The organism is Planococcus notacanthi (assembly GCF_030407825.1).
Lineage (GTDB): Bacteria > Bacillota > Bacilli > Bacillales_A > Planococcaceae > Planococcus > Planococcus notacanthi.
Genome location: NZ_JASDCQ010000001.1, coordinates 749,728 through 864,073 on the forward strand (window position 1 = coordinate 749,728; position 114,346 = coordinate 864,073).

A 114,346-nucleotide genomic window follows, 5' to 3' on the forward strand; every position below is an offset into this window, starting at 1 on the left:
CGTCAATCCTCGCCAGCAATTTATCGTTGGCGAACTGACCGAGTCGGAACTGGAGGCACTAAAGAATGGGACAGTTGCCGATCAGGAACTGCCTAGTAAACACCATTGATGCCTGGTGGATGAAAAGGAGCAGAAAAAATGAAACTCGAAACTGAACGATTGCTACTGATTCCTAGTGACAGCCAGTCAGCTCAAATTCTAGAAGCTCAACACTATGATAATGGTCCCCAAATCGCCAATCACGTTAAAGAATTGGAGAACGATCCGACATTATATGGTTGGGGAAGTTGGCTGGTGCTGCGGAAATCCAATGGGTTGATCATTGGTGATGCGGGATTTAAAGGGAAACCGGATTCGAATCGGCAAGTGGAAGTAGGATATGGTTTTCTCGAATCTGAGTGGGGCAAAGGATATGCTACAGAAGCTGTCGAATGCCTTTTGGATTGGGCGTTTCATAAAAAGGATGTTATAAAAGTAATCGCAGAAACAGATTTGGACAATATCGGATCAATCCGCGTCCTCGAAAAGTTGGGGATGAAGAGAACTCAGGCAACATACGATATGATTTACTGGGAAAAGAATAAAGAAAACATCTAGAACGATAAAGTTGGAGACCAAAATCTTTTGGCTTTAGTTTTTAATCAGTTTTTCAAGCACGACGTCTACATGGTCCCACTCATAGATCAATTCATTTAAAACGGTCCCGGATATTTTTATCTCTACAGACTTTGTAAGCCTAGCCCCGTAGTATTCATAAAAATACCGGGTTTTATTCTCCTCGAGTACTTCCACAAATACGCTTTTGTAACCCGATTGCGTGAAATGAAGAAACAATTCCGCCAGCAGTAATTTTCCGATTCCTTGCGATTGATAGTCCTTCAGCAAATAGATAGACGTCAAATCAGCCGCCCCTTCAACGGTGTTGGTTCTTCTTTTTGCTGCAGTACCGAAGCCGATGATGGTGCCTTCAGCATTCTCAGCTACCACGATATAATTTGTTTGATCTGAAATATTGCAATCCCATAATGTTGTCCGCTGCTCATAGGATAAGTTTTCCAGAAATTCAGCTGGCAGTATGTTCTTGTACGTCGTTCTCCAGCTGTCTACATGCACTTTTGCGATGCCGGCTGCATCTTTTGCTTGTGCTTGCCTGATCTGCATTATTATCCCCCTTTTTTCTGTCATTGTAGTATGAAAGATTTTCGTCTAAACAAACATAGCATAGCGAAAGACGATTCTGTACGATATACAGCAGGCATTGCTTGATTTTAAAAATTGCTTACTGCCAATTGAATGAAAGCGGAAGGTCATCAAAAGCAAAACGAGCCCACTTTGGAAATTCGAGGGGAGATTTCTTTACGCAACTCAAGAATGGCAATAAACTTTAAGTAATGAGGAAGCTGACATTAGAATTCAAGCTATAAAGGACAAGTATTTCAGACCATAGAGCTGGCAATAACGTCAAAATGAATGCGCTATTCTTTTGGCGTTATTTTGTGGATGAATGAAGTTTGAGTCCTTGCAAAAAATGGAAAGTGAAAAAAACAGGCTTACTTGAATAGATCAAGTAGGCCTGCTTTGTGTTTCTTTATTTATTCTTTTCTTCCATTCACGGCACCACACGAGATCAAGAAATTTCAACAGGTTTGCTGGTTTCTTTTCCTTGTCCCAACGAAGGGCTTTTCCATACATACGTTAAGGCGATGCCGACTCCAAGTACGATGGTCGCAAAATAGAACGGGTAGTTCAAATCGATATCGAACAGGATCCCGCCGATAATCGGACCAAAAATATTGCCGATGCTCGTAAACATCGAGTTCATTCCCCCAGCAAATCCTTGCTCGTTTCCGGCAATCCGGGACAGATATGTAGTGACGGCAGGGCGCATCAGGTCAAAACCGACAAACACCACCATCGTCACCAGCAGGATTGACCAATAGCTGTTGACGAAAGTCATAATGAACACCAAGATGGTCGACACCAATAGGCTGTAGCGGATCAACCGGATTTCGCCGAGCCATTGAGTCAGCCGATTGAACAAGCCAACCTGGAAAATTACGCCGACTATAGCGCCGAGTGAAATGATGATGGCGATGTCCATCGCGGTAAAGCCGAACTTATGGTCGACAAACAGCGCAAACAGCGATTCGAATGCGGCCAGACCAAATGACGAAATGAGGATGACCATGAACGCAATGAAGTACATGGGTGAAAAGATCTTTTTAAATCCTGATTTCGGAATCGCCTGATGTTTTTCCTTCACTTCGTATATCCGTTCCGGCTCTTTTAATGTAATCAACGATAGAATGGTCGCAAATAAACCGAAGCCAGCTGCAAAGAAGAAAGGAAGCCGTGTACTGATATCAGCCAGGAAGCCGCCGATCCCCGGGCCGATGATGAAGCCGGTGGAAATGGCCGCAGACATATAGCCTAAAGCTTTCGGTCGCGTACTGCTGGTCGTGATGTCTGCAATGAAGGCGGTCACAGCCGGCATGATGAATGCGGCACTGACGCCTCCGAGAATCCGGGAAAGAAACAGGACTTCAACTGTTTCACCGATGCCGAACAGAAATTCCGAAATGCTGAAGATGAGCAATCCGATAATAATCATGGGCTTGCGTCCGATATTATCGACCCATCGCCCAGCGATCGGCGAAACAATCAGCTGGGCTAAAGCAAAAGCAGAAACCATGTAACCGACGACGGTTCCTGAAATGTCCAATTCATTCATAATGGTCGGTGTAACCGGGATGACCAGGCCAATTCCTAAAAAAGCGATAAATAGATTAAGCAATAAAGTGGATAAAACTAATTTATTTGTTTTCATGTGGTGATCTCCTTAGTATATTCGTGCCTGATGAGTCGTAATGGTTTGGATTAGAAGGAAACCACTCAGTTTAATGAATGAAAGATTCAAATCAAGAGTCTGCATGACGAGAATCTGGTGATTTACTTGCGCAAGCCGCGCCAAAAGATCGGCCAAACAGCCTGTAGGCGGCTTTCATAGCGGTCCATGCCGCTATAGACCAATTCAGTCATCGTTCCTTCTGTTACCGTCAAATAGGCTAATGCCGCATTTGAAAAATCCTCTGAATGTAAAACTTTTTCTTGTCGGTCCCGCTCACGCAATAGACGGGTTAAGTGGCGGTGCATGCTGTCAAAGAAAGGGTTGAAAAATTCGCCAACTTCCTTTTCCAGTCTGAGTGGCGGGAAATAAGCAACTCGCAAGATGAAGTTCATTCGTTCGTTGTCCTGGCTTTCTTTGGCGAACCAATTGAAATAACCATAAAGGATGGATTCCAACGGTTCATCTCTTACGGAATTAAAATAGGCTGCCAAGTGGCTTTTTTGTGTATTTAACGAATACTGAAGTGCAGAAAGGAATAAATCGTCTTTTCCTTTGTAATGAGCATAAATCGATGGCTTCTTGATGCCAACTTCCTCGGCAATTTTGCTGAGCGAAGCGCCTTCAAAGCCTTCTTTTGCAAAATGGCCGACGGCAGTTTGAAGAATATGGTCAGCTTTCATTTTTTCACCTTCCTAACGGTCGTTAGGATATAATCTCATGTGCTCTTTCTTTTGTCAAACCTTCTTTCTTGGCATTTTTATGTCCATTCCATCTTCCTTGAGAAGCTTGATGGGGGTCAAGGCGAAGAAACTGCCCTAGAGCTATGCTGAAGGGAGAGGTGAGTTTATGAAAAAGATACTGTGCTTGGTGTTTCTTCTGGCAATGATGACAGCCTGTGGCAGAGAACCGTTGATGAAGACATTGGCCGATCCGTCTCCTGATCAACTGCTGCATTCGAGTGAGGCGGGATTATCCATGCATCTTGAAAAGGCGCGATACCAAAAATCGTCCATTGTTATTGGAATGGAACTCGAAAACGACAGTGGACAGGATTTTGGGTATGGTGACTATGTATATATCGAGTTGAAACAGCAGGACGGCTGGCATCTCCTGACCCATTCAGACGCTGTATTCATCAACAATCCCGACTTCAATGATTTTGGCCATGTACTGCAGGCGGGAACTAAAACGGAGATGGAATTTTCGATAGAAGGATTGGGGATTGAACTGGCTCCTGGTGAGTACCGGATCGTTAAAACGTTCTTATCGCAAGATGTACCTTATTTCGAGATTTCCTTGGCGTCACCATTTCGTGTCGAATAGTTCCTCGCAATAAAACGTCTATTCAGCGCCTGCAAAGGCATAGAATAGACGTTTTCTATGATGTGCTGCGACCGAACACCGTGTCATCAATACAGAAGATGGCCTGTTCCTGCATTGCCGCCTTTGGTGATGTCATGCGGCCGTAGATGTGTTTTTTCAGAATGCCGATAAAAACTAGTGTCGACGGCAGCTTTGACTTTCCAAATCATCCAGATTCCGAACAGTACCTGCAGAATGACCAGTACCAGGTAAAGCGGATTGGATAAGGTTTCTGTGATGACAAAGAAGAGGGCCAGCAGGACAGCCTGAGCAATAACGAATCTTCCTGCCCTTAACACCACCGAGACAAAGAGGATCAGAAGCCCGATAATCAAAATTGCTTGATGTTCCTGCATTAGAGAGCTGAAGGTGAAGTCTGTAGAGAAAGGTGAAATCCACTGAACTGCATTCATTTTATGTCTCCTCCTTGTTCGGATATTTCAACTAGCTGGACTGAAGGGGTGGGCTGGTATTTTTCTTTCAGCTTCAGATGAGCTTCCGTATACTTTGGATCGACTGTGCCTCCGCTTAATCCTTCGTCAATCATACGATCTATTTCCTGGATGCAATCACAATTTACGGGGTGTTGAGTTTTCATTTTTACTTCCTCCTCATATTATCTAAATTGACTTTCCTTAAATAGTGCCATAAATCAAAAATTCCCGGCTTTTCTGGTTGCGGCGGAATTTGTTGTCAGATCCTGAAACTCCTCAGCCAGTTTTTTGATGGATTGCAGATCTTCTTCATCGGGTGACAGGTCCACTTTGACGGAATGCTGGATGACCCGGGCGTTCTGCTGTTTAAATTCCGCTTTCATCAAGTCAACCGCTGCACAGAATTCGTCATAAGCCGTATCTCCTGAACCGAAAACCCCAACGACTTTCCCGGTAAGGTCGACAGTCCGCAGAGTATCGCAAAAGATATCCGTTTCAAAGGGAAGGTCCCCGTCATCATACGTATAGGTGCCGAAAAGAATGCCGTCATACTGAAGAAGGCGCTGGGGATCCATGTCTCCCATTTCGATATTTTCCATGGTCGTTTCACAGACTGTCGGGTCCAGGTACTTTTCTATTAAATCGGCTATTTCTTCTGTATTCCCGGTAGAACTAGCATAAAGGATAAGAACTTGAATCATAGCGAACACTCCTGTTCTTAACTTTCTTTCTACATTCAGCTTACCGGAAAACCCGATAAAAAAACTTGATGCACATCAAGTCGATTGATTTGTCTGGCGTTTTTTTCAAAAATCAACCAAATAAAAAAGCCAAGAAAAATGATTGCTGTTTCTTGGCTTTTGTTCTGCTGTTTCTTAGTGAAGGATGAAGAAAACTCTATAGGTGGATGCGTCTCTTTAACGGAATGCCAGCTGTTAAGCGACAACTGGGTAGCCTAGTTTCTCAATGACTGCCTTCAAGTCTTCCGGTGCTACTTTGTCTTCGTCATAAACGGCTTTTACTTTACTGGAATTGAACAACACCTTCACTTCCTCAACGCCATTTATTTTCCCTACTTTTCCTTCGATTTTTTTGATGCAGGAAGGGCAAGTCAGCGGTTCTAATTGGAATTTAACTGTGGTCATTTCAATCACTCCTTTGTTTTTCTAATTTCAGTATAATGTCTCCAGTCAGTTCATTCCTTGACCTGCATCAAGATGTGAAATGAAAAACGGGTTAAAGAGCCGTTGAGAATAATAGGTGGAAAAGCCCTTGTTCGAATCGTTGCAGTCTATTCTCTATTGAATGTGATTTCATTTACCAAACCCCATTTCTATAGAAGATCCACTCACCAAATGTATGAGAAAACAAAAAAGGCATTAATTTTCAATCGTAAACTGCAATTGCTTGACGGGGGTCAAGTACTAAAAAAATAATCCGGTTTATTATAGAAGTATAAAGAAAAGCATCACGCACGAGGAATATGTTTGTAATTTCGAAACTAATGAAAGAGGAGTTGAAGAGCGATGTTTGCATTTATTCACAAGCACAAAAAAACGATGACATTCGGAGCCGGTTTCTTGCTGATGCTCGCCTTGGCTTTGAATAGTGGAGGTTTTCATGAGTTGCGCCAGCTCACATTGATCCTCGCGACGGTCATTGCGGGAATTCCAATTGCCATCAAAGCGTTTCAGGCATTAAGGATGAAAGCCTTCAGCATCGAGCTGCTGGTGACAATCGCTGTTATCGGGGCGTTGTTTATCGGGGAATACGTGGAATCCGCAGTTGTGACATTCCTGTTCCTGTTCGGAGATTATCTGGAAGCCCGTACATTGGAAAAAACGCGGTCTTCTTTAAAAGGTTTAGTGGATATGGCACCACAGGAAGCGAATATCATCCGGAATGGCGTCAATGTAACTGTGCCGGTAGAAGAAGTGGCCAAAGGAGATCATGTCATCATCCGGACCGGCGGCAAAGTGCCGGTGGACGGCAAAATCCTCACTGGACATGCGTTATTGAATGAAGCGGCCATTACAGGAGAATCAGTCCCGGCATCCAAAAAAATAGGGGACAAAGTGTTCAGCAGTACAGTCATCGATACTGGCTACATCGAAATTATCGCCGAAAAAGTGGGAGATGACACCACATTCGCGAAAATCATCGAATTGGTGGAAGAAGCGCAGGAATCAAAATCGAAAACCGAAAAATTTCTGAACAAATTTGCGAATATCTATACACCTGCAGTAGTGCTGTTATCGATAGTTGTTTATATACTGACCAGAGATCTTCATCTCGCCATTACGTTTCTCGTCATTGCCTGTCCCGGTGCATTGATCATCGGCGCACCGGTCTCCAGTGTAGCGGGCATCGGCAACGGAGCGAAGAACGGTGTTTTGGTCAAAGGCGGGGAAGTGATGGATCGGTTTTCAAAAGTTGATGCACTGGTCTTCGATAAAACCGGTACATTGACGAAAGGGAAACCGGAAGTGACAGAGATCAAAGTCTTTCATTCTTATAATGAACAGGAATTGCTTCAATGGGTGGCGCAGGCGGAAATGGTGTCTGAACACCATCTTGGCCAAACAATTGTCAAAGAAGCGAAAGCACGGAATATGGACCTTGGCCAAGAACCGGAAAACGTAGAAGTCATCAAAGGCAACGGGTTGGTGGCTAAAGTAGGAGAGCGGGTTTTGGCGATTGGGAACCGGAAACTGATGAAAGCGAAAAACATCTCCATCCCGGCGGAAACAGAAAGTTATGCGGTAGGGCGTGAAAAATCCGGAAATACTGCCATCTTTGCAGCAGTAGACGGGAAAGTGGCCGGCATCTTTTCGATCGCCGACCAAATCCGCGAAGACGCAGCGCCAGCGCTCGCTCAAATGAGAAAAAACGGCGTCAAGAAAATCGTCATGCTGACGGGTGATAATCAGCATACGGCCGAGCTGGTCGCCACAGCTTTAGGGCTGGATGAATTCCATGCCGAGTTGCTTCCGGAAGACAAAGTGGCTTTCGTAAACCAATTAAAAAAACAAGGTTATGTAGTCGCAATGGCAGGAGATGGGGTCAACGATGCCCCGGCGATCGCTACAGCGGATATCGGACTGGCGATGGGAGAAGGCGGCACCGATATTTCAATGGAAACCGCGGATGTCGTGTTGATGGCTGACAAACTGATGCAGTTCTCGCATGCCTATTCATTGTCAAAAGCAACGATCCGCAACATGAAACAAAATACTTTCTTTGCAGTCGGCATTGTGGCGGTCCTGTTGGCCGGTGTGCTGACGGGATCCATCCACTTGGCTTCCGGCATGTTCATCCATGAAGCGAGCGTTCTCATCGTCATCTTGAACGCCATGAGACTGATGGGCTTTAACTACAAAAAAATAAAAACTGGGAAATATTTGAAACCGGCCAATGCCGGGATTTAAAACACAGATTCACCGGTAGGAAAGCCTATGGCAAATCGAATTTTAGACAGGAAAAAGCCGACTGTTTCCAATTGGACAGTCGGCTTTGAATTAGTATGATTATCTTCCGCCCAACAAATCGAACAACCCGCCTGCAGCACTGCCTTCACCTTGCGAGCGGCCGGCAGGGTTTTGGGGAGCGGCTGCGAATACGCGGCTCGCCAGACGGCTGAATGGCATTGACTGGATCCAGACACTGCCCGGTCCACGAAGCGTAGCGAAGAACAACCCTTCGCCGCCGAACAAAGCAGTTTTGATGCCGGGAACGGTTTCGATATTATAGTCGACGTCGCCCGTCATCGCGACCAGGCAGCCGGTATCGACGCGCAGCACTTCGCCTTTTTGGAGATTTTTTCGGTAAATGGTGCCGCCTGCATGGACGAACGCTAAGCCGTCGCCTTCAAGTTTCTGCATGATGAATCCTTCTCCGCCAAAAAAGCCGGCACCGAGTTTGCGCTGAAATTCAACGCCGATGGACACGCCTTTTGCCGCTGCCAGGAAGGAATCTTTTTGGCAGATGATTTTGCCGTTCAGTACGCTCAAGTCCATCGGAATGATTTTGCCGGGATAAGGGGCCGCAAAAGACACATGGCGTTTTCCGGTCCCGTTATTGGTGAAGGCCGTCATAAACAGGCTCTCACCGGTGATGATGCGTTTTCCTGCACCCATCAGTTTGCCCATCAAGCCGCTGCCGCCGGAACTTTTGGAGCCGTCCCCAAAAATGGTTTCCATGGCGATGCCATCTTCCATCATCATCAAGGCACCCGCTTCTGCAATGACGGTTTCGGATGGATCCAGTTCCACTTCTACGAACTGCATATCGTCCCCATGAAGCTTAAAATCGATTTCATGATTATTCATTTTTTATTCCTCCTCGGTTTATTATATAAGTTGAACTAAGAATCATCGCCTGCTGATATTCCTCAAACTAGCTCCGCTTTCCTACGGGCTTGCGCCGAAATCCACTCGGGCGTTTAGCCCGAGTGGATTTCGGCACTTCGCTATCCCGCGGGAGTCTCCGCTGGTTTGCTCCATACCTTTTATGTATACAGTGGTAATTTGAAAGCTGGTTTCTATCGTTCAACTTATATGGATATGTTATATAATGAATACGTCTAAAGAGCTGGAAAGTTTCATTAATTTGTGGCAGGAAAAAATAATAAGGAATGGAGCTGGATATGATGAATGCAGAGGATTGGATCACCCATTTGGATATGGCTGCGCACCCGGAGGGCGGATATTTCAAACAGTCTTTCGTCTCGCCTGAAAAAATCAGCCTGGATACGCATCCCGCCGAACGGAATTTGTATACCAGCATTTACTTTCTGCTAAGGTCGCAGGATGTTTCCCATTTCCACCGGCTGAAGTCTGATGAACTGTGGTATTTCCACGCGGGGCAGACCACTACGGTGCATATTCTCGATGTTCAAGGGAATTACCGGGCAGAAAAATTAGGCTTGGATATAGCAGCGGGGGAACGGCCGCAGGTTTTAGTCGAGAAGGGCAGTATTTTCGGTTCGACTGTGGAGGCGGATGAGGCTTTTTCACTGGTAGGATGCATGGTTTCGCCTGGATTTGACTTTGCGGACTTTGAATTGTTGCTGCAGGCGGAGCTGCTTGAACAGTTTCCGGACCAGGAACCCATCATCCGGAAATTGGCATATAAAAAATTGCCAGACACTCTATCAGGTCGGTAGGATAAATGCTAGACTTGTGGAAGACAAAGCAAAAGGGTGAGGGAGAACAATGGGGAGTAGTTTATTGATTTTAATTATTGCAGTGGCGATTTTTGTGGGCATCGCCTCCAAGAAATTCTATGACCGGCCGTATATTGTGAACTTCGGCATCGCGGTCATGATGGCACTTCTGGTCATCCAGACTTTCCAAATGACACCGATCGGCGGGCTTGGCTATGCCGCGATCATTCTCTGTTCGATCGCGTTTGTGTTCCAGCTGGTAATGGGGATTAAGAATTTAAAAACAGTCTCGCAATAGCAAAAAATACGTGTGTAATTAATTGGTTTAGTTTGGAGTCGCTAAATACGAAATGTCTTTTGAATGTATATTATTGAGCACCGCTTTTAGCGGTGTTTTTTTGATGCTATCTATTAGGGATTCACGGTGTACTGTAAACTGGCTGAAGTAATAAGGTCCTGAAATAAATTTGATATGTAACTTTTGGGATTAATAGCCGACTAAATGATATAGAGATAGTCAGTTATGCAATTGAAGTCGAGACTAAGTCTTTCTCCCATTAAATCTGTTGTTTATAGTTGACTGTCTAGGTACTGAAAAAAGGAGGGATTCTTTGAAGAAATTAATCTTTATTCTATTTATTATCTCTCTAATCTTAATGCCTAAACCCGGTTTTACTTTATCGTGTGTGGAGCCTTCTCCGCCAGATATTGCTTTCGATGAATACGATGCAGTGATAATAGGAATAGTAGTAAACATCAAAGAGAACCACAATGAAAAAATTTTAACAATAGCTGTTGATACAAGCTTTAAAGGTGTAGACGAAAACTTTATTACAGTAAAAGAAGATATCACTTGGGGGTCAAGTAAACTGAATAAAGGTTACTTGTATTATCTTAATAAAGAAGGAGAGAACTGGATACATCCACTTTGTTCTCCGACAACAGATCATACCTATATAGCAGAGGAATTTTTTGCTGATAAAGAAACAATCACTTTACAGAATGTCGAGGTTGACGAAAATGGGTCGGAATATGGGATCTTTGTTGCTCTTTTGGCAGTAATAGTTGTGATTGTATTAACACTTCTTTTGATAAAAAAAAGAAAAAAGAAATAATTTATTGAGTTGCTGCTTTAATTGGAAACCAGAATTTTGATTTCTAAATAAGAAAGAGAAATACAGAAAAAGCTAATTTATAAATAGAGATGCACAATCAAAAGTTTGATTGTGCATCTCTTTCAGGGTGACACTGCGTTTTTGTAAACCAAAACCAAATGATTATGAATGTGTTATTCAAATGGTTCTTCATTAGAGAAAGGGTAACTCATAACCGGTTTAATGCATCCTCGATGTCCTGCTCTCCAGAAATGATTTCAAATGTTTTATTGTAAGTATGTTCATTCGCCAAAGCATGCAAGAGGACACTAGCGACATCTTCCCGTGGAATTTCACCGGAATCCAAGTTCTCAGTCGCGAGAATTTTGCCGGTTCCCGGATCGTTTGTCAAAAGGCCGGGACGGATGATGGTATAGACCAACCCGCTCGCGCGCAGAATGTTATCGGCGTGGTGTTTGGCTACATAATAATGGGCCATATCTTCTTTCCACATTTCCCGTTTATCGGCATTGATGGCGCTGATCATCAGGAATCGCTCTGTGCCTGTTTGTTCAGCAGCTTCAATCGTTTTTGCAGCGCCGTCCAAATCAATCAGCAAAGTTTTGTCCGCGCCGGTTCCGCCGCCGCTGCCGGCAGTGAACACCACAGCGTCGCAATCTTTCATAGCGTCTGCAATCTCCTCAACACTGCCTTCTAAGCTCGTTAATACGGATTCAACACCGAGACTATTGAAAAAACTGATTTGCTCTTCTTTGCGGATCATCGCTTTCGGAGTGTGTTCTTCACTGTCCGCCAGCATTTTTACAAAATGCCTACCGATTTGTCCGTTTGCCCCGACTACCAACACTTTCATCCTGATCAACCCCTCTGCAATTTTCGTCTCTTTTCTATCATATATACCCTGGCAGATCTATTTCAAGCAAATGGGGCTCTTGTTAAGTCTGAAAAATGCCAATATGAAGAAAAGGGGACTTTATTCTCAAGTTAAGTTTAGTATAATGAAAGATATCGCAATGATTTTACTGCTACTGATTTTAGGAGGAAGACAATGAACCCGACCACAGAATCAAAGACGATAAAGATGAAGGAGACTGCTCGCAAAAGAGAAACACCACCGGATTTCTCCCAGTTTAAAGGGGAGAGATTGGACAAAGAACCGAGCCGTTTTCTCGAAATGATGGGACATGCGGTATGGTTTTGCGTAGGTGCTGCTGTTTTAATGGCAATGATTTTTTCCTTGTTTTATTTCGTTTAACTTGAAAAGGGGGACTATTGGATGATTCGTTATCCTGCTACTACTTTCAAAACAATCGGCATTACAGCACCATCATCAGGGGTGGGGAAAGAACATCATCATCTGCTGGAGCAGGCCATTGCCCGCCAACAACAAAATGGCTTCGATATAAAAACCGGGAAGACGGCCTGGACACAAGAGTTTGCCAAATCGGCTCCTGCCAAAAAGCGGGCGGCTGAATTCATGGACATGATGAATGATCCGGGAATCGATTTCATTTTCCCGCCATGGGGCGGTGAATTGCTGATTGAAATGCTGGAGTATGTAGACTTCTCCCAAATCCAGCCGAAATGGGTGCTCGGGTACTCGGATCTCAGTGTCTTGCTGCTGGCCATTACTTTAAAAACGGGAATAGCCACAGCGCACGGAACGAACATCGTGGATCTGCGGGGCGAAAAAAGTGACGAAACGACGCGGCAGTGGCTGACAGTTCTTCAAACCGAGGCGGGGAAATCCGTTTCTCAGCATTCTTCGGCGCTTTATCAGAAGGAATGGAATCATTCGAATCCATCGCCAGTCGTCTATCACCTGACGGAACCGACCGAATGGAAAACGGTTTCCGGCAACGAGGAAAACTTTGCAGGCCGCCTGTTGGGCGGGTGTATCGATGTCGTCCGGCACATCATCGGCACGCCATACGGGGGAGTACCAGCTTTTCGGGAACAGCATATTCCGGGAGAACAGGTTGTCTGGTTCCTGGAGAATTGTGAAATGTCCGTTGCGGACTTGAAACGTTCGCTGACACAAATGAAATATGCCGGCTGGTTCGACAATTGTGCGGGCATTTTATTTGGAAGAAGTGCAGCGAATGAGCCGGTCGAAGGCTATACCGCCGAAAAAATGTACCAGGATCTTGCAGAAGACCTCAATCTGCCGATTGCCTATGATATCGATTTAGGCCATATGCCCCCGCAAATCACTTTTGTTAACGGCGCTTATGCAGAAATCCGAGTCGCCGACGGCAAAGGAACAGTGGAGCAGGAATTCAGGTGAAAAGGATGTCTGTACATGGAGATAAGAAAGCTCAATGCCAATGACGCACAACTTTATTACGATTTACGGATTGAAGCATTAACAAACAGCCCGGATGTTTTCGCTACTAGGCTGGAAGATGCTGTCAAGAGGCCGGTGGCACAAACGGCGGAAAGCTTGGCCTTGGCGCATGCCGTCACTTTTGGTGCATTTGCAGATGGGGATTTATGCGGTAACGTCACTTTGCTGCGCCATACCACACCTAAGATGAGCCACCGGGCATCGGTCGTGGCGGTCTATGTAACGCCTTCAGCAAGAGGCAAAGGCATAGCGCGGCGATTGATGCAGCAACTCCTTGATTATGCGGCTGGTTGGCAAGGGCTGGAGCGGCTGGACCTGATGGTTGCTAGTGAAAATCTGCAGGCGATCGAATTGTACGAGAAGCTTGGCTTTGAAAAATACGGAACAGAAATCCGTGCCATGAAAATCGGCGAGAAGTACATCGATGAAGACATGATGGTAAAGTTTATCTGATGGATTTTGGAGCTTGCTGTCAAGCCTGTCCATTTTTGTGATAAATCCGGCTGTATTTAAAGCATTCATTCGAAATAGAGCTGCTGGACACCAATCAGCACCGCCAATAAGTGCTGGAGAGATGAAAGAAGGGTATCGGCACAACGCCGATACCCTTCTTGCTATTCATTCAATTTGTAAAGCTTGTCATCGCCGTCTGCCGGTATGCCGCGTCCGTCGGTGTTATTGGAAATGAAATAAAGCGAGTCTCCGTCCGAATAGACATCCCGCACACGCCCGAAGCCTTCAATCGAATCTGTCACTTCGGCACTTTCCGGATCCAACACTTTAATGGCGGTTCCGCGGAGGGCTGCTACATACAGAGAGCCGTTGTGGATATCCATGCCGCTCGGAGCCCATGTCTCATCGGAACCGGTTGTGAAGAAAGGTGCCTCCATGCCTTCTTCAGACTCGTCGCCTTCAATGGTCGGCCATCCGTAATTCAGGCCTTCTTCAATGATATTGATTTCATCGTTCGCTGACTGGCCATGCTCAGAAGCGTAAATGGTGTCTCCATCCCAAGTGATTCCCTGCGGATTGCGGTGGCCGTGCGAATAAATTTCGAATTCATCAGAGTTGTTCAATTTTAATAATTTGCCGTTGACAGAAGCAAGGTCCTGGGCCAGTTCTGGCGTGGAAGCATCACCGACCGTTGCGAAAAGAGTGCCGTTTTCATCCAGCTCAAGTCTGCCGCCGTGATGGACATCGCCTGTCGGAATTCCTTCCAAAAGTACTTCGTTTTCCCGCCACTGTCCATTGTCCAACTGCATGGAGACGATTTTATTGTAGTCATTGCCATCGCGTTCATAGACATAATAACCGTACGCTTCTTGGCTTTCATCAAAGTCCTGTTTTAACACAAAGCCCAGAAATCCGGCTTCGGCTGCGCTGGAAAGAGAGTCCGAAAAGCTGACTTTCTGCCGTGTAAGTGCGCCTTCTTCATCTATATAGGCAACAGTGCCTGCACGTTCTGAAATATAAAATTCATCACCGGTTTTATTGATTGCCCAAGGTGCCTCAAGTCCTGTCGCTATTTCATCGAAAGGAGCCGTCGCTTCTTCCGGATTGGGTGCGGCATTGTTGCAGCCTGCCAGCAGCAATAGGATAATTGAGGGAGTCCATATTTTTTTCACAAAGAAAACCTCCTTTTTTCCATGATAAATGAAGAGCCAGCTGATAGGAAATAATTAAGCGAAGAAGGTGAATCCATGCCATTGTTGAAAGACGTCAAAGAACAAGAAGAAATCCGAAAGAAACAAAACCTGATCCGCATCATCACCTGGGTCATCGTCGCCATCGTTTTGGTGCTGGTCTGGTATTTCACGAAATAGTCTTCCGCCATAACAAATCCAGCGTATTTCTAAAGATTTTTTAAACAAAAAAACCTTAAACAGCTCAAGGCTGTTCAAGGTCAGTGCCAGCTTAGGCTGGCTTTTTTTTCGTCTGCAGCAATTCGATGATCACCAATCCGAGTCCAATACCCAATAGGATGTTGATGATTAACGGATCCAAATACTGGTCACGGAAAATCGTTGCCACAGTCAGTATGTAAAAAGCCGCTTGTGTGATTTTGGCAATGGGTGGAATGGCATCTTTCGGATAGCGGATGCGCGCCAGTTGGAACACAAGAAATGCCACCAGCAGCACCAAATAATACGGCCATGACAAGACCTCAACCACGTTGTTGATCACCGCGAAAACCAGCAGCGGAATAAAATAAAACAAAACCGATTTCACCATTCAAGCCTCTTTTCCACTTATTTTTTCGTGTTGTCCTGCTGTTTGCGTGCTACAAGCAAGTACAGGTTGTAGATGGAGAATATCACGGCAACCGTGACGATCAGGACCGAAATCATCGGATAGACAGAGACTCCGTTTTGCATCATTTCAATGATTCGTGTATAGACGATCCACGGACCGATGACCAAAATGAAAATATCGAGTGCAGTGCCAAGTTTAGTTCTCATAAAGTTCCTCCAATAAAAGATGATAGGTTAATCTTATCAGACTTTGCCGGCTGAGTATGCATAGAAACCAAAGCAGCCGCCCTCAAAAATGAGAACGGCCGCCACAAGATGGACAGATTATTTATGAGCGCGAAGTTCCGTACGGGCAAGGGCGTCCGCTGCCCGGTTCTGTGAGTCCGGAATCCATTTGATAAAGCAGAAATCGAAGTAGTCGCCGATTTCCAATGCTTGTGCCAACAATGGCTTGAACTTCGGATTTTTGATCGAGCCTCTTTCAAAAGCATCCACCGTCACCTGTGAATCGGACTTGATGGAGACCATGCCCGAAGTCAGGCCCTTCGCCAGTTCCAATCCTTTTACCAGTGCAGTGAATTCTGCCGTATGATTGTCCATTTCACCCACATATTCGCTCCAGTGGATCAAATGGCCTTCACCTCTAATGAAAACACCAACTGCGCTGACTTGCGGAGAACCTGCAGTCGCCGCATCCACAAAAACTTCCAGCATAGAATCACCTACTTTTCATCAATGGGTTTGATTGCTTTCGCAAGGTAGCCGAACGGCGTTGACATAATAGAGACGACAAATTTAAGGACGTACGTCGAAATGAAAATTTGAAGCCAGACATCGAACGGGAACACGCCCCAGAAAGCAATGGAAGTGAAAATTAAGGTATCCAGCAACTGACTGGTCAAAGTCGATCCATTGTTGCGGATCCAAAATTGGCTGTCTTTCGGGAACATTCTGCGCAGCGCGCTGAAAATGATGACATCCAAATGCTGGCTGGTGAGATAGGCCACCATGCTGCCGATGGCAATTTGCGGAATCAGTCCGAATACGGTTTCCAGTGAACCTTGTGCAAAATCACTTTCAGCCGGTATGAACTTGATGCCGAACTGCATGACGAGCACCATGATAAGCAGGGAAGAAAAACCGAGCCACACTGCTTTTTTGGCTTCTTTCTTGCCGTACTTTTCGTTCAGGATATCGGTTGCCAGGAAAGTCGAGGCATACAGGCTGTTGCCCAATGTAGCCGTCAAACCGATGATTTCAATGGTTTTGGTCACTTGGATATTGGCCAGCACCGTGGAAATAGCCACCCAGGCGAACAATCCTGTCTTTCCGAAAAATTTATACATGATCAATAAAAGTACAAAGTTGAACAAGGCAAAGCCCAGTCCCCAAAATTCATTAAACAAAAAAACTTCCTCCTTAGTTTTGGTAAAGCGGGAATTTGCGAACCGCTTGGTACCGTAAAAAATGTCCTCAGTCAGTATAACTATTGTTGGAATAAAAGACAAATGCGTAGTAGAATGAGGAAATGACGATTTTCTAAGAGGTGACAAAGTGAAAAAAGTTTCGATTATCAATGAAATTGACGAAATGCTGACTACATATTGTGAAGGCTGCTTTGTGAAAACCCAACTTCGCAAAGATGAAGGGAAGACTGCTGCCCACCGTTTTTGCATCAGCAATTGCACGGTCGGAACGCAGCTGCAGTTTCTCGGAAACGAACTCAATAAAGTCGGTACCGGCGATAAATAAAAATAGGGGATTCGATTCTTTCCCAAAAATAAAAAGCAGGGACGGAAAATTCCGTCCCTGCTTTTGTTTATTTTTTATTCTGATTCGATTTGAATAACATTTGCAGCCTGTGGTCCGCGGTTGCCGTCAATAATTTCAAATGACACGGGCTTGCCTTCCGTCAATGTCCGAAACCCATCGCCCTGAATGCCTGTAAAATGGACAAATACATCATCACCATCATTATACTCAATAAAACCGTAACCTTTTTCTGAGTTAAACCATTTCACTGTACCCTGGTGCATGCGAGTTCCCCCTATTATTGAGTATGCCATGGACCCATAGACGCCATGTTATGGATGGCTATACTATACATGAAGCCTATGGAAACGTCAATAATCGTTGGGAATACAGGCATTTTGAGGAGCTTTCAGGTTATAATAGAAGAAACAAGCGATTGGAGCGGAAGCATGGAACTGGAAAAAATAGAGCGATGCCAGAACGAAGTAAAGAAAATCTATGATTTGTTTGATGCGAGCCATGACTGGCAGCATATTGAGCGCGTCATGAAAAATGCCAAAACGATTCTGGAACAGGAGTCAGCAGATGCCTTCATTGTTGAACTGGCAGTGCTGCTGCACGATGTATCGGATCCGAAATACAAAAAACCTGAGGAAGATTTGGAAAGTGATATCCTGGATCGTCTGGAACTTCGGGACGATCAGCGCCATCACATTCAGGAAGTGATCGGTTCAGTGTCCTTTAAAGGCGGCAACGGCAAGCCGGCATCGAGCATTGAAGCGAAAATCGTCCAGGATGCGGACCGTTTGGATGCCATTGGGGCAATCGGCATTGCGCGTGCGTTTGCGTATGGCGGCGCAAAAGGACGGAAGTTGTACGATTGGCACGAAAAAGCACGCACCGAAATGACGGAACAGGAATACCGGAATGCACCAACCAGCAGCGTCACGCATTTCTATGAAAAGCTATTGCTGCTGAAAGATCAAATGACTACGGAAACTGGTAAGCAGATGGCTGAAGAACGCCATGAATTTATGCTATCCTTTTTAAAGCAACTTCAAACAGAAACGGATGGGAATAAATGAGCCACTTAAATATTTCGAAATTAACCAAAACAGTAGGAGCCAAAACATTATTCAAGGACGTCGAATTTTCATTGTATCCAGGAGAACGTGCCGGCTTAATCGGCGTCAACGGAACAGGGAAATCGACTTTGATGTCCATTTTGGCAGGAACGATGGATGCCGATAACGTTGTCATGGACCATCCGAAAAAATACCGGATCACGTATTTGATGCAGGAGCCTGAATTCGATGAGTCGTTGTCGGTACTCGAAACAGTTTTCTCGGGCGATTCGCCGTTATTGGCGTTAAACCGCGCTTATGAGAATGCCTTGAAAAATATGATGATTGATTCAAGTTCTACGCAATTGCAGGATGAATTGATGGAGATCCAGGAAAAAATGGAACAGGACAACGCATGGGACATCAATGCTCTGGCAAAAACAGCCTTGTCGAAACTGGGGATCGATATGTACGACCAAGTCGTCAGCGAACTGTCAGGCGGACAGCGGAAACGCGTAGCGCTTGCTAAAGCGTTGATCGAACCGGCTGACTTGATCCTGCTGGACGAGCCGACCAACCATTTGGACGCCGTTTCAACGGAATGGCTGCAGGAAACATTGCTGCGCATGGATTCAGCGATGCTTTTCGTAACGCATGACCGCTACTTCCTGGATGCAGTCTCGACTCATATATTCGAGATTGCTGACCAAACTATGTATACACATAAAGGGAACTACGGCGATTACCTGGAAAACAAAGCCATACGCGACGAAATGAACGCATCGTCCCAGCAAAAACTCGAAAACCGTTTCCGTTCAGAATTGAAATGGATTCGCCGCGGAGCGAAAGCGCGTTCCACCAAGCAAAAGGCGCGTATTCAGCGTTTTGATGAAATCAAAGAAAGCGTCCAAAAAGAAAACGACAATACGTCTCTTGAACTGTCGATGCAAAGCCAACGCCTCGGCAAGAAAATCATTGAAGGCAAGAATATGGGCGTCGCTTATGGCGACAAGCAGATTTTCAGCGGCTTTGATTTCCTTCTGCAGGGTGGAGACCGCATCGGAATCGTCGGGCCAAACGGCGCCGGCAAATCCACTTTGATGAAAATGCTGGCTGGCGAACTGGAACCGACCACTGGCCAGATGGAATACGGCAGCACTGTCAAAATTGCTCACTTTACGCAGCATTTGCCTGAAATGGACGAATCGCAGCGGATGATTGAATACATTCAGGAGACATCAAGTGATTTTGAAGCGGAAAAAGGAGTCCGCCTGTCCGCAACTCAAATGCTTGAACGCTTCTTGTTCCCATCGAACGGCCATGGCACGCAAATCGGCAAATTGTCCGGGGGCGAGCGCAAACGCTTGTACTTATTGAAGCTATTGATGGAACAACCAAATATCCTGTTCCTCGATGAGCCGACTAACGATCTGGACATCCAGACGCTTTCTGTTCTGGAAGATTTCCTCGAAAACTTCCCGGGTGTCGTCATCACCATTTCGCATGATCGCTTTTTCCTTGACCGCATTGCGCGGAAACTATGGACGACTGGCACTGGCCAAATAGAAGAATACCAAGGTTTGTATTCCGAATTCATTAAAGAAAAAAACAATCCGGTGGCTCTGGCTGAGCAGGAGCTTGTCGAAAAAATTGAAGCTGAACCTGTAGAACCAGCGAAGCCGAAAAAGAAGATGAGCTACAAAGAACAACAGGAGTACGATGGCATCCTGGACAAGATAGCAGAAGCAGAAGAAAAAATCGAAAAACGCGAAGAAGAAATGGCGGCGGCAGGAGCAGATTACGACAAATTGGCGAAACTGACTCAGGAAGTCAATGAACTGACAGCCGAATACGACACATTGATTGAACGCTGGACCTATCTTCAGGAAATTGCGGAAGCATGATCTACTAATTGCAGGAGGGATTTTTTGTGAAAATCATTACCATTGAACCGACACCAAGCCCGAATACGATGAAAGTGATCATCGATCAGGAATTGCCGTTTGGCAAAAGCCATAATTACCATAAAGACAATCTGGAAGGCGCTCCAAAAGAAGTTCAGGAGCTGCTGAAAATTGACGGGGTAAAAGGCGTTTATCACGTGGCTGACTTTTTGGCAGTCGAACGCATTTCAAAGTTTGACTGGGAATCGATTTTGGCACAAGTCCGCAATGTCTTCGGTGAAGACCGTGAACATTCGAGCGAAGAAATCGAACTGGATGAGCATTACGGCGAGGTTTATGTGCATGTTCAGGAGTTCAAAGGAATTCCCCTTCAAGTAAAAGTCTTTGATAACAGCTCTGAAGAACGCTTTGGCATGCCTGAACGCTTTATCACTGCGATGAAGCTGGTCATGGACCCGACAGAGGAAAATTACCTGCTTCAGCGCAAATGGGCTGATTACGGTGTCCGTTACGGCGATAAAGGTGAAATCGGGAAGAGCATGGTGGAAGAACTAGAAGCCGCTTATCCACAGGAGCGTTTAGATGCGTTGACTGCAAAAGAAGACACGGAACAGGCCGAATCGGCACCGCGTGGACGGAGAATTACAGTTGACGAATTCAATGCCCCTGACTGGGAGACCCGTTTCCAGCTGCTTGATCAGATGATTGAAGCGGATATCGACGACCTGCCATTGCTGTCTTTGGCATTGGATGATGAAAAAATGTCCATTCGCCGCCAGGCTGCCATCTTCCTGGGTGATATCGATGATAAAGCTGTAGTGCCTTACGTTGAACGCGCCATGAAAGACAAGAGCTGGGCTGTCCGCAGAACGGCTGGCGACACCATCAGTGATCTGGGCTTTGAGGAATTTGAGCCGATCATGATGGAATCATTAGGCGATAAAAATAAATTGGTTCGTTGGAGAGCTGCCATGTTCCTTTACGAAACAGGCACAGAAGCCGCGTTGCCGGCCCTGAAACAGGCAGAGGACGACCCTGAGTTTGAAGTGAAGCTTCAGATCAAGATGGCCATTGCACGAATCGAACAAGGCGAAGATGCCAAAGGTTCAGTTTGGAAACAAATGACTGAAGCCAGACAGGCAATGAAAGAAGAATAAAGTGAATGGCCGGTGACTGAAAAGTCGCCGGCCTTTTTTTGATTTTCAGCTTGCTGGATAAAATTAATGTTTCCAAGAGTCCATTAAGAGGTAAAGTGCTGTTAACCGACAGAAAAAAGGGAGTCATCATTTACTAGGAGGAATTGAAAATGGAAAACAGCGTCTATTCAATGGAGATTTTATATAGCGGAAAGTATGAATCGTGGGAGTTTGAAGACCGCCATAAACGCGATGAATTTTATCGGAAAGTGGTCAAGCAATTCGATGGCCAGAAAGTGAAAGGACAGGAAGAGGATGTGGAAGATACGCAAATTGTCCAGTTGTCTTCCAACAACGTGGAAATCAAAGAAGATGGAAAATACGATCAGGATACATCCTATGAATGGTTTGAGTACGATATCTTCAGCCAGATGCTTGATTTCATCAATAAGGAATATGACAAGCTAGATAAGTTGAAGAAATAATGCAATATAGTCGATATTCCGCAAAACAGCTGCGCTTGCCGGGGGCTCGCGCTGAACTAACTCGGGCTAAATGCCCGAGTGGATTTCAGCACTTCGCTTGATCCCCAAGGCGTCTTCGCTGTTTTGCTCCATATCTTTAGAGATTTCTCTCCAGGCAGGCGCGGCTCCTGAATGGACGGGAGCTTTGTTCATAGTGCCAGAGATTTTATATGCTATCTCTCTAGTTCGACTTATATAGGATAAATTTTAAAAAAGAGGGAAGGTGGAAGAACATGAGACTGAACAAAGAACAACTGGAAATCATTGCGAAAACATTAAATGACAAAGGTGTCAGCAAGGTTTGTTCTGCTTGCGGAACAAAAGATCCGGTCATCGTCGATGAATTGCTGTTTCTGGGTAAATCAACGTCCGGAAAATTTCCGGTGATCGTCACAGGATGCGGCCATTGCGGCATGACGCAGAACTTCGCAGTCAATAGGTTGGTGCCAGAGCTATTCAACAATATTCTTCCTGAACAGCAAAATTGAACAAGAAACTGAATGCTGCCTGAGAAGGCAGTATTTTTATGTTGAGAACAACTGGTATAGGTGTCTTGACTATTATTTGTTTAATCATTAATGGGTATTTAAAACTACTTTATACGACTAAATAGACAAAAACGGTACTTTAAGAGAAAAATATTAATAAATATTAGGTCCATGTATACGTTTAAAGATGATAAGTTTATGATATCTTTTAAGTATACATAGGAGGGTTTCAGTTGAATCTTACAGTCAATGGCATTGTATTAAATGAAAAAAGAAGCTCGTTGATCATTAAAGAGCTTTTACGGGAGACGAGTGCAGAGCATCCCCAGGATGTGGAAGAATATTTAAAAGAATACACGGTAGAAGAAAACGGGACTACCCTTACTCTTCGCCCACCTACTGCTGAAGGCATCCAAATCTCATTATTCAAGTCATCCTGAGGGATGGCTCTTTAATTTGACTACTATAGAGTAAATGGAAAGTAGGAGAACCGCCGCTTTAAAGGTTCTTTTCAAAGTTTCTTAAATGCTGTATATTGGTTAGAGAAAAGAGTGATGATATGGGCAGTGCAGTATTTCCAGCGAAGAAGAAAAAAATAGAAGCAATGATCAAAAAATATGGCGAAGACATGACGTGGCATGTGTTCAAAACGAATTTTAAAGAAGATTATCCAGAAGATTGGGCACTGATTAATGCCGCTTTTGAAAGCTACCAAAAAAACACCAAACGAGGCAAGAATCATCCGATGCCGCATCCGGATAAATACTTGAAGAATTTATATGCCAGTTTTTCAACTAAATAATTTCCCGAAAGAGCGTCCTTATGGGCGCTCTTTTTCTTTTGAAAACTAGTTGGCGGAGTGAGAAAAAATGGTATAGTTGGGGTAATAAGTAACGGAGTCAGGAGGAGAACTGGTAGGCAAATGAAACGATATAAAATCTGGGAGGATTAGCCATGGCCATCAACGCTGCTGAATCAAAAACACAACGATTTTTGAAAGATTGGAGTTTATTCGAAAAGAGTTGGCTTCTCATTTTCACTGCCATTAATATCTATTTGTTTTTTGCTTGGGACGACACGCTCCTTGGGCTTATCAGTTCTTTAAGCGGTATGTTGTGCGTCTTGCTGGTTGCAAAAGGGAAGATCAGCAATTATTACTTCGGGATCATCCAAACCTCTACATACGCGTACATTTCTTTTACCTACGGGTTATACGGGGAAGCGATGCTCAACGGACTTTTCTATTTCCCGATCCAATTTATCGGGCTCTATTTATGGCATCGCAACACCATCAGGAACAAAGACAGTGTGCAGGGTGAAGACGTCATCGTCAAAACCATGAAAATGAGTTCTTGGCTTTATACCGTAATTGCGATTATTGTAGGAACGGTTTTATATGCGATTTTGCTCCAGGCGATCGGCGGACGGTCTGTCGGACTGGATTCTGCAACGAATGTGTTGTCTGTTACAGCCCAGATTTTGATGCTGAAGCGATTTGCGGAGCAATGGCTGTTCTGGATTTTGGTCAACATTCTTTCTATCGCCTTGTGGGTCATCACTCTCGATTCAACTGGCGGCAACGACTATACATTGGTGGTAATGTGGACCGCATTTTTGTTTAACTCGATGTATGGTTATTACAACTGGAGAAAGATGGCCAAAAAGCAAGGGCTGGAAGAAGGAGCTGTTTAACGAGTGATAGCAAAAGTTGGAATGTATGGCGGCAAGTTTTTGATTATCCATCAAGGGCATGTCAGTACCATGATCCGTGCCAGTACAATGGTAGAGGAATTGCACATCATCTTGACGCATGACGAGGACTATGAGCGGGAATTTTATTTTAATGGCACGACCATGAAGCCGATCCCTTATCATCAGCGGCTTCGTTGGTGGAACGAACTTACAAAAGACCTTCCGCATGTTAAAGTGCATGCTGTTGCTGAGAAGCAAACAGGTGAATTCTACGACTGGGAGAAGGGTGCTGTCGGCATCAAAGCGGCAATTGGAAAAGAAATCGATGTGGTCTTTAGTTCTGAACATGCCTATGGCGACCATTTCGAAAAGCTTTATCCAAGTGCGAAGCACGTCGTCCTGGATGCGGAGCGCCGGACCTATCCGATCTCGGCCACGCAAATACGCGAAGAAGGCGCCATGAAACATTGGGCGATTATTCCTCACGTAGTCCAGCCTTACTTTGTCCGGACCGTTGTCGTGGTGGGAACCGAAAGCGCCGGGAAGTCGACCTTGGTCAAGAACCTGGCAAACCTGTACAATACCAGCTATGTGGAAGAATACGGGCGCAAATTCTATGACCATATCGGTGCCGAAATCGCGATAGAATCCGATTTCCCGAAAATCGCCTTCGAGCATAAATACCATGAAACAGAACAGGCCAAACGCGCCAACAAGCTGCTCTTTATCGACACAGAAGCGAACGTCACCCAGTATTTCTCCTGGGCCTATCTGGGCTATGAGCAACCGGTCTTAGACCAAGTCGCAGCCCTGCAGAACTATGACCTGTGGCTTTTCCTTGAACCGGATGTGAAATGGGTGGATGACGGCACCAGGTTGTTCGGCGAACAGACGATTCGGGAGCGCAACAACGATTATTTGAAAGCCATACTGGACCGCCAGAACATCACCTACCATTCCATTAGCGGGAATTATCACGAACGTCTCGAACAGGCGATCGAGCTGGTTGATGAAATTTTGGAGGAGAAGCTTTATGGGGAAACAAATGAATAAAGTCTATTGGATACAGGTTGAAGGTGAGAGCTCTTGGCTTGTGTCTTTTTTTGTGGAGAGGGATATGGAGGCCATACAAAAGATATATAAGAAAAAAAGGCCAAAATAGTTCAACGTGTATGAAGTTGAGCTGAAAATCATTATTTAGGTAAACTCAAATACTGGTGTACATACGATAAATTCATCTTGGTATGGCCATCAAAGTATTCCATATTGCTAGAAATGCAGCTTCAACAATAATTAGAAGGCCAATTTCCTTAACCAAGCCTATAAAGCAATTTTCTTTTCTCTGCTTTTTCATCTCATAATCGACCTCTTATTCTTAAGGATTTTTTAAGTAGAGTTTCCAAACTTTTTTTAAAAAAAGAAAACAAAAAACCTCCCGATTAAGAGAAGTCAATTATCATCAAGCACATGAATTTTTTCATTAATAAATTCAGCTGCTTCGTCAATGGAGGTAAAGTGCTTTGTTATTTCCTGTTCATTGGAAGTGATTTCAAGAATGAATGTTTCTTGAATGCAGATAACTGTTAGCGTCTCATCGCTTCCTTTAACTGCAAAGGTATGAGTGATGTTGGAGTTGTTGAAATTACAAATGATCTGCAACAGTTCTTTGATGTTTTCTAACTTCATGAAAATCAGGCTCTTCCTTTTCAGACGTAGTTTTAGACGGAGGAAATGAATCTCGTTGCCCGGGTCCACTTCTTGGTATGCCCAATACTGAGCAAAAGAAAACCCCTGAAAAAATCAGGAGCTGACTGGAAGTAGGTTAGCACTAAGATAGTTGTCGATAAACAAAGCAGTCTCGTCCATAGATGCATTTTTCCACAATTGATTTGTTGCAGCATCGGTAACAGAAAACATTTGAATTGCTGCTATGAATTGAACTGATAAGCTTCTTGTTTTGTCCTCAGAAGCAAAAGTCTGAGTGATATTAACCGATGAATAGTCGTGCATCGTTTGTAGAAAACTTTTGATGCTATTGAGTCTCAAATAGACCACGCCTTTCCTAATGGAAAGTGACTAAGAAAAGTCTTAAGAATCCATAAAATCATACAAGTAACTATAACACAGGATGGAAACTTACGTCCTTGATGTTCAATGCTGTTGTTGTATTGCTTTGGATTACCATTCCTATTTTATTTCTGAGCAGCTACCGTGTTTTTTGAAAAAGAAACGCGTACAGGCTTCTGGAGTTGTGCGGAAGTTCAATACAATGCAGAAAACAAAATTTGGATAGGCCATATATCTAACAAACGTGCACAATTGACGAGCGCCGCTATAAATTTGAATCCATGCAGGCCGGCAGTGATAGAAAAAGTCCGAAATCGAAAAACTAAATTGCGATGATGACGAAGGTCCAATCTGATCATGGTCGATAGGTCGGTCGCTGAGAGTAATTATCCTGAAAGAAGTCGATCCTCATTTCAAGGATTTTTTGTTCGGCTAAAATCAAAATTTTCAGTTCCTGGTAGGTGGTTGCGGCAACTCGAAAAGAATCCAGATTAAATCTCGAGACTTCACGGCATAAAAGCCTGGTTTTCTTATTAAGAAAACTCAGGTGAGTCTACAAAAAAAACCTCCAAAACCCCACACTATGAAATCCCAAGCCATCTGGGTTACACTAAAGATATAATCCAAATGAAATGAGGCGAAAGCATGAACGCATATGATGAGTACATGAAAGGCATAGTTGTGCCTATGCGCCAGGAATTGACGGGTGCAGGATTTAAAGAGTTACTGACGGCAGAAGAGGTAAACGAACACATGAGCAGTTCTGAAGGAACAAGTCTTGTTGTGATCAACTCGGTTTGTGGTTGTGCAGCAGGATTGGCGCGTCCAGCGGTTCTGGAAGCATTGAATACGGCAGAAGCGAAACCGGATCACTTGGTGACGGTATTTGCCGGACAGGATAAGGAAGCAACTGCGCAAATGCGCAATTATTTCGAGGAAGTTCCTCCGTCATCTCCGTCGATTGCGGTGCTGAAAGACGGCCAATTGGCATATTTCATTCCGCGTGAACAGATTGAGGGTTATCCAATGGAACAGATCCGCGACCATTTGGCGCAGGTTCTTGAACAGGTGGCTGCCCAGTGAAGACGGTAGTCACAACCGCGTACCGGCCGACCACAGCCACGCTGGAGTGGGCCGAACGTGTTTCGGCAGACCTTTCGCTTTTGCAGGTCCCGCGCAATAAACGTTCCATCGACAGAATGCATGCGGATGAAAAAGCGGATCTTGTGGTCTGTTTGAAGGAGCGGCTCGAGTTTTACCCGAGAGGTAAAAGCGAGCCGTTCTTTTTTCATCCGAATTCGGCAGCGTTCCGGACAAAGCGTCCGCTTGAACAGGATCCGTTGATCGACGTATCCGGCCTTCAGAGTGGTGATTCTTTTTTGGATTGCACTTTGGGCCTGGCGTCTGATTCAATTGTGGCTTCCCAGCGTGTCGGAGAGGAAGGTAAGGTGTATGGCTGCGAAAGCCATCCAATCTTCGCTTACGTCGTTCGGCAAGGGCTCGGGCAATACAATGGTGTGCCGCATCTGGATGAGGCGATGAAGCGGATCGAGGTGATTTCTTCTGATGCTGTATCGTTCTTGCAGACGCTTGACTCTGACTCCATTGATGTGATTTACATGGACCCGATGTTCACAGAGGAAATTACGGAAGCGTCCAACTTCACCCCATTGCGTGGACCGGCTGACCAAGGGCAGTTGACGGAACAATGGCTCACAGAAGCAAAGCGTGTAGCGCGTAAATCCGTTGTGCTGAAAGCACATTTCCGTTCGGAGGATTTTGAACGCTTCGGCTTTACCCGTCGCGTACGACCCAATACGAAATTCCATTACGGCGTCATCCTGTGCCAAACACAAAAATAAGCAACAAAAAAACTTCCTGGCTTTCAGGAAGTTTTTTTGTTGCTTATTAATCCGTAATTGAAAGTGAAGTCAAGTATATAAGCATGAATAGAAGACCTAATCCGATCAATAATGATGCATCCACAAAAATTCCTCCTTTTCAAAAAAACAAGGCATTGTATATAACTTTATTGTACAATGAATCTCAAGAAGATGAAACCTTTACACAGGAAATTCGTATAAATAAGCAAACGCGTTACTAAAATGTTCATAAATGAAAAGGTGATGTTGATGAAAAATTGGTGGAAAAAGTCGCTGATGATTACAGTTGCCGTATTGACATTGGGCGCAATCTCCCCGAACCACTTGATCTGGGAGTCCCTTTTGGACGAAAAAGGCCAACCGAAATCACATGCAGCGCAAAGCGATAACAAACAATATGTCTATGATTGGATTGACCCGAGCGAATTTTACGATACCGGCGACTCCTTCATCCACTCCGTGCACCAGTCTGCCGAAGAACAGTCCTACATAAAATTTGGTTCACGCATTGGGCCAGTCATTCAGGGTGAATTCCAAACATCTGTGCTGCCGAACATCCAACGGGCCATCGATCTTCATTTGGCGAACTTGGACTCAGGCAAACTGAAAAAATTGGCGATTTCCGAAAAACCGTCAGGCGATTACTCCGAAAAGATTTTCCATGTCTACGATACCGAAACCAATAAAGACGAAATCCGTTTCCATGTAAGAACCGAGAAAAAACCGCAAGTCGGCTATTCCTTCAATTTTCATTATCATTTGGCCGAGGATAACTTCCAAAAACACATAACTTTGGGCGACATTTACTGGTCTAAAAATACTCCGCCGAAATGGCTTTCCTAAACCGTTCACTTTGTGACGGTTTTTTGTATGTCCAAAACCAATGATGTGGACGAATAAGCTATTACTGGTAAAATCCCATAAAAATAATGCCCACTGCGTCGGCTTTTCTTTTATTATTCATATCTTTATAATAGGAGACCAAAAAGTATAAGCTTCTTTTATGAACATTTAATGAAGCTGCGGCGCGTCCAAGGGCTAGGCGGAGCGATAAGACGGATGATCTTTCCGGCTTATCGTGTGAGCCATGCCCAAAGCGTCCGAAGCGGTTTCTGAAACAATGATTGTGATGTATAACTTATCTTTCTAAAATCTTTATAAACACTAAGAGTATTGTTATGATTAGACTTAACAACGGAGGCGATTTACATGAAGCAATATTTAGATTTATGCGAACATATTTTACATAACGGAGCACAAAAAGAAGATCGGACCGGAACCGGCACGTTGAGTGTTTTCGGTCATCAGATGAGATTTGATTTAAATGAAGGATTCCCATTAATGACTACAAAGAAAACAGCATTCCGCTTGATAGTCTCGGAGCTTCTTTGGTTCATCAAAGGCGACACCAATGTTCGGGCGTTGCTTGAAGACAATAACCACATTTGGGACGAGTGGGCGTTTGCGCAATGGGTGGCAAGCGATGAATACGCCGGCCCCGATATGACCGACTTCGGCCGCCGTGCCCAAAAAGACCCTGAGTTTGCAGAACTGTATAAGATCGAGATGCAGGGCTTTCAGCGTAAAGTAATCGAAAATCCAGTGTTTGCAGGAAAATACGGCGACTTAGGTCCGGTTTACGGCAAGCAATGGAGATCGTGGGCCACCACAGAAGGAGGCACCATTGACCAATTGAAGAACGTCATCGAATCCATCAAGAAAAACCCGGATTCCCGCCGTCACCTGGTCACTGCCTGGAACCCGGAATTCATTGATGACATGGCTTTGCCGCCATGCCACATCATGTTCCAATTTTACGTAGCCGACGGCAAATTGTCTTGCCAGCTGTATCAGCGAAGTGCAGATGTCTTTTTAGGCGTACCATTCAATATTGCATCCTATGCCTTACTGACGCATCTCATTGCGCGGGAATGCAATTTAGAAGTCGGTGACTTTGTCCATACAACAGGCGACACGCATCTGTACTCTAACCACTTGGAACAAGTGAAGGAACAGCTGACGCGCGAACCAAAACCGCTGCCGACTTTAAAAATCAATGAAGAAGTCGAATCGATTTTCGACCTGACCTTATCGGACATTACAATAGAAGGCTACGATCCACACCCACGGATCAAAGCGCCGGTTGCTGTATAACGAGTTATGCAAATAAACTAATTTGCGCTAGCTTCGTCGCAAAGACACTGGCTGAACTTACTCGGGCAAGACGCTCGAGTAGATTCCTCTTTCCTTTCTGCTCCCTAAGAAGTCTGCGCTGTTTTGCTTCATATCTTAATGGGCAAGCAGTAATTAGAACTTTCATTTATTAGCAAGGATCTGACTATTAGAAGAAAGAGCGGAAGGGGGCGACTCCTGCGGGAACAGCACGAGATGGAGCCACTGGACTGAGCAAAGCGAGGGAAGCGGCAGAAGCCGTGCCCGCGGAAAGCGTCCGCCTGGAGCGATTTCTTCAACAACTACTAAAGTTCAACACCCGCCAAGCGCGGTTTAGGAGGAAAAATAAATGATTTCATTGATGGTAGCGCATGATCCGAACCGGGTCATCGGAATAGATAACGAATTGCCTTGGCATATCCCGGCCGATTTGGCTTATTTTAAAGAACACACGATTGGAAAAGGCATCGTCATGGGCCGCAACACGTTCGAATCCATTGGCAGACCGCTTCCAAAACGCCGCAACATCGTGGTGACACGCAGCGACGATTACCAGGCAGAAGGAGTGGACGTGGTCCATAACCTGCAGGATGCCGTGAAATTGGCAAGAGAAACGCATGAAGAAGTGATGATCATCGGAGGCGAGCAGATTTTCAACTCGATTTTGGATGAAGCAGACCGCCTGTATATCACATTGGTCCATCAGGAATTTGAAGGCGATACCTACTTCCCTGAATACGGCCGTGAATGGAAACTCGTTTCCGAGTCGGAACAACAAATTTCGAATGATGTGCCTTTTTCGTACCAGGTGTACGAACGACGCAAAAAGAAAAAGAGCTATGCTTAATTCCATTCGCACATTCTCGTTTCTTTTCGGCTATTTGCCTCTCAGTACAGTGAATTTGAAGAAATTCATCAAGCAGAAGCCGCAGTTGAGTGTACAGGAATACGATCAATTGATTCACACAGAACCTCAAAAGTGGGCAACGGGCATCATGAAACGGACACAGAGCAACGTTACGATTACAGGATTGGAAAAGTTGCCTGAAGGGCCTGTCCTGTTTGTCAGCAATCACGAAGGAAATTTCGACATTCCGGTCCTGCTGTCAAAGATTCCGAAGCCCTTCGGTTTTATTTCCAAAAAAGAAGTCAAGAAACTGCCGATCATCCCTTTGTATATGGAACAGATGAATTGTGTCTTTTTGGATCGCACCGATCGCCGGAGCGCCTTAAAATCAATCACCGATACCGTGGGGAAGCTGAAGGAAGGCCACTCGATTTTGATTTTTCCTGAAGGCACCAGAAGCAAAGGTGAAGGGATGGGCGAATTCAAGTCCGGCTTTATGCGTATCGCGAAAGATTCCGGTGTACCGATTCAGCCGATTGCGATTCTCGGAACTTCCGAGATCATGGAGAAAAACAACAATAAAGTGTTGCCGGCAGATGTAGCAGTACAGCTTCTGGACCCTATTCCAGCTGACGTCATCGAACAGTTGAATGCAAAAGAAGCAATCCATCTGGTTCGATCAAAAATTGAAGAAGCCATTGCCGGGCTGTCTCGTCAAACAACCAATAAATGACGGCAAATAGAACTGCGCAAGACATCCTATCAGTTGTGTAAGGCCCGGCAATTCCTTAAACTAAGTGAATAAGAAGGAAGTGATTTCATGTCAAAGATTCATATCGTCACGGATTCGACCGCTGATCTAAAACCAGAGGTCATTGAAAAATATAATTTGCATGTGGTCCCGCTGACCATCCAAATCGGGGGCAAAACCTATTTGGACCGCGTTGACCTTGAACCGGAATCTTTCCTCGAATTGATGAAGAATTCCGATGAAATGCCAAAAAGCTCACAGCCGGCTCCGGGTGTATTCAAAGAGCTATACGATAAATTGGGAGAAGATGGCGACCAGATTCTGTCCATCCATATGACTGGGGGGATGAGCGGTACAGTGGAGTCGGCAAAAACAGCGGCACAGCTGACCGACTCGGATGTGACCGTAATCGATTCGCGTTACATTTCTCATGCGTTGACATTCCAGGTATTCGAGGCTGCCGATATGGCAAAAGCCGGCAGGTCAATGGAAGAGATTGTGGAGCGGATAGAAAAAATCCGTCTGAATACAAAATTATTCGTAGTCGTTGATACTCTTGATAATCTCGTCAAAGGGGGACGCATCGGTAAAGGGCGTGCCTTGCTCGGTTCATTGATGAAGATCAAACCGATTGCTTCATTGGACGATGGTTCTTATACACCGGTGGCGAAAGTCAGAAGCCACAAACAGGTGGTCGAGTATCTATTCAACGATTTTAAAGAGCGGACTGCCGGGAAAATCGTAAAAGGTGTCGGGCTTGCCCACGCTGGTGGACTTGCCATGGCTGAACCGTTGCGTGAAAAAATTAAAGAAACGGGTTTTACGGATATTAAATTCGATTTTACAACACCGGTCATCTCGACCCATACAGGAGTCGGAGCCATTGGTTTTATGTACTACACGGATTAAAGAAAGCTGTAAGGCCATTTTCAAAAAGGAGAGACGAATTTGAAGCGCATCCTGTTGATTATCGTCGTTTTGTCTTTAGTTATAGTAGCGGGATGCAGTCCAACTTTTATCTTCAATAACGAAGAAGCGGAACCGCGCAACGAACCGTCTATCGGCCGGTATACGGTACCGCCGAATTTCATCCCCCAGGCATTGGTCATCACTGCACTTGGGGATTCCTTGTCTCAAGGTGTGGGAGATGAAGAAAATCTGGGTGGCTACACGGGAAGAGTAGCCGCTGAAATCCGGACATGGCCGGGCGTTGAAGGAGTCGCAGTTGAAAATACGGCAAAACGTGGACGCCGCAGCGACCAATTGCTGGCGATGTTCCAGCAGGGAGAACTGACCGGCCCGGTAGCCGAAGCGGATTACCTGTCTCTGACCATCGGCGGCAATGATGTGATGCGGATCGTCAAACGCGATTTGTTTTCACTGAATATGCAAGCTTTTGAAGATGAACTCATTTTGTATGAAAACCGGTTTGAAAATATCTTTACCGCTATCCGCAGCATCAACCCGACTGTTCCCATCATTGTCATGGGTATCTATAACCCTTTCTCGCTCATAACGGATGAAGTGGAGGAATTCGATCAAATTATCGCTTCCTATAACGAGGCCATGCAGGAAAGCGCTGAAGCGGATCCACAGGCCTGTTTTGTGCCTGTCAGTGATTTGTTTGAAGGGAATAAAAATCTGGTTTACCATACTGATTTCTTTCATCCGAACAGCAAAGGCTATGATTTGATGAGTGAGCGCATCCTGGAACGGATGGAAGAATGCGGGTTGAGCTACAAAGAGTAAGGGGTAATGAAAATGAAAAAATGGCGTTTTGCGTTTTTTATTTTGCTGGCAGTGAATGTACTGGCGCTGGTGGGCGTTGTTCTCTATATGACGACGCCTCCGAAGGACTATACGTCCTATCAGGCATTGAAAAATGCACCGGCAGCCGGCAATACGGTAGTCGTCAATACGACAAAAGCTGACTTTGAAGGAATTGCCAACACATATATACAGGATGCGATGAAAGACCAGCCGATTCCGTTGGCGTTGTCCGTTAACGACGATGTCAGCTTATCGACGGAGTTGACTATTTTTTCGGTGACATTGCCGATTTTGATGAAATTCGAGCCGCTTGTTCAAGAAGATGGCAATTTATTGCTCGAACAGAAATCTGTGGAAGTCGGTATGCTGGATATTCCGCCTGAATCTGCGTTAAAGTTGCTAAGAGACTCAGTTGAACTTCCGGATTTCATGGAAGTGATGCCTGCTGAAGAGGAAGTGCTGCTGAAGCTGACGGAAATTCCGTTGGATGACGGCATCTCGGTCCGGGCGGCATCGTTCAACCTGCAAGAGGATGATATCCGCTTGTTGGTGACAATTGAACCATAAGGAACGGAGTGAGCACATGAAGACAGAAAAAGCGACATTTGCAGGGGGCTGTTTTTGGTGTATGGTCAAGCCCTTTGATTCATTGGACGGCATTGAAGAAGTAGTGAGTGGCTATACGGGCGGCGAATTGCCGAATCCGACGTATGAACAAGTATGCTCCAACGCAACCGGACATGTGGAAGCCGTACAAATTACGTTCCAGCCGGACATTTTCCCATATGAAAAGTTATTGGAAGTGTTCTGGACGCAAATTGATCCGACAGATGCAGGCGGCCAATTTTTTGACCGCGGCGAATCCTACCAAACAGCGATTTTCTATCATTCTGAAGAACAGCGGATCGCTGCAGAAAAATCCAAGCAGGAGCTGGACAATTCAGGCAGATTCGAAAAACCTGTAGCCACGCCTATTTTGGAAGCGAAACCGTTTTATTTGGCAGAAGCATACCATCAGGATTATTATAAGAAAAACCCTGCCCATTACAACCGTTATTCAGTTGGTTCGGGTCGGACAGCGTTTATTGAAAAGAACTGGGGTGGACAAGCATGAAAGATGAACTAAAAGCGAAATTAACACCGATGCAATATCATGTAACCCAGGAAAGCGGCACCGAGCCTCCTTTCCAGGGAGAATACGACCAGCATTTCGAAGACGGCATCTACGTGGATATCGTTTCCGGCAAACCGCTGTTCAGCTCTAAAGACAAGTTTGACGCCCATTGCGGTTGGCCGAGTTTTGCTAAGCCGCTTGAAGACACAGAAGTGAAAGAAAACCTGGATACCAGCCATGGCATGAGAAGAACGGAAGTTCGTTCAGCTACAGCTGATTCACATTTGGGCCACTTGTTCCCGGATGGCCCTTCGTCTCTTGGCGGATTGCGCTACTGCATCAACTCTGCAGCTCTCCGTTTTGTTCCGAAAGAACAATTGGATGCTGAAGGCTTATCCGAATACAAGAAACTGTTTGAATAACGGGTTGCCCGGACAACTGTCCGGGTTTTTTTTGCCCTAAATAAGGAAGGAGACCTTCATGGACCGTTCATTCTATCAATTTGCATTAAAATACCGCGGAAAACTGGTGGCTGATGATTTTTCGCGTTTTGCGGAGTCGATGTTCTTGGATCATTCGTTTCCTAAGAATTCCAGAGACTTTGACCACTTGTCAAAGTACATTGAAGAAAAAGCGCATCCGGTCATGAAAGCATCCACCTTCGATGAAATGTGGGAAGAATATACAGCGAGTTAAGGCTCGTCATTGCACTATAAGGAAAAAAACAGTATGATTAAATCGACTATATTAAAGTGAGGTTTTTTAGATGAGTGTTCATATTAACGCAAAAAAAGGCGATATTGCCGATACGATTTTACTGCCGGGTGACCCGCTTCGCGCAAAATACATAGCGGAAACGTTTTTGGAAGATGTGACTTTATACAATGAAGTCCGTAATATGTTCGGATATACAGGAACATACAAAGGCAAACGCATCTCTGTTCAAGGAACAGGAATGGGTGTACCATCGATTTCAATCTACGTGACTGAATTGATGCAGGAATATGACGTACAGAAATTGATCCGCGTTGGTACATGTGGGTCTATCCATAAAGACGTTAAAGTACGCGACGTTATTTTGGCTCAAAGTGCCTCAACTGACTCAAAAATGAACGAAATCATTTTCAAAGGCGTCAACTATGCACCAACAGCAAATTTCGATCTATTGCTGAAAGCATATAATGCAGGTCAGGAAAAAGGATTGAACTTACGTGTCGGGAACGTCTTTACTGAAGATGTTTTCTACAACGAATTTGCAGAACATGAAAAATGGGCTCAATACGGTGTACTTGCACTAGAAATGGAATCTTCAGCTCTTTATACATTGGCAGCGAAATTCGGCCGCCAGGCGCTATCGATCCTGACAGTGAGCGATCACTTGTTGACAGGTGAAGTGACAACTTCTGAGGAACGCCAAACAACGTTCAACGACATGATCGTTGTCGCGTTGGATGCTGCAATTCAGGAGTAGTATATAAGAAAAGCGCAAGCGCCCGTTTAGCTCTGACAGGTGTAAGGCGATTTGGCGAAGCGGCATGTTTTCAGCCGCACAGCCAGAGCGACTTACATCCCGAAGAGCTGGGCGTCTGGAGTCTGGACAAAGAAAAGCGCAAGCGCCTTTATAAAAGGAAAAAGACTGTCTTGACAGTCTTTTTCTTTACATTTCCTCCAGTTCTAAAGGCAATTATGAAAGTGGTGAAATATAGATGGATGAAAAACGTCCGGGGGAAGAGCAGGAACAAATTCCGCCAACAGAGGAATCGCCGTCACACGTTATTAAAATGAAGACATTCAGCTTTATTATGCTGGTATTCCTTTTAATCATTGCAACGGCAGGCTTGACCGTTTTTGCGTTGACCTTTGGTGACGATAAAGCCGTAGAAGTCAATTCGCCGGAGCGTCGTGAATTCGACAAGCTCTACACAGCCTATGATGAAATACAGAATAATTATTTCGAAGATGTGGATAGAAATGTCCTGATCAACGGGGCAATCAACGGAATGGTTGATTCGCTTGAAGATCCTTACTCCGATTACATGAATGAAGAAGAAGCTTCACAGTTCCTGGAAGGGATTTCGTCCAGTTTCCAGGGCATTGGTGCAGAAGTACAAGAGCGAGGCGGCTATGTAACAGTCGTATCACCGATTAAAAACTCACCTGCTGAAAAAGCAGGCATTCTGCCGAATGACCAGATTTTAGCGGTTGATGGAGAAAGCATTCAAGGCTTCACTACCACTGAAGCTGTTATGTTGATCCGTGGTGAAAAAGGAACGGAAGTTACATTGACCATTCAACGCGGTGAAAACACAGAGCCGATTGAAATTACAATCGTCCGTGATGAAATACCGATTGAAACCGTTTATGCGGAAATGGTCGGCGATAACGTGGCCCATATCCAAATCACGAGTTTCTCTGAAAATACGTACCAGGAGTTGCTTGATGCCATTGATGAAATGGAAGCTGAAGGAATGGAAGCGGCCGTAATGGACGTTCGCCAGAATCCGGGCGGCTTATTGGATGTAGCGCTTAAAATATCCGATTTGTTTGTTGAAGACGGGAAACCGTTGTTCGAAGTCCAGGCAAAAGGTGCTGAACCTGAAGTTTATATGTCTTCACCGGGTACGAAACTCGAAGTGCCTGTCACTTTATTGATTGATGGCGGCAGCGCCTCGGCATCTGAAATTTTGGCCGGAGCGATGAACGAGTCGGCTGATATCAAATTGGTTGGTGAGAAGACATTCGGCAAAGGAACGGTCCAAACAGCCAATGACCTTCAAGATGGCTCGAACCTGAAATTTACGACGGCTAAATGGCTGACACCTGACGGCAACTGGATTCATGAAAAAGGAATCGAACCGGATGTGAAAGTTGCTTATCCGGCATATGCCTCTCTTCCGGTCCTGGATACTTCTCAGGAGCTAAAAGACGGTGTGATTTCAGAACAAGTGAAAACTGCTGAGCAGATGCTCGAAGCACTTGGCTACGAAGTTGGAGATGTGGATGGTGTATTTGAAGAGCAGATGACGGAAGCTGTTGAAACTTTCCAGGAAGAAAACGAACTGGAAGTGAACGGTATTCTTACTGGAGACAGTACATTTGCGGTGATGGATGCGTTGCGCAAGAAAATCGAAAGCGATGATCCGCAATTGCAGGAAGCCAAAAAGATTCTGATGGAAGAAGCGGGAATTGAAGCTTCTGCAGCAGAAGAAACTGAAGAGTAATTCTCGAGGTCCGCTTAGGCGGGCCTTTTCTTAATCAGTAACCGAAAGGATGAGACGATGAAAGACGTATATTTGTTTAGTGGATTTTTGGGAAGCGGAAAGACGACGCTTTTGAAAGGCATGATCACCCAAATGAAAGATAAAGGACTGAAACCTGCAGTCTTCATGAATGAACTCGGCAAAATGAACATGGATTCCGATTCAGTGGAAGACGGCGTGCCGCTGAAGGAAATTCTCGACGGCTGTATTTGCTGCTCGGGTTCCGAAAAATCAGAAGCGCAGATCCAGACGCTATTGGCAGAAGAAGATTTTGATGTCTTGTTGATTGAAACGACAGGGGCGGCGCACCCGGTGGAAGCGCTTGACGCTATTTTTTCTCCGTTGTTTGCCGACCAATTGAATTTCAAAGGCATCGTTACGGTAGCGGACAGCAAACGCTGGATGGACCGCAACAGCTTGTCGCCGCAGATCCGTTCGCTGTTTTTGGAACAAATCCGCCATGCCGACTTGATTTTGGCCAATAAAATGGATTTATTGACGGATGGCGAACAGGGAACGGTCGTCTACGAAATCCAGTCATTGAATCCGACAGCGCAGATCATTCAGACCGTGCATGCCAAAGTGCCGTTTTCTGCACTGGACAAAATGACGCCTTCAAGATCAGAAGACGTCACCAAAACCCCAGTTTCAAAGTTAAACCTAAACGCCAAAGTGCTGCAGTTTGATGCACCTGTGCAACGGGAGAAATTTGAAGACTGGCTGCGCGCGTTGCCGGATACGGTATTCCGCATCAAAGGCTATGTGCCGTTGGAAGGCGATAAGTATCCGCATGCGTTTCAGTTTGCTTATGGGATGGCCCAATGGCTTCCTGAGTACATCAAGATGCAGAATCAGATTGTTGTGATCGGTGAAGGGTTGGAAGGAGTCGAGCTTCCATGATTGGATCGTACCGGAAACTGTGGCCGCAGCGTACATCTGCTGAAAACATCACGACGCAGGCAGAGCTTGAAAAGTACATCATGATCGAACTCAACGACGAATTGACGCATCCGCGTGTCCGGAAATCCAAACAGCAGAAATTGGAACTGGCGTTGGAACGGATCGGACAGTCGGATCTGTCGGAATCAGAAAAAAACGGCTTGGCTGCTTTATATAAAAACCTGGCCGATGAAAAAGAGTAAAGCTGTTTTGGAAAAGGACAAAACGAAAGCAGGAAGAGAAAATCTTTAATTTTCTCTTCCTGCTTTTTTGATGTGTATTCATAAGGTTCATCGATTTTGAATCATCGGCGACCGGGCGGCGATTTTTTTCTGGATCAACAGCAGACGGATGGACAACGTGATGGCACCTGCTGTGAGGCCGGCAATCAGGCCGATCCAATAACCGAAAGCACCGAAATCAGTGAAATTGGCAAGCAGGTATCCGACAGGCAAGCCGATTACCCAATAAGAGACCAATGCCATAACGAACGTGATGTTGACGTCTTTGTAGCCGCGAAGAGCTCCTTGCACCGGAGCCTGTATGGCATCTGATAATTGGAACAGTGCGGCAAACAACAAGAATTGGACAGCCAGTTCGACAACTACTGGGTCTGAGGAATACAAGGCCGCAATGTCGCTGCGCAAGAAAAACAGAAGACAGGCGGACACGAAACTTAAGGTGACGGCAGTGCCGACGCTCAGCCAACTGTACTGTTTGGCATCATGGAAACGCTTGGCTCCGACTTCGTAGCCAACCAATATGGTGGCGCCCATGGAAATGCTGAGCGGCAGCATATATAACAGGGAAGCAAAATTCAAGGCGATTTGGTGGGCTGCAATGGTGACGGTGCCGTAAACGGCCAGCATGAACGTCACCGCAGAGAAAATACTGGTTTCCACAAAAATTGAAATACCGATCGGGACACCGATGCGGCTGATTTCATTCCAGCGGCTAAAGGATAATTTAGGCCATTTGCGGAAAATGCCATAAGAGTTGAATGGATTTCGTGTATGGATAATCCATATCGCAATCGCTAAAATCAGCCAGTAGGTGATAGCCGATGCCAGTCCGGCACCAGCTCCACCAAGCTCCGAAAAGCCGAACTTGCCGAAAATCAGCAAATAGTTGAAGAAAATATTGATGGGTGCGGACAATAGTGAAATGACCATTGTGACTCGAGTAGCTCCAAGTGCATCGATATACGAACGCAATGCATTGTAGACGAATAACGGGATCAGCCCTATAGACATCGCAAAAATATAGCGGCTCGCCACATCAGCAACAACCGGTTCAAGGTCCATAAATGTCAACAAGTAGTCGAGTCCGAAATAAAAGAAGGCGAAGACGATCACAGCCAGCAGAATGGCCAAATAAATCCCTTGCTGCACGGCTTCTTTTACCTGTTCTTTTTTCTTAGCGCCCATCAATTGTGCTACAATTGGAGTGATGGACATCAGGATTCCTGCAAGCCCGATATAGACGGGCACCCAAAAGGAAGACCCGATGGACACGCCGGCAAGATCTTCTGTACCATAGCGGGCAGTCATGTAAATATCGAAAAAAGTCACCATATACATCGCAATTTGAGTCACGAGAATCGGAAAAACAATTTTCACTAACAATAATAATTTCTCTTTCATGGTTCTGGTTTGGTGCATATTTCTTTCCTCCCGCAATCAACTTCTGTAAATAAAAAAATGAACGATTACATTTAATGCCGATTAAGCATTGTTTGGTTATCGGCATTGATGGCCAATTCAAGAACAAGTTAATCTACCCGATTACAATTTAGCAAATAAAATCCAGTATAGCATAAATGGGTCTTCTAAAAAGCCTTACCTGCTATACCAAATTATATAGATGAGAGTAGGACACGCAATGGACAACAAAACGATTTTATTGACCGGGGGCGGAACAGCAGGACACGTCTCCCTAAACCAGGCATTGATTCCGGAACTGAAGAATTTAGGCTTCAACGTCGAATACATCGGTTCCAAAGATGGGATTGAAAATGAACTCATCCGCGATTCGTTTCCATCAGTTCCCTACCATGCCATTTCCAGCGGCAAGTTAAGACGCTATTTTTCAACGAAAAATTTCTCGGATCCATTCCGTGTGGGTGCAGGCTTGACACAAGCACTCAATATCATCCGCAAAACCAAACCGGTCGCCATTTTTTCAAAAGGCGGATTCGTATCGGTTCCTGTGGTTATGGCAGGCCGCATGATGTCGGTGCCGGTCATCATCCATGAGTCCGATGTGACTCCCGGACTTGCCAATAAATTGGCATTGCCTTTTGCCGACCACATTTTCACGGTCTTTAAAGAAACGTTGGCGCACGTGCCAAGCACTAAATCGACATGTACAGGATCTGTGATCCGCAGTGAATTGATGGAAGGTTCTGCTGAAAAAGGGCAGGAAATCTGCCCATTCAATAATGATTTGCCCGTATTGATGGTTATGGGCGGAAGCCAAGGCTCAGCCATGATCAACTCGGCTGTCCGCAATAACCTGGAGCGACTGCTGGAGCAATTCAACATCATCCATTTGTGCGGAAAAGGCAACAGCATGCCCGAACTGGATGTTCATTTGAATTACCGCCAATTTGAATACGTTACCCATGAATTGCCGCATCTATTGCATATGACCGATTTTGTTGTGTCCCGGGCAGGATCCAATTCCATATTCGAATTCCTGGCATTGAAAAAGCCGATGCTGCTTGTGCCGCTGTCTATCCAAAAAAGCCGCGGCGATCAGATACTGAATGCCAATCTATTCGAAAAACAGGGCTTTGCCCATGTTGTGGAAGAAGAAGAGCTTTCTGCCGACCGTTTTATGGAAGAACTGGAGCGCCTGCAACAAGATAAAGACCAGCTGATCGAAACGATGACACAAACTGAATCTCCAATTACCGCTGCTGAAATGGCCAAATTGGTCACTTCGTACGCTAAATAATCCCCATTACTTTCAAGAGGTGACGAAAATGGAAATGATATTGATAAAAGTTCATGGTTCAATGAATACCTTCTATATGTTTGAAACGGCTGAGCGTGAAGATTTTGCGCAAATAGCTGTCCGGCTGTCGGAATTAGATCCGGAAATCGACGGAATTCTGGTGATTTTGCCTTCTTCTGTTGCGCATGCGAAAATGCGCGTCTTTAATAATGATGGTTCAGAAGCTTCCATGTGCGGCAATGGCCTTCGCTGTGTCGCCCGTTATGTTTGTGAACGCGATGGGGTGCAGGAGGCGGTCGTAGAGACGATGAAAGCTTCACTGCGCGTGAAAAAAGAAGAAACTTTGAACGAAGGCATCGAAACCTATGCCGTGGAAATATCACCCGTTTCTTTTTCATTGAGCAGTCTGCCGATGAAGCTGGCTAACCATACCGAGTGGATAGCGAAACCTTTGCCATTCGTATCAGAAGAGATTCCATTTTCTGCAGTAGCGGTACCTAATCCGCATCTGATCGGCATCGTGCCGCCTGAATTGCAGAAAGATACCAGCCACCAGCAGAAATGGGCGCAGTATTTCAACGGCACCAATGATTATTTTTCTGATGGCGTCAATGTCAGTTACGTAACGCCTATGGATGATGGCATTTTTGTCCGGACCTATGAACGCGGAGTCGGCTTCACCAATGCCTGCGGAACAGCGATGACAGCTTCGGCGCTGATCAGCTGCATGGCAGGCCTGGTGCCGTATGGCGATGTGGCTGTTTACAATCCTGGAGGAATGGTCAAATGTGCGGTGGCTGTCGAAGGAGATGACATCCGCCTTCAATTGACAGGCAATGCGACTTATTTGTCGACAGCCAAATTCGACTGGCAAGGAGCCGGAACTGACAGTCGAATCCTTTCAAGCGAATCTTTAGAAGAACAGCGACGTTATAATGAATTTATTGAAGAGGTATCAACTGTCTCTAAACAATTCGTATGATGGAAAGCGGTGAAACGGATGCCCAACCCTTTTGCAATAGAACAGCTGGATCTGCTCTACAGAAAATCAAAAGATCCGGTCTATTTTATGAAACAGATCGATGAGACGTTTGAGTATGTCTACGTCAATCCGGTATGTTTCAATATTTTCAAGAAAGAATTGGTGGGCACGACGCTGGAAGACAGCATGCCGCCTGAGCTGACAAGGGAGATCAAAAAACAGTACCTGATTGCATTGAAAGCGGGCAAGAACCATATATACCGCGATTACAGTTTATTCAGCGACCGTGAGACCGCGATGGAAACCGAATTGACGCCCATTGATTTCAAAGGGCAGCGATTTGTGCTGGCGGTAACGAAAAATGTAGCAGCGCAGAAGAAAATAGAAGAAGATTATTTATTCTACGAGTCACTGGTTCAAAACTCTGTGGATCCCATGATTATGATATCGGCCGAGTATATGGTCATTGACTTGAATCCGGCTTATGAAAAAGCGTTCGGAGTGAAGAAGGATGAATGGGTCAACCGTTATTACGATGAGCTCTCTGATGACCATAAGGAGCTGTTCAGACCCGGCAAACTTCTGCTGGAACAGTTTAAACCGGGCGCAAAAAGCACTTCGCTGATTATGAAACGACGAAAGCAGGATGGTACGGTAGCGAAGTTTTCAGCCAGCTATTCACCCATCAATGAAAATGGCATCATTCGGGCATTTCATGTCGTATTAAGGGAATTGACCAGTGAACTGCTTTTGAGGAATGAACTCAAAAAAACCGAGAATATTCTGGAGAGCTACAAAGATGCACTTAATTACGCAGCACTTGTCGCGATGTGGAGTGTATCTGGTAACATAGAATTCGTTAATGAAAATTTTAGTGAACTCACAGGATACCAGCCGGAAGAATTGATCGGCGTCAACATCTCTACCATAGGAAAAGCGGTCATATCGACGGAAGAATATGAAAAAATCCGCGCGGTTGTCTGGAAAGGGCAAATTTGGCGCGGGCAGATCCGCAGCCTGAAGAAAAATGGCGTTCTGTTCTGGGTAGATGCCACAATCATTCCGTTGATTGATGTGGAGGGACAAATTTATCAAGTCTTGTCGATTCTTTTTGACGTGACGGAACGCAAACAGCTGGAAGAGCAACTCCGTTATATGGCCTATCATGACGGCTTGACGAAATTGCCGAACCGGCGAATGATGGTACAGCAATTTGAAAAGCTGAAACAAGAAGCGGCTGAAAAAGGAGAATACATTGCCCTTCTGTACATTGATGGAGACGATTTTAAATCCATCAATGACCAATATGGCCATGACGTCGGCGACGATTTCATCTACCATTTCGGCCAGGCGATAAAAAACAGCATCCGCAAAGAAGATTTGGTTGCACGTGTGGGAGGCGATGAATTTCTGGTCGCACTGTTCGGCCTGGCACCGGAAGAAAGCCAAGTGCTGATTGAAAAAGTCATCAGCCGCATCAATCACGCACTTTCAGAAGGCTGGAAAATCAATGGCCATTGGTTCACCCCGACTTCATCGGCCGGCATTTCCATTTTTCCGATGCACGGCAATAATTTTGAAGAATTGGTCAAAAAAGCAGATGCCGCCCTCTACTTAGCGAAAAGCAGCGGAAAAGGGAGTTTCTTCCTGTACTCATCCCTTTAACGGCAAGGTTCGGATGCAAAAAGGAACCTATAAAATGGATAAAAACGATTTAAATCAGACTGTGTGAAAATTTTCACGAAAAGCCTTGTTTTTTATTGGGGAAGTAGTAAGATTGATAGGGAATTTTAAACTTTTCTTGCTAAAACGCCTTCTGCTTTATGTCTAGTGGGATGCGTGATAATATAGACAAGACATATACAAATTAAGTGACTGCCGTCAAACAAATAGTTGGAGGTTTTTTTAATGTCTAGCAATTATTCAGATGCAAAATCCCCATGGAGTTCCATTACTGGTCCTAACTTAGGGTACATAATGGAAATGTATGACCTGTATCAAGAATCACCGGAATTACTTGATCCAGAATACGTTGAGCTTTTCAAACAGTATGGGCCACCTGTTGAAGCAACCACAGGCCAACAAACTGCAGTTGCAGAAACTGTTGAACCTAATAATTTCCAAAAAGTCTTGGCTGCTGTTCAATTGGCTGAAGCAATCCGCGCTCATGGCCATCTGGCATCGGATATCTATCCGCTGAAAGATCAGCCCAAAGATACTTCACGTCTGGAGCCTTCTACATACGGCTTGACTGAACAGGATTTAAAAGAAGTACCGGTATCATTACTTCTGACTAATGCACCAAACGGCATTGCAAACGGTCTGGAAGCGGTTAATTATTTGAAATCGCTTTATACGGATAAAGTCGCTTTTGAATTTTCCCATGTAATCCAGCCGCAGGAACGCAGCTGGCTGCAAGAAAAAATTGAAGCTGGGGAAGTCAAACCCAAGTTGGATGCAGACAAAAAGAAACAAGTCTTGGACTTGTTGACGCGTGTAGAAGGCTTCGAGAAGTTTGTACATCGCACGTTTGTCGGCCAAAAACGCTTTTCTATTGAGGGCGTGGATTCACTTGTTGTGTTGATGGATGAACTGGTCCGACTTTCTGAGTCTGCGGGCACTCAAGACATCATGATCGGAATGGCGCATCGCGGCCGTTTAAATGTGCTTACGCATATCTTGAACAAACCGTATGAAATGATGTTTGCCGGTTTTGCGCATGTTGGAGATGACGCATTCCTTCCAGAAGACGGCTCACTTCAAATCACCAAAGGCTGGTTCGGGGATGTAAAATACCATATGGGCGCAGCCTTTAAATCGGAAAAAGGGACAAGTATCAAACTTGCCTATAATCCCTCACACCTTGAAATCGTCAGCCCGATCGTTGCAGGACAGACACGTGCGGCGCAAGAGCTTACGGATAAACCTGGTGTAGCAGCTATGGATCCTAATAAATCCTACTCGATTCTTGTTCACGGGGATGCGGCATTCCCTGGCCAAGGCATCGTGACTGAAACGTTGAACTTCAGCCGTGTTAAAGGCTACCAGACAGGTGGATCAATCCACATCATCGCCAATAACCTGATCGGCTTTACGACAGAGCAGTTTGATTCAAGATCGACGCATTATTCTTCAGATCCTGCAAAAGGCTATGAAGTTCCTGTTATCCACGTCAATGCAGATGAGCCAGAAGCGGTTGTCGCTGTGGCACGGTTGGCGTTTGAATACCGTGAGAAATTCGGCAAAGACATTCTGATTGATTTGATCGGTTACCGCCGTTATGGCCATAACGAAATGGATGAGCCGTTGGTGACAAACCCAACGATGTACCATGGCATCCACCAGCACGATACAGTCCGTGAAATTTACGGAAAACAGCTGTCAGCAGAAAACGTATTAGCTGAAGACGATGTTAAACAGCTTGATGCAGATATACAGAAAGAAATGCAGGAAGCTTACGATAGAGTCAAAGAAAATAAATCTGCGGATTTCCCGAAAGTCGAGATTCCTGACGGCGTCTTGAATGGCTATCCTGAAGTTCCGACAGGCATCGACAAAGATGTTCTGACGAAGATGAACGAAGAATTGCTGTCTTGGCCAAGTGATTTCTCTGCATTCGGCAAGTTGGCGCGCATTCTGAAACGCCGTGAAGATCCGTTCAACGGCAAAGGCAAGATTGACTGGGCACATGCTGAAACGCTTGCATTCGGTACGATCCTGCAAGAAGGCAATCCGATTCGTTTGACTGGCCAGGATGCGCAGCGCGGAACATTCGCTCATCGCCATCTTGTACTGCATGATGAAAAGAACGGCAATGAACTTGTGCCGTTGCATCACATCTCAGATGCTAAAGCATCGTTTGTCGTCTACAACAGCCCGCTTAGTGAAGCATCTGTACTTGGCTTCGAATATGGCTACAATGTTGAAAACGACAAAGCGCTTGTCATCTGGGAAGCCCAATACGGCGATTTCGCCAACATGGCACAGATGATGTTCGATCAGTTCATTTCAGCGGGACGCGCAAAATGGGGACAAAAATCCGGATTGGTCATGCTATTGCCGCACGGCTATGAAGGACAAGGACCTGAGCACTCGAGTGCCCGCTTGGAAAGACACCTTCAAATGGCTGCTGAAAACAACTGGACGGTTGCAAACCTTTCAAGTGCAGCAAACTATTTCCACATTTTACGCCGTCAGGCTAAAATGCTTGGAGAAGAGTCGATTCGCCCATTAATCATCGTTTCACCGAAATCGTTGCTTCGTCACCCTCTAGTTGGTGCGGATGTAGCTGATTTGACAGAAGGCAACTTCCAGACAATCATCGAACAACCGAACATGGGCAAAGATGCTAAAAAAGTGAAACGCATTCTGTTTGCGAGCGGGAAAATGGCGATTGATTTAGCAGAACGGGTAAAAGATGGAAAAGGCTACGAGTGGGCGCATATTGTCCGCGTCGAGCAGCTGTATCCATTCCCATCCGAAAAAATCAAAGCCATCGTTGACCGTTACCCGAATGCCAAGGAATTGGCTTGGGTACAGGAAGAGCCTCAAAACATGGGTTCATGGACATTTGCGGATCCATACCTGCGTGAAGCGGCAGACGGCAAAGAAGTGAAATATTACGGACGTATTCAGCGCCAAAGCCCTGCAGAAGGCGATGGAGAAGCGCATAAAGTTGAACAAGCACGCATCATTGATGAAGCATTAGCTAAATTGTAAGGATAATCTAAGGAGGAATTTTTTGTGGCAGAGATCAAAGTACCAGAATTAGCAGAATCGATTACAGAAGGAACAATCGCTCAGTGGCTTAAACAGCCAGGCGAAACAGTTGAAAAAGGAGAATTCATCGTTGAATTGGAAACGGATAAAGTCAACGTTGAAGTTATTTCCGAAGAAGCTGGAGTCGTTCAAGAACATTTAGCGCAAGAAGGCGATACAGTTGAAGTTGGACAAGTAATCGCAATCGTCGGCGAAGGTTCTGGCGAAGCTGCAGCACCTAAAGCTGAAGAAGCTCCACAAAAATCCGAAGAACCAGCTAAAACAGAAGCTCCTGCAACTCAAGAGCCTGTTGAAAAAGATCCAGCGGCTGAAGAGCAATCTTCTTCTGACCGGACAATCGCAAGCCCTGCTGCACGCAAATTAGCACGCGAAAAAGGAATCGACTTGGCTGCTATCACGCCAGTTGACCCAATGGGCCGTGTACGCGTTCAGGACGTAGAAGCTCACGGATCAAAACCGGCTGCAAGCGCTCCTGCTGCAAAAGCGGAAGCACCAAAAGCTGCAGCTCCTTCTTCTGATGAAGAAAATGGCCGCATCATCCGTGAAAAAATGACAAGACGCCGTCAAACGATTGCAAAACGTCTGCTTGAAGTAAGACAATCAACTGCCATGTTGACTACATTCAACGAAATTGACATGACAAACGTGATGGCATTGCGCAGCCGCAAAAAAGACCAATTCCTTAAAAATAACGACGTGAAACTTGGCTTCATGTCATTCTTCACTAAAGCTGTTACAGCTGCATTGAAAAAATACCCATATGTCAACGCTGAATTGGACGGGACAGATGTCCTTCTGAAACAGTTCTATGATGTCGGGATTGCTGTTTCAACTGAAGAAGGCCTTGTTGTACCGATCGTTCGCGACACGGACAAAAAGAACTTCGCTGAAATTGAAGCAACTATCGGTGAACTTGCGACTAAAGCACGCGATAAAAAGCTTTCAATTGCTGATATGTCAGGTGGTTCATTCACGATCACTAATGGTGGGGTATTCGGATCATTGATGTCTACACCGATTTTGAACGGAACACAGGTTGGTATTCTTGGAATGCACACAATCCAAAAACGTCCTGTTGCTATCGGCGACGAAGTCCAAATCCGTCCGATGATGTACGTTGCACTTTCTTATGATCACCGTGTCATTGACGGAAGCGATTCTGTAGGCTTCTTGAAAATGGTTAAAGATATGATCGAAAACCCTGAAGATTTGTTGCTTGAATCTTAAGAATTGATCACTCTGATAGTCCTGCATTGCAGGACTATCTTTTTTTTGTCATCATAAGGATAAGAACAGCCTAAAGGCGGTAGAAATCCATGGATATCTCATTTTTTATTGAATTAGTGAAGGAATACGGTTATTTCAGCATGTTCGTCTTTAATTGGCTGTTGCTGTTCGGACTGCCGATTCCCAATGAAGTGGCTGCGGCATTTTCAGGCGTGTTGACGGAAATCAGTTATTTTAAGCCGGTCTATGCTTTTCTTTCCGCTTATTTGGGTTTGGTCACCAGTAATACGTTTGCCTACTTTATCGGCCGCAGTTTGGGGCACCGGCTGTTGAACCGATTGAACAAGACGCGCCTGCATGGCCCAATCAGCCGCTTTAGTGCTTTTCTTGAAAAGCATGGGGAATGGGCGATCGCTTTCAGTTTTTTCCTGCCGGGAATCCGTTGGGCTATGCCATATGTCGTCGGAGCCAACCGCTTTCCATTTATGCGCTATTTGATGTTTGCTTATACAGCCGGCTTTGTCTGGATGTTCATCTACTTTAATATTGGCAGGATGTTCCCTTATGCTTATCAGACCATTCTTGAACACCTGCAGGGTTTTTTGGTCTTGGTGTCGGTCCTTATTGTAGTAGCGGCCCTGCTGCGCTATTTGTATAGCGCAAAGTTTACGAAAAAGTGAAACGTCTCGAAAATTAAGGTGTTTTATCTTTTAGGTATATCGGTGGTGCAGGAACAATAGATTTTCAGGAGCCGGTTTGAAATTAACCGGGGTTTTCCTTATACTGAAGGATAGACAGATAGAAAAGGATGAGGACGATGATTCACAACGAATGGCTGGAAAAAGAAACAATCAAAACGGTCACATGCAAACATACCGACGCAGCTAAGTTTTTGGTTTCCAATGTGCTGACTGTAGGCAAAGAATACGAAGTGAAAAACGAAACCGAAGAATTCATTTTTGTCGTGGATAACACGGGCAAAATTGGCGGATTCTACAAAACGTATTTCGAGTGATCAAAAGAAATCTTCAGCAATAGAGAGAATTTTTTCCATTGCTGCCCGTTAATGCGGGACAACCGAATAGCGGCGACTTTTGCCGGTACAATTGGCTGCTGCCAGCCATAAAGAATGTCAAAAAGCCGATGGATTCACATCGGCTTTTTCTGTGGAAAGAAGGAATAAGAATGTCATTGATTGAACAGGATATCACGAAGCGTAAAGAACGGAGACATGAAGATTACACTAAATTAATCGGAAAGCCGGGTTATATTGCTCCCGATAACCATCTCTGGCAGGATATTCTGTCAGCAGTGGTATTGCGCAAGCCTGTATTGCTGAAAGGGCCGACCGGAGCAGGCAAGACCAAGCTGGCTGAAAGCATATCGGCTCTTTTCGGACAGCCGATGCAAAGCATCAACTGCTCGGTTGACCTCGATGCTGAAGCGCTATTGGGCTTTAAGACTTTGGTGCAGCGGGATGGCCAAAGCGTTATCGAGTTTGTAGAAGGGCCTGTCGTAACTGCCATGAAAAAAGGCCATTTCCTATATATTGATGAAATCAATATGGCCAAAGCCGAAACGCTGCCGATTCTGCACAGCGCGCTGGATCATCGCCGCATGATGACCAATCCGTTTACCGGAGAAGTGATTGAAGCCCATCCGGATTTCGGCGTCATTTCAGCGATCAATGAAGGCTATATCGGCACGGCACCGATGAATGAAGCGTTGAAGAACCGCTTTATTGCGTATCCGATTCCTTATTTGACCGGCCAGCAGCTTGCAGAGCTTTGGAACCGTGAATTTCCGGATGCAGACGCAACTCTGAAGTCGTTTATGCTGAATCTGGCGGAAGACTTGATGAAGCAAGTGAAGAATGGTTTGTTGTCGGAAGAAGCCGCTTCGATCCGCAGTTTGCTGGATGCTACGGCACTGGCCCAATACATGGATCCGCTGCGCGCCGTGCGATACGCGATTGCCGAAAAGTTGGAAGATGAAAGTGAACGCGATTTGTTCATGGACTTGGCTCATACTTGGAAAAAGTAGGTGGAAAAGATGGCATCAGTCAATCGCTTTATCCAATTCAATAACGAAACCATCGATACGAAAATGCTTCATCAAATGGAGTTGCTTGCCGGTGCGTTGGCGGATGCCCCTTATTTGAAGTTGACGACACGCAAATTGGTGGAACTGCGGCCATCTGAATCCGCCATGTCCATCAGTGTGTTTTGGCGGCACCGCACAAAACGGATCGAGCGCAACGGTTACTTGTCGGATATCTATTTGATGGCAGCAGGCTATTGGCGCGATTTCAGCTTCGGTGCATGGCGCCGTTTCAAACAAGTGGATACCGCTTTGCCGAGTTTAAGGGAACAATTATTATTGTGTGCAGAAGAGTTTCGGCTGTCCGAGAAGATAAAAGCGGCACGTCCCGGAACGGCTGCAGCTTTCGATACGAGGGAAGCTGTTTACACCGATTATCACGAAGATCAATTCCAGCAGAATCTGAAAAAAGGCTTTACAAGCGATTTGTTGATCAATGCGGCTTATTTGAGTTTGCGCGGTGTCGAAGTGAATGCTGGAGAGCGTTTCAATGCTTTATCATTCATCTGGACCGAGTTATTTGATGCAAGAACGACGATGGACTCCGTAAAAGTAGTGAATCGGATTATGGACCGGGTTGAATTTCTGCTGGAGTCGGATGCTTTGCATACGTACTACACATTTGGCGAGGCAGCAGATAAAGCTCCGCCGTTTCATTATCACGAAGGCATTGATGCCGAAGAGTCAGAAGAACCTGAAGAAATTGAGACCATTGAGGAATGGTTCCAAGCCTGGCACAGGGAGACTGAAAAGAGCGAAGCGCCAGCAATGGAGTTTGAGCTCGAACGTGGAGATTCCCAATTGGCAGAAGGCGGCAGGGAAGAAGAAGGCACAGCAGACGTCCAACAGACCGCCAAAGGAGATTCAAGCGGAGAACATTTGGAAGACAGTGATGCAGAAGATCGGCAGATGGCAAGCAAGCCGAAAAAAGCGGAAGGTCGATTCGGATCTGCCAATGATCAGGTCGTATACCACGAGTCCAGGTTGCTGGCAGAAAGAGACCATCGCCTGGAGATCGAAGCCTGGCGAAACAAACAAGCACCGTATGTGCGGGCTTTGCTGAAAGAATTGAAAAAGCGCATGACGCAAAGGCAGGAAGGAGTCCGCAGCAATTTGAACGCAGGCAGGCTGTCGAAAAAACTGATGCCGTTGGTGATTGAAGAACGGCCTAAACCTTTCTACCGGAAAACAGCGCCTTCCAAAGAACTGGATGCGGTCTTCTGTCTGTTGATTGATGGCTCGGCTTCCATGATCGACAAGCTGGATGAGACCAAGCAGGCTGTCCTGCTTTTCCACGATGTGTTAAGAGGCTTGGATGTGCCTCATGAAATCGTCCTGTTCTATGAAGATGCGTACGAGGCAAGTGATGCCGAACAGCCGAATTATTTTCAGTGGATGCATAAATTCGAAGACCGGGGCAGAGACCATGCACAGGAAATTGCCTCATTGGATGCGCATGAAGACAATCGGGACGGTTTTGCCATACGCTGGATGAACAGCCGGCTGAAACGGCGGACCGAAAAACACCGCTTTTTACTGGTCTTTTCCGATGGGGAGCCATCTGCCTACAATTACGCTGAAAACGGCGTAGTGGATACGGCAAACGCTGTTTCGGAGGCGAAAAAGCAAGGCATTGAAGTGCTGCATCTGTTTTTGAGCGGCGATTCCATTACAGAAGAACAAGCGGCGTTTTACCGGATGATGTATGGCAATAAATCCGTCAGTGCCGATTCTCTCGAACAATTTGTCGAACAGACGCTGCGCCTGCTGAAAAGGAGTTTGCATCTGGTGATCCAGGCGGGATGATTTTTCATTGTTTCCGGCTAATACGGGCCTTTTCGAAGATTGACTTCCAATATAAGGATTTACTTTCCGACAAGCATAAAATACTTTCCAAAATAGCCGGAATACTTTCCGTTGGCACTCAAATACTTGCTGAATCTGTTGAAATACTTTCCATACAAATAAAACACAGAAAAAAATCCCCGGAAGCGATGGAGCTTCCGGGGATTTGCTGTTATTGGTTGTTTTCATTGCCATCGTGGATCGCCAGAAGGCGCTGTTTCAAGTCTTCTTCCATGCGGCCGATTTCGAGCTCGGCGGCTTTGCGGTTTCTGCGGCCTTCCGCTTGGATCTTCAATGTTTCTTCGATGGTTTCGAGCAGGTTTTCCTGCGTTTTCTTCAACGTATCGATTTCAACGATGCCACGCTCATTTTCACGGGCAGTTTCAATCGAATTCATCTTCAGCATCTCAGAGTTTTTCAAAAGCAGGTCATTGGTGGTAGACGTAACTTGTTTTTGCGCTTCGACAGCTTTCATCTGTTTATTCAAGGTCAACGCAATGGCGATTTGGTTTTTCCATAATGGAATCGACGTCATGATGGATGACTGGATCTTTTCCGCCAAGGTTTGGTTGGTCTGTTGAATCATTCGGATCTGCGGTGCGCTTTGGATGGTGATTTGGCGCGACAGCTGCAGGTCATACAGCCGTTTTTCCAGACGGTCGACATATTGCATCATGTCGTTGACTTCCTGATAAACCATTTGATCCTGAGAACTCTCTGCTTTTTTGCGGAGGGCAGGGATCGTTTCGCTCATGATTTCATCGCGCTTCAATTCAGCAGCAGCGATATAGACATTCAATGCCTGGAAATACGTTTTGTTCTGGTCATAGAGTTGCTCAAGCATCTGGACATCATCAAGCAGTCCGCGTTTGGAATGGTCGAGCTGGATGCTGATGCGGTCGACTTGTGTGCTGAGCTTCTGGTATTTGGTCATCATTTCCTGAACTGAATACTTGGCTTTCGAAAAAAGCTTGCGGATGCCTGATTTTTTCCCTTGCGTCAATTCTTCAGGATTCAGTTCTTCCAGTTTCTTCATTAGATCGTGGAGCACGTCACCGACAGGGCCGATATCTTTGCGCTGCACATGATCGAGCATTTTATGCGAAAACTGGCTCAGCTGATTTTGGGCATTGGCACCGTATGTGAGAATCGCTTCGTTATTGCCGACGGGAATTTGCTTGGCGAGCTCCCGTGCTTTCGCTTGCTCTTCTTTCGTTAAGCGATCCATTAAAGCGACAGGGCGCCCTTCTGCCTGTTCAGCTACCGACTGCTCCTGCTTTTCCAATTGCATGCCAAAAGGCGATTCCAATAAATCATCCAATTCACTTCGAGTTGATGGTTTCTCTGTCATCTTCCACGTCTCCCTCGTGTTCAGGCTCTGGCTGAACGAGTAATTTCTGTTGCTTGTTATTGTGCTTATCGACAGCCAATTGGGCGTAATCCAATTCCATACGGAGTCTTTCGACATCGCTGGATAGAACTTGCTTCAGATCTTGTTCCATCACTTTATTGAGCGACAACAGCATTTCCCGGGTGTCCTGCAAAGCGACGCGCATGTCGCGGTCTTTGACAGGCTGCCCAACCAATAAAGTGTATTTCTCCGTCAATTCAATCGCTGAATCCAGATGGGAATAGAAGAACGGCTCAGCCAAGTAGAATTTTCTGGGGTTTTGTTGGACCACTGTAATGATTTTATTCGCAATCTTTGTCATATCCATCAATTGCTTGAAAGATGAAATGGAACGGACTTTATAATAATTGCTTTGAAGCTGTTTGATTTTATCTTTGCCTTCTTTTATCTGGTTTCTGACATTTTTAAATTCACTGCGGGTCATCCCGAGATTTTTGGAGTCTGATGAGAGTTGAACTTGCTTGATGGTCGTGTTGCTGGCAAGATAGGTTCCAGCTGCCACGGCTCCAGATGCGATCAATCCGATCTCTGCACCCAAATAAAGGACCGGAAACATCACAGTCATGAGAGGCAGGCTGACGGATTGCCTTTTGATGAAATTTTCAATCGGCTTTAAGGGCTTCATGCAATGGACCTCCTTTATTGCTACTTAACTATACGTCCTGGACACCGAAAAGTTTCGTTTCGGTGCTTGCTCTACCTTATATTTTACGTGAAACTGCATGTCAATACAAACTTTCGAATCTCTTGAAAATATCATGCAAAACGCTTTACAAGCTGTAAAATATTTGGCAAAATGCTAATTAGGAAGAAATGGGGCTGGAACTATGCATGAAATTGTCTACACTCGAGCAGATTATGAACCTTGGTGGATGTTTGATGACTGGAAAGAAAAAATCGTCTCTCTTCAACAATTCTCTTCTGACGAGGAAGCACAGCGTTATTTGGAAGAACAGAAGCAGGCTTTCAGTCTGCAATTTGCCAATCATGAAAAACGGGATTTAGCTTTTGATGCTTACTGGAATGAGGAAGAAATGGAATATTGCGAAAAGTGCGAAGAGGATCTGCAGATTTTTCATAGTCTTATATGGCTAGTGGATGGGGTTCCAAAGATAAGTTTTTAGATTTATTTGACTTTTGTAGTCAATTTGCTATACTGATAGTAACAACATGAAATCTTGACCAATTACCGCTATTCACGCATTCCCAAAAGTGATCAGCAAGTGATGGTACTTTTGGGAATATGTGAATTTTTTTATTTGAAAAGATTCCATATTGAAAATTTTTTTACCACAGGAGGTAATTTACATGCAAGAAGGAACAGTAAAATGGTTTAACTCAGAAAAAGGCTTCGGGTTTATCGAAGTTGAAGGCGGAGACGATGTATTCGTACACTTCTCAGCTATCCAAGGCGAAGGCTTTAAAACACTTGACGAAGGACAACGCGTTGAATTCGAAGTTGAAGAAGGAAACCGCGGACCACAAGCTACTAACGTAACTAAAGTCTAATGTCCAAGAACCACTCTCTCCAGAGTGGTTCTTTTTTTGCATCAATTCAGCGAAAATCCTGTATGCTTTTCCTGCTCCGGGTTCTTTATTTCATTCTACTCCCTTCTTTAAAGAAGTGAAGGAAGTCCATTTGTTCCCGGTTCTTGCCGTGAAGGTTTTTATTCAGACTTGTCAGGGTATAAATAAAAGACTGGATAACGAGAATATGGGAGGTTTTAAGTATGGAAGGCAAAGTAAAATCGTTTGATGAAACCAAAGGTGTAGGCATGATTACTGGAGACAACGGCGAAGATTTCTTTTTCGAAGAGATCAATATCAATGTAGATGGCCTCCGGAAACTGAATCCTGGACAACCGGTGAAATTCACCGTCTATCAAGGCGTAGCCGATAAAGAGCGTGTAGCGACAAATGTAACATTGGTATTCTGATGGTCAAGCCAAAAGTGATAGTTGCACAGAAGTAAGATGGAGGGGGGACATTCAAATGACGAATGAATACTTAAAAAAACCGATGCCAAGCGAAGAAAAACAACAGGATTTCTACCAGAAGCTCCGGGCGAAAGTCCAGAAATGGGTAGACAATAAACCCGGAGTGGTTGGAACAGTCAGCGGATATGTTCTTTTCGCTCCAGACCTTTTTCACTTGCTGACGAAGATGATGCTGGACGGACGGATTGATGCGAAGAGCAAAGCGGCAGTTGGTGCCGGTATTATGTATTTTATCGCACCGATTGATTTTATGCCGGAAATTCTTGTAGGGCCAGGCGGATTTCTCGACGATGTTGTCGTGGCCGTATTTGTCATCAATACGCTTTTAAATAAATTCCCGACAGAAGTCATCACCGAGCATTGGGCAGGAGATGAAGATTTATTGGCGCTTGTCAAAAAAGTCTCCAACTCAGGAAATAAATACGTTTCCAAATTGCCTGCAGGCCGTTTAGTGAAACGTTTCACCAAATAAAACCAACAGGCAAAGCCAAGGATGTGAAGACATCCGCGGCTTTGCCTGTTTTTCTGTATTAAAAAAGCAACAGCCCTGCTCGTTTAACCGAGCGGGCTGTTGCGGGTAGTTGGATTAGTTGGTGATGCCTTGTGTATCTTTCCATTCCAAAAATTCATCATAAGTCAATTGCTTGTCGAGGATCGTTCCGTCTTCACGGATTTCAATCACGCGGTTTGCAACTGTCTGGATAAACTGATGGTCATGGGAAGTGAAGACCATAGCGCCTTTGAAGGCGATCATGCCATTGTTCAAAGCCTGGATCGATTCAAGATCCAAGTGGTTGGTCGGTTCATCCAATAACAGGACGTTAGCGTGCGACAGCATCATTTTTGAAAGCATGCAGCGTACTTTTTCGCCACCGGATAAAACAGAAGGTTTCTTTTTCACTTCTTCGCCGGAGAACAGCATTCTGCCGAGGAAGCCGCGAAGGAAGGTTTCGCTTTCGTCTTCTGGTGAGTACTGGCGAAGCCAGTCGACCAATGACGTTTCGCTTCCTTCAAAATAGGAAGTGTTGTCGATCGGCAAGTAAGCGCGTGAAGTCGTAACTCCCCAGCGAGCCGAACCGGATTCCGGTTGGTCTTCTTCTGCGAGAATACGCAGAAGCGCTGATTTTGCAAGCGGATCACCGATCAAGACGATTTTGTCGTCTTTGTTTAAGTTAAAGCTGATATTGTTCAATAATTTATTGCCGTCAACAGTTTGGCTGACATCTTTGACAGTCAACACATCGTTGCCGATTTCCCGGCCGATGGTGAAGTTGACGAACGGATACTTACGTGAAGAAGGGCGGATATCATCCAGCTCGATTTTATCCAGCATTTTTTTCCGTGACGTCGCTTGCTTCGATTTCGAAGCGTTTGCGGAGAAGCGGGCGATAAAGGCCTGAAGCTCTTTGATCTTCTCCTCTTTCTTCGAGTTTTGGTCCGATGCCAAACGTGTTGCCAATTGGCTTGATTCGTACCAGAAGTCGTAGTTTCCTACATACAATTGAATTTTTCCGAAGTCAAGATCGGCAATATGCGTACATACCTTGTTGAGAAAGTGACGGTCATGCGAGACAACGATGACGGTGTTGTCAAAGTTGATCAGGAATTCTTCCAGCCATTGGATGGCTTTCAAGTCCAGATGGTTGGTAGGCTCATCCAGCAAGAGAACATCGGGTTTGCCGAATAAAGCTTGTGCCAAAAGCACTTTCACTTTATCGGAACCGGAAAGTTCGGACATTTTCTTGTCATGGAGGTCTTCAGAAATGCCAAGGCCCTGCAACAAAATAGCCGCTTCAGATTCAGCTTCCCAACCGTTCAATTCAGCGAATTCGCCTTCGAGCTCGGCTGCACGCATCCCATCTTCATCAGAGAAATCCTCTTTCATGTAGATGGCATTTTTCTCGGACATGACTTCATATAATTTCTTATGTCCCATAATGACGGTTTCCAGAACCGCGTACTCTTCGTATTCGAAATGGTTTTGCTTTAGAACAGCAAGGCGTTCGCCTGATCCCATATAGACATTTCCGGATTGCGCTTCAAGATCACCTGACAGAATTTTGATGAACGTCGATTTGCCGGCACCATTGGCACCAATCAATCCGTAGCAATTGCCGGGGTTGAATTGAATATTTACATCTTCGAATAGTTTGCGGTCACCAAAGCGAAGACTCACATCATTTACAGCTATCATTTATACGTACCTCCTAAATTTCACAATAAGAAGAGTATACCACGAAATCCACGGAAATCGATAGCAATCGCCCGTGGTCTCGGATAAACTAAAAATATAAGCTTATTTTACCTCGTTTTGCGTTCCAAATAAGCTTCCAACAAGCCAAGTTCCTTGTTAAGCAAATACTCCATCCGAACATATTCGCGCCGCCCGGGAATATGTTCGGGGGTTAGGCCTTTCATCGAATAGATAAAGTAGTAGCCGCCGATTTGGCGGAACAGGACAACGACATGCGGAAACTCATCGAAAATCGCTTTTATGTTATAGCGTTTTGCGTAACTCCAGTTTACGAGCTTCATTGACTACCCGCCTTTCACACCTCCATTTTAAATGATGCAAGGGTGAGAACACAAGTTTGGCGTAAGGCATTAATTTGAAAACCATTTAAACAGTAATATGCCCGTTTAGTATAGGTAGTTGAGCTAAAGGAATAATATTTGAGACACCGCCTCGCGCTAAGAAAAAACGCTAGAGATACAGAGCCAAACAGCGGAGACTCCTTAGACAAAGCTAGCGCTGCGATGCAGGAGCACCGGTTTTTACGTAGCAGGCGAGAGGATTGGGCGCGAGCCCGCTGGGGGAAGAAGGAGTGGAAGGCAGCGGCCTGCTCCATGGAACAAGCTATACATATTTGAGTTAGTTAACAGGAGGAAAAAACGTGGTTGAAAAGCAAAAGAAATCAACATTGGGATTGATGATAGTGGCCATATTGTTCGTTGCCTTGAACCTGCGGCCAGCCATTTCGTCCATCGGCCCGATGCTCGAGCCTATACGTGCAGATTTAAATCTAAGCAATAGCGAAGTCAGTTTGCTGACGGCGATTCCGGTTTTTTGCATGGGGTTATTTGCGCCACTGGCTGTATGGTTTGGCCGGAAGTTCGGCTTAAAGCGTTCAATCGCATTATTATTAATGGCAATCGGACTGTTTACGCTAGTCAGAGGCTTTTGGCCAACTTATCCGGTTCTGCTTGGCACCGCTTTTATCATTGGTTTGGCGATTGCTATTATTGGACCTTTGCTGTCTGCCATGATTAAACGTGATTTTCCATTGCGTACTGCTGCATTGATTGGAGTCTATTCGTTCGGAATGGGACTCGGGGCGACTTTGTCCGCGGGTTTGACCGGTGTCTTTTACACGATTGCTGATTGGCCGCTGGCAATTGCAAGTTGGAGCCTTTTGTCGATAGCTGCTATCATCGTTTGGCTGCAAGTGAAACAGCCGATTGAAGTGAAAGTGGAGAGTATAGCAGGGGACAGCGCTGTCGCTTTATCGCCATGGAAAAATAAACGGGCTTGGTATATGCTGATCTTTTTCGGCTGCCAATCGGCATTATTCTTTTCTATGCTGACCTGGCTAGCGCCGATTGCCATTGAAAAAGGAATGTCGGTCCTGGCAGCCGGTGGTGTACTGACATTAATGACTGCCGTCCAGATTGCAGGAAGCATCAGCATTCCGCAATTTTTCAATCGATTTCCTAATCGTTTCATGTGGACGGTAATTATATTGGCTTCCGGCACAATCGGGATACTGCTGCTGATGTTCGGAAGTCTCGCCACGATTTGGATCGCAGCTGCTTTTATCGGTGTTGCGCTGGGGGGGCTATTCCCGATTGCCTTATTGATGCCTCTTGATGAGACCGTTTCTGCTGATGAAGCCAATCGCTGGACGGCTATGACGCAATCAGGCGGCTATATCATTTCGGCTTTCATGCCGTTGACGATTGGCATCGTTTATGACCAGACAGGCAATCACACGATTACGTTGTTGATGCTGCTTAGTTTTATTGTGCTGATGTTCATTTTTGCTTTCCTGCTCACTAATAAGAAAGAGGCTATTTCTTGATATCCGGGAGGAAGAACTCTTTGATCGCTTTCGGCTGCAGGATAAAAAGCCAGGAAAGATACAGCGAGATCAACGGGAAAATGATGCACCAGGAAGAAACCATAGTGAATGACAGTTTTGAATTCGGAAAAAATGAAGAGAAATACCAAAAATTATAACTTAAGGTCAATAACATCGTAGTAATTGGACCGACATAAATTCTTTTGGTCAAGATAGCGAGCAGAATGCCGATTCCTATAACTATTGTCGGTAAAATCACTAATTGCATCACAATCGGGTCGATGGATTCTATAAGCTTCAATCGAGTTCCTCCCTAATTCGAATGTAAATGGGCGATTTGACGGAATAATCCGTCAATAAATGAGGGGAAAAAAAGTTGACGCTTCAAGCGTCAACTTTTTCCCAGGCATTGGACAGAAATGCATCCCGTCCGGATTCTTCACGGTCTTTGTTGTAATGCTCGGCATTTTTCTTATAAAAATCCTGATGGTACTCTTCCGCTCTGTAGAAAGTGACGGCATCCAAGATTTCTGTCACCACAGGTTTATCGAAACGCCCACTGGCATCAAGGTCCTGCTTTGTTTTTTCAGCCAGCGCCCGCTGCTGATCGTTGTGGACAAAAATAGCAGCCCGGTAGGAGGAGCCGCGATCCTGGAATTGGCCCTCGTTGTCAGTCGGATCGATCTGCTGCCAAAAAATATCCAGCAATTGTTCATACGGGAAGATATCCGGTTGGAACGTGATTTCCACGGCTTCCATATGTCCGGTAGTACCCGATTTCACCTGTTCGTATGTAGGGTTTTCGATATGCCCGCCGATATAGCCGGAAACTACCTGTTCAATGCCGTCAAACTGATCGAACGGTTTGACCATGCACCAAAAGCAGCCGCCTGCGAATGTCGCTTTTTCTGTCATAATTATGTCTCCTCTCGAATTAGTGATAACCTGTTTTATACTTTGCGGATGAGATTTTGGGCTTTTCGGCATCTTGCTGTTTATATAGGAAGAAAAGCTAATTTCTACATCATCTTTTAGTAGGTAAGAAAAATCTTACCACTCCGCTTGATTCACGACAATTAAAATGTTTTATTTACAATGAATTTACCATTGGAAATCAAAAGGTGGGCTTTCAAACGACAATGGGCATTAGTTTTTTTATGAATCCAATGGTTTCGTATGAGAAAAAGCCTATATTCCTGATTCTTTTCATTTATTTAAAGAAAATCTTGAAACTTAATGCATACCCGCGCGTCATATTGACGTAAAAGTTTAGAAAGGAGTAGATCTGTTATGGAAGAAGAATTACAACCTGTCAGAAGAAAAAGACGCAGAAAAAGAAGAGTACGGCTGCGCGGCATCATCTTCCTGCTAATGGTCGCTCTTATTGCAGTTGGTGCTTATGCATTCATACAATTTAAAAGTGGAGTAAGTTTAGCAGAAGACAATACCGAGCAAGAACCAGTAGCATTTGATGGAGATGAAGCAAACGGTGATTACGAGAATATCCTGGTATTGGGTGTCGATTCCCGTGGAGAAGAATTTTCACGCACAGATACAATGATGCTCGCTACACATGATAAAGTAAATGGGGAAATCAAGCTGACGTCATTCATGCGCGACATATATGCGGATATTCCCGGTTACCAATCCTATAAATTAAATACGGCCTATTATTTAGGAGAAAAACACGGTGAAGGCGGTGTGGATCTGCTGGCGGATACGCTGAGAAACATGTTCGGTGTGGAAATTCATCATTACGCAGTAATTGATTTTGAAAGCTTTGAAAGTCTGGTTGATGTGGCAGCTCCAAACGGCGTAGAAATCGATGTGGAAAAAGCGATGTCGAAACGGATTGGGGTCTCATTGGAGCCAGGTGTCCAGAACCTGAACGGCAAAGAGCTTTTAGGGTATGCGCGTTTCCGCGCAGACGATGAAGGCGACTTTGGCCGCGTGCGGCGCCAACAACAAGTGATTGCGGGCATGAAAGACGAATTGATCAGCATTTCTGCGATTCCGAAATACCCGAAAATGGCAGGAGCTTTGCAAGGCTATGTCCAAACGGATATGCCTCTGACCGATCAAGTGAAATTGGCGACACAGTTGGCAACCGGCGGAAGCGGGGAAGTGGGCCGTCTGACTTTGCCTGTTGAAAACAGCTATAGTTACGGAAATTACTCCCATGCAGGATCGGTTCTCGATATTGACGTAGAACAGAACAAACAGGCTTTAAGTGAATATTTGTCACAACCCTTAGACTAAATTATCAGATGATATGATAATATGAAAGTAGATAGTCTATTAAGAAAAGGGGAAGCTTATGCAGCCAGAGGACAAGCCGTCGTTTTTTGCTACAAATTATATTCGCTTTTTAGGCGGAAGAAATACCATATTCACGCTGATTACGCTATTGCTGCTTGGCTTGGTGGTTTTCACTTTCAAAGAGGTTTCGTTTATTTTCCACCCGCTTAGCGTATTCATGAAAACCGTAGTCCTACCGATTGTGTTGGCATTGATCCTCTTCTACTTGCTGCGGCCGGTGTTGCGCATGTTGGAGAATTTTAAAATTCCGCGCATTTGGGGGATTCTCATCATCTTTCTTGGCGTGGTCGGACTGATCACATTATTGATCGTCTTGGTATTTCCATTTTTAAAATCACAATTCCAAACACTCATTGAAGAGTTTCCGACGTATTTTATGCAATTACTGACGGATGTGGATGCCTTTTTAAGAACCTCGTATATCGGTGATTATTACAGTGAATCCAACTTTACAATCGACACCTTGCTTGCAACGTTGCCTGGCAATATTGCAGATACCCTGCAAAATACCGTGACCAGCATCATTACAGGGGTGACTGGTTTAATTTCAACGATTACTGGCGTTATTTTATCGGTGGTCATCGTTCCGTTTATCCTGTTTTATCTGTTGAAGGACGGCGAGAAATTGCCGGAGTATTTCCTCAAACTCTTGCCGCCCAGATTCCGCGACGATACGCGTGAAGTATTCACGGAAGCGGATAAGCAATTGGGGGCTTACATACAAGGGCAGCTGATTGTAGCGTTTTGCATTGGTGTCATGGTTTATATCGGATTCCTGATCATTGGCATGGATTATGCCTTGCTGCTGGGAGTTTTAGCCATGGTGACCAGCATTGTGCCCTATATAGGACCTGCTATTGCCATCACTCCTGCCGCCATTATTGCACTTGTTACATCCCCTTTCATGCTGGTTAAGCTGGCAATTGTCTGGACGGTTGTGCAGTTGGTGGAAGGAAATTTGATTTCTCCACAAGTTATGGGAAAAACATTATTTATCCATCCGGTGACGATCATCTTTGTGCTTTTGACAGCGGGGTCGCTATTCGGTGTTGTCGGCGTCATTTTAGGGATTCCGATGTATGCGTTGCTTCGGGTCTTGATTTCCCATTTTTATAGGCTCTTTAAACGCCGTTACAACAAACATGAAACCAATTTGGAAAATCAATACGATTATACAGAACTATAAGATTGTTTTAAAACAGCATAATAGTGGTATATAAGGATTAACAAAAGTTGGGGGTTTCTACGTTATGAAGTTCAAAGATTTTTTATCATCAATCGGCATCGGGTCTTTAAAAGTCGAAACGGTAGTCGAAATGCCGCATCTCGAAGAAGGCGAAACATTGAACGGCACAGTGTATCTGGACGGTGGAGACGGCGATCAAACAATCGATTTCATTGAGTTGAACGTCATCAAACTAGTCGAAGATACACGGGACGACAGCGATTTCGATTTTTACGAAACGGTCATCGGAAAACAATCGATGGAGTTTGCGGGATCGGTCAAATCAAAAGAAACGGTCATGCAGCAATTTGAAATCATGCCTGATGAACGCTGGATAGTGGATCATCCAAAAGCAAAATTGATTTTGCGTACTGTCGTCCATGTAAAAAATGGCGTCAATGCACAAGATGAAGACGAAATCACATATGGAACATACGAGAGCTGATTTTCAGCTCTTTTTTTTTTGATGAAATATGTCGCAAAATGTTCAACCTTATTATTTCTCTTTTAGGGATTTCATTGCGTTAAGTAAAATTATCCGATAAACTAATTAAAAGATGATAATGAGAATCATTTTCAATTATAAGGAGGAGTCATGTTAAGCAAACTAAAGACCTTTTCTGTACTCGCCCGATGCGGATCCTATACGGAAGCTGCTAAAATGTTATTTTGTTCACAGCCTGCAGTCACACAGCATATCAAATTTTTGGAGAATTATTATCAGGACAAGCTGGTGATCCGCAAAAACCATCAAGTTGTCCTGACAGAGCGGGGGACCATTTTGAAGAAATATGCAGATCAGCTTATCGGTCTGTTTGAAGAGATGGACGACAGAATGTCTTCAGCCGCTGTGATTCAGGAGCCGGTCTCTTTGTACATGAGCCAGTATATAGCTGAAAATTACTTTTGTGAACTGTTTGATGCAGAGCATTCGTGTTGCCGGAAATGTCCATGTGAAATCAACGGCTTCTGCTATAAGGAGTTAAGGGAAAAGCTGTTCGAGAAGAAAGCTAAGTTTGCGGTCATGCCTATATACCGTTCTGACCTGCAGATTCAGCAATCCTATACGATCCAGCCGCTTTTTGAAGAAGAACTTTACCTGGTATTGTCGGCTGCACATCCATTGGCACAACGAAAAGTAATTTATGCAAAAGACTTGAAAGACATGCCGGTTTTATTGACGCAAAGCGTTTATCTGCAGGAATTGGTGAAACAGGCATTGAGCGGGAAAGAAGTTCCGGTATTTTATATGCAGATGACTGATTTCAAAATCATCAAGAAGGCACTGGAACAGAATGCCGCGGTCTCTTTTATGCCGAAAAAAGTAGTGTCTCCAAAAGATTCAACGCTGGTATGCCGCAGTGTTAAAGGAATGCGGATTAAGCGGGAAAATGGTCTGGTCATCGACCCGACTCAATTGCTAACTGAAGCCGAAGAGGCTTACTGCCGCCACATAACCGAACAGCTTTCCTCCTGAATAAGGGGGAAGGCTTTTTTATTTATTTTAAGGCAGCCGCTATGTTTTAATCTCTTTACCCAGTATTCGGCCGTTAAAAGGTGCACTTTTTTAGATTACCGGCACCCTTTATAAGCAATCGTTATAATGCCATAAGCAAAATTGATAAAGAGCCGCTAAACGCTTGTGCCTGCTGCAAAAAGGCAAGTATCGGGTGCTTTGTTGATATTGATAATCATTCTCACTGATGATAAGTTAAGTGAGAAAGTAACCGAGAGAGTATAAAGAAAGCAGGGGAATTTAGAGATGAAAAAGAGAGGTTTGTGTTTGCTGGCAGGAACAATGCTGATGTTGGGAGCCTGCGGCGAAGAAAAAGCAGTAACAGGAGAAGAGGCGGCGGCTTCGGCCGATCGAGTGGACAACCTGACAATTGGACTCCATACCGATGTCGGACCGCTTAATATCTACACAGGCAATCTGGACTGGATGACGGATCTGGTCTATGACAAATTATTTTCGCCATCGCCTTATGTGGATGAACCAATTCCGTGGCTTGCAGAAAGTGCCGAGCAGCTGGATGACAAAACGTGGACCGTGAAACTCCGTTCCGGCATCAAATGGCATGATGGGGAGGATTTTACGGCTGAAGACGTTAAATTCACTTACGAGTATTTCCGCGATGGCCCGGCAAACCGCCATACGCACCACGTCAGTGAAGTGCCGAAAATCGACGCGATTGAAATAGAAGATAGCGGAGACAGCGTCCGATTCGAATGTGCCTATGCCTGCCCGTCACTGGCATCGATCACTTTTGCCGATTTGCCGATCTTGCCTGAACATATTTGGAGTGAAGTGAAGAATCCGCGCAAATTTACGGATCTGGCAGTAGGGACCGGCCCTTATGAGCTGACCGATTACCAATCTGATCAATCTTATCAATTCGAAGCAAACGATGAATATTTCATGGGCACGCCGACCGTCGGTTCATTGACCATGCCGGTCATCAAAGATTCAACCGCTATGTTCAACGCGCTGCGTTCCGGTGAAATCGATGCATCTTCACGGACTGTTCCGGCTGAACTGGTTTCTTCCTTCGCTGCTGAAAAGAGCTTGAAGTTGGCAGAAACCTCCGCTTTGTCCATCGTTCAGTTCGGCGTCAATTACGAGATGGCGCCATTCAATGAAGGCGAATTCCGCAATGCGCTGTCGCTTGCTGTCGATGGCCAGTCGATTGTCGATACGATCTTGCTCGGGCAAGGCAAAGCGGGAGACAAGGGCTATCCGCATCCGGCTTCTCCTTGGACAAATCCGGAATTGTCAACGCCATTTGATTTGACCAAAGCTTCTAAGGCTTTCGATAAACTGGGCTATAAAGATGTAGACGGCGACAGCTACCGTGAGACACCAGAAGGCAAAGAGATGTCTTTTGCCATCAAAGTGTCTGCAGGAGAACCGATTTATGTCCGAGCTGCCGAGCTGCTGGTGGAACAGATGAAGCAAGTGGGTCTCCACTTTGAAGTGAAAGCGGTGGATGCTACTACTTTTGCTGCGGATATTGCAGAAGACAATTTCGAATCCTATGTCAGCCTGATCGGGCCGCACGGAGTTGCCGATCCTGACCAGTTCATCATGTCCCATAAATCCGGCTATCTCTGGTCCAAAGAGCTTGAATATCCTGAAATGGATAAATTGACATCTGATTGGATGGCGGCTTCAACAATTGAAGCACGCAAAGAGATCTCGTTTGAAATACAAGAGCTGTATAACAGCCAACCGACTGCCATCGCTTTGTATTACCCGCAGGAAATCTTTGCTTATAATTCAGCTGTCTTCGATCAATACGTGGAATCGCTGGGGTATGGCATCATCAATAAATATTCGTTCCTGCCGGAAGAAACACAGCAGGCGGTATCGGCAACACAACCTGAACTGATCGACTGAGGAGAAGAGCAGCATGAATCCAAAATATACAGCTTTCGGAAAAAAACTGCTGCAATACGGCCTGGTGCTGTTCGTGGCGATTACCATCAATTTTTTGTTGCCGCGTTTAGCGCCGGGGGACCCGTTATTGTACTTTTTCGATGAAGGAACGTTAAAGGAATTGACAGCAGCACAAAAGCAGATGGCCCTGGATTCAATGGGCCTCGGCGGTTCGCTGTTTGAGCAATATTTTATTTACCTGAAAGGAATCGTCAGTTTTGATTTCGGCGTTTCCATCAAATACGGCTTGCCGGCGATAGACGTGATTCTGGAACGGCTGCCGTGGACACTCGTTTTGATCGGTCCAGCCATGCTGTTGAGTGCAGTCATCGGCGTTGCAGTCGGCGCCTATTCGGCTTGGAACCGCGGGAAATCAAGAGACGTGTCTTTGCTGACGGTCATGCTGACTTTCCAGGCTGTGCCTGGGTTTTGGGTCGGCATGCTGTTCATTGCCATTTTCGCGGTGCAGTTCGGCTGGTTTCCGACTTACGGAGCGGTATCAATCGTCCAGGATGGAACCACGATCGGCTGGTTGAAGGACGTCGCTTTGCACTTGGTGCTGCCGATTGCCACACTCAGCATTGCCACGGTCGGCTCGAATTACCTGCTGACACGTTCGTCGATGCTGGAATCGCTGGGACAGGATTATGTGGTGATGGCGGAAGCCAAAGGCGTCACGAAACCCCGCCTGATATTCAACCATGGGTTGCGCAACGCCTTACTTCCGGTCTATACCCACTTCATGATGAACCTCGGCACGTTGATCGGCGGTTCGGTGGTGGTGGAGACGGTGTTTTCCTATCCTGGAATCGGCCGTCTGCTGTACGAAAGTGTCGTGGCACGCGACTTCCCGATGATGCAGGCCGTGTTCCTGATGATCACCATCGGCGTGATTGGCGCGAATATTTTGGCGGATCTGACTTATCCAATGATCGATCCGCGCGCTAAATCAACGCGCCGTGTGAAGGGGGAATCTTGATGCGCAAATCGACAAAAATCATCGGCTGGACCGGTGCTGCAATGGCTGGAGCCATGCTGTTATTTGCCTTGCTTGGGCCGATGCTGATCCCACACGATGCCTATCAGCAAACCGGTGCTTCGTTTCAGGGACCAAACGCCGAACATTGGCTTGGAACCAACGACATGGGCCAGGACATTCTGGCAGAGCTCGCAGTAGGCGCCCGGACTTCCTTGTTTATCGGAATTGCCACAGCGGTGATCGCCACTTTTATCGGCGGCATCATTGGTGTGTTGTCCGGTTATTTCGGCGGCTGGTTTGAAACGCTTATGCTGCGTCTCATCGACGTCGTATTGACTTTGCCGTTTCTGCCGCTGATGATCGTCATCGCGGTCTATATCGGCCCGGGAGCATTCACTCAAATTTTTGTCATCACTTTGGTCATGTGGGCAGGCAAAGCACGGCAGATTCGTGCCCAAACCTTATCCATCAAAAAAGCAGGGCCGGTGCTGGCAGCCAAATCGATGGGTGCAGGACATTTTTATCTGTTCCGAAAACACATCCTGCCCGGCGTATTTCCGTTATTCATCCCACAATTTGTAGCAGCGGTCAATGCGGCCATCCTGCTGGAATCGTCTCTCAGCTTTCTGGGCATGAGCGATCCCTTGATGAAGAGTTGGGGCAGTATTCTGTATTACGCCAATAACCGCAGCGCCTTTTTGACAGAGGCATGGCTTTGGTGGATCATTCCGCCGGGCGTCTGCATCGTGCTGGTGGTTCTGGCCTTTTCCTTTATCGGCTATTACCTGGAGGAAAAAGTCAATCCGCGCCTGAGTGCGTATGTGCCGTCCCCGAAACGGCCGAAACAGTCCATCCTTTTGAAACAAGAGCTGTTGGACGAAGATATCGTGTTGAGCATCAACAATATGACAGTCGAATATCCGAAAAAAGGAGTTTTCACGCCAGTTGTTTCCGGTGTGTCGCTCCGGGTACATAAAGGCGAAGTACTGGGAATCGTCGGAGAATCGGGCAGCGGCAAAACGACCGTTGCCTCCGCCATTATCCAGCAATTGAAAGAACCTGCCCGTTTGTCGGTGGAAGGGATCTATTTTGAAGGAAAAGACCTTCAAAAATTCAATGACGAAGAAATCCGGTCAATCCGCGGCAATAAAATCGGCTATATCGCACAAGCAGCCATGAACGCGTTGAATCCGGTCATTTCCGTCGAAAAGCAATTGGCGGAAGCCATCCTGGCCCATCATAAAATGCCGGCGGCTGAGCTGAACCAGCGCATAGATGAATCGCTGCTGCAAGTGGGCCTCGATTTGAAATGGCGCCATGCATTCCCTCATGAATTGTCGGGCGGCATGCGCCAGCGCGTCATCATTGCCATGGCGCTGATCAACCGGCCCGAGTTTGTCATTGCCGATGAACCGACGACCGGGCTGGATGTCATGGTGCAAGTGGAAATTCTGGAATTGCTGCAAAGGCTGCAACAGGAATTAAACTTATCGATGATCTTCATCTCGCATGATCTGCCGGCCGTACTGAAAATCACCGACCGGCTGGCCATCATGAAATATGGCTATATCGTCGACGGCGGCCCATCGGCAGAATTGGCGGAATCATCGACGCATCCATATACGCGCCGTCTGATTGACGCTATGCCTTTATTGACGCAAACAAAACGGAAAGAGGTGTTGAGCAAATGAGCCTGTTATTGAATGTGGACAGTCTGCGAAAAGTCTACGGCCATGCCAAGCATGAAGAAACAGCCATCTTAAAAGACGTTTCCTTCAGTTTGCAGCGGGGTGAAATCGTCGGCTTGATCGGCGCGTCCGGTGCCGGAAAAAGCACAGTCGGCCGCATTCTGGCAAGCCTCGAACAGCAAAACGGCGGCACCATCTGGTTTGATGGCAGTGACTTGACGGAACTGACGGGCAAAAGGCGGCGGGCATTCGCCAAAGACATCCAAATGATCTTTCAAGATCCCTATGACTCGCTGTCCGGCCGCATGTGCATCCAAGATCTCGTCGAAGAGCCGCTGATCATCCAAAAATATGAAAAAGATTCCGCCAAACGGCGGCAGCTCGTCAATGAAGCTTTGTCATTGGTGTCGCTGGATCCGAAAAAATATGGAGCGCGTTTTCCCCATGAATTATCAGGCGGGGAACGCCAGCGAGTAGGCGTTGCGCGTGCGCTTGTCTGCAGACCGAAACTCATTATCTGCGACGAACCGACGTCTATGCTCGACACTTCACTTCGGCTAGAACTGATCGGATTGTTGAAAAAGCTCAACGAACAATTCGGCATCGCCTATTTATTCATCACCCATGACATTGCCTTGACCAAAGGCTTCTGCCACCGGCTGCTGGTGCTTTACGAAGGCCACATCGTCGACCAGGGCTTTACAGAAACCGTAATCGAATACCCGGAACATCCATTTACCATCAAGTTAATCGAGGCTTTGAGAAGCCTGGAAAACACAAAAGGAGAATCCCAATGACTGCAGATTTCATTATTTTAGACGCTGGCACTATTTTTGCCCGGAACCGTTCGCAAGGCGTGGCGGACCAGAAGGATTTTAACTTCATCGACATTTACTCGTTGGGGAAGGTCGACTTGACTCCGTATAAATGCCTGGTTATCACCGGCTTTTCAGATCAGGACTTCCTCTACAAAGAGCGCCACGCCATCCGGGAATTCCTGGATAGAGGGAAAGTCGTCGTGTTCTGCGGCAATCTGGTGACCAATTGGCTGCCAGGAGGCAAACCGTTCATCGCCAAAGACATCAAGCGCTTTTCTGATTACCGTGTCCGCAAAGTGATCGACCATCCGATTTTTAGAGGGGTTGAAGAAGACGATATGACCTTGAAAAAAGGCGTCGCTGGATTTTTCGCACGTGGCCATCACCCGCTGCCTAAAGATGCGGAAGTGCTGCTGATGTTGAATGAAGGCGAACCGATCACGTATATCGACCGCAACAGTACCGCAGGAACCATTTTGGCGCATGTCGGGTTTGACTTATTCGGCTATATGCAGACGGATGAGAAAAAGACCACAGACCGCATCAGTGCACAGCTCCGGAGCTGGGTGCTTGAGGAATGTGCAGCGCTTCAGGAAGGAATGGTGAAAGCATGAGAAAAATCGGCGTTCTTTATGGCGGCAGTTCCCAGCATAGCCGCACTTATAAAACAGGTGAATTCGCCAAACACATCCATCAGCTTCTGCCGGTGCAGGAATTTGCGGAAGCAAATCTGGAGACGCTGGATGTATTATTGATTCCGTCGCAGACCCATATGAAACTGCTGGAGGCCAATGTCGAAAAAATTAAGGATTTCGCGGATTCCGGCCGCATCGTCGTGACATTCGGTCCTCAGGGATTTGACTGGCTGCCGGCACATAATTGGGAATTCCGCCCGACCAACTTTTGGTGGTGGCTTGAAAAAAATGCGAAAAGCGGACTTACGTTGCCGGGAGAAAAACATGATTTGTTCCAGCGCTACCTAAGTCTTGACGATGCCACCTGGCACCAGCACGGTGTCTACTGGCCAACTGCAGGATGTGAGACCTTGGTGGCGACAGAAGATGGCGGTTCTGTCCTGTATATCGATAAAGTCAATTCCGGCGGCACCTGGGTCAACACGACTCTGGATCCTGATTATCATTACGGTTCTTATTTTATGCCGGCGACAGAACGGTTCTTACGGGGATTCCTGCCGTGGCTTGCTGAAGGGAAGATCTGACCATGATCCAGGTGTCGCAAGTCACCAAACGCTATGGCGGCGAAACCGTCCTGCACAATGTCGACTTCCATCTGGAAACAGGTGATTTTGCCATGCTGCAAGGCCGTTCGGGTTCAGGGAAAAGCAGTCTTTTAAAACTGCTTTACCGGGAAATAGATGCGGATGAAGGAACGATCCGGTTTCGGCAGATTCCGATCGGGCAGACGCTGAAACATGTATTAAGAAGGGAAATCGGCATTGTCTTCCAATCTTTTCAATTGATCGAACAAAAGACGGTCTTCGAAAACATCGCCTTGGCGGGCAAAGCAGTCGGCCGCCCCATGGCAGAAATAGAAACCGAAGCGATGCGCTTGCTTGACCGTGTCGGATTGCGCAACAAGAAAGATGCTTTTCCCGGTACTTTGTCTGGAGGCCAGCAGCAGCGCGCTGCGATTGTCCGGGCGTTATTGAATAAGCCAAGCCTGTTGCTGGCGGATGAACCGACGGGCAACCTGGACAAAGAAACAGCTGCGGATATTCTGCAGCTGCTGAAGGAATTGCACGAAGAAGAAGAGATGACGATGCTGATCGTCACGCACGATGATTTACTGCTGACACAGCAGCAGGCGAAAATATGGACGGTAGAGGATGGCAAGGTGCATGAACAGGCAATTACTTAATTACATGGCAGCAGACTCCTGGCAGGGGCTGAAGCGCAATCCGGGAAGCACCATCGCTTCCATCCTTTTGATTGTGCTGGCGCTGCTGCTGATCGGGGCACTGCTGTCGGTCCGGCTGTTCACGGATGACGCCACCGAGTATATCGAGTCCCAGCTGTCGATGAAGGTCTATATCGAAAAAGGGCTGGAGGCGGAAGACATAGCCGCAGTGCTGTCGGACAAGGCGTTCGTCGAACAGGTTGCCGTCGAATCAGGCGACAAAGCACTGGACAAACTGGCGTTTTTCTTCAATGGCAAGGAACACTTGCTGGAAGCGTTTGAAAGCGACGTGATGCTGGATGCTGTGAAGCTGCAGGTATCCGATAAAGGAGACATGGACCGGATTGCAAAAGAGCTCGAGTCCATCAGCGGTATTGAACAGGTGGTGTATCCGCAGAAACTGGCCGTGACCCTGGATCTGTGGATCACCCGTTTGGACCGTTATGGAACCGCCGGGACAATCGTCTTTTTCGCCATAGCATTCGGAATGGTTTATCAAACCTTTCACCTGGCCGTCTACAGGCGGCAGCAGGAACTGGCCGTGAAATTATTCGTCGGCATGAATCCGAAAGCGGTGCACGCGCAATTCCTGCTCGAAGGGGCTCTGCTCAGCATCTTTGGGGCAGGAATTGCGATGGCATTGACGGCAGTTTTCCAGCTGGCGGTCCTGAAGCCGTTTCAGCAAGCGCTGCCGTTTGCCGGACAATTGGAAACAAAAGACCTCTTCACCATACTAGCGCTGCAGCTGTTGTCAGCGCTGGTGATCGGTGTAGCGGCAAGTTTCCTGTCCACCCGAAAGCGGATTGCCCATGGGTAAGCGGATTGTTGTGGGGATGCTCATTGCCTTTTCGTTCATGCTGCCCGTATACGGCCATTTGAGCGGAGCATTCGCAGATTTTCTGGCGATTGTCCATGACCGCTCGACTCTTGATCAATTGACTGGCGAAATGGAAGAGACGCGGCGGCAAATCGAGGAACTGCAGCCGGAAGTGGACGATCTGGAAGTGCGCTTTAAAGACCAGCAGCACACAGCCGTCGAACAGCTGCAGCTTTATGCGGATTCGGGGCTGGATGTCTGGTTGTCGATGATGCAAGACGGAGACGATGCGGCAGATCTTCTTGGCAGCCAGTGGCTGATGGAGCGCGGTATCAACTCCTATCTGGAAGGCCTTAACGGGCTCTATCTTCAGTACCAGCAGCTCAACGCACAAAAAGAATCGCTGGAAGGCCACGAAGAGCTGCTGTCCGTCATCGAATTTAATCTGCAGGCACGTGACCAATACCTGTCAGATAACGCCGGGCTGCCCTTGGAACAACTCGCCAATTATTTGGATATTGACTGGGTGTCTGAAGTGGAATATCCATTGATTGACGCTTTTCAGCAAGATCAGCATCTTATCGATGCTCATTTGGCCGACTGGTTCAATGCTTCTTCTGAAAATCAGCTGAATGAAAACTGGCTGAACAGCCAAAGTGAATTGCGTTACTTTTTCCGCAAAGACCATATTTATGTGGAATACAAAATCGAAGAAGGCCACGTAATTTTGCTCGGCCAGCTGCTGCAGGACCAGGACGGCAAATCCGCTGCACTGGTCTTTGAGGCGGGCTTCTATAACGGATTTTATTTGCCGGAAGAGCTGCTGGAGGAATTGATCGGCTTTACGCTCGATTACAGCGTCGCTGGAAAGTTGTATGGTTTGGAACACTTGTATTTTACTCAAAAGGACGGTGCGCTCGAACTGCACCGGAAATAGGAGCGGAGACAGATGAAGAAAACGATGCTGTTGCTGTGCTTGAGCCTGTTTGTGTCCAGTCAGGCTCTAGCCCACGTAACGAATGAAGAAACGGCATACAGCGATATTGCGCTAAGGCAAGCGGCACCCGATATTCTGTTGCTCGATACCGTGGGCATCATTTCAACTGTGGAAGGCTCACGGGATTTCCGTCCCCAAGAGCCGCTGCTGGCAGCTGAATTTGCAGAATGGATGGATCATTTTCCGTTTGAATATCAGGCGGTGGATTCAGATGCAGAAGGGGAAGTCCATTTTGAAGATATTAACCGGGTTTTGTTTGATGGGCAGCTGGAGCCGGAAGTTCCGGGCAAAGGAATAACACGTGAAGAATTTGCGGTATTTGTGGCAGCTCATGCAGAAACGGAAATCGATGGCGAAACCTTGCTGTCGCGTGCAGGATTTGAAAAAGGTCCGGCGGGAGAGATTACCGGCGTGGAACAGGACGGGGAAGGTTATCAGTTGACGATTGGCGGTAAACCTTATGATGTGGGCGCACATCCGCGAATTCAAAGTGACAGCGCGGATCCTGAAGTTTGGGCAGGCATGACCGTAGCAGAATCGTTGATGGGTCCGGATCGTCCAGATGGACAATCCGAAGCCGGCAAAACGCATCAGAATCAAGCCATTCAATTTGTGGTCATTGAACGGGACATTGCTGAAGCACTGACTGCGGAAACGAAAGATACCGCCATCAAGGCGGATGTGGACCCGGAAGCGGGACGCATCAACTGGGTGACGGCAGTCACTATATTAGGTGTCGCATTGTTTGTTTATATGATTTACAGAAGAAATCGGAAAGACATTGAATAACAGCACAATAGGAGGATCTACTATGACAGGAATAAAAATTTACGACCACGGGGAATTGCTGGAAATCGGCTTTCAGGATATCCGCAAATTCCATGGCATCCGGGCCTATATGGCGATTGGTGTCGCTTATCGAATAATGGAGGCGGCGTTTGAGGCATTATATGGCAATGAAGTGCCGAGCCGCGAGGACATTTCCATTGTATCAGGACACGGCGGCCCCGGTTTCCGCGACGCGTTTGAGTTTGTGACGCGGGCAGATACCCGCGGCGAATACCTAGTGGATGTCAGTTATCCACAGGCACAATACGATCCGCACCGGCCGACTTCATATGCTTATGTGTTCAAGCGGCAAACAGGAGAGCAAGTGGAAGTCAGTTTGAAGGAAGATTTCCTGCCGGCAGTATTTTACGAGTATCTGAAAAAAGGGCGGGAAGACAGTTTTACAGCTGAAGAGTTTGAAGCATGTGAGAAGTTGAAGAAAGAGTTGTGCATGCGCGCATTGAAGATGCCTTTAGAAAGTTTATTGGAAGTTCGGCATGTATAGATACGATTAAGAGCAGGAAAACTGGTAGATCCAGTGTCCTGCTTTTTTCGTTGATTCCGTTAAAAAGCAGTTACTTCTCTAAAGACAGGGCTATGTCCAGGGAATCTCATATATCATTTTGGCGCCAAGTGCTTTTATTTCAATTTCGGGAGAAGAAGATTTCAAGTGAGCCATTTGGATCGCAGCAGCTTTTTGGGCATCTTCAAAGTTCATGTGATTTTTGATTGTTTGGAGCGGTTGCAGTTCAAAAGGAGCAGAAGGCGATTCTTTTATAAATAATAATATTATGTAACCTTCTTGTATAGAAGTATCCATAAATGTATTAGGCTCGATTAATAATTCATTGTCAGGGAAGTAGCTGATTTTATCTTCACAGATGATCGCAATTTTTTTCAAAATCCATATTTTCGAGTAGCCGGAAGAAATGGTGGATTCGACTCGCTCAAGTACGGTTTCCAGATGCTGTTCAAACAACGGAAACAAATGCGGATGGTGAGGGACAAAGGTAAAGTAAATCCGGCTGTCTTGTTCATCGAGCAGTTGAAAGCGATTCACAGTAATTCCTCCCCGTCGATTCGAAATATGTAACTGCTTTTATTATAATCGATAGCAGCCTCGGGAACAAATGGCTGTTATTCGTAATACATGTAAAAAACTACATAAGGTTATGTAGAAAAGTTCAAAACACGCAATAAGAAGAAAAAATAAAAAGCGAATAAAAGACAGAAGCAAAAACAAAAAGACGATTCTCGAATTAGCAATCGTCTTTTTATCAATCAGCTCATTATACAGGAGGATTTTCCACACCAAGCTTAATCCAATCTTCTTTCGGGGGACCATAGACACCAAAAGGTTTGAGGCCGGCTTGGCGAATCAGTACAGTCATCTGGCCACGATGATGGATCAAATGTTTGATGAATCCCATCAGAATTTGAGCGTTCGTTTCCTGGCGGCCAAAAGCGTTTTGCACTTGCTTTAAGGTTTCATCCGTCCATTGTTCTTGAAGTGCTTTCGAAGCTTTTTGGCTGAGGTGTTTGAATGTCTCAGCAATTTCCTTAGCAGATGACGGAACGGTTTCATTGTTGTCGACCTGTTCGATCTCTAAACCGAAATGAGCCAAGTAGTCGGGAATGCCAGTCGTGATGTGCCAGGCGATTCGGCCCAAAGACCGTCCTTCAGGATAGACTTTTTGTTCCAGCGATTGATCTGTTAAACCTTCCAGGACCTGTTGAGTCAATTCGGCTTCTTTTTGCCATTCATTGATGAAATCCGTTAATGTCACGTACATGCTGAATCCCTCCATTAGCGATAAATTAGCAATCACTGCTTCCACTTAAATTAACACAGCCGGCAGCGTAAGGGAAATAAGTTGCCGCCAAAGTGGTTGCAGTCAAAAAGTGTTTTAATGATGGATTCATAAAGGGATGTCCACTAGTAGAGAACGTGATTATCTCAGCTCAGCCAGCTGCCGCCGATGCAACTGGCGAGCAGAATGACCATAAAAATCCCGGACATCCATAGATCGGTGCGGCCGATCCTGACCGGCCGGTAATAGGCACTTCTTGGTTCACCGGTAAAACCTCTTGCTTCCATGGCGAAGGCAGAGCGCTCCGCTTTTCGGACAGCGCCTGCAAGCATAGGAATCAAAATGCGGCGCATCTCGAGCAAATGCTGCCAACTGTATTTTTTCATTTCGGCACCCCGCAGTCGTTGTGCTTGCTGGATCTGGGTAAATTCGTCTTTCATGACCGGCAGGAACTGATAGCCGACCATGACGCCGTATGCCATTTTAGGCGACAGCTTGAGCTGCTGCATCAGGCTCATGATGAATTTTACGGGATCGGTGGTGAAGGCGAACAGCAATGACAAGGTGGAAAACGCCATAACACGAAAGGCCAATGACAGTGCACGAGCCCATTGTTCATCCGTCACATCAATTCCGGCAAATGACCAGATGACAGTTCCGCCTGTGTCTGCACCGAATACCACAGTGGTCCATAAATAGCCGAAAGCGCCGATTGAAAAGGGCAGCATAAACAACAGCCAGAGTTTCCATTTTGTGCGGCTCATCATCAGCTGCAGGAGGACAATGCCCAACCAAAACAGCAGCGGCGTCCAAGGGTTAAAAAAGAATGCCAGTGCGAGCATCGACACGGTGACCAGGACAAACTTGACGGACGGATTCATGTCATGCAAAAGATTCCGCAAGACGGGCCACTCCTTTCGGCGCCAGCAAATGATGCTGTTCCAACAGTTCTTCGTTATGCCAAACATCTTTTGCAGCAAACTTGCCGGTCAATTCGCCGTCTTTGATGAGCAGCACCGAATCAGCCAAGCTCGCCGCAAATTCCATGTCATGTGTAATGATCAGAAAAGTTGCCCCTTCTTTGGCGCGCTGGTCAATCAAAGCAAATAGTTCAAGCAACGCAGCTGTATCCTGTCCGGACGTGGGTTCATCCATCAACAGCACTGGCCGTTTATCCGCGAGCATGGCCGCTATCGCTACGCGCCGTTTTTGCCCATGGCTAATGGCAAATGGATGGGCCTCCTGAATTTCCTCAAGACGCAGACTATCCATCAATTGGGTTAACTCGAAGAGGGTGGAGGCTCCAGAAAAAGCGACTTCCTGGTGGACGCTTTGCGTCAGAAACAGGTATTCCGGCGATTGCGGCACATAGCCGATGCCATCCGATTCTACCTTTCCGCTCGTCCGTTTATAGATGCCGCACAGCGATTTTGCCAAAGTCGACTTGCCGCTGCCGTTCGGTCCGGCAATCACCACCACTTCGCCACGGCTGACGGAAAAAGACAGCGGTGCAAGCAGTTGCCGATCTTTGATTGTGACAGAAAGCTTTTCTGTCTGTAAGGCCACTTCCGACTGGCAACTGGACTGCCGTTTAGGAAATGAAACCGGCTGCCGCGGGATGAATGGGTGGTCTGTGTCTATAGCGCCATTACAGCCCAATTGAATTTCTCGCCCGAAAAACGTGCCCCAGCTATCGAGACGATGCTCGACCGCAACAATAGTCAGGTTGGACTGCTGCTGAAGTTCTTCCAGCCATTCGACAAATTGTTTGGCAGTATAAGGGTCAAGGTGAGACAAAGGCTCATCAAGCAATAAAACCTCCGGATCCATGATCAATGCGCAAGCGGTTGCCACGCGCTGTTTCATTCCTCCGGATAGAGATTGGATAACAGAATGGCGCAGGTGTGAAAGTCCAGTGGCTTCCAAAACGGTGGTGATGCGCGGTTCCATCTCAGCAAGCGGTGCATGCAGATTTTCCAGTGTGAATGCCAGTTCTTCTTCAACGGTCGGCATACAAAACTGGGAATCAGGATCCTGAAAAACAGTCGCGATGCGGTGGTTGATTTCACCTGGCGCATAATCGACCGCAGGTTTCCCGAACAAACGGATTTCTCCGTCTACCAGACCATCGCAGTTATCGGGATAGAGGCGATTGAGCAAATACAATAAAGTGCTTTTTCCGCAGCCGCTTGGACCGGAGATGACCAGCCGTTCACCCTGCTCGACTGAAAAGGAAATGCTTGTTAAGGTTTTTTCGTCATCTTCCGGAAAGCGGAAAGAGAGGTCCGTTAAAGAGAAAATCTCTTCAGGCATTCACATCACCTTTTTTCGTGCGTGCAATTGCATAGCCGCGGAGCGAACCGGTCGCAAGCAAGGCATCGCCAATATACTTGCCGCCGATTCCAGCGATAACAGCACCGCTGAGGACACGGATGGTGAACATCAACGCAACGAATGACGGATCCAGTGCCGCATAGCCTGAAACGAAATAACCGTAGACAAAGCTGAAGACGGCCGATCCAATACCTGCAAGCATAAGGACAAGGATATTGAAATGCTTATAGCCGGTCAATGCAAACGCGGCTTCAGCACCAAGCCCTTGGATAACGCCTGACAAGATCAGACGGGGACCGACGGCATTGCCGATCAGCACTTCAATGGCAGCAGCCATGGTTTCGGACAAAACCGCAGCTCCGGGTTTCCGGATGATATACATGCAGATGATCGAGACGATGAACCAGATGCCAAACATCCATTCATAGGCAATCGGCCCAATCAGTGCGGCCCAAATGTTTGCGGCGTGGAGAAACAGTAAGTAAACGATACCGAAGACTACTGCAAACAGGGACATCAAGACCACTTCTTTTAATTTCCATGATTTCAGCATATTAAGCGCCTCCATGGGACGGGCTGTTGATGCTCATTGATACCGTCATCACCAAATGGCGATGTTCGTCTGAACGGGCATTGGTGAATGCTTCTTCGTAAAAAGCGAAGACATCATGGATATCGCCGTGTATGCCGCTTGCGTAATGCATGGAATCGTTGAAGACCCCTTGTTTTTTGGCACGGTCGACTTCCCGGTAGATGACGGCCATATAATCCGGATTGTTCATCGGATACAGCGCAAACTGGGAAGACACGTATTGTTTGGTGGCATCGGTGTTCAACAATTCATCGTCTTTTTCCAAGTAGACGTCCCCTGATGAATCGCCTGGGCAGCCGATCGAGAAGGTGCCGGACAATGCGACATGTTTACCAGTTTTTGCAGCATGCAAAGCTAATGCCTTTGCGACATTGAATACGTGATTCTGTTTGCCGCGAATGACTGTCGAAACGTCATCGGTGTGCATCCAGACGTTTGAAGTGTCCGTTTCGTTCAATGCTCCTTTAATGACTTTGATGAAATCGCCGGTCATCGGATGAAGCGAAAAGCGAAATCCGACAATCGGGCTGGTACCGCATTGCCATGGTTCCATATCAACATTCCTCCTAAAAATTTGCACAAAAAAGACCGCATCCGTGAAGATGCAGCCATAATCTACAAATAACCAAAAGGAATTATTTCAGAAATGCGCCGCACTTCCTCACGCAGGTATTATCCTGATCGAGTTATAAGGGATCGAAGCTTGCGCTTGCATCTCAGCCATAATGGGCACCCCTAGTGCAGTAAACGGTATGCGGTTTTTGTGTTCGGGTTGTTCCCGATGGGTTTAGTGTAGAGGAAGTGGTGGAGGATGTAAAGGGGAGATTAGAAAGATGTGCTCATTAGTCATTTATGTTGGGATTCTGAAATCGCTTCGGTCGCTTTGGGCATGGCTCCCGCCCAGTCCGTGGACACGCCGGTGCTTTGAGTAGTAAAGTCAGTTTTTTTTATTATCTAGAGTTATCTCCTCACTTCTCGATATTTATTTAGTAAAAGAAATAAGTTTAGAACACTATTTTTCCAATATTTTCTTCTTAAGTTTGTAGATTTTCGTTATACTGGAGTCATTATGACTAGAGGAGGCCAATTGATGAGTACCATTTCCCTTAAAAAGAAAACAGCGAGCATTGTGCTGGAGAAAAAACAATTGACCGGTGTTACAGCTAAAGTCGGCATTGTCTTGGACATTACAGGATCGATGCGGAAGCTGTATCGTGACGGCGTCGTGCAGGAAGTTGTGGAGCGGGTGCTGGCAGTAGCGAGCCAGTTTGATGATGACGGCGAGCTGGATATCTGGGTGTATGACAACGAATTTTCCCGTTTGCCGGCAGCGACAGAAGAGATTTTCATGGGCTACGTAGAAAAAAACATCCTGTCCAATGACAGTGTCCACAAGTTCGGGCGAAACGACGAACCGAAAGTCATGAAAGATGTGATTCAGAAATACACGAAAGAAGAGCCAAGCGATGTGCCGGTTTTTCTGGTCTTCATCAACGATGGCGGATGCAAAGCCGGCATTAAGAAATTCATTGTGGAATCGTCGACTCAGCCGATTTTTTGGCAATTTATCGGAATCGGGGATTCGAACTTCGATGTTTTGAGAAAACTGGATACGATGGAAGGCCGCTTCGTGGATAACGCGAATTTTTTCCATGTCCCGGACATCGAACAAGTGACGGATGAAGAACTATACAATCAAATGCTGAATGAATTTCCCGAGTGGCTGAAAGAAGCGAAGGAAAAAGGCATCTTGCGCAAAAAGCGAAAATCGCCTTTAAACTTTATTTTCCCGAATCGAAACAAATGAGTGAAGCAAAAAGATCCCCGGTGAAATCATTTGATTTCACCGGGGATCTTAGTTACTTAAGTTAATTTTGCTCATAACCGGCATTGAGTTTCCGGTTGTCAGCTTTTTGAACATCGCGGTTGATTGCCGGGCGCGTCAGCGAAAAGACGGCGCAGGCAAGGGCAATCAAGACGATTACAGCGCCAACCCAAGCGGTGCTTGAGACGGAGCCGGTTTGCGTCAAGGTGAAGCCGCCGATGGCAGAACCCAGCGCAATTCCGATCTGTAAGGCGGAGTTATTGAAGCTTTGCTGAATATCTGATGTGGCAGGGTCGGTTTCAATCAAATAGCTTTGTTGAGGCGGAGCCAAACTCCAGCTCAGTGCTGCCCAAATGACCATCACCGGCAGGAAAATAATCAGCGAGAACGTTGTCAGCGGAAGCAGGAATAAGACAACCGCAAACGCTGAAATAACGATGATGATGCTTTTCTTTGAGCCTATCGAATCGGACATGGTACCACCGATCGCACCGCCGCTCACAGCTGCGATTCCGAACAGCAAGTAGCAAAGGCTGACCCAGAACGAACTGAGCTGCAGGTTGGTCTCCAAAAATGGTGTGAAGTAGGCATAAACGGTATAATGTCCGGCAAGCATGAACATAGTCGCGAGATGAGCGGAGCCGATTTTAGCGCTCGCCACTGCTTTTAACTGCTGTTTGAGCGGGATGGCTGTGCCGCCAGGAATTGGCTGGATGTAATGGGCGATGAGCACCATCGAGCCGACGGACAATGCCGCGATGCCAAGGAAAATCACACGCCAGCCGAAGGCATCTGAAACGAGGATGCCGAGCGGAACCCCAAGAACGAGCGAAGAGCTGATGCCCATGAAAATCAGGCCGATTGCTTTTGCGCGGTAAGGCGGTTCAACGATTTTCGCCGCAATGGTCAACGACAAGACGACAATGAGTGCCGTACTTGCTGCAGTCAACACGCGCGCAATCATCATCCACGTAAAGTCTGGACTGAAAAATGTCAGGATATTTCCAAGGAAAAAGATGAACAAGGAAATCAAATAAACTTTCTTCCGTTCGAATCGGCTGGTCGCCACCAGCAAGACGGGTCCGGCTATGGCGTAGATTAATGCAAATAAGGTGATCAACTGCCCGGCTGAACTCAACGAGACGCCGAACTCTTCGGCGATTGTCGGCAAGATGCCTCCGACAATCAGTTCCACGAGTCCGACTGCAACTGTGGATAATGCTAGGATGTATACTTTCAAATTCATGGGTTCGTACGCTTCCTTTCAAAAATAAAATAGAATAGAATAAAAAAATGGCTTAAAGATCCCGTTCAGAAAACACAAAAAAATCCTGATTACAAAAAACGAACAGATCGTTTTCTGTAATCAGGATTTTGCGGTTCCTGGTAGAGACCCTTAAGCCATATTCTTAAGGTTATACAGACATATATGATGTATTTACTCTGAAAATCTTACTACAGACAATAGCATTCTGCAAGCCATCAAGATAGAAAATCAAATCACAGACTTAAAATACAAACGAAAAGTGGTTCGTCTTTCTGCAAATTTCAGCCAGTCGCTGGTCATTGAATGCAAAAGCGAGTATCAACGATTCGGAAGATTAGATGGCAATTTCACCAAAGAAATAAATTAGATAATTAATAAAATTTGTCAACCATAAATAGGTACGATGTGCTATTATATGTAAGATATTCCAAAATGAGAGGGAGTAAATGATGGACAAGAGCATGATTCAATCGAAAAGGGAAAACGTCTATTTTTTCATCAGTTTATTATTGAGCATTTTTATCTACGCGGCAGCCATTGTGTCCATTATCGGGATTGCAATTGCCATTACGATTTTCATCATCCTGCTTTTCACCAATGCCATCATGCTCGGTTCAATCCGCGGCAATGGCGTCCGGATTCACGAGCGGCAGTTTCCGGATGTCTATGAACGCGTTCAGGTGTTGGCAAAGGAAATGGAACTGAAGAAAGTACCGGATGTCTTTGTCATCCAATCTGAAGGGGCGCTGAATGCGTTCGCCACCCGTTTCTTCGGCCGCGATATGGTCGTTTTGTATTCGGAAGTGTTTGAAATGGCGCGCGAGCAGGGACAGGAAGAACTGGACTTTATCATTGCCCACGAACTGGCCCATGTGAAGCGCCGCCATATCTGGAAAAACCTCTTGATCTTGCCTGCTGGGTTTATTCCGTTTCTCAGCGAAGCGTACAGCCGGTCATGTGAATACACGTGTGACCGTCACGCGGCCTACACGATTCAAAATGCACCAGCCGCAAAACGCGCATTGACGCTTCTTGGAATCGGCAAAAAGACGTATTTGGAAGTGAACGAAGACGCATACCGCGAACAGATCGCTACGGAAACCAACGCCGTTGTCTGGTTGAGTGAAGTACTGTCGACGCATCCGCGTCTGCCAAAACGCATCCAATCCATCGAACAATTCGCTCAAGGAGATTCGAAGTTTTACGAACCGGACCACGGGAAAATCGTGCTTGGCGCGACATTGATGGTCGGAGTTATAGGAGCTGCCTATTTCCTGACCGTTGCTCTTTTTGCAGGAGGGGCATTGGCGTTTTCTCAGTTTTTGCCGGATGTAAATGAAACCTTTATTGAAGACGATTATTCGATTCAAGATGACTTTTCAATTGAAGGCGAGACGCCATTGATGGCTGCGGCATCGATGGGCGATCTCGCGGGTGTCCAAGAAGCGCTTGCGGATGGGGAAGATGTACTCGCCAAGGACTCTGAAGGCACAGATGCTTTGATGTACGCCGTCTATTCAGGTGACACGGCCATCATCAACGCTTTGATCGACGCAGGGGCTGATGTGAACTCGTCCGATAATTACTCAACGGCATTAGGTTCAGCCGTGATGTACGGGGAACATGAATCGGCCTTGCTGTTGCTTGAAAAAGGAGCGGATCCTGCCTTGCCGGGTCCCGATGGTCTGAGTGCAATGGATCATATGGGTGCAGAAAGTGAAGCGGAGTTAGTGGAGATGCTGGAATAAAGAAACCCGCCTTTGCGTGTCTCACGAAAAAGCGTCGATTACTTTAGTGGATCGACGCTTTTTAGCTGAATCCAACTAGATCAAAGGAGTGTTCCGATGTTCACAGTTCAAAATCTATTCATCGCTGTTTGGGTGATCGGGGGCATCTTATCAGTCATCGGTAACTTTCGAAAAGGCATTATATGGGTCGTTCCGACCTTGGTTTTAACCTTATTCATGCTATTCGGTTTCTGGTACGACTCGCAAGGGGACAGCCATTTCGCGCCAATCACCATGTTGGTCATCCTGTCTGTCAGCTTGTTGGATGATGTCGTCTATTTCGCACTTGGCCGGATGCCTGCCGGGCTATTCAACCGGCCCGAGCCTGCAGAGCCGATTAAAGAATTGATCCGGAGGTTTCTGTCTTTTGCGGTAACCCTGGGACTCATTTTCCTCATCAGCTCATATTTAATGTAATTTCATCAAAAATGCCACCTTCGAAATCAAATGATTTCATAGAAGGTGGCGTTTTTTCGTAACGGGCCAATTGCCGATAATTATTTATAGAGTGTTGAACAGTTCCATCCGAATCCGTGAGATATGCTTCTCCATCAGCTGCTTCGCTAAGTCGCTGTTGCCGTCGGCGATGGCAAGGTAGATTTCTTCGTGTTCTTTGAGTGTATCCTGATGCCGGTTTTTATCGGTGAACCGTTGGCTGCGGGTAGCCCTTATATTTTCTTCCATCCGTTTGGCGAGTGTTTCCATCAAATCGATCAAAAGTTGGTTCTTTGCAGCATAAGCGACCTGAAAGTGGAAATCCAAGTCTGCCTGGACGCCCATTTCCGGATCGTCTACGGCGTCAGCCATTTGCGACAGCACATGCCGAATGGCTTTTAGGTTCTGAGAAGTTGCCCGTTGTGCTGCCAGAGAAACCGCTTCCACTTCAAAAGCTCGGCGAAGTTCGAGCATGTCGTCGATCAATTGAGCTTGTGTCTCCTCTATGTGCGTGCGGAGTTCTTTGCCGAGCGTATCGCGTTTGGAAGCAGCGAGGAAACTTCCGCCCCCTTGGCGTATTTCGATAAATCCTTTGCTTTCCAGTCCCTTCAATGCTTCTCTCACTGAATTTCGGCTCACGCCGAACAGAACGGCGAGATCCCGTTCGGAAGGAAGCCGGTCACCGGGATGTAAATTTTGTTCCAAGCAGAGCATGTTTATCTGTTCGACAATCAATTCATAGGTTCGTTTCTTAGGATTCAAAAAGATTCTCTCCCCGCCAGCTTTTTTCTACTTTTCCTCATAATACAGAATATTTTTGTAAATGTCTGAACATTTCGTTGTGATTTTCAGAGTATTATGTATAATTAGGTTAATTGGTTGGACCAATTCTTAAAGAAAGTATAAACCTTTCTTTTATTATACTGAATTTTACTAAAGGGGCGATACAGCATGACAATCGACAATCAGGAAAAGATCCTTGAAAGCTTGAAGCAGCACTTGACACCAGAGCAGATCAGCGTCAATGAAACCGTTAAAGAATTGCATGGGAAAGATGAATCCTATCACAAAATGGAGTTGCCGGACATCGTCGTTTTCCCTGAAAACAAGGAGCAGGTTTCGGAGATTATGAAAATCTCGTCACAGTATCAGATTCCCGTCATCCCATTCGGACTTGGTTCCAGTTTAGAGGGCCATGTCATTCCGCAACGCGGAGGCATCACCATCGATTTTTCATTGATGAACAAAGTCTTGGAAGTTTTTGAAGAGGATTTTCTTGTGACTGTACAGCCGGGTGTAACACGGACCCAGCTCAATAAGGAACTGAAGAAATACGGCTTGTTTTTCACAGTAGATCCAGGAGCGGATGCGACGCTTGGCGGTATGGCCGCCACCAACGCCAGCGGCACCACATCAGTGAAGTACGGAGGTATGCGTGATCAAGTAAGGGATTTGGAAGTGGTATTGGCGGATGGAACCTTTATCCATACCGGCAACAAAGCAGCAAAATCTTCCTCAGGCCTTCACTTGAATGGATTGTTTGTCGGTTCAGAAGGGACGCTCGGCTGTTTTACTGAAATGACACTTCGTGTATACGGCATCCCGGAACACATCACAGCAGCCCGCGCGTCGTTCCCGACGGTTAAAGACGCCGTGGAAGCCGTCGTATCCATTTTACAGGCAGGCATCCCGATTGCCCGCGTCGAACTGGTGGATGAGCAATCCATGGTACAAGTCAACAAATACAACGAAACCGCTTATACAGAGGGGCCAACACTGTTTTTAGAGTTTCATGGCAATGAAGCGGGACTGCGTCAGGACGTGGAATTCATGCAGGAAATCGTCCAAGGGCATGCCTGCATCGAAGTGGCGTTTGAAACGGATACCGCAGCGCGCAACCGCTTATGGGAAGCACGCCATACCTTGGCTTATGCCTATATCCACGGGCATCCAGGCAAAAAAATGATGGTGACGGATGTCTGCCTGCCGATTTCTGAACTGGCAGGAGCGGTCAGCCATGCACGGGAAAATCTGATGGCACTTGAATTGCCAGGGGGCATCGTGGGGCACGTCGGCGACGGCAACTTCCATGCACTCATCATGATGGACATGGACAACCCGGAAGAAGTGGCCAAAGCGCAGGAATTCAATGAACGCATCGTCTTGTATGCACTTGAACGCGGCGGCACATGCACGGGAGAACACGGTGTCGGCATCGGCAAGAAAAAATACCAGCAACAAGAACACGGAGCTGCACTGGACGTCATGGCAAAAATCAAAGCAGCCCTGGATCCGAATAATTTGCTGAACCCTGGAAAAAATATCAATGTCGATCATAAGGAGCTGACCCAATGAAAGTTTTGCAGTCCATTAGTGCAGTCGCCGGAAAATACTTTGCCGTCTGGGTCGTCCTGATTGCGTTGCTGGCCTTTTTCTTCCCAGCCGCGTTCCTGGGCTTCGGCAGCTACATCACCATTTTGCTGGGAGTCGTTATGTTCGGAATGGGCTTGACGCTGAAGCCAGTCGATTTCAAAATCATCTTCAAAAGTCCGCTCCCTGTCGTCATCGGAGTAGCGGCACAATTTTTAATCATGCCGTTTGCAGCATTCGCCATCGCTTATGTATTGAAATTGCCGCCTGAACTGGCTGCGGGACTCGTGCTCCTCGGCTGCGTTCCTGGAGGGACGGCATCGAATGTTATGGTTTATCTTGCTAAAGGAAATCTGGCGTTGTCCGTTGCAATGACGTCATTATCGACTTTGATGGCACCCATCATGACGCCGCTGTTGTTATTGCTGCTGGCAGGCCAATGGCTTCCGGTAAACCCGGTATCGATGTTCCTGTCGATCGTTCAAGTAATCATCATTCCGATTGCGCTGGGCATTCTGGTGCAACGGTTTTTCCCGAAAGCAGTCGCCAAAAGTGTCACCATCGTACCGCTCATTTCCGTTGCTGCCATCTTAATCATTGTATCAGCCGTCACAGCGGCCAATGCGCAAAATGTCATCAGTTCAGGCTTCATCGTATTCCTTGCCGTCTTCTTGCATAATGGCTTCGGCTTACTGCTGGGTTATCTGACCGCTATGGCGATGGGGCTCAATGAAACAGACCGCCGTGCCATTTCACTCGAAGTGGGCATGCAGAATTCCGGCTTGGGCGTCGCCTTGGCGACAGCCCATTTCAGCCCGCTCGCTGCACTTCCAAGCGTTTGGGGTGCGATCTGGCACAATATTTCCGGACCGATTCTTGCAACGATCTGGTCGAAGAAATCGGCTGATAAGAAGGAAGTGGCTGGGGTGGATAGAGGGGTTGAGGTTAAGCCTTGGAAAGCTTGAAAAAATAGAGGTGCAACGGTTTTCCGTATGCATAAGTTGAAATAGTATTTACAAATGAACGAGTTAGGGAGTGTCCCATAAGTCTCTAAAATAAAACAGACGGAGAAAAAGGACCTCTTTTTCTCCGTCTGTTTTTGATTTTGGAAGGGTTTCCTGAAAGTAACCAGTGGAGGCTGTTTACTTTTAGATATTGTTGGTCAATATCACCATTCCGAACTCCTAATACTTTTTTGAGTCCCTGAAGGTAAAATCTATGGGAGTGTCGATTCCGCTGAGATGACCGATCGCCCTTTCTCCATAAATCTTATTTAGTAGCTCTAATGAAATTAATTCTATGTAGAGAAATTGCCTCTGCTATTAAAAAAGGAACAAAAAATAGAATATTCTGTGTTATTATAATGAATACTTCGTAATACGTAATAAGTATTAGGTTAATGAATTACTTTCCATGCTTATTAAGTAAAATGAACACAAAGAAATTGATTTAAATTCACAGAATAATCTGGACAGATAGATAGTAATTAAAGGAGGTGATGAAAGGAGAGAAATTTCGGAAGTACATGAAGTCAATCATATATGATTTGTAATTCAGACTGGAGGAAATTGAATGGACAAGAAGCCCGTGAATAGTTCAGAAGAAAAAGTAGTGGAATCGAAGGGGATAAATGCCTTTGTTCTCATTTTTGTTGTTATTATTATTGCTGCTATTTTAACTTATATTATGCCAGCAGGAACATATGAGAGATCAGAAATTGATGGAAGAACCGTTGTGGACCCTACAAGTTTCACTTTTACTGAATCATCACCTGTAAGTTTTATGGGAATTTTTAATAGTGTCCACTTGGGGATGATTGAAGGTGCGGGCATTATATTCTTTGTCTTTATGGTAGGCGGGGCATTTGGAATATTGAAAGCTACCGGAGCACTGGATGCCTTAGTAACATTTTTAACAATTAAACTGGCTAATAAAGCAGGTCTTTTAATTCCAATACTCATGTTGTTCTTTGCAGCTGCAGGTACCTTAATGGGGATGGCGGAAGAAACCTTAGTCTATATAGGTATTTTGGTTCCATTAGCGATTGCTTTGAGGTTTGACGCTATTACGGGATTTGCTATCGTATCTCTTGGTGCATCAGTAGGGTTTTCAGCAGCAGTTATGAATCCATTTACAGTCGGTGTAGCACAAGGAATAGCCGAATTGCCGACATTTTCAGGAATCGGTTTAAGGTTGGCACTTTTAGCTACTTTGTATATTACTGCTGTTTGGTATGTATGGCGATATGCGAAAAAAGTGAGAAATAATCCGAGTATCGGTTTCTATGGGAGTCATGATTCAAACACAAAAGTAGAAATGGATTCAACATACAAGATGCAAACTCACCATAAATTTGTATTGATTGTTTTTTTGATTAACTTTATCGTCCTCATCTTTGGAGTCTTAAATTATGGTTGGTATATTACAGAGATTGCTGGATTATTCTTGCTTTTCGGCATTTTAATAGGATTTATTGGAAAATTATCACCAAGTGAAATCGCAGATAGCTTTATAGAGGGAGCTAAACTTCTCGTTCCTGGAGCTTTAGTGATCGGATTCGCTCAAGCGATATTAGTTATTTTTCAAAGTGGAATGCTCATGGATACAATTTTATATTATGCCTCTGGAGTATTAGAGAACTTACCGGCAGCTTTAAGTGCTATTGGAATGTTTATTTTCCAGTTGTTTTTTAATTTCTTAATTCCTTCTGGCAGCGGTCAAGCAGCTCTGACGATGCCGATTATGGCTCCTTTGGGCGACTTAATCGGGGTTACTCGACAAACGACTGTATTAGCTTACCAATTAGGGGATGGAATCTCGAATATATTATTTCCGACCGTAGGTTTCTTTATGGCGGGTTTAGCCTTAGCGGGAATTCCGTGGGGCAAGTGGATAAAATGGGTATTTCCTTTTGCTTTAATGCAAGTGGGAATTGCTATCGTATTTTTACTAATTGCTCATTTCATTCAGTATGGACCATTTTAAGGAGGTGGCCTAATGAAATTGAATCAGCTCCGATCACTTTCAGAATGGAGTATCGTCCATAGACGGCTTCTTCACCAACAACCAGAAATATCAGGGAAAGAATATAAAACCCATGAATACATTAAAAAAATTATTAAAGATTTAAATTTGAAAATATTGGATTATCCTTATCCAAGTTTGATAGCGTATCTTCCGGGAACAGTTGGGAATAAAACTATCGCATTGCGTGCAGATATTGATGCTCTCCCTATTCAAGAAGAAGGGGATAAAGATGGGTATATGTCTCAAATTCCTGGAGTTTCTCATGTATGTGGTCATGACGGCCATATTGCGATTTTGCTGGCAGCAGCTAAATGGATGTCGGAGAATCGCGGCTTAATCGAACCTAACGTAAAATTCATCTTCCAGTCAGCTGAAGAAATTACGCCAAGCGGTGCGCAAGAGCTGATTCAGGCAGGAATTTTGAATGATGTAGATGCAATTTTCGGCATTCACCTGTGGCAAGGGTTGGAAAAAGGGAAGATTGGATTGAATTACGGACCAATGATGGCTTCAGTGGATGATTTTGAAGTAACAATCGAAGCGAATGGCGGGCACGGATCTATGCCTCACGAAACTATAGATCCAATCTATATTGCCTCTCATATAATCCAGTCGTTCCAGGCGATTACAAGCAGGCAAATCAATCCTATGGAACCTGCAGTTATTTCGATTGGAAAGATTATCGGTGGAACCAACTACAATATCATTCCTTCAACCGTGAGGATGTTGGGAACCATGCGAACAGTGACTCCTGAAACCCATAGGTTTATCCAAGAACGTATTGAGCAACAGGTTGCTGGAATATGTTCAACTTTTTCTGCTACACACAAAGTTGACATCATCAAAGGAACACCACCGCTAATCAATGATGAAGAGCAGAGCCGATATGTAGAGCAGGTCATAAAAAGCTATATGGGAGAGGAAGCTTTTGCGTTAATGGGAATTACTATGGCCGCAGAAGATTTTTCCTTTTATCTGCAAGAAAAGCCAGGAGCTTTCATTTTTGTTGGGATAAAAGGAGAGAAAAGCAGATTTCCTCACCATCATGCAAAATTTGATTTGGATGAAGAAGTTTTTGAATCTGCGATTCAATTATTCATCAACATTGTTTTAGACTATCCATCTAATTAACTTTTGAAATTAGGAGGAAACAGATGTTAAAAGCGACTTTTCAAGATGTATTGATGGCAGCCACCAGGCTGAAAGGCCGGATCAACGAGACTCCGCTTATTTATTCTGATCAACTTTCTAAAGACACGGGTGCAGATATTTTTATCAAAATGGAAGCTTTGCAAAAAACAGGTTCCTTTAAAGTTCGTGGCGCATTAAATAAAATGGATGCATTAACTGAAGAAGAACAGAAACGGGGTGTCGTAACTGCTTCAGCCGGAAACCATGCACAAGCTGTTGCATACGCCACTAAGCTCAAAGGGATTTCAGCAAAAATCGTTGTGCCGATGTCAACACCCGAGACAAAATTAGAAGGCATCAAACGCTATGGTGGAGATTTGGTGATTCATGGCGATCTATACGATGAGGCAGAAGAACATGCACTACAACTTGCTGAAGAAACTGGAAGGGTGTTTGTCAATGCATTTGAAGATGATTTAGTAGTGGCCGGACAGGGAACTGCAGGATTGGAAGCTCTGTTGGAGCAGCCTGACGCGGATATTTTATTGATTCCAGCAGGTGGGGGTGGCTTATTGTGTGGAGTAGCGCTGGTAGCTAAAGCCATTAATCCGAACATTAAAGTTATTGGTATTCAAACAGATACTTCCCCGCCCTGGTATTATTCCTTTCAAGCAGGGGAGTTGGTGGATGTCGAGTATTCGCCCTCTTATGCAGAAGGGTTGCACGGAGGCATTACCGAAGGGAACTTCAATCTTGCGAAAGGAATCGTTGATGATTTCGTATTGGTTACAGAAGATGATGTCGCAAAAGCCATGTATTGGATGGCCAAACAGCATCATTATATGTTAGAAGGATCAGCAGTGGTGGGAATAGCAGCTTTGCAGAGAGGGCTCATACCGGATATTGCCGGCAAGAAAATTATCACTATCGCTACAGGCGGAAATGTGGATATCGGCAGGCTTGCACAATTTCATACTAAGTTTAAGGATCTTAGTATATAAAAAGGAAGAAAACAGAAAGTTGAAATCTCCTTCTTTAACTCTACTAGCTTGTTAATTCAAGATAAGCCACCAGCTAAGCAAGTGGTCTGCGTATTAAAAGAAAATAGCGGAGAAATATCTATAAACTTAAGTTAAAGGAGTTGTGTTATGAAAATCGATAAAGTCGAATTATTTGGAATCAGATTGCCCTTACATGAACCGTTTATCGTTTCCTATGACAAATACGAGGATATGCCTGCCATTTTAGTGAAAATAGAATTAGAGAATGGTGTCGTTGGGTGGGGAGAGGCAGTGCCGGATCAACATGTGACGGGGGAGACCTGGCATTCTGCTTTACAAGTTTTAGAACATGAGTTAGCCCCTTTACTTTCAGGCTTAAGCCCTTTTCAGATTGAATTGATTCATCAAAAGATGAATAAAAAAATCCTGGGGAATCCCTCTGCTAAAGCAGCAATAGACTGTGCACTATACGATTTGATGGGGAAAATCACAGAGCAGCCGGTCTATCAGCTTATAGGGGGAAAAACCCATGATTTTCTCGTGATGCCTCAAGTCATCAGCATTAAATCTCCGGATGAAATGGCGTCTGATGCTCGACGGATGGTCAGGAAAGGTTTCAGGAATCTAAAGATAAAAGTAGGAACGGATATGGAAACGGATATTGAACGAATTCGTGCCGTTCGAAATGCTATTCCGCCAGAAGTTAAGTTGCGTGTGGATGCCAACCAAGGATGGGATCGGACATCCGCCATCACTGTGATTGATCAGACAAAGGATTGTTTAGTAGAGTGGTACGAACAACCAGTTTTAGCAGATGATATTCTGTCACTTCAGGAGATTCGAAAGGTGTCCCCTGCAAAAATTATGATTGATGAAGGTATACACAGCACTCATGATTTACTGAATGTCATAAAAACTCGTTCAGCAGATATGGTCAACATCAAATTGATGAAAGCAGGAGGGATTTATCCCTCATTGGCGATAGCAAATATGGCAGAAGCAGCTGGACTGCCATGCCAAGTGGGGTCAATGGTAGAGTCTGCGGTAGGAACAATGGCGGGGGCTCATCTCGCTATTTCCAGAGGCATTATTCAAACCAATGAACTTGTGGGGCCGTTTATGATTTCACAGGATATTGGGAAGGTCTCATTTGAGGGCGACGTATTGAAATTCCCTGAATTGCCAGGACTAGGTGTTGTAGTGGACGAATCGCTTGTGAAAGAGTTGTCTGAAGTCCATATTATTATTTCGTGAAGGAGCATATCTATGAAAATAAAACCGTTTGCGATAGAAGAGTGGATGAATGAGTATGAAAATGATGCTGTATATAACCTTGCAGAGACTTGTGTGGATTCCCTGAGTATTGAAGAGTTGGTGACAATCGGAGGCCAGGATTACGATGCCTTCTTCCGAACAATTGCAGATAAGAAAATGACGTATGGCCACATCACCGGGTCACCGAAGTTCAAGAAGAACGTAGCAAAATTATATGAAAAAATGGAGCCGGAAAATATCCTTTCCATGAACGGAGCGATCGGCGCAAACTTTCTTGTACTTTATACATTGGTGGAACCGGGCGATGAAGTTATTTGTGTTGACCCAACGTACCAGCAGCTGCATTCAGTGCCGGAATCTTTTGGAGCTGAAGTAAAACGATTACGCCTTACTCCGGAAAATAATTACTTGCCGGATCTGGAGGAGTTAGAGTCGCTGGTAAATCCTAAAACGAAATTGATCATCATCAACAACCCCAACAATCCTTCAGGCTCTGTTATGGATGCTGCTTATCTTTCTGAAATCGTGGAAATCGCACGCAAGCACGATGCTTATCTGTTATGCGACGAGGTATATAGAGGCTTGTGGCAAAATCCGGAGACGGACATTCCGGCGATGGCGGATTTATATGAAAAAGGCATCAGTACAGGCAGTATGTCCAAGGCACTTTCCTTGGCCGGTTTACGCCTAGGCTGGATTGCGGGACCGAAAGAGTTGATTGAGAGATGTTTGATTCGTCGTGACTATACAACCATCAGCAATGGACGTATCGATGATCTGTTAGCGGCTCATGCATTGGAAAACTACGATGCCATCATGTCACGTAATTTGAAAATCATTCGCGATAACCTGCAGATTTTGGATGAATGGGTGGAAACAGAAGAAAAAATCACATATTTTAAGCCGCAGGGCGGAACAACTGCAATTCTTCAATACAGTGTTGATATTCCTTCTGAGCAATTCTGCATCGATTTATTTAAAGCAAATGGCGTTTTTTTAGCTCCAGGGGATTGTTTTGATTTACCAGGTAGCGTACGTATCGGATATGCCTGTTCAACGAAAGTGCTACAGAACGGATTGGAGAAACTTTCGGAGTATTTAAAGACTATAAATTAAGCGAAAAAGCAGTGGGGCGGAAATTTGCCCCACTGCTTTTTATTTTTGTGATTCCAGATAAGTAGCTGCAAAAACCTTTGCGATCATTTCCATAGCCGGTTCGTGAAAGTCAAACTTTTCATGGTGGTGCGGAAACGAATTTTCACCGTTTGCTGGGTTTGCGCCAACAAAGAAAAAGGCGCCGGGAATTTTCTGAAGGTAATAAGAAAAATCTTCTACCGGCATGATGGGTGCAATGTCCTTAAAACTCTCTTCGCCAAAAGAATCATTGACCGCTTGCCGAACGATTTCCACTTGTTCCGCATGATTCCATAGAGAGTCATATCCTTTTTCTATCTGAACATCGACTGTGCATCCGAGGGCTTGTCCAACTCCTGTAGCTACTTCTTTAATGCGCTGGCCACCCAATATGCGCAAATTCTCATCGAATACCCGGATAGTTCCTTCCAATACTGCCTTTTCAGGAATGACATTGTCCGCATCTCCAGCATGAAATTTGCCGATCGAGATGACGAGTTCCTTTAAAGGATCCGCGTTACGGCTTACAATGGATTGCAAAGCGACCATAATGTGACTGGCAGCTAATATAGGGTCGATACCTGTGTGCGGTTCTGCGCCATGAGTGCCTGATCCATTAACGACGATTTTAATCGCATCTTCAGAGGCTTGTAGGTAACCTTCGCGTCCATATACGTAACCACTGTCCATTTTCGATTGAAGATGGGCGCCATAAATTAAATCTACGCCTTCTAAACAATTGTCTTCAATCATAGCAGTAGCTCCGCCTGGTGATAGTTCTTCTCCAAATTGGTGAATCAGCACAATATTTCCTGCAAGTTCGTCTTTTACTTCGTTCATCGCTTTTGCAAATGCCAGCAATGCGGCGGTATGACCATCATGGCCGCAGGCATGCATTACACCGGGAACAGTGGATTTATAAGGTACCTCTTTGGCATCCTGGATGGGAAGAGCATCGAAATCGGCTCTGAAAGCGATGGTCTTACCAGGCTTGCCTCCTTCGATTTTTCCCACAACACCTCGTCCTCCGACGCCTCTGCGAACTGGAATGTTCAACTGCTCCAAATAATTTGCAATGAACTCAGGTGTTTCAACTTCTTGATGCGATAATTCGGGATGCATATGGAGATGGCGCCTTATATTTGTTATTTCAGATGAATCATTAGCAATGCTATTGAAAATTCGGTCTTTTAATGTCATTTCGGCATCTCCTTTTTACAAATTGTACTATAAAAAATTGTGAGATTGATATCGTTTCTCCAAATTAGTGATTAATGTTGAAATTCTCTATTGGCTTTCGATACACTGATCGAATTCAGCTATAGTCTGGAACCAACTTGAAAGAAAAAATACAAAAAGGCTAGGAGAAGGATGTGAAATAAATAGAGTTTTGTGTTGTAGTTACTTTGATTTTAATTATTTTATAGTGATCTTGACAACGTCTCCATTTAAAAGTAGAGAAGCTGCATGTGATGCAAAGCACGGTGAAGTTTAGAACTCTTATTCAGTGGAGTTATTAGAGGCAGTAATAAATAAGTTAGATATGAATCTGTTCACTCCAATTTCCTCACTTTCAATAAACTAGCCGTAGCCTAATAAAAGTGTCATATTTGTGAGGAAATTGGTCAATCTTATTTGTGGAAACCTGCTCTGTCCTAATTGTGATAAATTGTTCTCTCTAGATTAGCGTTTACAAATAGCCATGCTATACGACTATAAGTATAAAATTATTTATAAAAGTAAAAAAGAACTTGATTTAGCAATCAAGCCAATTATTAGTGACAAACTTTTCGAAGTATTATACTTTGTTATTCCTGATGTCGAGGACGATAAAAGATAGTGTGGATTTATTAATGAAAGGGTGCGATTGAAGATATGAGAGATTTATTCTCGTGTCTTTTTTTATGTATAAAGGAAGAAAAAGAGGGCAATGTCAGCAGCAGTTAAATTGGTTAAATTAACATGCCATTAGATTACAATATTCTTTTACGAGTGTTTTCCATAAATATATCAATTGGTTATAATAATAGAGGATTGTCGATGAGAGCGTAAAATATTTTGTGTAAATGAATAAATAGAAAAAGGAAGACCTTTTCTTGTAGAATTAAGTCACCACAACCAATTCACAGAAAAGAGGCCTTCCCTATGACTCAGTTTACAACAGATATCATGCAAGCTCTAGTAAAAAAAGAAGACATCTCCGAAGTTTTCCGGACACATCTAGAGGCGGCGGTCAATACGCTTCTACAAACCGAACTGACCGCTTTCCTGGATTACGAGAAATACGACCGCATTGGATTCAATTCAGGCAATTCCCGAAATGGCATTTACACGCGGACACTCCATACGGAGTACGGAGACTTAAACTTGTCGATCCCAAGAGATCGCAATGGTGAGTTCACTCAACAGACAGTTGCTCCATACAAGCGCTCGAACGACACGCTGGAATCCTTTGTCATCCACATGTTCCAAAAGGGCGTGGCGATGTCTGAAATCTCAGATCTGATCGAAAAGATGTACGGCCATCATTACACGCCTCAAACCGTTTCCAACATGACCAAAGCGATAAGCGAACAAGTCGAAGCCTTTAAAGCCCGCCCGCTGGATTCACGCTACGTATGTGTTTATTTGGATGCGACCTATATTGCCCTCAAGCGCGATACTGTCTCCAAAGAAGCAGTCTATATTGCGGTCGGCATCCGGGAGGACGGCTCGAAAGAAGTCCTCGCCTATACAGTCGCTCCCACGGAATCCGCATTTGTGTGGGAAGAAGTCCTGTTGGACTTGAAAGAGCGCGGTGTCGAAGAGGTGCTTCTGTTTATCTCCGACGGCTTGAAAGGAATCACGGATCGCATCTTCGCCGTATTTCCTGACGCAAAGTATCAGGCGTGCTGCGTGCATCTGTCGCGCGGCATTTCCCACAAAGTCCGCGTCACCGATCGACAGGAGATTCTCGATGACTTCAAATCGGTCTACCGGGCAGAGAGCCAGGAACTGGGCGAAGAGGCGCTGAAAGCCTTTGTCGAGAAATGGAAAACTGCCTATCCCAAAGTGACGAAATCACTGGAAGCGAATCCCTTTATTTTCACCTTCTACACCTTCCCCAAATCCATTTGGCGAAGCATCTATTCAACGAATCTCATCGAGTCGTTTAACAAGAAAGTGAAAAAATACAGCAAACGCAAAGAACAATTCCCCAACGAAGATTCCTTGGACCGCTTTCTGGTTTCCCAGTTCGAAATCTACAACCAGAACTTTTCCACTCGCTGCCATATCGGATTCGATCAAGCTCGTGCAGAGCTGGCTGAAATGTTCAAGCAAGCTTAATGGATATACATACAAGAAAAGGATTTACTTATTTACACATAATTATTGACGGTCTCCTGTACATTTCAAGCATAACAATCCTAAAATCAAGAAGACTTCTATTTATGAAGTCTTCTTTTATATTTTTCACTATAAATGTATCTTCTTTTATTTCCTGATTTTTACCTTCCATAAGAAGTCGCCTTTAGCAAACACTATACCATTCTCTGCTGTCCCGAGATATTCATTCCCTAATGTATCGATTAAATATAATTTGAAATTAAAATCTAAATCAGAATGTCCGTATTCATCCATTTCTAATCGTATACAGTCACTTGATTCAAAGCCAAATGCGAAAGGCTTGGTTACTTCATCTTTAGGGGAGATGGCCAAACGGAAATCCGCACCAGGAATGTGACGAGAATGTCCGAATAGCCGATGCTGTGAGCGCATTTTTTTTGAATCCCATACTTCTAAGTAGCCTTTGTAAATAGTAATTGGGAAGTCTGTGCAGTTTCTAAAGGAACACTCTAGTGTTGCGCATCCACTTTCAACATCAGTTGCACTCAAGAAACGATCAAGTATATGGATTTCGAACTGTCCTTGTTTATAGAAATAATCAAAGTCTGAACGCAATGCGAAATCATTTTTGCTTCCTCGGCGAATATAACATAGTCCTTTATTTAACTTCCCATAATCCTTCTTAAGTAGATATGGTTGTGATTTGGGTTCTACAATTTCAAGTACTGCTAACAAGCAATCATTATAAGTAAGATAGTTTAGATGACAAGTAAGTTGAGGTTCAATGTTTTCGAATATCAATTCTTGATAGGTAGCTGCATCCACTGGTTCTTTAACATCGAATAGTTTTTTTTCCTGTCCAGCTGTTTCCTTCACCCCAAATATGATATAACGAGAACCGGTTATTTTTGCATTTGCCATTGCCAATACGTCTTTTAACAAGTTTTCGTAATTTGCTTTAACATATAAACCTTTCTTGAAATCTAAATATTCATTTTCTGGTTTGTTAATTAAACTCCTTAATAAAATTATATCCATATTTTTCCTCCATCTGAATAATATTAGCTTAACATTTTAACTAGAGTATTTTAACAATTAATTTTTATAATTTCTTAATTTAAGCTATCAAAAACGATGGTTTTTGATAGGAGAGAGAAGAAGGTGAAAACCTTCTTCTTTTTTATAATCTTTTTATATCAAAACTCATTTCAAAAACTATACATCTTAAACGAATGTATTTGATATAATTAATCTGATAATGAAAGAGGGAAGGAGAGGATTTTATGATTATCGGATATGCTCGAGTCAGTACGATTGATCAATCGTTAAATTTACAATTGGATGCCTTAAAAGAATTTGGCTGTGAAGAAATCTTTCAGGAAAAATTATCAGGAGCAAAAGATGATCGACCGGAATTATTGCAAGCGATTAAGATGTCGCGTGCCGGTGATAAATTTGTTGTTTATAAATTGGATAGATTGGCCAGGTCAACAAAACGGTTGATTGAGATAGCGGAACTACTTCGAGAAAAAGGGGTAGAGTTTGTTAGTATCCAGGATAACATTGACACAGGGACAGCAGCGGGCAAAGCAATGTTTGGGATGCTTTCCGTTTTAGCAGAATTTGAACGGGATATTATTCGGGAACGAACAATGGCAGGATTGAAGGCCGCACGTGCAAGAGGAAGAAAAGGGGGACGGCCAAAAGTAAATCAGCAAAAGTTGAATCAAGCAATGGCTCTTTACCATTCACAGCGAATGAGTGTTAGAGAGATACAGGAAGCTACGGGAATTTCTTCAGCTACCTTATATCGACGAATTAATGAAGAAAAATTTACTAATCAGTAAATCGATTACTGTGTTATGAATAAGTCGTTTATGCGAAAAATGAAATTGTCCTTTATAGGAAGTAAAGACACTGAGAAAATGCTGTGTTTCCGTAAATAATGATTGATAAAACCTCAAAACTTTAAGGTTATGGAATTTAACTGGCTTTTTGGATGGCGGCTTAGTATATTTATTATTGAGATTACAAAAGTCAACGGATGTACTGACATGTTTTTACCAAAAATGTCCAAATTCAACTAAATGCAAAAACGAAAATTTTCATTTGAAAGTTAGGTGATTCAGATGGTTTCGTCAAAAGATGTTGCAAAATACGCCGGGGTTTCGCAAACTACTGTTTCTCGAGTGGTGAATACGCCGCATTTGGTGAAAAAACCGACCCTCCAAAAGGTGATGGCGGCAATCGATGCGCTTAATTATATCCCGGACGCTAATGCCAGGTCGCTCGTCCAGAAACGGACGCATACGATTGCGTTGATTTCGGGGCCGTTGAGCAATCCGTTTTTTGTGGAAACGACCACTGCGATAGTGAATGTGGCAAACGCCAATGGCTTCAGAATCAATGTGCATTTTTCAAATGATCAAAACCTTGCAGAACTGTACAATGTAATTTTTGAAAATAAAGTAGACGGCATTATTTTGTCGTCGATTTTATTGGATGATCCGGCTTTTGAGAAGCTGGAGAAATCCGGAATTCCATTCATCACGTTTAACAGGAAACACAAAAGCGATAAATATTTTGTAGAAATGGATAATGTGCAGGCCGGCTATTTGTCGGCAGAGCATTTACTTTCGCTCGGGCATGAAAATCTTTGCTGGATCGGTGGACCACTGGAAATGAGTACGTTCAAAGGCCGCTACGACGGCTTTTTGAAAGCGGCAGAAAAGCTTGAAGCACAAGTGAAACCTGAACGAATTTTCATTACCGATACCTCTGCAGAGGACTTGTATCAAACATTTTTGACATTGGAGAGTATGGCTGAGAAGCCGACAGCCATCATTTCTGCTACTGATGCCATCGCACTTCATATGATGGATTTTTACATTTCAGCAGGATATCGGGTTCCGGAGGATATTAGCATCATCGGAATTGATAACGTCGCAACGAGCCGTCACGCCTCAATCCAGCTGACGACTGTGGGCATTTCTTCAACTGTGGGCCTGGGGCAGCTGGCCATCGAAAAACTGATACATATGATTCAGCAAAAAAATAGTTCTTGTATTCGCATTACGGAAAATGTTAGACTATTTGAAAGAAACACAACTCTCGAAAGAAAGTGACTTTTCTTTTTAACTTTTAAATGGTTACGTAACCATTTTGGAAGCTAAAAGATGAAGACGCTTACAAAAATGAATAACCTTGTACGACACAGCGGTCCCTTAAATCCAGCAGAGAAGAGGAAAAGTTATGAAGTGGAAAGAACGCAAGTTCGGAGAAGAGTCACCTTATATTCCAGCTGGACCATTTAAAATTCGATTACCGTTTATTCATTATCGCTTTGAATGGCCCGATTATGTACAGGGGCTGTTAATGTGCGCCGTCGATTTGGCGGCGATTCCGTTATTGATCGAATTGCTAGGCATGCCTTTTGAAGTGGCACTCGCCATTGTTCTACTTAACGGCGTATTTTATTTATTGCACCATCTACTTGGAGACCCGGCCATTCCCGGTTGGATTACTCCGGCTATCCCGTTAATCATGTTGTACTGTACGCAATTCCCAGAAGGCCCCGAGAGGGTGCACGCATTGATAGCGTTTCAAATGACGCTAGGGATACTCTCGATTTTACTGGGAACCACCGGATTGGCATCGAAAGTCGTTACGAGTATTCCATCAGCCATTAGATCCGGCGTCATTCTAGGAGCAGGATTTGCCGCTGTGGTATCCATTTTTGAAGTGGGCGGCCGTTTTGATAGTTTTCCTTGGACGATTTCCATTGCAGTCGGAATCGGTTTCTACCTGCTGTTCTCGAAGCATTTCGATAAACTGAAAGCTACCAACCATTTCTGGGGAATAATCGGCAAGCTTGGAATTTTCCCGATTATCATTATTGCAATCATCATTGCACCTTTATTTGGCGAGGCACCATGGCCAACAATCGAATGGGGCTTCGTTTCGCCTGATTTTATCGGTTTATGGACGGGTTATACATTGTTCGGATTAGGATTTCCGCCATTGATGCTGTTTGTAACAGGAATTCCAACCGTATTGGCAGCATATATCGTGTTGTTCGGCGATGTCCTCCAGACCCGTGCTTTGGTGAAAGAAGCGGATCTGTCACGGCCGGATGAAAAATTGGATTATAACGCGAACCGCGCCCACATGATTTTTGGAGCAAGAAACTCTATCATGAGTGTCATCGGACCCGATGTTACAATGGCCGGTCCGTTATGGGCAGCGATGCAGGTGGTAGTGGTTCAGCGCTTCAAGGACGGAAGAAAAGCGATGGATTCTTTCTTTGGTGGCGTCGGCTCGTTCCGTTGGGGTACAAATACTGGGTTATTGTTGCTGCCGATTGTCAGCCTCGTTGAGCCGATTCTTGGCATAGCGCTGGCATTGACGCTTCTAATTCAGGGCTATGTCAGTGTGAAAGTCGGGATTCTGGAAGCCAGAAGCCAGAGCGACTTGGGAATTGCCGGCATTATCGGGGCAGTCCTTGTCATAAAAGGAGCCGCGTGGGCATTTGCCATCGGTATCGGTTTGTGTTTGCTGATTTACGGAAGAGACTTCTTTAAGAATGAATCCGACGAGACATTTACGAAAGATCTGGAAGTGAAACAAGAAAAAGAAATAACTGAAGTGTAAATGAGAGGATGTCTATCAATGAAAAAGAAATTATATATCGGCGGAGAGTGGAAAGAAGCAGCGGAATATGCAGAACTGTTCTCCCCTTACTCGAGGGAAAAGATTGCTGAGATCCCACAAGCTGCAAAGCACGATATCGAAGAAGCGATTGAGGCAGCCGACAGCGCGAGAGCCGAAATGGCCGCGTTGACTGCATATGAGCGGGCAGCGATCCTGGAGCAATTGGTCTCCTCATTTATCGAACGCAAAGAAGAAGCAGCCCACATTATCTCATTGGAATCAGCAAAACCGCTGAAATATGCGATGGCGGAAATTGACCGCACCATTGAAACGTATAAATTTGCGGCCGAAGAAGCGAAACGCTTGACCGGTGAAATGATTCCGATGGACGCGGCAAAAGGCGGCAGCGGCCGCCTGGCGTATACGTTGCGCCAGCCGATCGGCGTGGTCGCTGCCATAACGCCGTTTAACTTTCCGCAGAATTTGGTGGCCCATAAAATCGGGCCGGCCATTGCGGCAGGCAATACGGTAGTGCTGAAGCCGGCTTCACAAACGCCGCTGTCCGCCGTGTTTTTAGCGGAACTTTTGGAGCAGACGGATTTGCCGAAAGGCGCATTCAATCTCGTGACGGGCGGCGGCCGAGCCGTTGGCGATGTACTGGTTGAAAGCGATAAAGTCGAAATGATCACATTTACCGGCAGCCCGGCTGTCGGCAAAGGCATCCGCAACAAAGCCGGATTGAAAAAAGTGGCACTTGAACTGGGTTCCAATGCCGGCCTCTTGGTGGATGAAGGGGCAGACCTCAATACAGTGTTGGAAAAAGCAGTCTTAGGAGCGTTTTCCAATCAAGGACAAGTCTGCATTTCATTGCAGCGAATTTATGTAATGGAAAGTTTGAAAGAAGAATTTCTGTCGCGTTTCCAAGCTGCGACGCAGAAACTCGTAATTGGCGACCCGTTCGACCCGCAATCTGATCTTTCCGCTATGATCTCTACACAGGAGCAGGAACGCGCAGCGAGTTGGGTTCAAGAAGCCGTAGACGCGGGAGCAACATTGGTCGCCGGCGGCAACGTCAAAGACAATGTGTTCCAGCCGACGATCCTTGCAGATGTGGCGGCCGACTCGAAAGTGTCCTGCCAGGAAGTGTTTGCGCCCGTCGTGATTGTAAACGGGATTGAATCCATTGAACAGGGAATCAGCGAGATCAATAATTCTGTTTATGGTTTGCAGGCGGGAATATTCACGAATGACATAAAAACTGCCTTCCGGGCGTCCAAGGAATTGCAGGTTGGCGGCGTTCTGATCAATGATATCCCGACGTTCCGTGTCGACCAGATGCCGTACGGCGGCGTCAAGGAAAGTGGAAACGGCAAAGAAGGACTGAAATATGCGATTGAAGAAATGACGGAAATGAAACTGGTCGTCTGGAATCAATCTTAATAGAGGAAATAATAAAGATACTTTTAGAGGAGTGAAAGATATGTCGAGCAAAATAACGTTTATGCCAGTCAGTTATACCGGATGGGGTTCATTGGAGCATTTGGTAAGCGAGGCCGAACGGTTGAATGCCAGCAACATCTTAATCGTGACGGATCCCTTTTTAGTAGAGTTGGGAATGACGGACAAAATCGTCGAACCGTTAAAAGCGAAAGGATGGGAGACGAGCGTTTATACGGAAGTTGTGCCGGAGCCTCCACTCGCGGTCGGCGAAAAACTGGTAGAATTCACCCGGAAACACAAATTTGATCTGGTGATCGGATTGGGCGGGGGAAGCGCACTCGACCTGGCGAAGTTGGCCGGCGTCCTGGCGACCCATGACGGCAACGTCGCAGACTACCTGAATTTGACGGGTAGCCTGTCGCTTTCCGACAAGGGGATACCGAAAATTCTTATTCCGACAACATCTGGAACGGGGTCTGAAGTAACGAACATTTCCGTGTTGTCGCTGGAAACCACAAAAGATGTTGTAACACATGATTATTTATTGCCGGATGTGGCAATCATCGATCCGGCGTTGACGGTTTCATTGCCGCCGAAAGTGACAGCCGCAACCGGAATTGATGCATTAACGCATGCAGTGGAAGCGTACGTGTCGGTCAACGCCAATCCTGTGACAGATGCCTTTGCTTTACAGGCGATTCGCCTGATCAGCAGCTCCATCCGGACAGCTGTGACGGATGGAGAAAATAAACAAGCCCGGACGGATATGAGCTACGGCAGTTATTTGGCTGGTTTGTCATTCTTCAATGCCGGCGTTGCCGGGGTTCATGCGCTGGCGTATCCGCTGGGCGGCCAGTTTCATGTATCACACGGCGAATCGAATGCTGTTCTTTTGCCATATGTGATGGGCTATATTCGCCAAAGCTGCGAAAAGCGGATGAAGGACATTGTGGAAGCGATGGGCTTCAGCACCGCTCAACTATCGCAGGCACAAGCCTCCTACAAATGTGTTGAGGAATTGAAGCGGCTGGTTACCGATGTCAATATCCCGTTAACGCTGAAAGGCTTCGAAATCCCTGAAGATTCGCTAGAAAGCCTGGCGGACGCCGGCATCGAGCAGAAGCGGATTTTGGCAAGAAGCCCGATGAAACTGGAACGCCAAGACATCCTGGCTATTTACCAGGCAGCTTATGCGGGAACCATAACAGAGAAATAAATCTTAAAACTGAATCATGGAATTTTTCTGCCCCGGCATTATCGCAATCGACAATGCCAGGGTTTTTTTATGTGGGATCAAGACCGCCATCGTGCGTTTCATTTATAACTGTTTTGGCAAGAGTTATGCAATGTTATATTGATAAGAGAGTTTGTGCCAGTTTATCAACGTTCGAAGAGACGGTATAATCAACTTATCGAATCTGGTAAAGCAGTTATAATAGATGAGAAGTCTGCAAAATTAATTGATGATGTAGAATTCAATAGTCCGAGCACACCGGCTGCTTTATGTTCGGGGCATTCTCAAAATGGATGAGTGTTTTGGGAAGGGTTAGATGAGAAAAAAAAGGAATATAGAAAGAATGTCAAGACTACTCAACTGTAGCCTTGGCATTCTATATTTTAAGTTTCTTCTATTATAATGTGTTAACCGTTTCTCCTTCGAGGGCTTTTACCAATTTGTAAAAACTGGTCTTTTTAACTCCAGCTTCTCGCATGGCCTCTACTGCTGTTAGCTCTCTAGCTCTCCATTTTCTATAAACATCTTTAAAATCATCTGAAACAAGAACCGGAGTCCTACCAAACTGAATGCTATTTTGCGGTGCCAAGTCGATTCCTTCACGCTGCCGTTTCCTAATGTGCCCTCATCCCTCTTCTGCAATTCAGGAAAGAATCTGCAAAACCAAATCCGCAATAAATGTCTTCATACCTTCTATATATTGAGTGGTATCGAGCAATGGCATATCAACCACAACAATATCAGCTTCGATATTTTTCGTTAAGTCGTTCCATTCCTGGAGAATCTCTACTTTGTCCCAACCAACCTGATGTAAGGAATAAGTATAGAAAATATCTGTTTTCGAACAGTCCGTTTGAGTAATTGAAAGTTTATGTTCGAAACTCTCCCTACTTTGCTTGTCCAGATAAATATCCCGATCGTTTATCCCGACGTTTCTCTTAGCTTCCAGTAGGCGGCATTCATTTTGATGTTTGCTGCTGACACGTGTGTAATTTAATTTGTGATGTTCTATAGATCTAACTTTCTAAACGATTGTTCCTATTCAATATGACTGAAAAGCGTTCGCAAACATGTATGCAAATCGGCGAACGTTCGTAAAGTGTTTTAGTACGTTTACGAACGCTTTTTTTGGCCATTTTTAGCTGTTTTCAAACCGTTTGTATAAGTGTACTTTTACGAACGGTTACTTGTCTCGTGAAATTAAAATATCAATCATAAACCAGCTAATCTATAGGAGTGATGATAATTTATAAATAAATTGGTATCTTACTTAATAAATAGTTCGAAAAAACCAATAATTGTAAATGGTCTTAATGATATAATTAAATTACTACATAGAGAGGTGTGATTCATATGAAAAACTCAAAAATATATAAGGTGATTGAAAAGTAGATTGATTTAATCTTCTTTTCAGTAATAAGAATAAAAAAATGAAAAGAGGACACGTATGTATAAAGATGAAGAATTAGCAATTCGCCCTGTGAATGAGACAGACCTGCCCGTACTTTGGGAATTAATCTACAAAGAAGATGCGCCAGAATGGAAAAAATGGGATGCTCCCTATTTCCCTCATAAATCTAAGCCTTACGAAAAATTTCTCGAAACGGCACCAACGTTGGTGGATAAAGAGAGTTTTTGGGTTATTACAAGCAACGATATAGTATGTGGGATTGTCTCCTATTACTTTGAAGATGAACAATCTAACTGGTTAGAGGTAGGAATTGTCATTCATGAAGGCCATAACTGGAATAAAGGGATAGGAACTCGTTCTCTGAAACTCTGGCTTAATCATATTTTTAACTCATTACCAGCTGTAAGGGTAGGATTGACTACTTGGTCCGGCAATGAAAGAATGATTCGAGTTGGAGAGAAATTAGGGATGCAACTAGAAGCTCGCATTAGAAAAGTACGTTTTTACAAAAATAAATATTATGATTCTATTCGTATGGGAATTTTAAGAGAAGAATGGGAATCATTGAATTCTACTGTGAAAATTTAAAAATGAAAAAGGACTGCCAGTGAATTAAACCTCCAATAATGGACACTTAAAAAGTGACCCTATTGGAGGTTTTTCCAATAGCATTTGATAAGACCTTATCACTTTTACTGAAAGAGCAGCTCGAGGGGGATGTAGTGCAAGTTCCGCATCGAATGTTTTCCGTCATTTGCGAAAAGCAGTAATTAATATTTCTAATGATTAGTTTACATATCCCGAATTATCGGAAGTCTCCTAATTAAAGAGAAAGAAGATGCTATTAACTCAGCATCTTCTTTCTCTTCTTAATGGCTCTTATAATTTGTAATTCGTAAAAATTCGAAGACAAATATAGAACTGTGATCTCGATCTATGTTCTTTTTATCGTCAAGTTCATTTAGAAAGTTGTTTAACTTTAGGAGCTCTTCCTATTTGGCTATTAGAATTCCTGCTACTTCTGATAGCCTACCGCAGAGATTTTATTCAAAACACACCAATTACGATTAAATAGATACCGAATAATATAAAAAGCGAACCGCTTATGATCAAAAACAATTTTAATAGCCAGAAATTTACGATTGGTGGAAGGAATAGTGTATTTTGAAATCCGCTAAAATCATCTGTCTCAAGAAATCTTTTTTTCTTTATGTAGACTATTCCTGCTACTAAACAAGCAACCCCCAGGAGTAGGGTTATTATACCCGAACCATATTGATCGGAATTCAAAGAAATTCCTCCCTTATCATTTTTTCAGCCTCTAACTTCCGGTAACTTGTGATATGTAAACTGGTTCATTTACTTTTAAAAGAGGCTTATGCTCTTTTCTCTTTTTTTGATTGATAAGTAGATGTTGCCAATTGTATTTTGATCAAATCCTCTGCAGAAAATTCAAAATGGACACAGTTATTTTGTGTAAGTTCTCCTCATCTTATCTATGGATTAATCTCTTCAATAAAAAATTCTTCCGTTGTAAAATCCTTTTTAATTTCCTCAATTAATTCTTCGTTTCGATCTAGAAAATTAAGGTCGGAGGATATTGTGTCCTCTTCTAACTCTTGAGGGAAAAACCAGAGAATGACATCTTCGACATCGTCTTTAGAAATATAGTCTGTCAATGGATAAACTGCTAACGGGTCTTCGTATTCTGGATACCATGAACCTGCTAAGTATTTGACCTCTTCATTTTTAACGAGGCCGTAAGTGTATTCCGAATTTTCCGGTGCGTGTAGAAATGCAATTGTATGGTTTAGATTTACATCAAACACATTCAGGTTGGTAGGAAAAATTTCGAAGTCTGTGTAAAATATGTTAAACAAGAAGCGCCGCTCGGTGGTCATGAGTGCAACGGAAAGCGCCCCATTTTCATCTATCAGGATTACATGTTCCTCGTGTACCATAGGAATAAGTGTAGCATCTGTTGATTGTTGCAGTTCTTCGAATGCGCCCTCTGGAGTGGTGTGATACCCAGTTACAAGAAAGATAACAAGGATTATTACAACAACCACGCTAATCCATAAAAGAGTTTTTTTCATTTTCCGCCTCCTCAATTCAAATAATTAACAGTAAAAAAGTATAGGATTCTTCTCTCTATTTATAGGATAGAGAAGTAAATTCGAAGTTTTTCACATTATTTCCCCAATCTATCGTTTGTATACCGGTAGTTATTCCATCTGGATTCTTATACCCAATCTTTAGATCGTCTTTTTTAGCCCCTGCTAATCTCCATTCTACACCTACAACGAAATGATATTTCAAACCCGTAGTGTCAGAATTATAGTCAAACCTAATTCCGACCGGATGTCTGTTATTTAAAGCATTTCTATATTTCAAACTATTGTTATAAGAACTTAAGTGTGGGTCTTTGACTTCTGTATAACTCCATGTTGATGTTGCAGTTTCATTTATATGTTTTATCATCCCGTTGGATAATTGCCGTAATGTTGATCCTGCAAGTCCAGCCCCCATGTCACTACGCATGTTGTTTATAAGTTTACCTACTTTTTGATCATAAGAGGTTCCAGAAAAATAAGTTTCATCTCGAATATTAAATTTACGGACATCGTGGTAATAGTCCATTATCATGGCAGCTGTTGTGGGTCCGCATGCCGATTTTGGAAAGTTTACATATGGCCCTCGTTGATAAAATCTTTCTACCAATAACGTTTGACTATAAGAGGTTGCTGCAGATGTCACTACACCTGAAACTATTTCTCCGGTTATTGGATCTATTATTGTATCTTCGTAACTGTCTTCGACTATTATTTCTTCTGGAGTACTATCTTCTTCTACTGTTTCATCAAAAGCACTTTGCTCATCAGCTATTGAAAACGAAGAAGCTGGCTCAAGGGGAGTTTCACTTAATAATTCATCCCAAAATTCATTTCTTTCATTGTCCTTATCAAAAGGTTCCAAAGCGCCCCGTTCTAAATCCTCAGATTCAGCTGTGACATCTTCTAATAACATTTGTATTTCTGCTTCATCTTCACTCAACGTATCGACTAAAGTCTGTTTTTCTGTAATTGCATTTCTACTCTGAGCACTTAAGTTATTACCTGCTTTAATCTCAATAATTAATTTTTCTTTTTTTATTTTAGTTTCTTTCTGTACAGCTTTAAATTCTTTTTTTTGTTGATTAAACAATTCGACTTGTTGTTTTTTACTATCTTGAAACCATGCTTTCAACTCTTCAGTATTATTTAAGAAAACCACAGCACCAGGTCCTAAATAATAAGCTTTTTTATCTCCTTTTTCTTTAAAATCGGTTGGGAAATTGCCTTCCTCGCTATACTCATTAATTGGATTTAAAGAGTCAACAGCCGTTACTATATAATAACCATCATCGTTTTTTACTGTGAAGTAGTAAGCGACAAGAGTATCATCAACATCATACAAAAATTCTTGTAGAATAAGCTCTTGATCAGCGTGTTTTAATCCATTATCTCTGATATATTTTTCTAAAGCTGAAGTAGCAATTTCAGGACTGATAATTTCTCCGCCTGAACTTACTTGTTTATTTATAGAAACTGGCGACGATGTAGGAACTGTGGCATACGAAGATTGAGAAAATGTGAATATAGAAATAAATACTAACCCCATTGCTAATGACTTTTTCAATAAAGCACTTCCATTATAACTAAATTTTGGTTTTAATATAGTCTAATGGTATTGGTTCAAATAGTATACATAAATTAAAAATAATTTTTATTTATAAATTTATGATGTTTTTTTGACTTTTAATGTACTTTAATCTAATTAATTTGATGATTGAGATGTAATATAGATTTTATAAAACGAGAGTTAGATCAAACGGGTAAATAATTATAGAAACTGATTAACAAAGGCTACACCTTTGAGAAGGTGGCAACTTCTTTTAGAGTTATATATAAATTGTAAATAAAAAAAGAGGGGCGAGTGTTCGATGACTCCAAGTGAAGTAAGTTCTAAACTAAAAATCCAACCCTCTACTTTGCGAAAATATTCTTCTTTGCTTGAACATGAGGGCATTCAATTCAAACGAACACATAAAAATGCCCGTCTCTACACAGATAGCGAGTGTATAGCGATTGAAGGCATCATAGCGACAGTACATAGCGGTAAGAAATCGCTTGAAGAGGCTGTCATAGAAGCCTCTAGTGGTTTAAAAAAGAGCGTCTCCGTAGCGCCACGCGAGCGCGATAGCGACGACATAGCAGCTGCTACGTTAAATGAAGTCAAAGAGCTGAAAACCCAGTTGCAGCAACAAGAAGAGCGCCAAAAAGAACGGGATATCATGTTTGTAGAAGTCCTGGAGAAAATGCAGCAGAAGATCGATCGGATGGAAGCGCAACAGAAGCAGTTACTTGCACCAGTACCGGAAGAACCGGAGTTAGATGCGCCAGAATCGTCCTCACAGCAACCAGAAAGCGAACCTGAAACGGTCACACCTAAAAAAGACACACGAAGTTTATGGGCAAGAATCTGGAACAAATAAAAGTCGCTAATTTAAGGGATTTGAATGTAACTTATGTGCAGTTAAGTTACATTCAACTATACATATAAGACGTTACTAAAAAGTTAAAACTATAGATTAGAGGGGCAGCTATGGATGAGTATAAAGTTGTTAAAAGTATCATTGATGAATGGGACCCGATTGGTTTATTGGACCCAGAAGGCCCTGAGAACGAATACAACCCTGAAATCAAAGATATTGTTGCACTCTTGCCTAATGTGGAATCGGTTGATGAACTTGCATTAAGAATCCGGCAAGTTTTCATAAAATGGTTTGAGATTTTTTTATCAATCGAAAAGTGCTATCCGATAGCTTTGAAAATATGGGAAGCTGCTAAAAAAACATAAGCTACTTATTATTGATTTTGAATGTAACTTAATGTGAATTAAGTTACATTCAAAGATATTTAATACGTTAAAGCTAGAAGCCTAAAAGTGCAGTAAGTGAAAAAAGGAGAGGAATTATATGGAAAGTATTTTTCTTTTTATTGGTGTATACCTCGTCCCAATTTTGAGTATTATATTTTGCCTTAATCTTGTGACTATAATCAAAAAGGTGAAAAAGGACGAGCAAACAACGGTTAATACAATTTGGCTCACAACATCGTTTGTATTAATTACATGGAGTATCGCTATTATGGCTTTTGTAGGAGTCTAATAAAATAGCTAGAAGTGAATGTAACTTATTAGCAAGTAAGTTACATTCAAAAGCCCTCCATTGTGCTGGAGGACTTTTTTCTTGCTCATTACTTTTTAATCGATCTTTTTTTATATTTTATCGTATAAAAAATATGCCATTAAAATTATGCCTATGATCATCACTACAAATAACAGGCCGAACTGCCTGAGCTTTATTAGCTGAAAGAGCCGGAAGACAAAAGTGATTAATACTACAACAAAAATTATATTGATAAAAACGTCGCCTACAAATGAGGGATTGAACAACAGGAGACCAAATCCAATTATCGCCAACCCGATTACAATATAATCAAAAGTACTTCTTTTACTATCCATAGTTAATCTTCTCCCTTTTTAAAAAAATTTTGTATTTACTTTCACCGTTAAAAATCAAGACCTTGAGCAAAGTAATAATAAAGACTGATTACCAGACTCCCAACAAAAGAGGCAAGTAGAATTTTCAAGTTGTTCTTTTTGGTAAAACCATTTCTCATGATTAAAATTTCACTTCCGATATTCAGGAGGACCATAAGAACGAATATGCTAAAAAAAATAATGATAAAGTGCATGTGTTTTCCTTCTTTCAGTTTTATTAGTTTCTTAATATACTAATAAACTTCCAGGATAGTTTCATTTTTTCTAAAAAAAAGGATTTACAAAGCTTTTTCTATTGGTTTTGAATGTAACTTAATCATAATTAAGTTACATTCAGTTTATTGATTACAGAGGCTTTTATTCTTCTTTTTGTCTATCACTCTATTCACTTGCCGGCTCAATTACCTTTCCGTTTTCATCGTAAAGCGTAAAGGTAAGAAAAGTCTCTTTTAAATCTTCAGGGAGTTTTTTGTATACCAAAAACGTTGCATCTTCAGGAATAGGTGAAGTGAAACTGAAGTCCTCATCGGTAAATTCAGATTTCGCCGTAATGTGATCGATTTGTAAATCCGGGTTTTTTCCAGCCAGAATACCATACACGCCTTGATTCGTTTTAAGGTCACGGTATTTGACAATATTCGTTCCTGCACCTGATTCTACAATTTTGAATTGTCCATTCCACCCTTTAAGCAAGTGTGCATACCCCACATATTTATCTGCTGTCTCAAAAAGCACAACGTACGATGTAGTATGGTTGATCTGTGTCATTTTCAGGATTTTAATTTCAATTTCCTCTTCACTTCCTCTACTTTCCCATGTCGTCAAATCAGCATGGATAGACGCTCGATTGTCTTTAACAGAATACTGATTAACATAAAATACTGTATAACCAACACCAATTACTAGAATACATAAAAGAGCAAACAACAACTTCTTCTTCATTTTTTACCTCCATCGGATTTTGTAGGATACCCGTCCATTCTTGCACTTTTTTCGTTTGTACTGGTCATATTAGAAATCACCTTTGTCAGCACTCATTATACCAATCATTTCCAATGAAAAAGTTATTTTAAATTAGCTATTCATAATTTTTTCTTGATTTTGAATGTAACTTAATGGCAAGTAAGTTACATTCAAATGCCCAATTCATAGGGGCTTGCAAAAAAATAAAATAACCTCATCGATTTTTAAGTTATACTAATTTTTAGAAATAGAGGGGGTTATTGGAATGGAAAAAACGCTGGTCATTTACATTGCTTTCGGTGCAGCCATCGGGTTCTTTTTCGGGAGGATTTGGGAGGCTATTGCGGCAATGGTGCTCATTTACATTGCGCTCAGAATCGATCACCTTATAAAAAAATTCGAATACAGAAGATAATTTATCTAAATTCACTAAATTCAAAG

Annotated in this window: 123 protein-coding genes and 2 riboswitches (1 of these 125 cut by a window edge); of the genes, 86 read left to right on the forward strand and 37 right to left on the reverse strand. The window is 44.7% G+C overall.

The annotated features are described in order from the left end of the window. Both QMA01_RS03540 and QMA01_RS03545 read left to right on the forward strand, forming a co-directional pair. Positions 1–109: the end of a FixH family protein gene (locus tag QMA01_RS03540; protein WP_290214299.1), read on the forward strand. The gene continues 362 nt to the left of window position 1, outside the view; only the last 109 of its 471 coding nucleotides appear in the window; the start codon falls outside the window, past its left edge; its stop codon occupies positions 107–109. A gap of 29 nt (positions 110–138) precedes the next feature. After that, positions 139–597 carry a GNAT family N-acetyltransferase gene (locus tag QMA01_RS03545; protein ID WP_290214300.1) on the forward strand — a complete coding sequence of 153 codons (459 nt, stop codon included), beginning with the start codon at positions 139–141 and terminating at the stop codon, positions 595–597. 33 nt (positions 598–630) lie between these two features. On the opposite strand, the gene QMA01_RS03550 is transcribed toward QMA01_RS03545, so the two are convergent. The 3 genes from QMA01_RS03550 to QMA01_RS03560 form a co-directional block, all read right to left on the reverse strand. Beyond that, positions 631–1,161 (reverse strand): GNAT family N-acetyltransferase, encoded by a 531-nt coding sequence (locus QMA01_RS03550; protein ID WP_290214301.1) that lies wholly within the window; start codon positions 1,159–1,161, stop codon positions 631–633. Positions 1,162–1,627: 466 nt separating this feature from the next. Continuing rightward, positions 1,628–2,827, reverse strand: a complete 1,200-nt coding sequence (locus tag QMA01_RS03555; protein WP_290214302.1) for an MFS transporter — start codon at positions 2,825–2,827, stop codon at positions 1,628–1,630. A gap of 122 nt (positions 2,828–2,949) precedes the next feature. Next, on the reverse strand, positions 2,950–3,528 hold the full coding sequence (locus tag QMA01_RS03560) for a TetR/AcrR family transcriptional regulator (protein WP_191714310.1): 579 nt from the start codon (positions 3,526–3,528) through the stop codon (positions 2,950–2,952). Between the two features lie 166 nt (positions 3,529–3,694). On the opposite strand from QMA01_RS03560, the gene QMA01_RS03565 reads away from it, so the two are divergent. Beyond that, on the forward strand, positions 3,695–4,171 hold the full coding sequence (locus QMA01_RS03565) for an immunoglobulin-like domain-containing protein (RefSeq protein WP_191714311.1): 477 nt from the start codon (positions 3,695–3,697) through the stop codon (positions 4,169–4,171). A gap of 86 nt (positions 4,172–4,257) precedes the next feature. Here QMA01_RS03565 and QMA01_RS03570 read toward each other — a convergent pair whose 3' ends face one another. The 4 genes from QMA01_RS03570 to QMA01_RS03585 all read right to left on the reverse strand — a co-directional run bounded on the left by QMA01_RS03570 (position 4,258) and on the right by QMA01_RS03585 (position 5,789). Beyond that, complete coding sequence (locus QMA01_RS03570) at positions 4,258–4,623, reverse strand: hypothetical protein (RefSeq protein ID WP_191714312.1); 366 nt, start codon at positions 4,621–4,623, stop codon at positions 4,258–4,260. Further along, positions 4,620–4,808: a hypothetical protein gene (locus QMA01_RS03575; protein WP_290214303.1), complete on the reverse strand. Its 189-nt coding sequence runs from the start codon at positions 4,806–4,808 to the stop codon at positions 4,620–4,622. The genes QMA01_RS03570 and QMA01_RS03575 overlap by 4 nt, the downstream gene beginning before the upstream one ends. Positions 4,809–4,862: 54 nt before the next feature. Continuing rightward, positions 4,863–5,345, reverse strand: coding sequence for a flavodoxin (locus QMA01_RS03580; RefSeq protein WP_290185983.1), 483 nt, complete (start codon positions 5,343–5,345; stop codon positions 4,863–4,865). Positions 5,346–5,579: 234 nt separating this feature from the next. Continuing rightward, positions 5,580–5,789, reverse strand: a complete 210-nt coding sequence (locus QMA01_RS03585; protein ID WP_191714315.1) for a heavy-metal-associated domain-containing protein — start codon at positions 5,787–5,789, stop codon at positions 5,580–5,582. Between the two features lie 381 nt (positions 5,790–6,170). Between QMA01_RS03585 and QMA01_RS03590 the strand changes: the two genes are divergently transcribed. Next, positions 6,171–8,072, forward strand: coding sequence for a heavy metal translocating P-type ATPase (locus QMA01_RS03590; protein ID WP_290185980.1), 1,902 nt, complete (start codon positions 6,171–6,173; stop codon positions 8,070–8,072). 99 nt (positions 8,073–8,171) lie between these two features. Here QMA01_RS03590 and QMA01_RS03595 read toward each other — a convergent pair whose 3' ends face one another. Continuing rightward, positions 8,172–8,972: a TIGR00266 family protein gene (locus tag QMA01_RS03595; RefSeq protein ID WP_191714317.1), complete on the reverse strand. Its 801-nt coding sequence runs from the start codon at positions 8,970–8,972 to the stop codon at positions 8,172–8,174. Positions 8,973–9,292: 320 nt separating this feature from the next. Here QMA01_RS03595 and QMA01_RS03600 point away from each other — a divergent pair, with 320 nt between their 5' ends. The 3 genes from QMA01_RS03600 to QMA01_RS03610 all read left to right on the forward strand — a co-directional run bounded on the left by QMA01_RS03600 (position 9,293) and on the right by QMA01_RS03610 (position 10,923). Beyond that, positions 9,293–9,808: a cupin domain-containing protein gene (locus QMA01_RS03600; RefSeq protein WP_191714513.1), complete on the forward strand. Its 516-nt coding sequence runs from the start codon at positions 9,293–9,295 to the stop codon at positions 9,806–9,808. 49 nt (positions 9,809–9,857) lie between these two features. Continuing rightward, positions 9,858–10,106 (forward strand): hypothetical protein, encoded by a 249-nt coding sequence (locus QMA01_RS03605; RefSeq protein ID WP_191714318.1) that lies wholly within the window; start codon positions 9,858–9,860, stop codon positions 10,104–10,106. A 313-nt stretch (positions 10,107–10,419) separates the two neighbouring features. After that, on the forward strand, positions 10,420–10,923 hold the full coding sequence (locus tag QMA01_RS03610; RefSeq protein ID WP_191714319.1) for a hypothetical protein: 504 nt from the start codon (positions 10,420–10,422) through the stop codon (positions 10,921–10,923). Between the two features lie 208 nt (positions 10,924–11,131). Here QMA01_RS03610 and QMA01_RS03615 read toward each other — a convergent pair whose 3' ends face one another. Next, positions 11,132–11,776, reverse strand: a complete 645-nt coding sequence (locus tag QMA01_RS03615; protein WP_191714320.1) for an SDR family oxidoreductase — start codon at positions 11,774–11,776, stop codon at positions 11,132–11,134. Between the two features lie 195 nt (positions 11,777–11,971). Between QMA01_RS03615 and QMA01_RS03620 the strand changes: the two genes are divergently transcribed. Genes QMA01_RS03620 through QMA01_RS03630 form a run of 3 tightly spaced genes read left to right on the forward strand, consistent with a single transcriptional unit; the run spans position 11,972 to position 13,723 of the window. Continuing rightward, positions 11,972–12,178: a hypothetical protein gene (locus tag QMA01_RS03620; protein WP_203339549.1), complete on the forward strand. Its 207-nt coding sequence runs from the start codon at positions 11,972–11,974 to the stop codon at positions 12,176–12,178. A gap of 21 nt (positions 12,179–12,199) precedes the next feature. Next, complete coding sequence (locus QMA01_RS03625; RefSeq protein ID WP_290214304.1) at positions 12,200–13,210, forward strand: S66 family peptidase; 1,011 nt, start codon at positions 12,200–12,202, stop codon at positions 13,208–13,210. Between the two features lie 15 nt (positions 13,211–13,225). Then, the gene (locus QMA01_RS03630; RefSeq protein ID WP_290214305.1) at positions 13,226–13,723 is read left to right on the forward strand and encodes a GNAT family N-acetyltransferase; all 498 of its coding nucleotides are present in this window, start codon (positions 13,226–13,228) and stop codon (positions 13,721–13,723) included. 161 nt (positions 13,724–13,884) lie between these two features. Here the strand turns inward: QMA01_RS03630 and QMA01_RS03635 are convergent, their stop codons facing one another. Next, on the reverse strand, positions 13,885–14,895 hold the full coding sequence (locus QMA01_RS03635) for a PQQ-dependent sugar dehydrogenase (protein WP_290214306.1): 1,011 nt from the start codon (positions 14,893–14,895) through the stop codon (positions 13,885–13,887). Between the two features lie 75 nt (positions 14,896–14,970). On the opposite strand from QMA01_RS03635, the gene QMA01_RS03640 reads away from it, so the two are divergent. Then, positions 14,971–15,093: a hypothetical protein gene (locus tag QMA01_RS03640; protein ID WP_263615926.1), complete on the forward strand. Its 123-nt coding sequence runs from the start codon at positions 14,971–14,973 to the stop codon at positions 15,091–15,093. A 91-nt stretch (positions 15,094–15,184) separates the two neighbouring features. Here QMA01_RS03640 and QMA01_RS03645 read toward each other — a convergent pair whose 3' ends face one another. From QMA01_RS03645 to QMA01_RS03660, 4 genes are all read right to left on the reverse strand, one after another. Then, positions 15,185–15,502, reverse strand: coding sequence for a hypothetical protein (locus QMA01_RS03645; protein WP_290214307.1), 318 nt, complete (start codon positions 15,500–15,502; stop codon positions 15,185–15,187). A gap of 17 nt (positions 15,503–15,519) precedes the next feature. Continuing rightward, the gene (locus tag QMA01_RS03650; RefSeq protein ID WP_191714325.1) at positions 15,520–15,729 is read right to left on the reverse strand and encodes a hypothetical protein; all 210 of its coding nucleotides are present in this window, start codon (positions 15,727–15,729) and stop codon (positions 15,520–15,522) included. Positions 15,730–15,846: 117 nt separating this feature from the next. Continuing rightward, on the reverse strand, positions 15,847–16,236 hold the full coding sequence (locus QMA01_RS03655; RefSeq protein WP_191714326.1) for a ribonuclease HI family protein: 390 nt from the start codon (positions 16,234–16,236) through the stop codon (positions 15,847–15,849). 8 nt (positions 16,237–16,244) lie between these two features. Next, a complete protein-coding gene (locus QMA01_RS03660; protein WP_191714327.1) occupies positions 16,245–16,928 on the reverse strand; it encodes a queuosine precursor transporter in 684 nt (227 codons plus the stop codon). A 148-nt stretch (positions 16,929–17,076) separates the two neighbouring features. Here QMA01_RS03660 and QMA01_RS03665 point away from each other — a divergent pair, with 148 nt between their 5' ends. Next, positions 17,077–17,274 carry a zinc-finger domain-containing protein gene (locus tag QMA01_RS03665; RefSeq protein WP_006829962.1) on the forward strand — a complete coding sequence of 66 codons (198 nt, stop codon included), beginning with the start codon at positions 17,077–17,079 and terminating at the stop codon, positions 17,272–17,274. 74 nt (positions 17,275–17,348) lie between these two features. On the opposite strand, the gene QMA01_RS03670 is transcribed toward QMA01_RS03665, so the two are convergent. After that, a complete protein-coding gene (locus QMA01_RS03670) occupies positions 17,349–17,558 on the reverse strand; it encodes a cold-shock protein (RefSeq protein WP_191714328.1) in 210 nt (69 codons plus the stop codon). A 165-nt stretch (positions 17,559–17,723) separates the two neighbouring features. On the opposite strand from QMA01_RS03670, the gene QMA01_RS03675 reads away from it, so the two are divergent. The 9 genes from QMA01_RS03675 (at position 17,724) to nadR (ending at position 25,135) form a co-directional block, all read left to right on the forward strand. Next, a complete protein-coding gene (locus tag QMA01_RS03675) occupies positions 17,724–18,359 on the forward strand; it encodes an HD domain-containing protein (RefSeq protein WP_191714329.1) in 636 nt (211 codons plus the stop codon). Continuing rightward, positions 18,356–20,242 carry an ABC-F family ATP-binding cassette domain-containing protein gene (locus QMA01_RS03680; protein ID WP_290214308.1) on the forward strand — a complete coding sequence of 629 codons (1,887 nt, stop codon included), beginning with the start codon at positions 18,356–18,358 and terminating at the stop codon, positions 20,240–20,242. The genes QMA01_RS03675 and QMA01_RS03680 overlap by 4 nt, the downstream gene beginning before the upstream one ends. Positions 20,243–20,268: 26 nt before the next feature. Further along, complete coding sequence (locus QMA01_RS03685; protein ID WP_290214309.1) at positions 20,269–21,399, forward strand: conserved virulence factor C family protein; 1,131 nt, start codon at positions 20,269–20,271, stop codon at positions 21,397–21,399. 149 nt (positions 21,400–21,548) lie between these two features. Then, the gene (locus QMA01_RS03690) at positions 21,549–21,863 is read left to right on the forward strand and encodes a hypothetical protein (RefSeq protein WP_191714332.1); all 315 of its coding nucleotides are present in this window, start codon (positions 21,549–21,551) and stop codon (positions 21,861–21,863) included. Positions 21,864–22,135: 272 nt separating this feature from the next. After that, complete coding sequence (locus tag QMA01_RS03695) at positions 22,136–22,390, forward strand: hypothetical protein (protein WP_191714333.1); 255 nt, start codon at positions 22,136–22,138, stop codon at positions 22,388–22,390. 233 nt (positions 22,391–22,623) lie between these two features. After that, entirely contained in the window at positions 22,624–22,830 is a 207-nt protein-coding gene (locus QMA01_RS03700; protein WP_191714334.1) for a hypothetical protein, read from the forward strand. A 119-nt stretch (positions 22,831–22,949) separates the two neighbouring features. After that, positions 22,950–23,192 carry a hypothetical protein gene (locus QMA01_RS03705; RefSeq protein ID WP_191714335.1) on the forward strand — a complete coding sequence of 81 codons (243 nt, stop codon included), beginning with the start codon at positions 22,950–22,952 and terminating at the stop codon, positions 23,190–23,192. Positions 23,193–23,344: 152 nt separating this feature from the next. Beyond that, positions 23,345–24,082, forward strand: coding sequence for a nicotinamide riboside transporter PnuC (pnuC, locus tag QMA01_RS03710; RefSeq protein WP_191714336.1), 738 nt, complete (start codon positions 23,345–23,347; stop codon positions 24,080–24,082). Between the two features lie 3 nt (positions 24,083–24,085). Continuing rightward, positions 24,086–25,135: a multifunctional transcriptional regulator/nicotinamide-nucleotide adenylyltransferase/ribosylnicotinamide kinase NadR gene (gene nadR / locus QMA01_RS03715; protein WP_301610383.1), complete on the forward strand. Its 1,050-nt coding sequence runs from the start codon at positions 24,086–24,088 to the stop codon at positions 25,133–25,135. Between the two features lie 396 nt (positions 25,136–25,531). Here the strand turns inward: nadR and QMA01_RS03720 are convergent, their stop codons facing one another. Then, positions 25,532–25,768, reverse strand: a complete 237-nt coding sequence (locus tag QMA01_RS03720; protein WP_191714337.1) for a hypothetical protein — start codon at positions 25,766–25,768, stop codon at positions 25,532–25,534. Between the two features lie 1,026 nt (positions 25,769–26,794). On the opposite strand from QMA01_RS03720, the gene QMA01_RS03725 reads away from it, so the two are divergent. From QMA01_RS03725 to QMA01_RS03800, 16 genes are all read left to right on the forward strand, one after another. Continuing rightward, entirely contained in the window at positions 26,795–27,232 is a 438-nt protein-coding gene (locus QMA01_RS03725; RefSeq protein ID WP_203339560.1) for a BrxA/BrxB family bacilliredoxin, read from the forward strand. Next, complete coding sequence (locus tag QMA01_RS03730; RefSeq protein ID WP_290185960.1) at positions 27,229–28,011, forward strand: class I SAM-dependent methyltransferase; 783 nt, start codon at positions 27,229–27,231, stop codon at positions 28,009–28,011. The genes QMA01_RS03725 and QMA01_RS03730 overlap by 4 nt, the downstream gene beginning before the upstream one ends. 270 nt (positions 28,012–28,281) lie before the next feature. Further along, positions 28,282–28,875, forward strand: a complete 594-nt coding sequence (locus QMA01_RS03735) for a YpjP family protein (RefSeq protein ID WP_191714340.1) — start codon at positions 28,282–28,284, stop codon at positions 28,873–28,875. Positions 28,876–29,241: 366 nt separating this feature from the next. Next, positions 29,242–30,186, forward strand: coding sequence for a thymidylate synthase (locus QMA01_RS03740; RefSeq protein WP_191714341.1), 945 nt, complete (start codon positions 29,242–29,244; stop codon positions 30,184–30,186). 367 nt (positions 30,187–30,553) lie between these two features. Beyond that, the gene (locus QMA01_RS03745; protein ID WP_203339564.1) at positions 30,554–31,051 is read left to right on the forward strand and encodes a dihydrofolate reductase; all 498 of its coding nucleotides are present in this window, start codon (positions 30,554–30,556) and stop codon (positions 31,049–31,051) included. After that, positions 31,044–31,784, forward strand: coding sequence for a lysophospholipid acyltransferase family protein (locus QMA01_RS03750; protein ID WP_290214310.1), 741 nt, complete (start codon positions 31,044–31,046; stop codon positions 31,782–31,784). Before QMA01_RS03745 ends, QMA01_RS03750 begins: the two co-directional genes overlap by 8 nt. Positions 31,785–31,871: 87 nt before the next feature. Next, on the forward strand, positions 31,872–32,711 hold the full coding sequence (locus QMA01_RS03755; protein ID WP_191714344.1) for a DegV family protein: 840 nt from the start codon (positions 31,872–31,874) through the stop codon (positions 32,709–32,711). A 39-nt stretch (positions 32,712–32,750) separates the two neighbouring features. After that, positions 32,751–33,551, forward strand: coding sequence for a GDSL-type esterase/lipase family protein (locus QMA01_RS03760; RefSeq protein ID WP_191714345.1), 801 nt, complete (start codon positions 32,751–32,753; stop codon positions 33,549–33,551). Positions 33,552–33,563: 12 nt separating this feature from the next. Beyond that, a complete protein-coding gene (locus tag QMA01_RS03765; protein WP_191714346.1) occupies positions 33,564–34,139 on the forward strand; it encodes a YpmS family protein in 576 nt (191 codons plus the stop codon). A gap of 16 nt (positions 34,140–34,155) precedes the next feature. Beyond that, a complete protein-coding gene (msrA, locus tag QMA01_RS03770; protein ID WP_191714347.1) occupies positions 34,156–34,686 on the forward strand; it encodes a peptide-methionine (S)-S-oxide reductase MsrA in 531 nt (176 codons plus the stop codon). Beyond that, positions 34,683–35,108, forward strand: a complete 426-nt coding sequence (gene msrB / locus QMA01_RS03775; protein ID WP_290185950.1) for a peptide-methionine (R)-S-oxide reductase MsrB — start codon at positions 34,683–34,685, stop codon at positions 35,106–35,108. The genes msrA (QMA01_RS03770) and msrB overlap by 4 nt, the downstream gene beginning before the upstream one ends. A 58-nt stretch (positions 35,109–35,166) precedes the next feature. Continuing rightward, positions 35,167–35,382, forward strand: a complete 216-nt coding sequence (locus QMA01_RS03780; RefSeq protein WP_203339568.1) for a YozE family protein — start codon at positions 35,167–35,169, stop codon at positions 35,380–35,382. A 70-nt stretch (positions 35,383–35,452) separates the two neighbouring features. After that, the gene (gene deoD / locus QMA01_RS03785; RefSeq protein WP_191714350.1) at positions 35,453–36,157 is read left to right on the forward strand and encodes a purine-nucleoside phosphorylase; all 705 of its coding nucleotides are present in this window, start codon (positions 35,453–35,455) and stop codon (positions 36,155–36,157) included. A gap of 235 nt (positions 36,158–36,392) precedes the next feature. Then, positions 36,393–37,907 carry a lmo1851 family serine protease gene (locus QMA01_RS03790; protein WP_290214311.1) on the forward strand — a complete coding sequence of 505 codons (1,515 nt, stop codon included), beginning with the start codon at positions 36,393–36,395 and terminating at the stop codon, positions 37,905–37,907. A gap of 57 nt (positions 37,908–37,964) precedes the next feature. Continuing rightward, complete coding sequence (locus QMA01_RS03795; RefSeq protein ID WP_290214312.1) at positions 37,965–38,846, forward strand: CobW family GTP-binding protein; 882 nt, start codon at positions 37,965–37,967, stop codon at positions 38,844–38,846. Further along, positions 38,843–39,088 (forward strand): hypothetical protein, encoded by a 246-nt coding sequence (locus QMA01_RS03800; RefSeq protein ID WP_290214313.1) that lies wholly within the window; start codon positions 38,843–38,845, stop codon positions 39,086–39,088. Before QMA01_RS03795 ends, QMA01_RS03800 begins: the two co-directional genes overlap by 4 nt. Before the next feature lie 87 nt (positions 39,089–39,175). On the opposite strand, the gene QMA01_RS03805 is transcribed toward QMA01_RS03800, so the two are convergent. After that, positions 39,176–40,546 carry an MATE family efflux transporter gene (locus tag QMA01_RS03805; RefSeq protein ID WP_290214314.1) on the reverse strand — a complete coding sequence of 457 codons (1,371 nt, stop codon included), beginning with the start codon at positions 40,544–40,546 and terminating at the stop codon, positions 39,176–39,178. Positions 40,547–40,766: 220 nt separating this feature from the next. Between QMA01_RS03805 and QMA01_RS03810 the strand changes: the two genes are divergently transcribed. The 9 genes from QMA01_RS03810 to QMA01_RS03850 all read left to right on the forward strand — a co-directional run bounded on the left by QMA01_RS03810 (position 40,767) and on the right by QMA01_RS03850 (position 52,737). Then, entirely contained in the window at positions 40,767–41,843 is a 1,077-nt protein-coding gene (locus tag QMA01_RS03810) for an undecaprenyldiphospho-muramoylpentapeptide beta-N-acetylglucosaminyltransferase (protein ID WP_191714355.1), read from the forward strand. Positions 41,844–41,871: 28 nt separating this feature from the next. Then, positions 41,872–42,825 (forward strand): diaminopimelate epimerase, encoded by a 954-nt coding sequence (gene dapF, locus QMA01_RS03815; protein WP_290214315.1) that lies wholly within the window; start codon positions 41,872–41,874, stop codon positions 42,823–42,825. 18 nt (positions 42,826–42,843) lie between these two features. Next, the gene (locus QMA01_RS03820) at positions 42,844–44,490 is read left to right on the forward strand and encodes a sensor domain-containing diguanylate cyclase (protein ID WP_290214316.1); all 1,647 of its coding nucleotides are present in this window, start codon (positions 42,844–42,846) and stop codon (positions 44,488–44,490) included. A 243-nt stretch (positions 44,491–44,733) separates the two neighbouring features. After that, positions 44,734–47,544 (forward strand): 2-oxoglutarate dehydrogenase E1 component, encoded by a 2,811-nt coding sequence (locus QMA01_RS03825; RefSeq protein WP_290185939.1) that lies wholly within the window; start codon positions 44,734–44,736, stop codon positions 47,542–47,544. Positions 47,545–47,568: 24 nt separating this feature from the next. Beyond that, a complete protein-coding gene (odhB, locus tag QMA01_RS03830; protein WP_191714359.1) occupies positions 47,569–48,831 on the forward strand; it encodes a 2-oxoglutarate dehydrogenase complex dihydrolipoyllysine-residue succinyltransferase in 1,263 nt (420 codons plus the stop codon). Positions 48,832–48,920: 89 nt separating this feature from the next. Continuing rightward, positions 48,921–49,511 carry a DedA family protein gene (locus QMA01_RS03835; RefSeq protein ID WP_290185937.1) on the forward strand — a complete coding sequence of 197 codons (591 nt, stop codon included), beginning with the start codon at positions 48,921–48,923 and terminating at the stop codon, positions 49,509–49,511. 137 nt (positions 49,512–49,648) lie between these two features. Continuing rightward, a complete protein-coding gene (locus QMA01_RS03840; RefSeq protein WP_203339575.1) occupies positions 49,649–49,846 on the forward strand; it encodes a DUF6501 family protein in 198 nt (65 codons plus the stop codon). Positions 49,847–50,016: 170 nt separating this feature from the next. Beyond that, the gene (locus QMA01_RS03845) at positions 50,017–50,874 is read left to right on the forward strand and encodes an AAA family ATPase (RefSeq protein WP_290185933.1); all 858 of its coding nucleotides are present in this window, start codon (positions 50,017–50,019) and stop codon (positions 50,872–50,874) included. Positions 50,875–50,883: 9 nt separating this feature from the next. Next, positions 50,884–52,737: a vWA domain-containing protein gene (locus QMA01_RS03850; protein ID WP_290185932.1), complete on the forward strand. Its 1,854-nt coding sequence runs from the start codon at positions 50,884–50,886 to the stop codon at positions 52,735–52,737. Positions 52,738–52,948: 211 nt separating this feature from the next. Here the strand turns inward: QMA01_RS03850 and QMA01_RS03855 are convergent, their stop codons facing one another. Both QMA01_RS03855 and QMA01_RS03860 read right to left on the reverse strand, forming a co-directional pair. After that, a complete protein-coding gene (locus QMA01_RS03855) occupies positions 52,949–54,127 on the reverse strand; it encodes a toxic anion resistance protein (protein ID WP_191714364.1) in 1,179 nt (392 codons plus the stop codon). Continuing rightward, the gene (locus QMA01_RS03860; protein WP_191714365.1) at positions 54,099–54,812 is read right to left on the reverse strand and encodes a 5-bromo-4-chloroindolyl phosphate hydrolysis family protein; all 714 of its coding nucleotides are present in this window, start codon (positions 54,810–54,812) and stop codon (positions 54,099–54,101) included. Before QMA01_RS03860 ends, QMA01_RS03855 begins: the two co-directional genes overlap by 29 nt. A gap of 202 nt (positions 54,813–55,014) precedes the next feature. Between QMA01_RS03860 and QMA01_RS03865 the strand changes: the two genes are divergently transcribed. The 4 genes from QMA01_RS03865 to QMA01_RS03880 all read left to right on the forward strand — a co-directional run bounded on the left by QMA01_RS03865 (position 55,015) and on the right by QMA01_RS03880 (position 56,656). Then, positions 55,015–55,311, forward strand: a complete 297-nt coding sequence (locus tag QMA01_RS03865) for a DUF1033 family protein (RefSeq protein WP_191714366.1) — start codon at positions 55,015–55,017, stop codon at positions 55,309–55,311. A gap of 184 nt (positions 55,312–55,495) precedes the next feature. Next, positions 55,496–55,696 carry a cold-shock protein gene (locus QMA01_RS03870; protein ID WP_008428384.1) on the forward strand — a complete coding sequence of 67 codons (201 nt, stop codon included), beginning with the start codon at positions 55,496–55,498 and terminating at the stop codon, positions 55,694–55,696. 221 nt (positions 55,697–55,917) lie between these two features. Then, positions 55,918–56,124, forward strand: a complete 207-nt coding sequence (locus QMA01_RS03875; protein ID WP_191714367.1) for a cold-shock protein — start codon at positions 55,918–55,920, stop codon at positions 56,122–56,124. Between the two features lie 55 nt (positions 56,125–56,179). Then, a complete protein-coding gene (locus QMA01_RS03880) occupies positions 56,180–56,656 on the forward strand; it encodes a YkvA family protein (RefSeq protein WP_191714368.1) in 477 nt (158 codons plus the stop codon). 114 nt (positions 56,657–56,770) lie between these two features. Here the strand turns inward: QMA01_RS03880 and QMA01_RS03885 are convergent, their stop codons facing one another. Together QMA01_RS03885 and QMA01_RS03890 are read right to left on the reverse strand one after the other, a co-directional pair. After that, entirely contained in the window at positions 56,771–58,378 is a 1,608-nt protein-coding gene (locus tag QMA01_RS03885) for an ABC-F family ATP-binding cassette domain-containing protein (protein ID WP_191714369.1), read from the reverse strand. A 107-nt stretch (positions 58,379–58,485) separates the two neighbouring features. Further along, on the reverse strand, positions 58,486–58,719 hold the full coding sequence (locus QMA01_RS03890) for a hypothetical protein (RefSeq protein ID WP_191714370.1): 234 nt from the start codon (positions 58,717–58,719) through the stop codon (positions 58,486–58,488). Positions 58,720–59,078: 359 nt separating this feature from the next. Between QMA01_RS03890 and QMA01_RS03895 the strand changes: the two genes are divergently transcribed. After that, positions 59,079–60,263, forward strand: a complete 1,185-nt coding sequence (locus QMA01_RS03895; RefSeq protein WP_191714371.1) for an MFS transporter — start codon at positions 59,079–59,081, stop codon at positions 60,261–60,263. Here the strand turns inward: QMA01_RS03895 and QMA01_RS03900 are convergent. Further along, entirely contained in the window at positions 60,253–60,564 is a 312-nt protein-coding gene (locus QMA01_RS03900) for a hypothetical protein (RefSeq protein ID WP_290185923.1), read from the reverse strand. The two genes, QMA01_RS03895 and QMA01_RS03900, sit on opposite strands and share 11 nt — an antisense overlap. A gap of 83 nt (positions 60,565–60,647) precedes the next feature. Further along, entirely contained in the window at positions 60,648–61,178 is a 531-nt protein-coding gene (msrA, locus tag QMA01_RS03905; RefSeq protein WP_290214317.1) for a peptide-methionine (S)-S-oxide reductase MsrA, read from the reverse strand. Between the two features lie 375 nt (positions 61,179–61,553). Here msrA (QMA01_RS03905) and QMA01_RS03910 point away from each other — a divergent pair, with 375 nt between their 5' ends. From QMA01_RS03910 to QMA01_RS03980, 15 genes are all read left to right on the forward strand, one after another. After that, positions 61,554–62,522 carry an LCP family protein gene (locus QMA01_RS03910; RefSeq protein WP_191714374.1) on the forward strand — a complete coding sequence of 323 codons (969 nt, stop codon included), beginning with the start codon at positions 61,554–61,556 and terminating at the stop codon, positions 62,520–62,522. A 58-nt stretch (positions 62,523–62,580) separates the two neighbouring features. Beyond that, the gene (locus QMA01_RS03915; protein ID WP_191714375.1) at positions 62,581–63,768 is read left to right on the forward strand and encodes an AI-2E family transporter; all 1,188 of its coding nucleotides are present in this window, start codon (positions 62,581–62,583) and stop codon (positions 63,766–63,768) included. Positions 63,769–63,832: 64 nt separating this feature from the next. Next, positions 63,833–64,252, forward strand: coding sequence for a sporulation protein (locus QMA01_RS03920; RefSeq protein ID WP_290214318.1), 420 nt, complete (start codon positions 63,833–63,835; stop codon positions 64,250–64,252). Between the two features lie 150 nt (positions 64,253–64,402). Then, a complete protein-coding gene (locus tag QMA01_RS03925) occupies positions 64,403–65,284 on the forward strand; it encodes a LysR family transcriptional regulator (protein WP_290185918.1) in 882 nt (293 codons plus the stop codon). A 285-nt stretch (positions 65,285–65,569) separates the two neighbouring features. Continuing rightward, a complete protein-coding gene (locus QMA01_RS03930; RefSeq protein ID WP_290214319.1) occupies positions 65,570–67,204 on the forward strand; it encodes an ABC transporter substrate-binding protein in 1,635 nt (544 codons plus the stop codon). 13 nt (positions 67,205–67,217) lie between these two features. Beyond that, the gene (locus QMA01_RS03935) at positions 67,218–68,222 is read left to right on the forward strand and encodes an ABC transporter permease (RefSeq protein WP_290185914.1); all 1,005 of its coding nucleotides are present in this window, start codon (positions 67,218–67,220) and stop codon (positions 68,220–68,222) included. Beyond that, positions 68,222–69,913 carry a dipeptide/oligopeptide/nickel ABC transporter permease/ATP-binding protein gene (locus QMA01_RS03940; RefSeq protein ID WP_290214320.1) on the forward strand — a complete coding sequence of 564 codons (1,692 nt, stop codon included), beginning with the start codon at positions 68,222–68,224 and terminating at the stop codon, positions 69,911–69,913. The genes QMA01_RS03935 and QMA01_RS03940 overlap by 1 nt, the downstream gene beginning before the upstream one ends. Next, on the forward strand, positions 69,910–70,707 hold the full coding sequence (locus QMA01_RS03945) for an ABC transporter ATP-binding protein (protein ID WP_290214321.1): 798 nt from the start codon (positions 69,910–69,912) through the stop codon (positions 70,705–70,707). The genes QMA01_RS03940 and QMA01_RS03945 overlap by 4 nt, the downstream gene beginning before the upstream one ends. Next, positions 70,704–71,342: a phosphate starvation-inducible protein PhoH gene (locus QMA01_RS03950; protein ID WP_290214322.1), complete on the forward strand. Its 639-nt coding sequence runs from the start codon at positions 70,704–70,706 to the stop codon at positions 71,340–71,342. The genes QMA01_RS03945 and QMA01_RS03950 overlap by 4 nt, the downstream gene beginning before the upstream one ends. Then, entirely contained in the window at positions 71,339–71,947 is a 609-nt protein-coding gene (locus tag QMA01_RS03955; RefSeq protein WP_290185906.1) for a hypothetical protein, read from the forward strand. Before QMA01_RS03950 ends, QMA01_RS03955 begins: the two co-directional genes overlap by 4 nt. A 2-nt stretch (positions 71,948–71,949) precedes the next feature. Beyond that, positions 71,950–72,606 carry a cell division ATP-binding protein FtsE gene (locus QMA01_RS03960; RefSeq protein WP_290185904.1) on the forward strand — a complete coding sequence of 219 codons (657 nt, stop codon included), beginning with the start codon at positions 71,950–71,952 and terminating at the stop codon, positions 72,604–72,606. Then, positions 72,587–73,462, forward strand: coding sequence for a cell division protein FtsX (locus QMA01_RS03965; protein ID WP_290185902.1), 876 nt, complete (start codon positions 72,587–72,589; stop codon positions 73,460–73,462). The genes QMA01_RS03960 and QMA01_RS03965 overlap by 20 nt, the downstream gene beginning before the upstream one ends. Continuing rightward, on the forward strand, positions 73,455–74,399 hold the full coding sequence (locus tag QMA01_RS03970) for a hypothetical protein (RefSeq protein ID WP_290214323.1): 945 nt from the start codon (positions 73,455–73,457) through the stop codon (positions 74,397–74,399). Before QMA01_RS03965 ends, QMA01_RS03970 begins: the two co-directional genes overlap by 8 nt. Before the next feature lie 12 nt (positions 74,400–74,411). Then, on the forward strand, positions 74,412–75,248 hold the full coding sequence (locus tag QMA01_RS03975; protein WP_290214324.1) for a hypothetical protein: 837 nt from the start codon (positions 74,412–74,414) through the stop codon (positions 75,246–75,248). 22 nt (positions 75,249–75,270) lie between these two features. Next, positions 75,271–75,792 carry an FmdE family protein gene (locus tag QMA01_RS03980; protein ID WP_290214325.1) on the forward strand — a complete coding sequence of 174 codons (522 nt, stop codon included), beginning with the start codon at positions 75,271–75,273 and terminating at the stop codon, positions 75,790–75,792. A 90-nt stretch (positions 75,793–75,882) separates the two neighbouring features. On the opposite strand, the gene QMA01_RS03985 is transcribed toward QMA01_RS03980, so the two are convergent. The 6 genes from QMA01_RS03985 to QMA01_RS04010 form a co-directional block, all read right to left on the reverse strand. Next, positions 75,883–76,347, reverse strand: coding sequence for a hypothetical protein (locus QMA01_RS03985; protein WP_290214326.1), 465 nt, complete (start codon positions 76,345–76,347; stop codon positions 75,883–75,885). Positions 76,348–76,576: 229 nt separating this feature from the next. Further along, entirely contained in the window at positions 76,577–77,080 is a 504-nt protein-coding gene (locus tag QMA01_RS03990) for a DinB family protein (protein WP_290214327.1), read from the reverse strand. A 164-nt stretch (positions 77,081–77,244) separates the two neighbouring features. Next, positions 77,245–78,000: an energy-coupling factor transporter transmembrane component T family protein gene (locus tag QMA01_RS03995; RefSeq protein WP_290214328.1), complete on the reverse strand. Its 756-nt coding sequence runs from the start codon at positions 77,998–78,000 to the stop codon at positions 77,245–77,247. After that, positions 77,981–79,411, reverse strand: a complete 1,431-nt coding sequence (locus QMA01_RS04000) for an ABC transporter ATP-binding protein (protein ID WP_290214329.1) — start codon at positions 79,409–79,411, stop codon at positions 77,981–77,983. Before QMA01_RS04000 ends, QMA01_RS03995 begins: the two co-directional genes overlap by 20 nt. After that, positions 79,404–79,985, reverse strand: a complete 582-nt coding sequence (locus QMA01_RS04005) for an ECF transporter S component (protein ID WP_290214330.1) — start codon at positions 79,983–79,985, stop codon at positions 79,404–79,406. Before QMA01_RS04005 ends, QMA01_RS04000 begins: the two co-directional genes overlap by 8 nt. Before the next feature lies 1 nt (position 79,986). Beyond that, complete coding sequence (locus QMA01_RS04010) at positions 79,987–80,577, reverse strand: YkoF family thiamine/hydroxymethylpyrimidine-binding protein (RefSeq protein ID WP_290214331.1); 591 nt, start codon at positions 80,575–80,577, stop codon at positions 79,987–79,989. Positions 80,578–80,665: 88 nt separating this feature from the next. Next, positions 80,666–80,771, reverse strand: a riboswitch (TPP riboswitch). Between the two features lie 343 nt (positions 80,772–81,114). Between QMA01_RS04010 and QMA01_RS04015 the strand changes: the two genes are divergently transcribed. Then, on the forward strand, positions 81,115–81,831 hold the full coding sequence (locus tag QMA01_RS04015) for a vWA domain-containing protein (RefSeq protein ID WP_290214332.1): 717 nt from the start codon (positions 81,115–81,117) through the stop codon (positions 81,829–81,831). 61 nt (positions 81,832–81,892) lie between these two features. Here the strand turns inward: QMA01_RS04015 and QMA01_RS04020 are convergent, their stop codons facing one another. Beyond that, complete coding sequence (locus QMA01_RS04020; RefSeq protein WP_290214333.1) at positions 81,893–83,095, reverse strand: MFS transporter; 1,203 nt, start codon at positions 83,093–83,095, stop codon at positions 81,893–81,895. Between the two features lie 97 nt (positions 83,096–83,192). Continuing rightward, positions 83,193–83,292: riboswitch (purine riboswitch) on the reverse strand. 270 nt (positions 83,293–83,562) lie between these two features. On the opposite strand from QMA01_RS04020, the gene QMA01_RS04025 reads away from it, so the two are divergent. Together QMA01_RS04025 and QMA01_RS04030 are read left to right on the forward strand one after the other, a co-directional pair. After that, on the forward strand, positions 83,563–84,864 hold the full coding sequence (locus QMA01_RS04025) for a M48 family metallopeptidase (RefSeq protein WP_301610405.1): 1,302 nt from the start codon (positions 83,563–83,565) through the stop codon (positions 84,862–84,864). Between the two features lie 96 nt (positions 84,865–84,960). Beyond that, positions 84,961–85,320 (forward strand): hypothetical protein, encoded by a 360-nt coding sequence (locus QMA01_RS04030; RefSeq protein WP_290214334.1) that lies wholly within the window; start codon positions 84,961–84,963, stop codon positions 85,318–85,320. 84 nt (positions 85,321–85,404) lie between these two features. Here the strand turns inward: QMA01_RS04030 and QMA01_RS04035 are convergent, their stop codons facing one another. Continuing rightward, positions 85,405–86,100 carry a FadR/GntR family transcriptional regulator gene (locus tag QMA01_RS04035; RefSeq protein ID WP_203339600.1) on the reverse strand — a complete coding sequence of 232 codons (696 nt, stop codon included), beginning with the start codon at positions 86,098–86,100 and terminating at the stop codon, positions 85,405–85,407. Positions 86,101–86,289: 189 nt separating this feature from the next. Here QMA01_RS04035 and QMA01_RS04040 point away from each other — a divergent pair, with 189 nt between their 5' ends. The 7 genes from QMA01_RS04040 to QMA01_RS04070 all read left to right on the forward strand — a co-directional run bounded on the left by QMA01_RS04040 (position 86,290) and on the right by QMA01_RS04070 (position 95,258). Continuing rightward, a complete protein-coding gene (locus tag QMA01_RS04040; RefSeq protein WP_290214335.1) occupies positions 86,290–87,693 on the forward strand; it encodes an FAD-binding oxidoreductase in 1,404 nt (467 codons plus the stop codon). Continuing rightward, on the forward strand, positions 87,690–88,673 hold the full coding sequence (locus QMA01_RS04045; protein ID WP_290214336.1) for a bile acid:sodium symporter family protein: 984 nt from the start codon (positions 87,690–87,692) through the stop codon (positions 88,671–88,673). The genes QMA01_RS04040 and QMA01_RS04045 overlap by 4 nt, the downstream gene beginning before the upstream one ends. 607 nt (positions 88,674–89,280) lie before the next feature. Next, positions 89,281–90,693, forward strand: a complete 1,413-nt coding sequence (locus QMA01_RS04050) for a YfcC family protein (RefSeq protein ID WP_203339603.1) — start codon at positions 89,281–89,283, stop codon at positions 90,691–90,693. Between the two features lie 12 nt (positions 90,694–90,705). After that, on the forward strand, positions 90,706–91,866 hold the full coding sequence (locus QMA01_RS04055; protein ID WP_290214337.1) for a M20 metallopeptidase family protein: 1,161 nt from the start codon (positions 90,706–90,708) through the stop codon (positions 91,864–91,866). A 23-nt stretch (positions 91,867–91,889) separates the two neighbouring features. Next, positions 91,890–92,867 (forward strand): threonine ammonia-lyase, encoded by a 978-nt coding sequence (locus tag QMA01_RS04060; protein WP_203339605.1) that lies wholly within the window; start codon positions 91,890–91,892, stop codon positions 92,865–92,867. A 147-nt stretch (positions 92,868–93,014) separates the two neighbouring features. After that, on the forward strand, positions 93,015–94,121 hold the full coding sequence (locus QMA01_RS04065) for a mandelate racemase/muconate lactonizing enzyme family protein (RefSeq protein ID WP_290214338.1): 1,107 nt from the start codon (positions 93,015–93,017) through the stop codon (positions 94,119–94,121). Positions 94,122–94,133: 12 nt separating this feature from the next. Continuing rightward, a complete protein-coding gene (locus tag QMA01_RS04070; RefSeq protein WP_290214339.1) occupies positions 94,134–95,258 on the forward strand; it encodes an aminotransferase in 1,125 nt (374 codons plus the stop codon). A gap of 39 nt (positions 95,259–95,297) precedes the next feature. Here the strand turns inward: QMA01_RS04070 and QMA01_RS04075 are convergent, their stop codons facing one another. Beyond that, positions 95,298–96,476: a M20 metallopeptidase family protein gene (locus QMA01_RS04075; RefSeq protein ID WP_290214340.1), complete on the reverse strand. Its 1,179-nt coding sequence runs from the start codon at positions 96,474–96,476 to the stop codon at positions 95,298–95,300. 945 nt (positions 96,477–97,421) lie between these two features. Between QMA01_RS04075 and QMA01_RS04080 the strand changes: the two genes are divergently transcribed. Next, complete coding sequence (locus QMA01_RS04080; RefSeq protein ID WP_290214341.1) at positions 97,422–98,603, forward strand: IS256 family transposase; 1,182 nt, start codon at positions 97,422–97,424, stop codon at positions 98,601–98,603. A gap of 147 nt (positions 98,604–98,750) precedes the next feature. Here the strand turns inward: QMA01_RS04080 and QMA01_RS04085 are convergent, their stop codons facing one another. Beyond that, positions 98,751–99,641, reverse strand: a complete 891-nt coding sequence (locus tag QMA01_RS04085) for an AlbA family DNA-binding domain-containing protein (protein WP_290214342.1) — start codon at positions 99,639–99,641, stop codon at positions 98,751–98,753. Between the two features lie 245 nt (positions 99,642–99,886). Here QMA01_RS04085 and QMA01_RS04090 point away from each other — a divergent pair, with 245 nt between their 5' ends. The 5 genes from QMA01_RS04090 to QMA01_RS04110 all read left to right on the forward strand — a co-directional run bounded on the left by QMA01_RS04090 (position 99,887) and on the right by QMA01_RS04110 (position 105,909). Beyond that, positions 99,887–100,450 carry a recombinase family protein gene (locus tag QMA01_RS04090; protein ID WP_290214343.1) on the forward strand — a complete coding sequence of 188 codons (564 nt, stop codon included), beginning with the start codon at positions 99,887–99,889 and terminating at the stop codon, positions 100,448–100,450. A 282-nt stretch (positions 100,451–100,732) separates the two neighbouring features. Further along, a complete protein-coding gene (locus tag QMA01_RS04095) occupies positions 100,733–101,728 on the forward strand; it encodes a LacI family DNA-binding transcriptional regulator (protein WP_290214344.1) in 996 nt (331 codons plus the stop codon). A 127-nt stretch (positions 101,729–101,855) separates the two neighbouring features. Continuing rightward, complete coding sequence (locus QMA01_RS04100) at positions 101,856–103,253, forward strand: hypothetical protein (RefSeq protein WP_290214345.1); 1,398 nt, start codon at positions 101,856–101,858, stop codon at positions 103,251–103,253. 18 nt (positions 103,254–103,271) lie between these two features. Next, complete coding sequence (locus QMA01_RS04105) at positions 103,272–104,693, forward strand: aldehyde dehydrogenase family protein (protein ID WP_290214346.1); 1,422 nt, start codon at positions 103,272–103,274, stop codon at positions 104,691–104,693. Between the two features lie 40 nt (positions 104,694–104,733). Continuing rightward, positions 104,734–105,909, forward strand: a complete 1,176-nt coding sequence (locus QMA01_RS04110) for an iron-containing alcohol dehydrogenase (protein ID WP_290214347.1) — start codon at positions 104,734–104,736, stop codon at positions 105,907–105,909. Between the two features lie 415 nt (positions 105,910–106,324). Here the strand turns inward: QMA01_RS04110 and QMA01_RS18180 are convergent, their stop codons facing one another. Then, entirely contained in the window at positions 106,325–106,516 is a 192-nt protein-coding gene (locus QMA01_RS18180) for a hypothetical protein (protein WP_301611119.1), read from the reverse strand. A gap of 858 nt (positions 106,517–107,374) precedes the next feature. Here QMA01_RS18180 and QMA01_RS04120 point away from each other — a divergent pair. Continuing rightward, positions 107,375–107,926: a GNAT family N-acetyltransferase gene (locus tag QMA01_RS04120; protein WP_290214348.1), complete on the forward strand. Its 552-nt coding sequence runs from the start codon at positions 107,375–107,377 to the stop codon at positions 107,924–107,926. A 908-nt stretch (positions 107,927–108,834) separates the two neighbouring features. Here the strand turns inward: QMA01_RS04120 and QMA01_RS04125 are convergent. Continuing rightward, positions 108,835–109,434 (reverse strand): hypothetical protein, encoded by a 600-nt coding sequence (locus QMA01_RS04125; protein WP_290186295.1) that lies wholly within the window; start codon positions 109,432–109,434, stop codon positions 108,835–108,837. A 55-nt stretch (positions 109,435–109,489) separates the two neighbouring features. Next, positions 109,490–111,016, reverse strand: a complete 1,527-nt coding sequence (locus tag QMA01_RS04130; protein ID WP_290186293.1) for a hypothetical protein — start codon at positions 111,014–111,016, stop codon at positions 109,490–109,492. 304 nt (positions 111,017–111,320) lie between these two features. Here QMA01_RS04130 and QMA01_RS04135 point away from each other — a divergent pair, with 304 nt between their 5' ends. Both QMA01_RS04135 and QMA01_RS04140 read left to right on the forward strand, forming a co-directional pair. Then, positions 111,321–111,872, forward strand: coding sequence for a MerR family transcriptional regulator (locus QMA01_RS04135; protein ID WP_290214349.1), 552 nt, complete (start codon positions 111,321–111,323; stop codon positions 111,870–111,872). 110 nt (positions 111,873–111,982) lie between these two features. After that, the gene (locus QMA01_RS04140; protein WP_290214350.1) at positions 111,983–112,237 is read left to right on the forward strand and encodes a DUF1871 family protein; all 255 of its coding nucleotides are present in this window, start codon (positions 111,983–111,985) and stop codon (positions 112,235–112,237) included. A 1,086-nt stretch (positions 112,238–113,323) separates the two neighbouring features. Here QMA01_RS04140 and QMA01_RS04145 read toward each other — a convergent pair. After that, positions 113,324–113,884 carry a hypothetical protein gene (locus QMA01_RS04145; RefSeq protein ID WP_290214351.1) on the reverse strand — a complete coding sequence of 187 codons (561 nt, stop codon included), beginning with the start codon at positions 113,882–113,884 and terminating at the stop codon, positions 113,324–113,326. Between the two features lie 286 nt (positions 113,885–114,170). On the opposite strand from QMA01_RS04145, the gene QMA01_RS04150 reads away from it, so the two are divergent. After that, a complete protein-coding gene (locus QMA01_RS04150; protein ID WP_290214352.1) occupies positions 114,171–114,320 on the forward strand; it encodes a hypothetical protein in 150 nt (49 codons plus the stop codon). The last annotated feature ends 26 nt before the right edge of the window (positions 114,321–114,346 follow it).

Coding starts and splice junctions, on each gene's coding strand:
- QMA01_RS03545 (WP_290214300.1), top strand. CDS start 139: ATGAAACTCGAAACTGAACGATTGCTACTGATTCCTAGTGACAGCCAG.
- QMA01_RS03550 (WP_290214301.1), bottom strand. CDS start 1,161: ATGCAGATCAGGCAAGCACAAGCAAAAGATGCAGCCGGCATCGCAAAA.
- QMA01_RS03555 (WP_290214302.1), bottom strand. CDS start 2,827: ATGAAAACAAATAAATTAGTTTTATCCACTTTATTGCTTAATCTATTT.
- QMA01_RS03560 (WP_191714310.1), bottom strand. CDS start 3,528: ATGAAAGCTGACCATATTCTTCAAACTGCCGTCGGCCATTTTGCAAAA.
- QMA01_RS03565 (WP_191714311.1), top strand. CDS start 3,695: ATGAAAAAGATACTGTGCTTGGTGTTTCTTCTGGCAATGATGACAGCC.
- QMA01_RS03570 (WP_191714312.1), bottom strand. CDS start 4,623: ATGAATGCAGTTCAGTGGATTTCACCTTTCTCTACAGACTTCACCTTC.
- QMA01_RS03575 (WP_290214303.1), bottom strand. CDS start 4,808: ATGAAAACTCAACACCCCGTAAATTGTGATTGCATCCAGGAAATAGAT.
- QMA01_RS03580 (WP_290185983.1), bottom strand. CDS start 5,345: ATGATTCAAGTTCTTATCCTTTATGCTAGTTCTACCGGGAATACAGAA.
- QMA01_RS03585 (WP_191714315.1), bottom strand. CDS start 5,789: ATGACCACAGTTAAATTCCAATTAGAACCGCTGACTTGCCCTTCCTGC.
- QMA01_RS03590 (WP_290185980.1), top strand. CDS start 6,171: ATGTTTGCATTTATTCACAAGCACAAAAAAACGATGACATTCGGAGCC.
- QMA01_RS03595 (WP_191714317.1), bottom strand. CDS start 8,972: ATGAATAATCATGAAATCGATTTTAAGCTTCATGGGGACGATATGCAG.
- QMA01_RS03600 (WP_191714513.1), top strand. CDS start 9,293: ATGAATGCAGAGGATTGGATCACCCATTTGGATATGGCTGCGCACCCG.
- QMA01_RS03605 (WP_191714318.1), top strand. CDS start 9,858: ATGGGGAGTAGTTTATTGATTTTAATTATTGCAGTGGCGATTTTTGTG.
- QMA01_RS03615 (WP_191714320.1), bottom strand. CDS start 11,776: ATGAAAGTGTTGGTAGTCGGGGCAAACGGACAAATCGGTAGGCATTTT.
- QMA01_RS03620 (WP_203339549.1), top strand. CDS start 11,972: ATGAACCCGACCACAGAATCAAAGACGATAAAGATGAAGGAGACTGCT.
- QMA01_RS03625 (WP_290214304.1), top strand. CDS start 12,200: ATGATTCGTTATCCTGCTACTACTTTCAAAACAATCGGCATTACAGCA.
- QMA01_RS03630 (WP_290214305.1), top strand. CDS start 13,226: ATGGAGATAAGAAAGCTCAATGCCAATGACGCACAACTTTATTACGAT.
- QMA01_RS03640 (WP_263615926.1), top strand. CDS start 14,971: ATGCCATTGTTGAAAGACGTCAAAGAACAAGAAGAAATCCGAAAGAAA.
- QMA01_RS03645 (WP_290214307.1), bottom strand. CDS start 15,502: ATGGTGAAATCGGTTTTGTTTTATTTTATTCCGCTGCTGGTTTTCGCG.
- QMA01_RS03650 (WP_191714325.1), bottom strand. CDS start 15,729: ATGAGAACTAAACTTGGCACTGCACTCGATATTTTCATTTTGGTCATC.
- QMA01_RS03655 (WP_191714326.1), bottom strand. CDS start 16,236: ATGCTGGAAGTTTTTGTGGATGCGGCGACTGCAGGTTCTCCGCAAGTC.
- QMA01_RS03670 (WP_191714328.1), bottom strand. CDS start 17,558: ATGCACCAGGGTACAGTGAAATGGTTTAACTCAGAAAAAGGTTACGGT.
- QMA01_RS03675 (WP_191714329.1), top strand. CDS start 17,724: ATGGAACTGGAAAAAATAGAGCGATGCCAGAACGAAGTAAAGAAAATC.
- QMA01_RS03680 (WP_290214308.1), top strand. CDS start 18,356: ATGAGCCACTTAAATATTTCGAAATTAACCAAAACAGTAGGAGCCAAA.
- QMA01_RS03690 (WP_191714332.1), top strand. CDS start 21,549: ATGGAAAACAGCGTCTATTCAATGGAGATTTTATATAGCGGAAAGTAT.
- QMA01_RS03695 (WP_191714333.1), top strand. CDS start 22,136: ATGAGACTGAACAAAGAACAACTGGAAATCATTGCGAAAACATTAAAT.
- QMA01_RS03705 (WP_191714335.1), top strand. CDS start 22,950: ATGGGCAGTGCAGTATTTCCAGCGAAGAAGAAAAAAATAGAAGCAATG.
- pnuC (WP_191714336.1), top strand. CDS start 23,345: ATGGCCATCAACGCTGCTGAATCAAAAACACAACGATTTTTGAAAGAT.
- QMA01_RS03720 (WP_191714337.1), bottom strand. CDS start 25,768: ATGAAGTTAGAAAACATCAAAGAACTGTTGCAGATCATTTGTAATTTC.
- QMA01_RS03725 (WP_203339560.1), top strand. CDS start 26,795: ATGAACGCATATGATGAGTACATGAAAGGCATAGTTGTGCCTATGCGC.
- QMA01_RS03735 (WP_191714340.1), top strand. CDS start 28,282: ATGAAAAATTGGTGGAAAAAGTCGCTGATGATTACAGTTGCCGTATTG.
- QMA01_RS03740 (WP_191714341.1), top strand. CDS start 29,242: ATGAAGCAATATTTAGATTTATGCGAACATATTTTACATAACGGAGCA.
- QMA01_RS03745 (WP_203339564.1), top strand. CDS start 30,554: ATGATTTCATTGATGGTAGCGCATGATCCGAACCGGGTCATCGGAATA.
- QMA01_RS03750 (WP_290214310.1), top strand. CDS start 31,044: ATGCTTAATTCCATTCGCACATTCTCGTTTCTTTTCGGCTATTTGCCT.
- QMA01_RS03755 (WP_191714344.1), top strand. CDS start 31,872: ATGTCAAAGATTCATATCGTCACGGATTCGACCGCTGATCTAAAACCA.
- QMA01_RS03765 (WP_191714346.1), top strand. CDS start 33,564: ATGAAAAAATGGCGTTTTGCGTTTTTTATTTTGCTGGCAGTGAATGTA.
- msrA (WP_191714347.1), top strand. CDS start 34,156: ATGAAGACAGAAAAAGCGACATTTGCAGGGGGCTGTTTTTGGTGTATG.
- msrB (WP_290185950.1), top strand. CDS start 34,683: ATGAAAGATGAACTAAAAGCGAAATTAACACCGATGCAATATCATGTA.
- QMA01_RS03780 (WP_203339568.1), top strand. CDS start 35,167: ATGGACCGTTCATTCTATCAATTTGCATTAAAATACCGCGGAAAACTG.
- deoD (WP_191714350.1), top strand. CDS start 35,453: ATGAGTGTTCATATTAACGCAAAAAAAGGCGATATTGCCGATACGATT.
- QMA01_RS03790 (WP_290214311.1), top strand. CDS start 36,393: ATGGATGAAAAACGTCCGGGGGAAGAGCAGGAACAAATTCCGCCAACA.
- QMA01_RS03795 (WP_290214312.1), top strand. CDS start 37,965: ATGAAAGACGTATATTTGTTTAGTGGATTTTTGGGAAGCGGAAAGACG.
- QMA01_RS03800 (WP_290214313.1), top strand. CDS start 38,843: ATGATTGGATCGTACCGGAAACTGTGGCCGCAGCGTACATCTGCTGAA.
- QMA01_RS03805 (WP_290214314.1), bottom strand. CDS start 40,546: ATGCACCAAACCAGAACCATGAAAGAGAAATTATTATTGTTAGTGAAA.
- QMA01_RS03810 (WP_191714355.1), top strand. CDS start 40,767: ATGGACAACAAAACGATTTTATTGACCGGGGGCGGAACAGCAGGACAC.
- dapF (WP_290214315.1), top strand. CDS start 41,872: ATGGAAATGATATTGATAAAAGTTCATGGTTCAATGAATACCTTCTAT.
- QMA01_RS03820 (WP_290214316.1), top strand. CDS start 42,844: ATGCCCAACCCTTTTGCAATAGAACAGCTGGATCTGCTCTACAGAAAA.
- QMA01_RS03825 (WP_290185939.1), top strand. CDS start 44,734: ATGTCTAGCAATTATTCAGATGCAAAATCCCCATGGAGTTCCATTACT.
- QMA01_RS03835 (WP_290185937.1), top strand. CDS start 48,921: ATGGATATCTCATTTTTTATTGAATTAGTGAAGGAATACGGTTATTTC.
- QMA01_RS03840 (WP_203339575.1), top strand. CDS start 49,649: ATGATTCACAACGAATGGCTGGAAAAAGAAACAATCAAAACGGTCACA.
- QMA01_RS03845 (WP_290185933.1), top strand. CDS start 50,017: ATGTCATTGATTGAACAGGATATCACGAAGCGTAAAGAACGGAGACAT.
- QMA01_RS03850 (WP_290185932.1), top strand. CDS start 50,884: ATGGCATCAGTCAATCGCTTTATCCAATTCAATAACGAAACCATCGAT.
- QMA01_RS03855 (WP_191714364.1), bottom strand. CDS start 54,127: ATGACAGAGAAACCATCAACTCGAAGTGAATTGGATGATTTATTGGAA.
- QMA01_RS03860 (WP_191714365.1), bottom strand. CDS start 54,812: ATGAAGCCCTTAAAGCCGATTGAAAATTTCATCAAAAGGCAATCCGTC.
- QMA01_RS03865 (WP_191714366.1), top strand. CDS start 55,015: ATGCATGAAATTGTCTACACTCGAGCAGATTATGAACCTTGGTGGATG.
- QMA01_RS03870 (WP_008428384.1), top strand. CDS start 55,496: ATGCAAGAAGGAACAGTAAAATGGTTTAACTCAGAAAAAGGCTTCGGG.
- QMA01_RS03875 (WP_191714367.1), top strand. CDS start 55,918: ATGGAAGGCAAAGTAAAATCGTTTGATGAAACCAAAGGTGTAGGCATG.
- QMA01_RS03880 (WP_191714368.1), top strand. CDS start 56,180: ATGACGAATGAATACTTAAAAAAACCGATGCCAAGCGAAGAAAAACAA.
- QMA01_RS03885 (WP_191714369.1), bottom strand. CDS start 58,378: ATGATAGCTGTAAATGATGTGAGTCTTCGCTTTGGTGACCGCAAACTA.
- QMA01_RS03890 (WP_191714370.1), bottom strand. CDS start 58,719: ATGAAGCTCGTAAACTGGAGTTACGCAAAACGCTATAACATAAAAGCG.
- msrA (WP_290214317.1), bottom strand. CDS start 61,178: ATGACAGAAAAAGCGACATTCGCAGGCGGCTGCTTTTGGTGCATGGTC.
- QMA01_RS03910 (WP_191714374.1), top strand. CDS start 61,554: ATGGAAGAAGAATTACAACCTGTCAGAAGAAAAAGACGCAGAAAAAGA.
- QMA01_RS03915 (WP_191714375.1), top strand. CDS start 62,581: ATGCAGCCAGAGGACAAGCCGTCGTTTTTTGCTACAAATTATATTCGC.
- QMA01_RS03920 (WP_290214318.1), top strand. CDS start 63,833: ATGAAGTTCAAAGATTTTTTATCATCAATCGGCATCGGGTCTTTAAAA.
- QMA01_RS03925 (WP_290185918.1), top strand. CDS start 64,403: ATGTTAAGCAAACTAAAGACCTTTTCTGTACTCGCCCGATGCGGATCC.
- QMA01_RS03930 (WP_290214319.1), top strand. CDS start 65,570: ATGAAAAAGAGAGGTTTGTGTTTGCTGGCAGGAACAATGCTGATGTTG.
- QMA01_RS03935 (WP_290185914.1), top strand. CDS start 67,218: ATGAATCCAAAATATACAGCTTTCGGAAAAAAACTGCTGCAATACGGC.
- QMA01_RS03940 (WP_290214320.1), top strand. CDS start 68,222: ATGCGCAAATCGACAAAAATCATCGGCTGGACCGGTGCTGCAATGGCT.
- QMA01_RS03945 (WP_290214321.1), top strand. CDS start 69,910: ATGAGCCTGTTATTGAATGTGGACAGTCTGCGAAAAGTCTACGGCCAT.
- QMA01_RS03950 (WP_290214322.1), top strand. CDS start 70,704: ATGACTGCAGATTTCATTATTTTAGACGCTGGCACTATTTTTGCCCGG.
- QMA01_RS03955 (WP_290185906.1), top strand. CDS start 71,339: ATGAGAAAAATCGGCGTTCTTTATGGCGGCAGTTCCCAGCATAGCCGC.
- QMA01_RS03960 (WP_290185904.1), top strand. CDS start 71,950: ATGATCCAGGTGTCGCAAGTCACCAAACGCTATGGCGGCGAAACCGTC.
- QMA01_RS03965 (WP_290185902.1), top strand. CDS start 72,587: ATGAACAGGCAATTACTTAATTACATGGCAGCAGACTCCTGGCAGGGG.
- QMA01_RS03970 (WP_290214323.1), top strand. CDS start 73,455: ATGGGTAAGCGGATTGTTGTGGGGATGCTCATTGCCTTTTCGTTCATG.
- QMA01_RS03975 (WP_290214324.1), top strand. CDS start 74,412: ATGAAGAAAACGATGCTGTTGCTGTGCTTGAGCCTGTTTGTGTCCAGT.
- QMA01_RS03980 (WP_290214325.1), top strand. CDS start 75,271: ATGACAGGAATAAAAATTTACGACCACGGGGAATTGCTGGAAATCGGC.
- QMA01_RS03990 (WP_290214327.1), bottom strand. CDS start 77,080: ATGTACGTGACATTAACGGATTTCATCAATGAATGGCAAAAAGAAGCC.
- QMA01_RS04000 (WP_290214329.1), bottom strand. CDS start 79,411: ATGCCTGAAGAGATTTTCTCTTTAACGGACCTCTCTTTCCGCTTTCCG.
- QMA01_RS04005 (WP_290214330.1), bottom strand. CDS start 79,985: ATGCTGAAATCATGGAAATTAAAAGAAGTGGTCTTGATGTCCCTGTTT.
- QMA01_RS04010 (WP_290214331.1), bottom strand. CDS start 80,577: ATGGAACCATGGCAATGCGGTACCAGCCCGATTGTCGGATTTCGCTTT.
- QMA01_RS04015 (WP_290214332.1), top strand. CDS start 81,115: ATGAGTACCATTTCCCTTAAAAAGAAAACAGCGAGCATTGTGCTGGAG.
- QMA01_RS04020 (WP_290214333.1), bottom strand. CDS start 83,095: ATGAATTTGAAAGTATACATCCTAGCATTATCCACAGTTGCAGTCGGA.
- QMA01_RS04025 (WP_301610405.1), top strand. CDS start 83,563: ATGATGGACAAGAGCATGATTCAATCGAAAAGGGAAAACGTCTATTTT.
- QMA01_RS04030 (WP_290214334.1), top strand. CDS start 84,961: ATGTTCACAGTTCAAAATCTATTCATCGCTGTTTGGGTGATCGGGGGC.
- QMA01_RS04040 (WP_290214335.1), top strand. CDS start 86,290: ATGACAATCGACAATCAGGAAAAGATCCTTGAAAGCTTGAAGCAGCAC.
- QMA01_RS04045 (WP_290214336.1), top strand. CDS start 87,690: ATGAAAGTTTTGCAGTCCATTAGTGCAGTCGCCGGAAAATACTTTGCC.
- QMA01_RS04050 (WP_203339603.1), top strand. CDS start 89,281: ATGGACAAGAAGCCCGTGAATAGTTCAGAAGAAAAAGTAGTGGAATCG.
- QMA01_RS04055 (WP_290214337.1), top strand. CDS start 90,706: ATGAAATTGAATCAGCTCCGATCACTTTCAGAATGGAGTATCGTCCAT.
- QMA01_RS04060 (WP_203339605.1), top strand. CDS start 91,890: ATGTTAAAAGCGACTTTTCAAGATGTATTGATGGCAGCCACCAGGCTG.
- QMA01_RS04065 (WP_290214338.1), top strand. CDS start 93,015: ATGAAAATCGATAAAGTCGAATTATTTGGAATCAGATTGCCCTTACAT.
- QMA01_RS04070 (WP_290214339.1), top strand. CDS start 94,134: ATGAAAATAAAACCGTTTGCGATAGAAGAGTGGATGAATGAGTATGAA.
- QMA01_RS04075 (WP_290214340.1), bottom strand. CDS start 96,476: ATGACATTAAAAGACCGAATTTTCAATAGCATTGCTAATGATTCATCT.
- QMA01_RS04080 (WP_290214341.1), top strand. CDS start 97,422: ATGACTCAGTTTACAACAGATATCATGCAAGCTCTAGTAAAAAAAGAA.
- QMA01_RS04085 (WP_290214342.1), bottom strand. CDS start 99,641: ATGGATATAATTTTATTAAGGAGTTTAATTAACAAACCAGAAAATGAA.
- QMA01_RS04090 (WP_290214343.1), top strand. CDS start 99,887: ATGATTATCGGATATGCTCGAGTCAGTACGATTGATCAATCGTTAAAT.
- QMA01_RS04095 (WP_290214344.1), top strand. CDS start 100,733: ATGGTTTCGTCAAAAGATGTTGCAAAATACGCCGGGGTTTCGCAAACT.
- QMA01_RS04100 (WP_290214345.1), top strand. CDS start 101,856: ATGAAGTGGAAAGAACGCAAGTTCGGAGAAGAGTCACCTTATATTCCA.
- QMA01_RS04105 (WP_290214346.1), top strand. CDS start 103,272: ATGAAAAAGAAATTATATATCGGCGGAGAGTGGAAAGAAGCAGCGGAA.
- QMA01_RS04110 (WP_290214347.1), top strand. CDS start 104,734: ATGTCGAGCAAAATAACGTTTATGCCAGTCAGTTATACCGGATGGGGT.
- QMA01_RS04120 (WP_290214348.1), top strand. CDS start 107,375: ATGTATAAAGATGAAGAATTAGCAATTCGCCCTGTGAATGAGACAGAC.
- QMA01_RS04125 (WP_290186295.1), bottom strand. CDS start 109,434: ATGAAAAAAACTCTTTTATGGATTAGCGTGGTTGTTGTAATAATCCTT.
- QMA01_RS04135 (WP_290214349.1), top strand. CDS start 111,321: ATGACTCCAAGTGAAGTAAGTTCTAAACTAAAAATCCAACCCTCTACT.
- QMA01_RS04140 (WP_290214350.1), top strand. CDS start 111,983: ATGGATGAGTATAAAGTTGTTAAAAGTATCATTGATGAATGGGACCCG.
- QMA01_RS04145 (WP_290214351.1), bottom strand. CDS start 113,884: ATGAAGAAGAAGTTGTTGTTTGCTCTTTTATGTATTCTAGTAATTGGT.
- QMA01_RS04150 (WP_290214352.1), top strand. CDS start 114,171: ATGGAAAAAACGCTGGTCATTTACATTGCTTTCGGTGCAGCCATCGGG.